This is a genomic window from Brevundimonas sp. (assembly GCF_046295075.1).
Taxonomy (GTDB): Bacteria; Pseudomonadota; Alphaproteobacteria; order Caulobacterales; family Caulobacteraceae; genus Brevundimonas.
The window spans coordinates 1-109,919 of the sequence record NZ_JBKBOC010000002.1; the positions used below are offsets into that span (position 1 = coordinate 1).

At 65.4% G+C, this 109,919-nt stretch carries 110 protein-coding genes and 1 tRNA gene (1 of these 111 running past the window's edge); 44 read left to right on the forward strand and 67 right to left on the reverse strand.

What is annotated here, in order from left to right:
* Positions 1 to 89 precede the first annotated feature (89 nt).
* Positions 90 to 1,730 carry an alpha-amylase family glycosyl hydrolase gene (locus ACK4MH_RS02025; RefSeq protein ID WP_409714014.1) on the reverse strand — a complete coding sequence of 547 codons (1,641 nt, stop codon included), beginning with the start codon at positions 1,728 to 1,730 and terminating at the stop codon, positions 90 to 92.
* On the reverse strand, positions 1,727 to 3,532 hold the full coding sequence (locus tag ACK4MH_RS02030) for an alpha-amylase family glycosyl hydrolase (RefSeq protein ID WP_409714017.1): 1,806 nt from the start codon (positions 3,530 to 3,532) through the stop codon (positions 1,727 to 1,729). Before ACK4MH_RS02030 ends, ACK4MH_RS02025 begins: the two co-directional genes overlap by 4 nt.
* Positions 3,533 to 3,821: 289 nt before the next feature.
* On the opposite strand from ACK4MH_RS02030, the gene ACK4MH_RS02035 reads away from it, so the two are divergent.
* Together ACK4MH_RS02035 and ACK4MH_RS02040 are read left to right on the forward strand one after the other, a co-directional pair.
* Entirely contained in the window at positions 3,822 to 6,728 is a 2,907-nt protein-coding gene (locus ACK4MH_RS02035) for a TonB-dependent receptor (RefSeq protein WP_409714020.1), read from the forward strand.
* A gap of 204 nt (positions 6,729 to 6,932) precedes the next feature.
* Positions 6,933 to 8,207 (forward strand): sugar MFS transporter, encoded by a 1,275-nt coding sequence (locus ACK4MH_RS02040; protein WP_409714023.1) that lies wholly within the window; start codon positions 6,933 to 6,935, stop codon positions 8,205 to 8,207.
* A gap of 70 nt (positions 8,208 to 8,277) precedes the next feature.
* Here ACK4MH_RS02040 and ACK4MH_RS02045 read toward each other — a convergent pair whose 3' ends face one another.
* Positions 8,278 to 8,847, reverse strand: coding sequence for a TetR family transcriptional regulator (locus ACK4MH_RS02045; protein WP_409714026.1), 570 nt, complete (start codon positions 8,845 to 8,847; stop codon positions 8,278 to 8,280).
* Positions 8,848 to 9,018: 171 nt separating this feature from the next.
* Here ACK4MH_RS02045 and ACK4MH_RS02050 point away from each other — a divergent pair, with 171 nt between their 5' ends.
* From ACK4MH_RS02050 to ACK4MH_RS02070, 5 genes are all read left to right on the forward strand, one after another.
* Positions 9,019 to 10,221 (forward strand): efflux RND transporter periplasmic adaptor subunit, encoded by a 1,203-nt coding sequence (locus ACK4MH_RS02050; protein ID WP_409714028.1) that lies wholly within the window; start codon positions 9,019 to 9,021, stop codon positions 10,219 to 10,221.
* Positions 10,222 to 10,224: 3 nt separating this feature from the next.
* Positions 10,225 to 13,497: an efflux RND transporter permease subunit gene (locus tag ACK4MH_RS02055; RefSeq protein WP_409714031.1), complete on the forward strand. Its 3,273-nt coding sequence runs from the start codon at positions 10,225 to 10,227 to the stop codon at positions 13,495 to 13,497.
* Positions 13,497 to 14,930: an efflux transporter outer membrane subunit gene (locus tag ACK4MH_RS02060; RefSeq protein WP_409714034.1), complete on the forward strand. Its 1,434-nt coding sequence runs from the start codon at positions 13,497 to 13,499 to the stop codon at positions 14,928 to 14,930. The genes ACK4MH_RS02055 and ACK4MH_RS02060 overlap by 1 nt, the downstream gene beginning before the upstream one ends.
* Positions 14,931 to 15,164: 234 nt before the next feature.
* The gene (ppdK, locus tag ACK4MH_RS02065; protein WP_409714037.1) at positions 15,165 to 17,843 is read left to right on the forward strand and encodes a pyruvate, phosphate dikinase; all 2,679 of its coding nucleotides are present in this window, start codon (positions 15,165 to 15,167) and stop codon (positions 17,841 to 17,843) included.
* 227 nt (positions 17,844 to 18,070) lie between these two features.
* Positions 18,071 to 18,598 (forward strand): porin family protein, encoded by a 528-nt coding sequence (locus tag ACK4MH_RS02070; RefSeq protein WP_409714040.1) that lies wholly within the window; start codon positions 18,071 to 18,073, stop codon positions 18,596 to 18,598.
* A gap of 72 nt (positions 18,599 to 18,670) precedes the next feature.
* Here ACK4MH_RS02070 and ACK4MH_RS02075 read toward each other — a convergent pair whose 3' ends face one another.
* A complete protein-coding gene (locus ACK4MH_RS02075) occupies positions 18,671 to 18,931 on the reverse strand; it encodes a hypothetical protein (RefSeq protein ID WP_409714043.1) in 261 nt (86 codons plus the stop codon).
* A 144-nt stretch (positions 18,932 to 19,075) separates the two neighbouring features.
* Here ACK4MH_RS02075 and ACK4MH_RS02080 point away from each other — a divergent pair, with 144 nt between their 5' ends.
* Positions 19,076 to 20,281: a M48 family metallopeptidase gene (locus tag ACK4MH_RS02080; RefSeq protein ID WP_409714045.1), complete on the forward strand. Its 1,206-nt coding sequence runs from the start codon at positions 19,076 to 19,078 to the stop codon at positions 20,279 to 20,281.
* Positions 20,282 to 20,320: 39 nt separating this feature from the next.
* Positions 20,321 to 20,782, forward strand: coding sequence for a DoxX family protein (locus ACK4MH_RS02085; RefSeq protein WP_346494029.1), 462 nt, complete (start codon positions 20,321 to 20,323; stop codon positions 20,780 to 20,782).
* Positions 20,783 to 20,845: 63 nt separating this feature from the next.
* Here the strand turns inward: ACK4MH_RS02085 and ACK4MH_RS02090 are convergent, their stop codons facing one another.
* The 4 genes from ACK4MH_RS02090 to ACK4MH_RS02105 form a co-directional block, all read right to left on the reverse strand.
* Positions 20,846 to 22,933: a catalase gene (locus ACK4MH_RS02090; protein ID WP_409714048.1), complete on the reverse strand. Its 2,088-nt coding sequence runs from the start codon at positions 22,931 to 22,933 to the stop codon at positions 20,846 to 20,848.
* 200 nt (positions 22,934 to 23,133) lie between these two features.
* Positions 23,134 to 25,065 (reverse strand): methyl-accepting chemotaxis protein, encoded by a 1,932-nt coding sequence (locus tag ACK4MH_RS02095; RefSeq protein WP_409714051.1) that lies wholly within the window; start codon positions 25,063 to 25,065, stop codon positions 23,134 to 23,136.
* 65 nt (positions 25,066 to 25,130) lie between these two features.
* Positions 25,131 to 26,528 (reverse strand): OprO/OprP family phosphate-selective porin, encoded by a 1,398-nt coding sequence (locus ACK4MH_RS02100; protein WP_409714054.1) that lies wholly within the window; start codon positions 26,526 to 26,528, stop codon positions 25,131 to 25,133.
* Between the two features lie 156 nt (positions 26,529 to 26,684).
* Positions 26,685 to 28,094 (reverse strand): SLC13 family permease, encoded by a 1,410-nt coding sequence (locus ACK4MH_RS02105; RefSeq protein ID WP_409714057.1) that lies wholly within the window; start codon positions 28,092 to 28,094, stop codon positions 26,685 to 26,687.
* A gap of 89 nt (positions 28,095 to 28,183) precedes the next feature.
* Here ACK4MH_RS02105 and ACK4MH_RS02110 point away from each other — a divergent pair, with 89 nt between their 5' ends.
* Entirely contained in the window at positions 28,184 to 29,023 is an 840-nt protein-coding gene (locus ACK4MH_RS02110) for a hypothetical protein (protein ID WP_409714060.1), read from the forward strand.
* A gap of 36 nt (positions 29,024 to 29,059) precedes the next feature.
* Here the strand turns inward: ACK4MH_RS02110 and ACK4MH_RS02115 are convergent, their stop codons facing one another.
* The 5 genes from ACK4MH_RS02115 to ACK4MH_RS02135 all read right to left on the reverse strand — a co-directional run bounded on the left by ACK4MH_RS02115 (position 29,060) and on the right by ACK4MH_RS02135 (position 35,852).
* Positions 29,060 to 31,255, reverse strand: coding sequence for a GumC family protein (locus ACK4MH_RS02115; protein WP_409714063.1), 2,196 nt, complete (start codon positions 31,253 to 31,255; stop codon positions 29,060 to 29,062).
* A 79-nt stretch (positions 31,256 to 31,334) separates the two neighbouring features.
* The gene (locus ACK4MH_RS02120) at positions 31,335 to 32,618 is read right to left on the reverse strand and encodes an outer membrane beta-barrel protein (RefSeq protein WP_409714066.1); all 1,284 of its coding nucleotides are present in this window, start codon (positions 32,616 to 32,618) and stop codon (positions 31,335 to 31,337) included.
* An 18-nt stretch (positions 32,619 to 32,636) separates the two neighbouring features.
* Positions 32,637 to 33,611: an SDR family NAD(P)-dependent oxidoreductase gene (locus ACK4MH_RS02125; RefSeq protein ID WP_409714069.1), complete on the reverse strand. Its 975-nt coding sequence runs from the start codon at positions 33,609 to 33,611 to the stop codon at positions 32,637 to 32,639.
* Positions 33,611 to 34,933 (reverse strand): UDP-glucose dehydrogenase family protein, encoded by a 1,323-nt coding sequence (locus ACK4MH_RS02130; RefSeq protein WP_409714072.1) that lies wholly within the window; start codon positions 34,931 to 34,933, stop codon positions 33,611 to 33,613. The genes ACK4MH_RS02125 and ACK4MH_RS02130 overlap by 1 nt, the downstream gene beginning before the upstream one ends.
* Before the next feature lie 127 nt (positions 34,934 to 35,060).
* A complete protein-coding gene (locus ACK4MH_RS02135; RefSeq protein ID WP_409714732.1) occupies positions 35,061 to 35,852 on the reverse strand; it encodes a PhoH family protein in 792 nt (263 codons plus the stop codon).
* A gap of 311 nt (positions 35,853 to 36,163) precedes the next feature.
* Here ACK4MH_RS02135 and ACK4MH_RS02140 point away from each other — a divergent pair, with 311 nt between their 5' ends.
* Complete coding sequence (locus ACK4MH_RS02140; protein WP_409714075.1) at positions 36,164 to 36,691, forward strand: gamma carbonic anhydrase family protein; 528 nt, start codon at positions 36,164 to 36,166, stop codon at positions 36,689 to 36,691.
* Here the strand turns inward: ACK4MH_RS02140 and ACK4MH_RS02145 are convergent.
* Genes ACK4MH_RS02145 through ACK4MH_RS02160 form a run of 4 tightly spaced genes read right to left on the reverse strand, consistent with a single transcriptional unit; the run spans position 36,686 to position 40,302 of the window.
* On the reverse strand, positions 36,686 to 37,618 hold the full coding sequence (locus ACK4MH_RS02145; protein WP_409714078.1) for a bifunctional riboflavin kinase/FAD synthetase: 933 nt from the start codon (positions 37,616 to 37,618) through the stop codon (positions 36,686 to 36,688). The genes ACK4MH_RS02140 and ACK4MH_RS02145 overlap by 6 nt on opposite strands.
* Positions 37,618 to 38,079 carry a MaoC family dehydratase gene (locus ACK4MH_RS02150; protein WP_135193325.1) on the reverse strand — a complete coding sequence of 154 codons (462 nt, stop codon included), beginning with the start codon at positions 38,077 to 38,079 and terminating at the stop codon, positions 37,618 to 37,620. The genes ACK4MH_RS02145 and ACK4MH_RS02150 overlap by 1 nt, the downstream gene beginning before the upstream one ends.
* A 39-nt stretch (positions 38,080 to 38,118) precedes the next feature.
* Positions 38,119 to 38,988 (reverse strand): TIGR01459 family HAD-type hydrolase, encoded by an 870-nt coding sequence (locus ACK4MH_RS02155; RefSeq protein ID WP_409714081.1) that lies wholly within the window; start codon positions 38,986 to 38,988, stop codon positions 38,119 to 38,121.
* 39 nt (positions 38,989 to 39,027) lie between these two features.
* A complete protein-coding gene (locus ACK4MH_RS02160; RefSeq protein ID WP_409714084.1) occupies positions 39,028 to 40,302 on the reverse strand; it encodes an EAL domain-containing protein in 1,275 nt (424 codons plus the stop codon).
* Positions 40,303 to 40,411: 109 nt separating this feature from the next.
* Between ACK4MH_RS02160 and ACK4MH_RS02165 the strand changes: the two genes are divergently transcribed.
* Positions 40,412 to 41,194, forward strand: a complete 783-nt coding sequence (locus tag ACK4MH_RS02165; RefSeq protein ID WP_409714087.1) for an SDR family NAD(P)-dependent oxidoreductase — start codon at positions 40,412 to 40,414, stop codon at positions 41,192 to 41,194.
* Positions 41,184 to 42,164, forward strand: coding sequence for a lysophospholipid acyltransferase family protein (locus ACK4MH_RS02170; protein WP_409714090.1), 981 nt, complete (start codon positions 41,184 to 41,186; stop codon positions 42,162 to 42,164). Before ACK4MH_RS02165 ends, ACK4MH_RS02170 begins: the two co-directional genes overlap by 11 nt.
* Here the strand turns inward: ACK4MH_RS02170 and ACK4MH_RS02175 are convergent.
* The 4 genes from ACK4MH_RS02175 to ACK4MH_RS02190 form a co-directional block, all read right to left on the reverse strand.
* Positions 42,110 to 42,616 carry a response regulator gene (locus tag ACK4MH_RS02175; RefSeq protein WP_409714093.1) on the reverse strand — a complete coding sequence of 169 codons (507 nt, stop codon included), beginning with the start codon at positions 42,614 to 42,616 and terminating at the stop codon, positions 42,110 to 42,112. The two genes, ACK4MH_RS02170 and ACK4MH_RS02175, sit on opposite strands and share 55 nt — an antisense overlap.
* 66 nt (positions 42,617 to 42,682) lie before the next feature.
* Positions 42,683 to 43,552: a M23 family metallopeptidase gene (locus tag ACK4MH_RS02180; protein ID WP_409714096.1), complete on the reverse strand. Its 870-nt coding sequence runs from the start codon at positions 43,550 to 43,552 to the stop codon at positions 42,683 to 42,685.
* Positions 43,549 to 43,749, reverse strand: coding sequence for a DUF2093 domain-containing protein (locus ACK4MH_RS02185; protein ID WP_409714099.1), 201 nt, complete (start codon positions 43,747 to 43,749; stop codon positions 43,549 to 43,551). Before ACK4MH_RS02185 ends, ACK4MH_RS02180 begins: the two co-directional genes overlap by 4 nt.
* Before the next feature lie 40 nt (positions 43,750 to 43,789).
* The gene (locus tag ACK4MH_RS02190; protein WP_409714102.1) at positions 43,790 to 45,043 is read right to left on the reverse strand and encodes a cation:proton antiporter; all 1,254 of its coding nucleotides are present in this window, start codon (positions 45,041 to 45,043) and stop codon (positions 43,790 to 43,792) included.
* Between the two features lie 696 nt (positions 45,044 to 45,739).
* Between ACK4MH_RS02190 and ACK4MH_RS02195 the strand changes: the two genes are divergently transcribed.
* Positions 45,740 to 45,943 (forward strand): hypothetical protein, encoded by a 204-nt coding sequence (locus tag ACK4MH_RS02195; protein ID WP_346494997.1) that lies wholly within the window; start codon positions 45,740 to 45,742, stop codon positions 45,941 to 45,943.
* A 3-nt stretch (positions 45,944 to 45,946) separates the two neighbouring features.
* Here ACK4MH_RS02195 and ACK4MH_RS02200 read toward each other — a convergent pair whose 3' ends face one another.
* From ACK4MH_RS02200 to ACK4MH_RS02230, 7 genes are all read right to left on the reverse strand, one after another.
* Positions 45,947 to 46,123, reverse strand: a complete 177-nt coding sequence (locus ACK4MH_RS02200) for a hypothetical protein (protein WP_167762456.1) — start codon at positions 46,121 to 46,123, stop codon at positions 45,947 to 45,949.
* 61 nt (positions 46,124 to 46,184) lie between these two features.
* A complete protein-coding gene (locus ACK4MH_RS02205) occupies positions 46,185 to 47,267 on the reverse strand; it encodes an HlyD family secretion protein (RefSeq protein ID WP_409714106.1) in 1,083 nt (360 codons plus the stop codon).
* 13 nt (positions 47,268 to 47,280) lie between these two features.
* Positions 47,281 to 48,978: an MFS transporter gene (locus ACK4MH_RS02210; RefSeq protein WP_409714109.1), complete on the reverse strand. Its 1,698-nt coding sequence runs from the start codon at positions 48,976 to 48,978 to the stop codon at positions 47,281 to 47,283.
* Positions 48,978 to 49,553: a TetR/AcrR family transcriptional regulator gene (locus ACK4MH_RS02215; protein ID WP_409714112.1), complete on the reverse strand. Its 576-nt coding sequence runs from the start codon at positions 49,551 to 49,553 to the stop codon at positions 48,978 to 48,980. The genes ACK4MH_RS02210 and ACK4MH_RS02215 overlap by 1 nt, the downstream gene beginning before the upstream one ends.
* Before the next feature lie 207 nt (positions 49,554 to 49,760).
* Entirely contained in the window at positions 49,761 to 50,270 is a 510-nt protein-coding gene (locus ACK4MH_RS02220) for an N-acetyltransferase family protein (RefSeq protein ID WP_409714115.1), read from the reverse strand.
* Positions 50,267 to 52,336 (reverse strand): S46 family peptidase, encoded by a 2,070-nt coding sequence (locus ACK4MH_RS02225; protein WP_409714120.1) that lies wholly within the window; start codon positions 52,334 to 52,336, stop codon positions 50,267 to 50,269. The genes ACK4MH_RS02220 and ACK4MH_RS02225 overlap by 4 nt, the downstream gene beginning before the upstream one ends.
* Before the next feature lie 189 nt (positions 52,337 to 52,525).
* Positions 52,526 to 54,619, reverse strand: a complete 2,094-nt coding sequence (locus ACK4MH_RS02230; RefSeq protein ID WP_409714123.1) for a S46 family peptidase — start codon at positions 54,617 to 54,619, stop codon at positions 52,526 to 52,528.
* Between the two features lie 214 nt (positions 54,620 to 54,833).
* Between ACK4MH_RS02230 and ACK4MH_RS02235 the strand changes: the two genes are divergently transcribed.
* The 3 genes from ACK4MH_RS02235 to ACK4MH_RS02245 are packed head-to-tail and all read left to right on the forward strand — an operon-like array spanning position 54,834 to position 57,798.
* Positions 54,834 to 56,006: an ABC transporter permease gene (locus ACK4MH_RS02235; protein ID WP_409714126.1), complete on the forward strand. Its 1,173-nt coding sequence runs from the start codon at positions 54,834 to 54,836 to the stop codon at positions 56,004 to 56,006.
* Positions 56,003 to 56,758, forward strand: coding sequence for an ABC transporter ATP-binding protein (locus ACK4MH_RS02240; protein WP_135193422.1), 756 nt, complete (start codon positions 56,003 to 56,005; stop codon positions 56,756 to 56,758). The genes ACK4MH_RS02235 and ACK4MH_RS02240 overlap by 4 nt, the downstream gene beginning before the upstream one ends.
* Before the next feature lie 35 nt (positions 56,759 to 56,793).
* A complete protein-coding gene (locus ACK4MH_RS02245) occupies positions 56,794 to 57,798 on the forward strand; it encodes an HlyD family secretion protein (RefSeq protein WP_135193421.1) in 1,005 nt (334 codons plus the stop codon).
* Positions 57,799 to 57,807: 9 nt separating this feature from the next.
* Here the strand turns inward: ACK4MH_RS02245 and ACK4MH_RS02250 are convergent, their stop codons facing one another.
* On the reverse strand, positions 57,808 to 58,605 hold the full coding sequence (locus tag ACK4MH_RS02250) for a crotonase/enoyl-CoA hydratase family protein (RefSeq protein WP_409714130.1): 798 nt from the start codon (positions 58,603 to 58,605) through the stop codon (positions 57,808 to 57,810).
* A 117-nt stretch (positions 58,606 to 58,722) separates the two neighbouring features.
* Complete coding sequence (locus ACK4MH_RS02255; RefSeq protein ID WP_167762455.1) at positions 58,723 to 58,875, reverse strand: hypothetical protein; 153 nt, start codon at positions 58,873 to 58,875, stop codon at positions 58,723 to 58,725.
* Positions 58,876 to 59,031: 156 nt separating this feature from the next.
* Between ACK4MH_RS02255 and ACK4MH_RS02260 the strand changes: the two genes are divergently transcribed.
* Both ACK4MH_RS02260 and ACK4MH_RS02265 read left to right on the forward strand, forming a co-directional pair.
* On the forward strand, positions 59,032 to 59,253 hold the full coding sequence (locus ACK4MH_RS02260) for a DUF1289 domain-containing protein (RefSeq protein ID WP_409714134.1): 222 nt from the start codon (positions 59,032 to 59,034) through the stop codon (positions 59,251 to 59,253).
* Positions 59,254 to 59,328: 75 nt separating this feature from the next.
* Positions 59,329 to 59,847 carry a TIGR02281 family clan AA aspartic protease gene (locus ACK4MH_RS02265; protein ID WP_409714137.1) on the forward strand — a complete coding sequence of 173 codons (519 nt, stop codon included), beginning with the start codon at positions 59,329 to 59,331 and terminating at the stop codon, positions 59,845 to 59,847.
* Here the strand turns inward: ACK4MH_RS02265 and pgsA are convergent.
* From pgsA to ACK4MH_RS02285, 4 genes are read right to left on the reverse strand one after another with little or no spacing between them, the layout of a single operon-like run.
* Positions 59,844 to 60,485: a CDP-diacylglycerol--glycerol-3-phosphate 3-phosphatidyltransferase gene (gene pgsA, locus ACK4MH_RS02270; RefSeq protein ID WP_346495007.1), complete on the reverse strand. Its 642-nt coding sequence runs from the start codon at positions 60,483 to 60,485 to the stop codon at positions 59,844 to 59,846. The two genes, ACK4MH_RS02265 and pgsA, sit on opposite strands and share 4 nt — an antisense overlap.
* Positions 60,482 to 60,937, reverse strand: a complete 456-nt coding sequence (locus ACK4MH_RS02275; protein WP_409714141.1) for a PIN domain-containing protein — start codon at positions 60,935 to 60,937, stop codon at positions 60,482 to 60,484. The genes pgsA and ACK4MH_RS02275 overlap by 4 nt, the downstream gene beginning before the upstream one ends.
* Positions 60,934 to 61,179: a type II toxin-antitoxin system Phd/YefM family antitoxin gene (locus ACK4MH_RS02280; RefSeq protein WP_409714144.1), complete on the reverse strand. Its 246-nt coding sequence runs from the start codon at positions 61,177 to 61,179 to the stop codon at positions 60,934 to 60,936. Before ACK4MH_RS02280 ends, ACK4MH_RS02275 begins: the two co-directional genes overlap by 4 nt.
* Before the next feature lie 37 nt (positions 61,180 to 61,216).
* On the reverse strand, positions 61,217 to 61,840 hold the full coding sequence (locus ACK4MH_RS02285; protein ID WP_409714147.1) for a carbonic anhydrase: 624 nt from the start codon (positions 61,838 to 61,840) through the stop codon (positions 61,217 to 61,219).
* Positions 61,841 to 61,908: 68 nt separating this feature from the next.
* Here ACK4MH_RS02285 and ACK4MH_RS02290 point away from each other — a divergent pair, with 68 nt between their 5' ends.
* Both ACK4MH_RS02290 and ACK4MH_RS02295 read left to right on the forward strand, forming a co-directional pair.
* Positions 61,909 to 62,145, forward strand: a complete 237-nt coding sequence (locus tag ACK4MH_RS02290; protein ID WP_409714150.1) for an antitoxin — start codon at positions 61,909 to 61,911, stop codon at positions 62,143 to 62,145.
* A gap of 2 nt (positions 62,146 to 62,147) precedes the next feature.
* Complete coding sequence (locus ACK4MH_RS02295; protein ID WP_409714153.1) at positions 62,148 to 62,534, forward strand: PIN domain-containing protein; 387 nt, start codon at positions 62,148 to 62,150, stop codon at positions 62,532 to 62,534.
* Positions 62,535 to 62,540: 6 nt separating this feature from the next.
* On the opposite strand, the gene uvrC is transcribed toward ACK4MH_RS02295, so the two are convergent.
* The 6 genes from uvrC to ACK4MH_RS02325 all read right to left on the reverse strand — a co-directional run bounded on the left by uvrC (position 62,541) and on the right by ACK4MH_RS02325 (position 67,975).
* Positions 62,541 to 64,406 (reverse strand): excinuclease ABC subunit UvrC, encoded by a 1,866-nt coding sequence (uvrC, locus tag ACK4MH_RS02300; protein ID WP_409714156.1) that lies wholly within the window; start codon positions 64,404 to 64,406, stop codon positions 62,541 to 62,543.
* A gap of 16 nt (positions 64,407 to 64,422) precedes the next feature.
* Complete coding sequence (locus tag ACK4MH_RS02305; RefSeq protein ID WP_135193410.1) at positions 64,423 to 64,869, reverse strand: DMT family transporter; 447 nt, start codon at positions 64,867 to 64,869, stop codon at positions 64,423 to 64,425.
* Complete coding sequence (locus ACK4MH_RS02310; protein ID WP_409714159.1) at positions 64,866 to 65,489, reverse strand: hypothetical protein; 624 nt, start codon at positions 65,487 to 65,489, stop codon at positions 64,866 to 64,868. Before ACK4MH_RS02310 ends, ACK4MH_RS02305 begins: the two co-directional genes overlap by 4 nt.
* Positions 65,490 to 65,545: 56 nt before the next feature.
* A complete protein-coding gene (locus ACK4MH_RS02315; RefSeq protein ID WP_409714162.1) occupies positions 65,546 to 66,016 on the reverse strand; it encodes an NUDIX domain-containing protein in 471 nt (156 codons plus the stop codon).
* A gap of 82 nt (positions 66,017 to 66,098) precedes the next feature.
* Entirely contained in the window at positions 66,099 to 67,082 is a 984-nt protein-coding gene (locus ACK4MH_RS02320; RefSeq protein WP_409714165.1) for a DarT ssDNA thymidine ADP-ribosyltransferase family protein, read from the reverse strand.
* Complete coding sequence (locus ACK4MH_RS02325) at positions 67,073 to 67,975, reverse strand: macro domain-containing protein (RefSeq protein ID WP_409714168.1); 903 nt, start codon at positions 67,973 to 67,975, stop codon at positions 67,073 to 67,075. Before ACK4MH_RS02325 ends, ACK4MH_RS02320 begins: the two co-directional genes overlap by 10 nt.
* A gap of 383 nt (positions 67,976 to 68,358) precedes the next feature.
* Here ACK4MH_RS02325 and ACK4MH_RS02330 point away from each other — a divergent pair, with 383 nt between their 5' ends.
* The 5 genes from ACK4MH_RS02330 (at position 68,359) to ACK4MH_RS02350 (ending at position 71,007) form a co-directional block, all read left to right on the forward strand.
* The gene (locus ACK4MH_RS02330; protein WP_409714171.1) at positions 68,359 to 69,108 is read left to right on the forward strand and encodes an SDR family oxidoreductase; all 750 of its coding nucleotides are present in this window, start codon (positions 68,359 to 68,361) and stop codon (positions 69,106 to 69,108) included.
* A gap of 3 nt (positions 69,109 to 69,111) precedes the next feature.
* Entirely contained in the window at positions 69,112 to 69,510 is a 399-nt protein-coding gene (folB, locus tag ACK4MH_RS02335) for a dihydroneopterin aldolase (protein ID WP_409714174.1), read from the forward strand.
* An 83-nt stretch (positions 69,511 to 69,593) separates the two neighbouring features.
* Positions 69,594 to 70,274, forward strand: coding sequence for a hypothetical protein (locus tag ACK4MH_RS02340; RefSeq protein ID WP_409714177.1), 681 nt, complete (start codon positions 69,594 to 69,596; stop codon positions 70,272 to 70,274).
* A 10-nt stretch (positions 70,275 to 70,284) separates the two neighbouring features.
* Complete coding sequence (locus tag ACK4MH_RS02345) at positions 70,285 to 70,668, forward strand: hypothetical protein (RefSeq protein WP_409714180.1); 384 nt, start codon at positions 70,285 to 70,287, stop codon at positions 70,666 to 70,668.
* Positions 70,669 to 70,722: 54 nt separating this feature from the next.
* The gene (locus ACK4MH_RS02350) at positions 70,723 to 71,007 is read left to right on the forward strand and encodes a GNAT family N-acetyltransferase (RefSeq protein ID WP_409714183.1); all 285 of its coding nucleotides are present in this window, start codon (positions 70,723 to 70,725) and stop codon (positions 71,005 to 71,007) included.
* Positions 71,008 to 71,049: 42 nt separating this feature from the next.
* On the opposite strand, the gene ACK4MH_RS02355 is transcribed toward ACK4MH_RS02350, so the two are convergent.
* The 4 genes from ACK4MH_RS02355 to ACK4MH_RS02370 form a co-directional block, all read right to left on the reverse strand.
* Positions 71,050 to 72,036: an SDR family oxidoreductase gene (locus tag ACK4MH_RS02355; protein ID WP_409714186.1), complete on the reverse strand. Its 987-nt coding sequence runs from the start codon at positions 72,034 to 72,036 to the stop codon at positions 71,050 to 71,052.
* Positions 72,037 to 72,111: 75 nt separating this feature from the next.
* Positions 72,112 to 72,429, reverse strand: a complete 318-nt coding sequence (locus ACK4MH_RS02360) for a hypothetical protein (RefSeq protein ID WP_409714189.1) — start codon at positions 72,427 to 72,429, stop codon at positions 72,112 to 72,114.
* 118 nt (positions 72,430 to 72,547) lie between these two features.
* Positions 72,548 to 74,512: a glucans biosynthesis glucosyltransferase MdoH gene (gene mdoH, locus ACK4MH_RS02365; RefSeq protein ID WP_409714191.1), complete on the reverse strand. Its 1,965-nt coding sequence runs from the start codon at positions 74,510 to 74,512 to the stop codon at positions 72,548 to 72,550.
* 153 nt (positions 74,513 to 74,665) lie between these two features.
* A complete protein-coding gene (locus tag ACK4MH_RS02370; protein WP_409714194.1) occupies positions 74,666 to 76,513 on the reverse strand; it encodes an acyltransferase family protein in 1,848 nt (615 codons plus the stop codon).
* A gap of 140 nt (positions 76,514 to 76,653) precedes the next feature.
* On the opposite strand from ACK4MH_RS02370, the gene ACK4MH_RS02375 reads away from it, so the two are divergent.
* On the forward strand, positions 76,654 to 77,514 hold the full coding sequence (locus ACK4MH_RS02375; RefSeq protein ID WP_409714197.1) for a hypothetical protein: 861 nt from the start codon (positions 76,654 to 76,656) through the stop codon (positions 77,512 to 77,514).
* Positions 77,515 to 77,521: 7 nt separating this feature from the next.
* On the opposite strand, the gene ACK4MH_RS02380 is transcribed toward ACK4MH_RS02375, so the two are convergent.
* Complete coding sequence (locus ACK4MH_RS02380) at positions 77,522 to 78,850, reverse strand: VOC family protein (protein ID WP_409714200.1); 1,329 nt, start codon at positions 78,848 to 78,850, stop codon at positions 77,522 to 77,524.
* 71 nt (positions 78,851 to 78,921) lie between these two features.
* Positions 78,922 to 79,572 carry a peptide-methionine (S)-S-oxide reductase MsrA gene (msrA, locus tag ACK4MH_RS02385; RefSeq protein ID WP_409714204.1) on the reverse strand — a complete coding sequence of 217 codons (651 nt, stop codon included), beginning with the start codon at positions 79,570 to 79,572 and terminating at the stop codon, positions 78,922 to 78,924.
* A gap of 139 nt (positions 79,573 to 79,711) precedes the next feature.
* Between msrA and ACK4MH_RS02390 the strand changes: the two genes are divergently transcribed.
* Positions 79,712 to 79,801, forward strand: a tRNA-Ser gene (locus ACK4MH_RS02390).
* A 390-nt stretch (positions 79,802 to 80,191) separates the two neighbouring features.
* Here the strand turns inward: ACK4MH_RS02390 and ACK4MH_RS02395 are convergent.
* Genes ACK4MH_RS02395 through ACK4MH_RS02405 form a run of 3 tightly spaced genes read right to left on the reverse strand, consistent with a single transcriptional unit; the run spans position 80,192 to position 82,493 of the window.
* On the reverse strand, positions 80,192 to 81,808 hold the full coding sequence (locus ACK4MH_RS02395; protein WP_409714207.1) for a recombinase family protein: 1,617 nt from the start codon (positions 81,806 to 81,808) through the stop codon (positions 80,192 to 80,194).
* Entirely contained in the window at positions 81,808 to 82,236 is a 429-nt protein-coding gene (locus tag ACK4MH_RS02400; protein ID WP_409714210.1) for a DUF2924 domain-containing protein, read from the reverse strand. The genes ACK4MH_RS02395 and ACK4MH_RS02400 overlap by 1 nt, the downstream gene beginning before the upstream one ends.
* Positions 82,233 to 82,493, reverse strand: coding sequence for a DUF3489 domain-containing protein (locus ACK4MH_RS02405; protein WP_409714213.1), 261 nt, complete (start codon positions 82,491 to 82,493; stop codon positions 82,233 to 82,235). The genes ACK4MH_RS02400 and ACK4MH_RS02405 overlap by 4 nt, the downstream gene beginning before the upstream one ends.
* A gap of 293 nt (positions 82,494 to 82,786) precedes the next feature.
* On the opposite strand from ACK4MH_RS02405, the gene ACK4MH_RS02410 reads away from it, so the two are divergent.
* The 3 genes from ACK4MH_RS02410 to terL are packed head-to-tail and all read left to right on the forward strand — an operon-like array spanning position 82,787 to position 86,115.
* Positions 82,787 to 84,223, forward strand: coding sequence for a site-specific DNA-methyltransferase (locus ACK4MH_RS02410; protein WP_409714216.1), 1,437 nt, complete (start codon positions 82,787 to 82,789; stop codon positions 84,221 to 84,223).
* A 10-nt stretch (positions 84,224 to 84,233) separates the two neighbouring features.
* Complete coding sequence (locus ACK4MH_RS02415; protein WP_409714219.1) at positions 84,234 to 84,647, forward strand: DUF5681 domain-containing protein; 414 nt, start codon at positions 84,234 to 84,236, stop codon at positions 84,645 to 84,647.
* Positions 84,640 to 86,115: a phage terminase large subunit gene (terL, locus tag ACK4MH_RS02420; protein WP_409714222.1), complete on the forward strand. Its 1,476-nt coding sequence runs from the start codon at positions 84,640 to 84,642 to the stop codon at positions 86,113 to 86,115. Before ACK4MH_RS02415 ends, terL begins: the two co-directional genes overlap by 8 nt.
* Before the next feature lie 71 nt (positions 86,116 to 86,186).
* On the opposite strand, the gene ACK4MH_RS02425 is transcribed toward terL, so the two are convergent.
* Positions 86,187 to 86,483, reverse strand: a complete 297-nt coding sequence (locus ACK4MH_RS02425) for a hypothetical protein (RefSeq protein ID WP_409714225.1) — start codon at positions 86,481 to 86,483, stop codon at positions 86,187 to 86,189.
* The gene (locus tag ACK4MH_RS02430; protein ID WP_409714228.1) at positions 86,476 to 86,925 is read right to left on the reverse strand and encodes a hypothetical protein; all 450 of its coding nucleotides are present in this window, start codon (positions 86,923 to 86,925) and stop codon (positions 86,476 to 86,478) included. The genes ACK4MH_RS02425 and ACK4MH_RS02430 overlap by 8 nt, the downstream gene beginning before the upstream one ends.
* A 119-nt stretch (positions 86,926 to 87,044) precedes the next feature.
* Between ACK4MH_RS02430 and ACK4MH_RS02435 the strand changes: the two genes are divergently transcribed.
* Positions 87,045 to 87,257: a helix-turn-helix domain-containing protein gene (locus ACK4MH_RS02435; protein ID WP_409714231.1), complete on the forward strand. Its 213-nt coding sequence runs from the start codon at positions 87,045 to 87,047 to the stop codon at positions 87,255 to 87,257.
* Here the strand turns inward: ACK4MH_RS02435 and ACK4MH_RS02440 are convergent.
* On the reverse strand, positions 87,241 to 87,489 hold the full coding sequence (locus ACK4MH_RS02440) for a hypothetical protein (RefSeq protein WP_409714234.1): 249 nt from the start codon (positions 87,487 to 87,489) through the stop codon (positions 87,241 to 87,243). The two genes, ACK4MH_RS02435 and ACK4MH_RS02440, sit on opposite strands and share 17 nt — an antisense overlap.
* 499 nt (positions 87,490 to 87,988) lie before the next feature.
* Entirely contained in the window at positions 87,989 to 88,774 is a 786-nt protein-coding gene (locus ACK4MH_RS02445) for a hypothetical protein (RefSeq protein ID WP_409714237.1), read from the reverse strand.
* Between the two features lie 189 nt (positions 88,775 to 88,963).
* Between ACK4MH_RS02445 and ACK4MH_RS02450 the strand changes: the two genes are divergently transcribed.
* The 3 genes from ACK4MH_RS02450 (at position 88,964) to ACK4MH_RS02460 (ending at position 90,932) form a co-directional block, all read left to right on the forward strand.
* On the forward strand, positions 88,964 to 89,590 hold the full coding sequence (locus ACK4MH_RS02450; RefSeq protein WP_409714240.1) for a tyrosine-type recombinase/integrase: 627 nt from the start codon (positions 88,964 to 88,966) through the stop codon (positions 89,588 to 89,590).
* 118 nt (positions 89,591 to 89,708) lie between these two features.
* A complete protein-coding gene (locus ACK4MH_RS02455) occupies positions 89,709 to 90,086 on the forward strand; it encodes a nuclear transport factor 2 family protein (RefSeq protein WP_409714243.1) in 378 nt (125 codons plus the stop codon).
* 195 nt (positions 90,087 to 90,281) lie between these two features.
* Positions 90,282 to 90,932, forward strand: coding sequence for a hypothetical protein (locus tag ACK4MH_RS02460; protein ID WP_409714246.1), 651 nt, complete (start codon positions 90,282 to 90,284; stop codon positions 90,930 to 90,932).
* Between the two features lie 126 nt (positions 90,933 to 91,058).
* On the opposite strand, the gene ACK4MH_RS02465 is transcribed toward ACK4MH_RS02460, so the two are convergent.
* Complete coding sequence (locus ACK4MH_RS02465; protein ID WP_409714249.1) at positions 91,059 to 91,586, reverse strand: hypothetical protein; 528 nt, start codon at positions 91,584 to 91,586, stop codon at positions 91,059 to 91,061.
* A 158-nt stretch (positions 91,587 to 91,744) separates the two neighbouring features.
* Here ACK4MH_RS02465 and ACK4MH_RS02470 point away from each other — a divergent pair, with 158 nt between their 5' ends.
* Both ACK4MH_RS02470 and ACK4MH_RS02475 read left to right on the forward strand, forming a co-directional pair.
* Positions 91,745 to 92,047, forward strand: coding sequence for a hypothetical protein (locus ACK4MH_RS02470; RefSeq protein WP_409714251.1), 303 nt, complete (start codon positions 91,745 to 91,747; stop codon positions 92,045 to 92,047).
* Positions 92,048 to 92,199: 152 nt separating this feature from the next.
* The gene (locus tag ACK4MH_RS02475) at positions 92,200 to 92,817 is read left to right on the forward strand and encodes a hypothetical protein (RefSeq protein ID WP_409714254.1); all 618 of its coding nucleotides are present in this window, start codon (positions 92,200 to 92,202) and stop codon (positions 92,815 to 92,817) included.
* A 358-nt stretch (positions 92,818 to 93,175) separates the two neighbouring features.
* On the opposite strand, the gene ACK4MH_RS02480 is transcribed toward ACK4MH_RS02475, so the two are convergent.
* The 5 genes from ACK4MH_RS02480 to ACK4MH_RS02500 form a co-directional block, all read right to left on the reverse strand.
* Positions 93,176 to 93,682: a hypothetical protein gene (locus ACK4MH_RS02480; protein WP_409714257.1), complete on the reverse strand. Its 507-nt coding sequence runs from the start codon at positions 93,680 to 93,682 to the stop codon at positions 93,176 to 93,178.
* 43 nt (positions 93,683 to 93,725) lie between these two features.
* Positions 93,726 to 93,890, reverse strand: a complete 165-nt coding sequence (locus tag ACK4MH_RS02485; RefSeq protein WP_409714260.1) for a hypothetical protein — start codon at positions 93,888 to 93,890, stop codon at positions 93,726 to 93,728.
* Between the two features lie 10 nt (positions 93,891 to 93,900).
* A complete protein-coding gene (locus ACK4MH_RS02490; protein ID WP_409714263.1) occupies positions 93,901 to 94,140 on the reverse strand; it encodes a hypothetical protein in 240 nt (79 codons plus the stop codon).
* 243 nt (positions 94,141 to 94,383) lie between these two features.
* Positions 94,384 to 94,701 carry a hypothetical protein gene (locus ACK4MH_RS02495; protein WP_409714266.1) on the reverse strand — a complete coding sequence of 106 codons (318 nt, stop codon included), beginning with the start codon at positions 94,699 to 94,701 and terminating at the stop codon, positions 94,384 to 94,386.
* Positions 94,698 to 94,970, reverse strand: a complete 273-nt coding sequence (locus ACK4MH_RS02500; protein WP_409714269.1) for a hypothetical protein — start codon at positions 94,968 to 94,970, stop codon at positions 94,698 to 94,700. The genes ACK4MH_RS02495 and ACK4MH_RS02500 overlap by 4 nt, the downstream gene beginning before the upstream one ends.
* Before the next feature lie 170 nt (positions 94,971 to 95,140).
* On the opposite strand from ACK4MH_RS02500, the gene ACK4MH_RS02505 reads away from it, so the two are divergent.
* The gene (locus ACK4MH_RS02505; RefSeq protein ID WP_409714272.1) at positions 95,141 to 96,001 is read left to right on the forward strand and encodes a DNA adenine methylase; all 861 of its coding nucleotides are present in this window, start codon (positions 95,141 to 95,143) and stop codon (positions 95,999 to 96,001) included.
* 823 nt (positions 96,002 to 96,824) lie between these two features.
* On the opposite strand, the gene ACK4MH_RS02510 is transcribed toward ACK4MH_RS02505, so the two are convergent.
* From ACK4MH_RS02510 to ACK4MH_RS02520, 3 genes are all read right to left on the reverse strand, one after another.
* On the reverse strand, positions 96,825 to 97,331 hold the full coding sequence (locus ACK4MH_RS02510; RefSeq protein WP_409714275.1) for a hypothetical protein: 507 nt from the start codon (positions 97,329 to 97,331) through the stop codon (positions 96,825 to 96,827).
* 1,073 nt (positions 97,332 to 98,404) lie between these two features.
* The gene (locus tag ACK4MH_RS02515; protein ID WP_409714278.1) at positions 98,405 to 99,064 is read right to left on the reverse strand and encodes an HPP family protein; all 660 of its coding nucleotides are present in this window, start codon (positions 99,062 to 99,064) and stop codon (positions 98,405 to 98,407) included.
* Positions 99,065 to 99,868: 804 nt separating this feature from the next.
* On the reverse strand, positions 99,869 to 101,158 hold the full coding sequence (locus ACK4MH_RS02520) for a tetratricopeptide repeat protein (RefSeq protein WP_409714281.1): 1,290 nt from the start codon (positions 101,156 to 101,158) through the stop codon (positions 99,869 to 99,871).
* Positions 101,159 to 101,311: 153 nt separating this feature from the next.
* Between ACK4MH_RS02520 and ACK4MH_RS02525 the strand changes: the two genes are divergently transcribed.
* The gene (locus ACK4MH_RS02525; protein ID WP_409714284.1) at positions 101,312 to 101,950 is read left to right on the forward strand and encodes a Slp family lipoprotein; all 639 of its coding nucleotides are present in this window, start codon (positions 101,312 to 101,314) and stop codon (positions 101,948 to 101,950) included.
* Positions 101,951 to 102,334: 384 nt separating this feature from the next.
* Here the strand turns inward: ACK4MH_RS02525 and ACK4MH_RS02530 are convergent, their stop codons facing one another.
* Entirely contained in the window at positions 102,335 to 102,787 is a 453-nt protein-coding gene (locus ACK4MH_RS02530; protein WP_409714287.1) for a hypothetical protein, read from the reverse strand.
* 501 nt (positions 102,788 to 103,288) lie between these two features.
* On the opposite strand from ACK4MH_RS02530, the gene ACK4MH_RS02535 reads away from it, so the two are divergent.
* The 3 genes from ACK4MH_RS02535 to ACK4MH_RS02545 all read left to right on the forward strand — a co-directional run bounded on the left by ACK4MH_RS02535 (position 103,289) and on the right by ACK4MH_RS02545 (position 105,915).
* Complete coding sequence (locus ACK4MH_RS02535) at positions 103,289 to 103,750, forward strand: MarR family winged helix-turn-helix transcriptional regulator (RefSeq protein WP_409714290.1); 462 nt, start codon at positions 103,289 to 103,291, stop codon at positions 103,748 to 103,750.
* 195 nt (positions 103,751 to 103,945) lie between these two features.
* Positions 103,946 to 105,463, forward strand: a complete 1,518-nt coding sequence (locus ACK4MH_RS02540) for a methyl-accepting chemotaxis protein (protein WP_409714293.1) — start codon at positions 103,946 to 103,948, stop codon at positions 105,461 to 105,463.
* Entirely contained in the window at positions 105,463 to 105,915 is a 453-nt protein-coding gene (locus tag ACK4MH_RS02545) for a chemotaxis protein CheW (RefSeq protein ID WP_409714295.1), read from the forward strand. The genes ACK4MH_RS02540 and ACK4MH_RS02545 overlap by 1 nt, the downstream gene beginning before the upstream one ends.
* Positions 105,916 to 106,132: 217 nt before the next feature.
* Here the strand turns inward: ACK4MH_RS02545 and ACK4MH_RS02550 are convergent, their stop codons facing one another.
* The 3 genes from ACK4MH_RS02550 to ACK4MH_RS02560 form a co-directional block, all read right to left on the reverse strand.
* The gene (locus ACK4MH_RS02550) at positions 106,133 to 107,221 is read right to left on the reverse strand and encodes an alpha/beta hydrolase family esterase (RefSeq protein WP_409714298.1); all 1,089 of its coding nucleotides are present in this window, start codon (positions 107,219 to 107,221) and stop codon (positions 106,133 to 106,135) included.
* 164 nt (positions 107,222 to 107,385) lie between these two features.
* Entirely contained in the window at positions 107,386 to 108,024 is a 639-nt protein-coding gene (locus ACK4MH_RS02555; RefSeq protein WP_409714301.1) for a hypothetical protein, read from the reverse strand.
* A gap of 47 nt (positions 108,025 to 108,071) precedes the next feature.
* Positions 108,072 to 108,419 (reverse strand): hypothetical protein, encoded by a 348-nt coding sequence (locus ACK4MH_RS02560; protein ID WP_409714304.1) that lies wholly within the window; start codon positions 108,417 to 108,419, stop codon positions 108,072 to 108,074.
* Positions 108,420 to 108,829: 410 nt separating this feature from the next.
* Between ACK4MH_RS02560 and ACK4MH_RS02565 the strand changes: the two genes are divergently transcribed.
* Entirely contained in the window at positions 108,830 to 109,081 is a 252-nt protein-coding gene (locus tag ACK4MH_RS02565) for a hypothetical protein (protein ID WP_409714306.1), read from the forward strand.
* A gap of 24 nt (positions 109,082 to 109,105) precedes the next feature.
* Here the strand turns inward: ACK4MH_RS02565 and ACK4MH_RS02570 are convergent, their stop codons facing one another.
* Entirely contained in the window at positions 109,106 to 109,390 is a 285-nt protein-coding gene (locus ACK4MH_RS02570; protein WP_409714309.1) for a hypothetical protein, read from the reverse strand.
* A 161-nt stretch (positions 109,391 to 109,551) separates the two neighbouring features.
* On the opposite strand from ACK4MH_RS02570, the gene ACK4MH_RS02575 reads away from it, so the two are divergent.
* Positions 109,552 to 109,919: the 5' portion of a Crp/Fnr family transcriptional regulator gene (locus tag ACK4MH_RS02575; protein ID WP_409714312.1), read on the forward strand. 355 nt of this gene lie beyond the right edge of the window; the window shows 368 of its 723 coding nt (coding positions 1-368); its start codon is at positions 109,552 to 109,554; its stop codon lies beyond the right edge, outside the window.

Below are 109,919 nucleotides of genomic sequence, written 5' to 3' on the forward strand. Positions count from 1 at the left end.
CACGGCGGCGCCGACGTCGGCGCCGGCCGGTCGGAGCGGGTGCCCACCGAGCTGATCGTGCGCGAGACCTGCGGCGGCTGAACCCATCCTCAGACCGCGAACAACAGGCCGGCGAGGGGCGACAGGGTCTGTCCGTCCGCCTCGGTCCAGTTAATGGCCTCAAGGCGACGCGCACCCGCAGGCGGGGACCAGTCGATGGGGGCGTGGCTGAGGTTGAAGACGCACAACAGGCGTTCATCGCCATCGACGCGTTCGAAGCGGTGGAAGACAAGCAGATCTTGCGGTCCTTCGAGCAGCTCCAGCCCGCCGGTGCGCAGCGCCGGGTGCGCATGCCGCAGGGCGATGATACGTCTCGCAATGTGCAGGACCGAGGTCGGATCGGCCTCCTGCGCGTCCACCGCCAGCGGCAGATGGCGCGGATCGACCGGCAGCCAGGGCTCAACCGTCGAGAAGCCCGCGTTGGGCGCCGACGCGACCCAGGGGATCGGCGTGCGGGCGCCGTCGCGGCCCAGGGTCAAGGGCCAGTTGGCGATGGCCTCGGGATCGACCAGCCGTTCGAACGGCACCTGGGCCTGGGGCAGGCCCAGCTCCTCGCCCTGATAGACGAAGACATTGCCGCGCAGGCACATCAGCAGCAGCAAGGCCATTTCCGAAAAGGCCTTCTCGTCGCGCCCTTGAGCCCAGCGGGACACCGCGCGCGGGGCGTCATGGTTGGAGAAGGTCCAGGACGGCCAGCCTTCGCCCTGCTGATCCGGCCACATGCTGTCACCCAGGCCGATCAGTTCGCTCTTCAGCGTGTCGGCGTAGAGGTAGAGGAAGCCATAGGCCGAGTGCAGGCGGTCGTTCCCGGCGGTAAATTCCTTCATCTCGCGGTCGGCGTGATCGCCGCCGACCTCCGCCACCGTGAACCGGCCTTCGTAACTGTCGGTCAGGGCGCGGACGCGGTTCAGGAAGCCGATGATGTCGGGGTGGGACTGGTTGTAGATCTTGTCCTGGAAGTCGAACGGGCGCGTCCGCTTCTTGCCGTCGGCGATGGGCGGGTTGTCGCGCAGGGACGGGTCGTGGATGGCGAAGTTGATGGCGTCCAGGCGGAAGCCGTCCACTCCCTTATCCAGCCAGAAGCGGGCCGCCGCGATCAGGGCGTCCTGCACCGCCGGGTTCCTGACGTTCAGCTGAGGCTGGGAGGCCAGGAAGTTGTGCATATAGTACTGGCCGCGCCGCGCATCCCAGGTCCAGGCCGGGCCGCCGAACACCGACTGCCAGTTCGACGGCGGCGAGCCGTCCGGCTTGGCGTCGGCCCAGACATACCAGTCGGCGTGTTCGCCGTGGCGACCGGCGCGGCTGCCCACGAACCAGGGGTGTTCGTCCGAGGTGTGGGAAAAGACCTGATCGATGACGACCTTCAGGCCCAGCGCGTGGGCGCGCGCGATCAGGGCGTCGAAGTCGGCGAGGTCGCCGAAGATCGGATCGACGTCGCAATAGTCCGCCACGTCATAGCCGAAGTCCTTCATCGGCGACGTGAAGAAGGGCGACAGCCAGATACCGTCCACGCCCAGCGAGGCGACATGATCCAGATGCTCGGTGATCCCCTTCAGGTCGCCGACGCCGTCGTCGTTGGAGTCGGCGAAGCTGCGCGGATATATCTGGTACAGGACCGCGCCTCGCCACCAGTCGTGGGCGAGGGCAGGGGCGGCGTCAGCCGTGGAGAGATCGAGAGGCTGGGCGGTCACGGGACGCTCTTGCAGACGAGGTAATCGAGGGGAGGGACGCGGACGGCGACACTGGCCGGAGCCGACGACTCGGCCGCGCAGTCGCCGCGCAGAGCCTGCCACCGAAGCGAGCCGGGCTCCACCTCGACCTGGGCGGTGACGGGTGTGGTCGAGGTGTTGAACAGGACCAGGATTTCACTCCCGTCCTCGCCCCCGTCCTGGTCGATGCGCGAAATGGCGAACAGGCCCGGTTTGTCGCCATAGGCGCGCACCACCTGATGGCCACGTCGCAGCGCCGATTCGGCGGCGCGGATGCGGGCCATTTCGGAGATGGCGCGATACAGAGGCGCGTCGGTGGAATAGGCGGGCTGGCGACCGCCGACCGGCGTCTCGTTCGCATAGACCGGGGTCTGGCTGGCCCACATGTCCTGGCGCGAGTTTCCGTATCCGCCAGCGCCGGCGAAGCCCTGTTCGTCGCCGTAATAGAGGGTCGGCACACCCCGGCTGAACATCATCAGGGCATGGGCCAGGGCGATGCGCGACTGCAGTTCGGCGTCGCTCGCGTTCGGATTGGCCTGTTTCACGAAGAAGCCGACCCGGCCCATGTCGTGGTTGCCCAGGAAGGTCGGCAGGATGGCGGCCGTGTCGGCGCCCTTGTCGTAAATCGTATCGGCGTCGAACAGCTTGGCCAGGGCGTCGGTCCCGACCTTGCCAGAGGCCGCGTCCACCGCCTGTTTCTGGAACGGGAAGTCCAGCACGGCCGGATAGCCGTCGACCCGCGTGAACCGCGCCGTCACGGCCGGATCGGGATCATAGACCTCGCCGAAGATGTGGAAGTTCGGAATGCCCTTGGCCTCGGCGCGGGCGATCATGGCGGGGATGAAAGCCTGCCAGAACGCGGGGTTCACGTGACGGGCGGTGTCGATGCGAAAGCCGTCGATGCCGTATTTGTCGATCCAGCCGCCGAAGACGTCGATCATGCCCTGGATCACGACCGGATCCTCGGTCAGCAGGTCGTCCAGACCGGCGAAGTCTCCGTCCAGAGAGCTTTCGCCCAAGAAGGTGCTCTCGCCCCGGTTATGATAGTGGATCGGGTCATTCAGCCAGGCAGGAACCTTGGCGTTCTCCTCGCCCGCCGGAACGTACGGCGTATAGGCGTAGTCGGGCCGGGTCAGACGCGAGAAGTCGCGGCCGTCGAAGCCTTCGTTGATCGGCGCGCCATCGACGCCGCCGCGACGGGTGTAGGGATAGTCGGCGCGGCTGCGATAGGCGCAGCGCCCCTCGGGACATTCGCGGTACTGGATCACGTCGGCCGTGTGGTTGGCGACGATGTCCAGATAGACCTTCATGCCGCGCGCATGGGCCGCCTCGACCAAAGCGCGCATCGCCGCCTCGTCGCCGAAATGCGGATCGACGGCGGTGAAGTCGGTGATCCAATAGCCGTGGTGCGCCGCGCCAGTGTAGTCGCCGTGGCTCTGCACCGGTTTGTTCTTGAAGACGGGCGCCAGCCAGACGGCGGTGGCGCCCAGGCCGTGGATATAGTCCAGCCGCTGGGTCACACCCGCCAGGTCGCCGCCATGATAAAAGTCGGTGTCGGCCGGGTCGAAGCCGCTCTTCAGCCGCTCGGCCGGATAGCCGCCGTGATCGTTCGACGGATCGCCGTTGGCGAACCGGTCAGGCAGCAGAAAATAGATCACCTCGTCCTGAGGCAGGCGCTGGCGTAGGTCGGTGAGGCTGTCGGCGCTGGCGTTTGAGGCGACCAGCAGGCTCGCTGCGGCCGCCATGGCGTGCAGTCCGTTTCGGACGGCGGTCCTCTTCCTCATAACGCTGGCTCCCTGCTGTCTGGAAAGTGCAAAGCTTTCCAGATCGATTTGCAAGATTTTGCAGCAATGGCCGGGCCTGTCAACGCAGGTTTAATTTGCTGCAATGCAGCGCAAGCGTCGCCGTTCATTGCTGTAAGTTCAGTCAGCAAAGGCTTTGAGCGACGCCGAGAGAGGGCCGAAACCGGGCGCTCACATTAACTGCTTGCAACCTTCCCAAAGATTTGCATATTTTTGCGACGGCTTCAGATCGCGACGCTCAGAAACGCGATCAGCCCCAGGGAGGATGACCATGTTCCAACGTCTCAACCGGCGCGCGCGCCTACTATCCGGCGTCGCCTTCGGCGCAGCCGCCATGATGTCGGTCGGCGCGGCGCACGCCCAGACCGCCGCCACGACGGCCCAGGACGACGATCAGGCGACCGAGGTCGGCGAAATCGTCGTCACCGGCATCCGCCGCGCCATCGAGGCGTCGATCTCGGCCAAGGCCAACAACACCTCCATCGTGGAGGTCATCTCGTCCGAAGACATCGGCAAGCTGCCCGACGTCTCCATCGCCGAATCCCTGGCCCGCCTGCCGGGCGTGACCTCGCAGCGCCTCGACGGCCGCAGCCAGGCCATCTCGATCCGCGGTCTCGGCCCCGACTTCACCACCGCCCTGCTGAACGGCCGCGAACTGGTATCGACCGGCGACAACCGCGGCGTCGAGTTCGACCAGTTCCCGTCGGAACTGCTGGGCAGCGTCGTCGTCTACAAAACGCCGGATTCGGCCCTAATCGGCCAAGGTCTGGGCGGCACGGTCGATCTGCGCACCGTTCGTCCGCTGGCCTATGGCCGTCAGGCCATTGCGGTGAACTATCGTCACGAGTGGAATGACATCGGCGCCCTGAACTCGGGCACGACCGACAAGGGCGACCGCTACACCATTTCCTACATCGACCAGTTCATGGATGGCACCCTGGGCGTCGCCCTGGGTTACGCCCACATGAGCTCGCCCTATCAGTCCGAGCGGTTCAACGCCTGGGGCTATCCGACCGTCGATATCAATGACGACCGCTTCGGCCAGACCGTCGGCACACCCCCGACCCGTGTCGTACGGCCGGGCTATGAAGACGAGATCGGCCAGCTGGTCACGGGCGGCGTCAAGCCCTACGTCATGTCGTCGGAGCTGGAGCGCGACGGCTATATGGGTGTGCTGGAGTGGCGTCCGAACGACCGTTTCCATTCGACCATCGACGCCTTCTATTCCGAGTTCAAGAACACCCAGATCCTGCGCGGCATCGAGTTCCCGCTCTACTGGGGCGGCCTTGCGGAAAGCCCCGGCCGCAGCGACACGGTTCTCGGCGGCTGCCAGATCACCAATAATGTCCCCACGCCAAACGTCTGCCGTCCTGCGCCCTCGCTGCGTCCCGACGCCACGATCGAGGACGGCCTCATCGTCGCCGGCACCTGGGATAACATCAAGGGCGTGGTCCGCAACGACCTGAACAAGCGCGACAGCAGCATCACGGCTATTGGCTGGAACACCGAGTTTGTCGCCAGCGACGACTGGACCCTGGGTCTGGACGTCAACTACTCGAAGGTCGAGCGCAACGACATCATCCTGGAGACCAACGCCGGTACGGGCCGTAACATCAACGGCGCCTTGGACACCCTGGGCTTCGAACTGACCGATGACGGCGTGACGCGCTTCACCAGCCAGCTCAACTACGCCGATCCCACGCTGATCCGCCTCACCAGCCCGCAGGGCTGGGGTGGCGACGTGATCCCCGAGGGCCAGGTCGGCTATATGAACACTCCGTCCATCGAGGACGAGATCAAGGCGGTCCGCCTGACCGCCACCCGCGAACTGCACCAGAGCCCGTTCAAGTCGATCGACTTCGGCTTCAACTATTCCGAACGCACCAAGACCTTCGTCAACGACCAGTACTATCTGGGCGTCCCCGGCGGCGGCGATCTGGCGGTGCCTTCCGAGTTCCTGCTGGATCCGACCGACCTGGGCTATCTCGGCATCTCGCAGGTGCTCAGCTACGACGCGCTCGGCCTGGTCAACAGCGGCGCGCTGAACCTGATCCGCAACCCGAACGCGGACGTCATTTCCGGCAACTGGGGCGTCACCGAGAAGGTTTCGACCAGCTATGTGCGCGCCAATCTCGATCACAACCTGTTCGGTCGTCGTCTGACCGGCAACGTCGGCATGCAGTTCGTCTACACCGATCAAAGCTCGGACGGCTTCTCGGCCCGCCAGGTTGGTCCGGGCGTGTCCGAAACGGTCGCGGTGTCGGGCGGCGTGGACTATCTGGAAATCCTGCCCAGCTCGAACTTCATCCTGGAAGTCGGCGACGACATGTTCGCCCGCTTCGCCGTGGCACGCACCCTGGCGCGTCCGCGGATGGACGACATGCGCGCGTCGCAGAACTATTCGTTCAACATCGCCAACAACAACGACACGGCCCAGCCCGACAACGCCTCGCCCTGGAGCGCCAGCGGCGGCAACCCCGAACTGCGCCCCTACATCGCCGATGTGGTCGATCTGTCGTTCGAAAAATACTTCGCCAACCGCAAGGGCTACGTCTCGCTGGCGGCGTTCTACAAGCACCTGGAAAGCTACGTTTATACCCGCAACGAGATCGTCGACTTCACCGGCTATCCGACGGGCGGCGTGACGCCGGTGATCAACCAGGGCCTGTCGACCCGCGCCGACAACGGCGAAGGCGGCTGGATCAAGGGGCTTGAATTCGCGGTCTCGGCGCCCTTCGACATCTTCCATCCCGCTCTGGAAGGCTTTGGCGGTATGTTCAGCGCCTCGCAAACGGACAGCGAGGTCCAGCCGGATCCGACCCAGGCCCCGACGACCATGCCGGGACTTTCAGAAACGGTGCTCAACGGCACTCTGTATTACGAGCGCTACGGCTTCCAGACCCGCGTTTCCGCCCGTCACCGCTCGGACTACCTGGGCGAGGTCGCCGGCTTCGGCAACGGCCGCACCCTGCGGTCGGTCGCGGCGGAGACCGTCGTCGACGCCCAGATCGGCTACGAGTTCCAGAACGGTCCGCTGGAAGGTCTGTCGATCCTGGCCCAGGTCAACAACCTGACGGACGAGCCGTTCAAGACCTTCGAGAACGGCGATGAGCGCCGGACCATCGACTATCAGAGCTACGGCCGGACCTTCGCGGTCGGCATGAACTACCGGTTCTGATTTCCACCCCTCTCTTCCGAGCAAACTTGGGCCGCCGCGTTCGCGAGGCGGCCCTTTTCTTTGCCTGCGCGGCAGCGTCGCGGAAAAGTTTAGTTACAGAGGGCGCTTTTCGGCTGGACGCATGGGGCGCGATGTCGGAACCAAGCCTTACGAGAACCGCGCGAGCACAGCGCGGCCGTTTTTGTTCACTGGGGGATCACATCCATGACCGTTCCGGACGCCGGAAAACGCCAGGGCGCGGGCCTGGCCTTCGCCTATGTCACCACGCTGTTCTTCGCCTGGGGCTTCGCCACCTCGCTGATCGATCCGTTGATCGCGGCGGTGAAGCGCGTGTTCGACCTGAACAACGCTGAGGCATTCCTGACGACCTTCGCCTGGTTCATCGCCTATGGGCTGATGTCGCTGCCGGCCGCCTCGGTGCTGAGCAAGCTGGGATACAGCCGTTCGATCATCGGTGCCCTGATCGTCATGGTCGCGGGCTGTTTGATCGTGCCGGCCGCCACCGCCGCCGACTGGTATCCCGGCGTGCTGATCGCCCTGTTCGTCATCGCCTCCGGCGTGACCCTGTTGCAGGTCGCGGCCAATCCGCTGGTCGCCGAACTGGGCAGCCCCAAGAACGCGTCCAGCCGTCTGAACCTGTCCCAGGCCTTCAACTCGCTGGGCACCACGATCGGCCCGTGGCTGGGCTCGCACGTCCTGCTGACGGGCGGGGTCTTCGCCGCCGGCGCCGTCGTGACCGTCGCCACGCGCACGGAATCTCTGCGCAGCATCGACATGGCCTTCCTGGGCATGGGCTCCTTCTTTGCTCTGGTCGCCGTCTTCATCTTCACGGCGCGCAAGAAGATCAACGCCGCCGCCCCGGTCACGACCAACGCCGTCTCGCCGCTGAAGGCGCTGTCTTCGCCCTGGGCCGTCTTCGGCGCCCTGGCCATCTTCCTTTATGTAGGCTCGGAAGTCGCCATCGGCGGTATGCTGACCAACTTCCTGGAAAGCCCCGACATACTGAACGCTCCCATCGAGACGGCGGGCAAGATGGTCGCCCTCTACTGGGGCGGCGCCATGGTCGGCCGCTTCATCGGTTCGGCCGTCCTGACGAAGGTTCGTCCCGGCGTCGTTCTGGCCTGCTGCACCGTCGCGGCGGCCGTCCTGTGCCTGATCGTGAGCCAGATCGGCGGTCCGACGGCGGCCTACGCCGTCCTGTCGATCGGCCTGTTCAACTCGATCATGTTCCCGACCATCTTCACCCTGACGCTGGAGCGGTCCACCGCGCCGACCTCGGCGACCTCGGGCCTGCTGGTCTTCGGCATCATCGGCGGCGCGCTTCTGCCTCAGGTCGCGGCGCACATCGCCGATGCGGCGGGCAGAATTCAGCCGGCCTTCATCGTGCCGATGCTGGGCTATGTCGGTCTGACCGTCTTCGCCATCGCCTGCATCCGCACCAAGCCGCGGGCCGAGGTGACCACGACCGCCTCGCACTGAGACCGGTCGCCGGACAAGAAAAAGGGCGCGGAGGGAAACCTCCGCGCCCTTCTTCATTTTCGGAATGTGATCAGCCGTCGATCAGGGCCTGAAGGATCGGCGCCAGTCGGTCGCGCATCTCTTCACACTGGGCCGGTTCGATGTTGAAGCTGCCGCCGCCCAGTTCGCGGCTGACGGACATGCCCATGATGAAGCCGGCCAGCAAACGCGCGCGCACCGTGGCGTCGGGTCCGCTGAGCCAGTCCTCCAGCGGGCCGAAGAAACGCTGGGTGCAGGTGGTCTGAACCATCTCCGCCGCCTTGGCCGAGCCGATGGAGCGCAGCATGATCGACATGCCCTTCAGCTTCTCGGCCTTCTTGGGCTCGAAGACGATCTCGTGCGCGACGCGCCGACCGAAGTCGGCCTTCTCGCCCTGCATCAGCGCGCTGCCGTCGCCGCAGCTGTCCAGCGCGGCCAGGAACAGGTCGTCCTTGGAGCCGAAGTATCGGCTGATCAGCGCAGCGTCGACGCCCACGTCTCGCGCGATGTCGCGCATCCCCACGTCGTCATAGCTGTCTGCCGCGAATCTCTCACGCGCAGCATCGAGAATGGCCGTGCGTGTCGCGGCGGCGTTTCTCGGGCGTGGGCCGGGACATAACAAGGTGATGACACTCCACAGGTGAATAACCGTATGTCACATATGGCTTTGTCAACGCCTGTTGACAAGCGCCACGGCTCCGACCATTAAGTCACCACGCGTTGACAAGGCCGACTCCCCATCGGCCTCTGTCCGCACGACTGGGATTTTACCTCCGACAGGGAGATTGCGCAGATGCGCGGGCTGAAGATTGCGGCCGTATCCGTCATGGCGACGGGTGCGTTTTATGGTTGTTCCCCCAAAGCGGAAGCTCCGGCGCAAGGCGCGCCACCGGTGACGGTGGCGACGCCGCTGAAGCAACAGGTCCGGGACTGGGACGAGTTCACTGGCCGCTTCGAGGCGGTCGAGAGCGTGGACGTGCGCGCCCGCGTCGGCGGCTATATCCAGGCGGTTCACTTCCGCGACGGCCAGATGGTCCAGCGCGGCCAACTGCTTTTCACCCTGGATCCGCGCCCGGCCCAGGCCGCCCTGGCCCAGGCTCAGGCCCAGGTCGCTCAGGCCCAGTCGCAGCTGTCGCTGGCCCGCGCCAATCTGGCCCGCAGCGAGACGCTTCTGGCGTCGCAGGCGGTGTCCAAGGCCGAGTATGATTCCAACAAGGCCGCCGTCGATGCGGCGCAGGCCAATCTGGCGGCCGGAAACGCGGCCGTCCGCAACGCACGCCTGAACCTTGAATACACCCGCGTCACCGCGCCGACCTCGGGCCGCGTGTCCGACCGTCGCGTCGATCCGGGCAATGTCATCGCCGGCGGTTCGTCGGCCGGCGACGTCCTGACCACCATCATCTCGGGCGGCCCGATCCACTTCGTCTTCGACGGTTCGGAAGCGGTCCTGCTGAAGTATCTGCGTGAAGGCGGCGCCAATCAGGGCGCGACGGTCAACGTCCGCCTGCAGGACGAAAGCACCTACAAGCATACCGGCCGTCTCGACTTCTCGGATAACGCGGTGGACACCGCGTCAGGCGTTATCCGCCTGCGCGCCATCCTGCCCAACGCCGACGGCTTCCTGCGCCCCGGCATGTTCGGCAGCGCTCAGGTCGCCGGCGCCGGCGCCTACGACGCCCTGCTGGTGCCGGATTCGGCCATCGGCACGGATCAGGCCCGCCGCACCGTCGCCGTGGTCAACGCCGACGGCACCGTGACGAACAAGGCCGTCCAGCTGGGCCCGATCGTCCAGGGTCTGCGCGTCGTCCGTTCGGGCCTGGCCCCGACCGACCGCGTCATCATCGCCGGCCTGCAACGCGCGGCCCAGCCGGGTTCCAAGGTCACGCCCAAGAACGGTCAGATCCAGCCGGTCGCGGCCGATGCGTCGCAAGCCCCGGTCACCCAGGCGGCCCCGGCGTCCAGCGCCTCGTTCGCCAACTCCATTCCCGCCGGCTAAGCCATGAACATCTCCCGCTTCTTCATCGACCGGCCGATCTTCGCGGCCGTGATCGCGGTGGTGATCACCATCATCGGCATCGCCGCCTATCCGCTGCTGCCCCTGTCGCAGTATCCGGAGATCGCGCCGCCGACGATCACCATCAACGCCGCCTATCCCGGCGCCTCGGCCGAGACCCTGGCCGAGACCGTCGCCGCCCCCATCGAGCAGGAGGTGAACGGCGTCGAGAACATGCTCTACATCACCTCCTCGTCCACATCGGACGGAGCGGTGGCGATCACCGTGACCTTCCAGCCTGGAACGGACCTCGATTCCGCACAGGTGCTGGTCCAGAACCGGGTGGCTCTGGCCGAACCTCGCCTTCCCGAGGCGGTTCGTCAGACGGGCGTCGTGGTCAACAAGGCCGAGAGCGGCTTCCTGATGATCCTGGGCCTGACATCGCCCGACGGCACCCTGGATAACGACTATGTCGGCAACTACGGCAACTCGACGCTGCGGGACCGCCTGCTGCGCATCGAAGGCGTGGGCGCGGTTCAGGTGTTCGGCGGCGGCAACTATTCGATGCGCGTCTGGATCGATCCGGCCAAGGCGGCCGAGCGCGGTCTGACGGGTTCCGAGATCGTCGCCGCCCTGCGCGCCCAGAACGTCCAGGCCGCCGCCGGCTCCATCGGCCAGCCGCCGTTCCCCAACAGCGCCGCCTCGTTCCAGCTGCCGGTCCAGGTTCAGGGCCGTCTGACCGACCCCGAAGAATTCTCCAAGGTTATCCTCAAGACCGACGCCGAAGGGCGCGTCACCTATCTGCGCGACGTGGCGCGGATCGAACTGGGCGCCCAGGATTACGGCATCCGCGGCTTCTTCGACGGGCAACGCGGCGTCGGTCTGGCCATCGTGCAGCAGCCGGGCGCCAATGCGCTGGGCACCGCTGATCGGGTCCTGGCCGAGGTCGAGGCCGTCAAGGCCGAACTGCCGGCCGGCATGGCCATCTCTGTGCCTTACAATCCGACCGAATTCGTCGCCTCCTCGGTGGAATCCGTCCAGCACACCGTGCTGGAAGCCATCATTCTGGTCGTGATCGTCGTCCTGGTCTTCCTGCAAAGCTGGCGTGCGGCGATCATCCCGATCATCGCCATTCCCGTGTCCCTGGTCGGCGCCTTCGCCGTGCAACTGGCGCTGGGCTATTCGATCAACTCCCTGTCCCTGTTCGCCCTCGTCCTGGCGGTCGGCATCGTCGTCGATGACGCCATCGTCGTGGTCGAGAACGTGGAGCGGGCCATCAGCGAAGGCCTCAGTCCCAAGGAGGCCGCCTATCGATCGATGCAGGAGGTCTCCGGCGCCCTGATCGCCATCGGCCTGGTGCTGGTGTCGGTGTTCGTGCCGACGATGTTCGTGCCGGGCATTCCGGGCATCTTCTACCGCCAGTTCGCGGTGGTCATCGCCTCGGCCTCGATCATCTCGCTGTTCATATCCCTGACGCTTTCGCCGGCCATGGCCGCCCTGCTGCTGAAGCCGCACAAGAAGGACCACGAGCATGCCCGCAAGCCGGGCGTCCTGGGCACGGTCGTCTATTACGCCGGCTGGGCCGGGCGTAAGTTCAACGAAGGCTTCGACTGGCTGTCGGACCGTTACGGCCGCCTGACGGCGCGTCTGGTGCGCACGGTCGGTCTGGTGCTGATCATCTATGCCGGTCTGCTGGGTCTGACGGCCTGGCGCCTGATCGACACGCCCTCGGGCTTCATTCCCGAGCAGGATCAGGGCTTCCTGATCGGCGTCATCCAACTGCCGGCCGGCGCTTCGCTGGATCGCACCCAGGCGGTGATGGAACGCGCCAGCAAGATCATCCAGGACACGCCCGGGGTGGACGGCACCGTGGCCTTCGCCGGCCTGGATGGCTCCAGCTTCTCGTTCGGCTCCAACGCCGCCACCATCTTCGTGCGTCTGAACGCGTTCGAGGATCGCACCAAGGAAGAGGCCGCCACGGCTCTGGCCGGGGCCATCACCCAGGCCACGGGTCAGATCGAGGACGCGCAGATCTTCGTCATCGCCCCCCCGGCGGTGCAGGGTCTGGGCACCGGCAACGGCTTCTCGATGATGATCCAGGATCGCGAAGGCGCCGGCTATCGTCCGCTGGAAGGCGCGACCTTCGCCATGATGGGCGCCGCCGCCCAGGCGCCGACCGAGGTCAGCCAGGTCTTCTCGACCTACAACACCGCCTCGCCGCGCATCACCGCCGACGTCGATCGTAACAAGGCGCTGATGATGGGCGTCCAGCCCAGCGCCGTGTTCGACACGCTGGGGGTCTATCTGGGCTCGTCCTACGTCAACGACTTCAACATGCTGGGCCGCACCTTCCGGGTGACGGCGCAGGCGGAGCCGACGTCGCGCGACGATATCGCGGACATCGCCAACCTGAAGACCAAGTCGTCGTCGGGGGCCATGGTGCCGATCGGTTCGGTGGCGAACCTGGTGAACGACTCGGGTCCGGCCCGGATCGTGCGCTACAACCTGTTCCCGGCGGCCGAGCTTCAGGGCAACGCCGCAGCAGGGGTGTCGTCGGGCGAGGCGCTGCAGATCATGGAAAACATGGCCGCGCAGACCCTGCCCCAGGGCTTCTCCTACGAATGGACGGGTCTGGCCTATCAGCAGAAGGCGGCCGGTTCGGGCGCGACGGCCATCTTCCTGATGGCGGTGGTGTTCGTCTTCCTGGTGCTGGCGGCTCAGTATGAGGCGTTCACGCTTCCTCTGGCGGTCATCCTGATCGTGCCGATGTGTCTGCTGGCGGCCATCATCGGCGTGAACCTGCGGGGTCTGGACAACAACATCCTGGTCCAGATCGGGCTCGTGGTTCTGATCGCGCTCGCGGCCAAGAACGCCATCCTGATCGTCGAGTTCGCCAAGCAAGCCGAAGAAGACCAGGGCATGAACCGGTTCGAGGCTGCGGTCGCCGCCGCCAAGACCCGTCTGCGTCCGATCCTGATGACCTCGTTCGCCTTCATCCTCGGCGTCGTGCCGCTGATGCTGGCGACGGGGCCGGGCGCCGAGATGAGGCAATCGCTGGGCACGTCCGTCTTCTCGGGCATGCTGGGCGTGACCTTCTTCGGCCTGATCTTCACGCCGGTCTTCTATGTGGTCAGCCGCTGGCTGTCCTCGAAGCTGCCGCAAGGCAAAAAGCCCAAACCCGCCACGACCCCTGATACGGCCGTGCGTTACGACGAAACCAGCGACCTGACCGATCCGAACGCTCCGGCGCCCGCGACCGGCCGGGGAGGGGACATCTGATGACCCGCAACAAGACCCTCAGCTTCCTGACCGCCGCAGCGTCGAGCGCCCTGCTCGCCGCCTGCGCGGTCGGGCCCAAGGCGCCGCCTGCCGATCTGCCTGTCGCCGGCACGGGCGCCTTCGTCGGCTCCGTCAGCCCCACCGTCTCGAACGCTGCGGCGCGCGACGACTGGTGGCGGCTGTATGAAGACCCGACGCTGGACGCCCTGATCCAGCAGGCCTTCGCCGAGAACAACCAGCTCGAAGCCGCCTTCGCCAACCTGCGCGCCGTCCGGGCGTCGCTGTCGGAGGCCCGCGTGGGCCGCTTCCCGACCACGACGACCAGCGCCCAGGCCCAGCGCAGCCGCGGCTCGGCCGCCACGGTCCAGGGCTTGCCTGCCGGTCAGGACGCGCCCGAGATCGACACCTATGACGTTGGCCTTCAGGCGTCGTACGAGATCGACCTGTTCGGCCGGGTGGAGTCCACCATTCGCGCCGCCCGCGCCGACGCCCGCGCCGCCGAGGCCGCCCTGGCCACGGTCCAGGTGACGGTCGCGGCCGAGACGACCCGCGCCTATGCCGACACCTGCTCGGCCAATGCGCAGATTGCGGTCGCGGAACGGACGCTGGAGCTGCAGCGCAACACCGCCAACCTGACCCAGACCCTGCTCGACGGCGGGGCCGGCACCGGGCTGGACGTGGCCAGCGCCCGCGCGGCCCTGGCCCAGACGGCGGCGACCCTGCCGACCCTGCGTGCAGCCCGCAACGAGGCGCTGTTCCGCCTGGCCACCTTGACCGGGGTCACCCCCGCCGAGGCCAGCCAGGCCGCCGCCGCCTGCGTTCGTCCGCCGCAACTGACCCAGCCGATCCCGGTCGGCGACGGTGCGGCCCTGCTGGCGCGTCGCCCCGACGTCCGTCAGGCCGAGGCTGAACTGGCCGCCGCCGCCGCCCGCGTGAACGTGGCCACCGCCAACCTCTATCCGCAGATCAGCCTGGGGGGCTCCATCGGCTCCACGGCGCTGGAATCGGGCGAACTGAGTGACGACCAGAACTTCCGCTTCAGCTTCGGTCCGCTGATCAGCTGGTCGTTCCCCAACGTCTTCGCCGCCCGCGCCCAGATCAAGGCCGCCGGCGCCCGTTCGGACGCCGCTCTGGCGACCTTCGACCAGACGGTGCTGACAGCCCTGCAGGAGACGGAAACGGCCCTGTCCAACTACGCCAACGAGCTGGACCGCCGTGCGGCCCTGACCGAGGCGCGCGACCAGGCGGCCCGCGCCGCCGACCTGTCGCGCCTGCGCTTCAACGCCGGCGCCGACAGCTTCCTGTTGGTGCTGGACGCCGAACGCACCCAGGCGGCGGCCGACGCGGCCCTGGCCCAATCGGACGCCCTGGTCACCACCTACCAGATCGCCCTGTTCCGCGCCCTGGCCGGCGGCTGGCAGGCCGACAGCTGATCGTTTCGCGCTAGCGACAAGACCAAAGGGCCGGGCGACGCATCGCCCGGCCCTTTTTTGTTTGCTCCGCCGCCTTGCCATCATCGCAACGCGCTGAACGAATGAGGAAACCGGTTACCTGCTCACGCATTGTTACATCCGCCATGGTCAAGCCGGTTCCTCCGCGCTAGATCGTGCTGCATGTGCGAGCGGGGGCAACCCGCCGGACGATCCGAAAAGCTCAGGGACTGCAATATGACCAAGTGGGTGTACGGCTTCGGCGGAGGCTCCGCCGACGGCGACGCGTCGATGAAGAACCTTCTCGGGGGCAAGGGCGCCAATCTGGCGGAAATGTCGTCGCTGGGTCTGCCGGTCCCGCCGGGCTTCACCGTCACGACCGAGGTCTGCACCCACTATTACGCCAACGGCGAGACCTATCCCGCCGATCTGGAAGCCCAGGTGAAGGCCGCTCTGGACGCGGTCGAGGCCATCGTCGGCAAGACCTTCGGCGACGTGAACAACCCGCTGCTGGTCTCGGTTCGCTCAGGCGCGCGGGCCTCGATGCCCGGCATGATGGACACCGTCCTGAACCTGGGTCTGAACGATCAGACGGTCGAGGGTCTGGCCAAGCTGTCGGGAGACCGCCGCTTCGCCTTCGACAGCTATCGCCGCTTCATCACCATGTATTCGAACGTCGTGCTGGGCCTCAGCCACGACGATTTCGAAGAGGTGCTGGACCAGCACAAGGACCGGCTGGGTGTCACCGTCGACACCGACCTGAAGGCCGAGGACTGGCAGAAGGTGGTCGCCGACTACAAGGCCGTGGTCGAGCGCGAGCTGGGCCATCCCTTCCCGCAGGATCCCAAGGACCAGCTGTGGGGCGCCGTGGGCGCCGTCTTCGCCAGCTGGATGAACGACCGGGCCAAATTCTATCGCCGCATGCACGACATCCCCGAAAGCTGGGGCACGGCCGTCAGCGTCCAGTCGATGGTGTTCGGCAATATGGGCGAGACCTCGGCCACCGGCGTGGCCTTCACCCGCAACCCTTCGACCGGCGAGGCGCGCCTGTACGGCGAGTTCCTGATCAACGCCCAGGGCGAGGACGTGGTCGCGGGCATCCGAACGCCGCAAAGCCTGACCAAGATCGGCCGCGAGGAGATGGGCGAGACCGCCCCCTCGATGGAAGAGGCCATGCCGGAAGTCTTCGGCCAGTTCGTCACGGTGGTGAACACGCTGGAGAGCCACTATCGCGACATGCAGGACATCGAGTTCACGGTCGAACAGGGCCGGCTCTGGATGCTGCAGACCCGCAACGGCAAGCGTACGGCCAAGTCGGCGCTGAAGATCGCCGTGGACCTGGCGGCCGAGGGCGTGATCACCCAGGAAGAGGCCATCAGCCGCGTCGAGCCGTCGGCTCTGGACCAGTTGCTGCACCCGACGCTGGACCCCGATGCGGCCCGCACCGTGGTCGCCGCCGGCCTGCCGGCCTCGCCCGGCGCCGCCACCGGCAAGATCGTCTTCGACGCCGACGAGGCCGAACGCATGTCCGGCCTGGGCGAGGCGGTCATCCTGGTGCGTGAGGAAACCAGCCCCGAAGACATCCACGGCATGCATGCGGCGCGCGGCATCGTCACGGCGCGGGGCGGCATGACCAGCCACGCCGCCGTCGTGGCGCGCGGCATGGGGCGCGCCTGCGTCTCCGGCGCTGGCGAGATCCATATCGACGAGGCCAAGGGGACCTTCACCGCGCGCGGCCGCACCTTCAAGACCGGCGAGATCATCACCATCGACGGCTCGAAGGGCGAAGTGCTGGACGGCGCCGTGCCGATGATCGAGCCCGAGCTTACCGGCGACTTCCAGACCCTGATGGCCTGGGCCGACAAGGTGCGCCGCCTGAAGGTGCGCGCCAACGCCGAGACGCCGCTGGACGCCAAGACCGCGCGCGGTTTCGGCGCCGAGGGCATCGGCCTGTGCCGCACCGAGCACATGTTCTTCGACGACACCCGGATCGCTGCCGTGCGCGAGATGATCCTGGCCGACGACGAAGCGGGCCGCCGCACGGCCCTGGCCAAGATCGCGCCGTTCCAGAAGTCGGACTTCGTCGAACTGTTCGAGATCATGGCCGGCCTGCCGGTCACGGTGCGCCTGCTGGACCCGCCGCTGCACGAGTTCATCCCCCACACCGAGGAGGACATCGACGCCCTGGCCGCCTCGTCGGGCATCGACGCCGACAAGCTGAAGCGCCGCGCCAAGGAGCTGCACGAGACCAACCCCATGCTGGGCCATCGCGGCTGCCGCCTGGGCGTCGCCTATCCCGAAATCTACGAGATGCAGGTCCGCGCCATCATCGAGGCGGCGCTGGAGGTTCAGAAGACGTCGGGTCAGGCCCCGCTGCCGGAGATCATGCACCCGCTGGTCGCCCTGGGTCTGGAAATGAAGTTCCTGCGCGAACTGACCGACCGCACCGCCAAGGCCGTGTTCGAGGAGACGGGCGAGACCATCGACTATCTGGTCGGCACCATGATCGAGCTGCCGCGCGCGGCCATCCGCGCGGGGGACCTGGCCGAATACGCCCAGTTCTTCAGCTTCGGCACCAACGACCTGACCCAGACGACCTTCGGCATCAGCCGCGACGACTCGGGCCGGTTCCTGCAGGCCTATCTGGACAAGGGCATCTTCGAGACCGATCCCTTCGTGCGTCTGGACCAGGACGGCGTCGGCGGTCTGATCGAGATCGCCGCCGAGCGGGGCCGGGCAGTTCGGCCCGAGGTTAAGCTGGGCATCTGCGGCGAACACGGCGGCGACCCGTCGTCCATCGCCTTCTGCGAGAAGGCCGGCCTGGACTACGTCTCCTGCTCGCCCTACCGCGTGCCCATCGCCCGACTGGCGGCGGCGCAGGCGGCGCTGAACGTGGAGCGCGAGAAGGACCGCTAGTCCCTCTCCTCATCGGATCATGAAAAGGGCGGTCTCTGACGAGGCCGTCCTTTTTCTTTGTCACAAAACCGCCAACCTTGGCGGAACAACGTATGTGTCATCGGGTCCACAGGTATTCGTAGTGTTTCTGAACCTCTGGAACAGACGGCCGCGTCACCTATTTAAGCTCTCGCTGGATGGGGCTGATGATCGGTTCGGTCATCACATCTAGGAGTTAATAAGAAACAATGCGTAACATTATTCTCGCCGCCGTCGCCGTTTCCGCAGTCGCCGCTCCGGCCTTTGCTCAAACCAATCCTGAGCCGCGCGGTTACGGTTCGCTGGGCTACACTCATCTTGAAGGCGACAATGCAACGACGGGCGCGGTCACGGGTCGTCTGGGCGTAAACCTCAACCGTTACATCGCGCTGGAAACCGAAGCCTCGGTCGGCGTCAAGGACGACGACTTCACCGTCGCGGGCGTCGATGGCTCGATCAAGCACGAGTGGGACGCCGCCGGTTATGTGGTCGGCAAATATCCGGTCGGCGACAAGCTGGAGCTGTTCGCGCGCGGCGGCTATGGCCACACCGAACTCAAGCAGGAGTTCCCCGGCGCCAACACCGACGTGGGCGGCGACAGCTGGAACTACGGCGCCGGCGCTAACTACTATCTGGACGGCGTGAACGGCGTGCGGGCCGACTGGACCCGTCGTGACTATCGTGACGATGCCGGCAAGGCCGACGCCTATTCGGTCAGCTACATCCGTCGCTTCTGATCTTTAGGGTCAGCTAGAACGACGAAGGCGCGCTCCGTAAGGGGCGCGCCTTTCGCGTTCAGGACAGTGATGTCAGGCGAAGTCGCCCGCGAGGGCCCAGCGCTGAGAGCCCTCGCCGAACGGACGCACGAACCAGTCGCGGTACTGTTCGAAGGTCTCGATGATCTTCTGGCGCAGATCGGGCGGATTCACCGCCTCGCCGCGCTGACGTTTCATCGCCGCGACGCAATCGACCACCATATTCTGGTGGGCCGAACCGCCCATGCTCTTCAGCACGGCGGCGATATCCTGAGCCAAGCTTTCCAGCACCTGCTTCGGTGTCATGTGAGCCATCTGGGAAATCCCCTGTTCTCGACAATCGAATGCGTTGCAAAATACTGTGACAGTTTCAAGCGTGGCGGCGCAAGAATCATCATGGATGGGAATTAACCTGACATAACGCGGGTCACGCGCTTTGGTTCTCTTAAGGGAGAAACCATGAAGAATTTCGATCCGGCAGTCGCCACGGCCCAGTGGTTGGCGACCCTGTCGCCCCAGGAGACGGCCGGCGCCGTCGCCTATACCCACGGATCGCACTGGTTGATCCTGTGGAGTTTCCTGGTTTCGGCCCTAGTCGCCTGGATTATCGTGCGTACCGGCCTGCTGGTCGCGATCCGCAGCCGGATCGAGCGCCGCCGTCGCCGGCCGCTGATGGCCAGTTTCGCCGTCGCCCTGGTCTATTCGATCATGAGCTGGGTGCTGACCCTGCCGTGGTCGATCTATGAAAGCTGGTATCGCGAGAAACAGTATGGCCTGACCAGCCAGGCCCTGGGCGGCTGGCTGGGCGAGGCGGTCATCGGGGCGGCCATCTCGGTCGTCGTGACCACGCTGCTGCTGGTCGCCATCTACGCCTTGATCCGGCGCGCGCGACGGTTCTGGTGGGGCTGGGCGTCGGGGGTGACGGCGGCCTTCATCGTCATCGGCCTGGTGATCTCGCCCCTGGTGATCGAGCCGATCTTCAACACCTATACGCCCGCGCCGAACGGGCCGGTGCGCGACGCCGTCGTGGCGCTGGCCAAACAGACCGGCACGCCGTCGGACAAGATCTTCATCTACGACGGCTCCAAACAGTCCGACCGCTACACCGCCAACGTCTCGGGCCTGTTCGGAACGGCGCGTGTGGCGATGAGCGACACCATGTTCAAACAGGGCGCGGACCTGGCAGAGGTGCGCGGCGTCGTCGGCCATGAAATGGGTCACTATGTTCACGCCCACATCCTTTGGATGGTGGGGGTGCTGGTCCTGCTGTCGGCCCTGGCCTTCTGGCTGACGGATCGGCTTTATCCGCTGGCGCACAGGCTGCTGAGGGCGGACCGTGTGGGCGACATCGCCGATCCCGCCGGCCTGCCGCTGCTGGCCCTGGTCCTGGCCTTCCTGGGCGTGCTCGCCACCCCGGTCTTCGCCACGATGACGCGGACGATGGAGGAAGACGCCGACCATTTCTCGCTGGTCCACGCCAATGAGCCGGACGGCCTGGCCAAGGCCCTGATCAAGACCGCCGAATACCGCGCCCCGTCGCCCTCGGCGGTGGAGGAGTTCCTGTTCTACGATCATCCCAGCGTCGAGAACCGTATCCGCCGGGCGATGGAATGGAAGGCGACGCATCCTCCCCAAGCCTTGGCAGGGCAACCGCCCAGGCCGTGAGGCATTGAAGGCTCCGCCATCCAGCGGAGCCTTTTTCTGATGATCGACCTCTATCGCGGCTTCGGCCTGGGCATCCCGGCGTTGATGGACATCGCGCCCCTGATCGCGCGGGTCGTGGTCGGGGGGATGTTCTTCCTGTCCGGCTTCTACAAGCTGTTCACCCCGGCCCAGGCCGAGAAGATGCAGAAGACGATGGTCGAGGCCGGCATCGCCGCGCCGCGCCAGACCGCCCGGTTCGTGTCGGTGTGCGAGTTCGCCTTCGGCGCCCTGCTGATCATGGGCTTGTTCACCAGTCTGGCGGCGCTGGTGCTGCTGATCATCAGCCTGGTCGCCCTGGTGACCGTGGCGTCCAAGTCGGTCGAGGGGACCAGTCTCGGCTATCGCCTCTCCAGCTATTTCGACCTGCCGGAGACCCTGCTAATGGTGATCCTGATCTGGCTGATCGCCAACGGGCCGGGGCTGTGGAGCCTGGACTTCGTCCTGTTCCTGCCCCGGCTGTAGGCTTAAAGCGCAATAAAATCTGATCGAGACTGACGTTGGAGGTGCCTCGGTCAGGATCTGCCATCAGGCCAACATGCGCACCTTGGGCTCACGATCCCACTGGCGAGTTCGAGCGGGGGCGAGGAAGGCCTCGGCGTCCTTGGACAGATCGATCACCCCCTCGTCCGGCTCGACCCCCGCCTTGTCCAGAAGGGGCTGGGCCTCTGGGGTGTGGCCGACGGCCTTGAGGTGGCCGAAGGCGTCCTTGGCGAAGTCGACCGCCGCGCCTTCCTTCAGCAACTGGGCGCAACCGTCGTCGGACAGGACGATGGCGACCGCGTCGAACAAGACAGAAGGGCTGCCGGCCAGCTGACCGTCGGCGGCCAGGGTCTTGCCGCCCTTCAGCTGTGCGCTGCCAATCTTGGGCGCGACGATGAAGACCGAACCGCCGTCGCCTTCGACCGTCGCACGAACGGCGTCGATGACCGCGCCGTCCGAGCCGTCGGCGACCAGGATGGCGACCTTTCGCCCCTTCAGGGTGTCGGGATATTTGCCGACGATGCGAAGCGCAGGCGAGGCGTCCAGATCGATGGGGGCAACGCCCGGGTCGGACGCCTTGGGCAGGGGCAGGTTCAGGCCGTCGGCGACGCGCTGAGCCAGGGTTTCATCGACGTTCTGCAGATTGGCCAGAACGCGCTCCCGGACGTGGGCCAGCGACACCTTGGACAGTTCGAACACGATGGCGCTGGCCAAATGGGCCTGTTCGATCTCGGTCTGCGAGCGGAAGAACAGCCGCGCCTGGCTGTAGTGGTCGGCGAAGGTTTCGGCGCGCAGCCGGACCTTCTCGCCTTCGACCGGAACGGGCGCGGTGCGGAAGCCGCCCTTCGGGTCTTCGCGCGGGCCGCCGTCCTCGCCCGCCTCGGCTAGGCTGTTGGGTTCATAGTTGGCGCGGCCCTTGGGCACGGCCATCTGCATATGGCCGTCGCGCTGGAAGTTCTGGAAGGGGCAGCCCTTGGCCTGGTTGATCGGGATCTGGTGGAAGTTGACCGTGCCCAGGCGCGACAGCTGGGTGTCCTGATAGGAGAACAAGCGGCCCTGCAGCAGCGGATCCTCCGAGAAGTCGATGCCCGGCACGATATTGGTCGGCAGGAAGGCGACCTGTTCCGTCTCGGCGAAGAAGTTGTCGGGGTTGCGGTCCAGAACCATGCGGCCGATCACGCGGATCGGATAATCCTCTTCCGGCACCAATTTGGTGGCGTCCAGGATGTCGAAGGGCAGGGCGTCGGCCTGTTCCTGGGTGAACAGTTGCACGCCGAACTCCCATTCGGGGAAGTCGCCCTGATCGATGGCTTCATACAGGTCGCGGCGGTGATAGTCGGGATCGGCGCCCGCGATCTTGACCGCCTCGTCCCAGCAGGTCGACTGCGTCCCCAACTTGGGCCGCCAGTGGAACTTGACCAGGGTCGCCTCGCCCTCGGCGTTCAGCAGGCGGAAGGTGTTGACGCCGAAGCCTTCTATCATGCGCAGGCTGCGCGGGATGCCGCGATCCGACATGGCCCACATGACCATGTGCATGCTCTCGGGCATCAGGCCGATGAAGTCCCAGAAGGTGTCGTGGGCGCTGGCCGCTTGGGGATAGCCCTTGTCTGCCTCCATCTTCACCGAATGGATCAGGTCCGGGAACTTGATCGCATCCTGGATGAAGAAGACGGGAATGTTGTTGCCGACCAGGTCCCAGTTGCCCTCGGTCGTATAGAATTTGACCGCAAAGCCGCGCACGTCGCGCGGCGTGTCCACCGACCCCGCGCCGCCGGCGACGGTCGAGAAGCGGGTGAACAGCTCTGTCTTCTTGCCGACCTCGGTCAGAATCTTGGCGGTGGTGACGTCCGACAGGCTGTCGGTCAGTTCGAAGAAGCCGTGGGCGGCCGACCCGCGAGCGTGAACAATCCGTTCGGGGATCCGCTCATGGTCGAAATGCTGGATCTTCTCGCGAAGAATGAAATCCTCTAGCAGGGTCGAACCGCGCGGCCCGGCCTTTAAGGAGTTCTGGTTGTCGCTGATCGGCACGCCGTGATTGGTGGTGGTGCGGGTCTGCGGCGTGGCGGCGGTCTGGTGCAGTTCGCCAGCATTGCCGATTTCGGACGCCAAGGCGCGCGTAGGGGTCTTGGCCATCTGAAAACTCTCTGAGAAGCCGGCGGCCACAAAGCGCGGCGCGCGTCGTGACCATAACGGTGCTCAGGGTCGATGGTTCTGTGCGGCATCGCTCATAGCGTTCGAATGTCGCAGAGAGATGTCAGCTTTGGACCGTCAGAGTTCATGCGATGGGTTTCGCCTCGGGCAGTTAGCCGCTGAGTCGTGGCCCGTCACCGGCGTCAGAACTCCTCCCAGCCATCGCTGTTCGCGCCGACCGCGATGTCTCGGCCGCCGGCGACCTTGATCACGCGCTGTTCGATGCGAGGCGAGGGGCGCGTCGAGCGGCGGCTTGAGACCGGGGCGGGCGCATTGCGCGAGGCGCCTTTTCCGGCGGAAACCTGGAAGAAGGCGACCTCGGATGACAGTTCGGCGGTTTCCTGACGCAGGGCGGTGCTGGCGGCGGTGGCTTGTTCGACCATGGCGGCGTTCTGCTGGGTCACCTGATCCATCTGGTTCACGGCGACATTGATCTCCTGAAGGCCGGTCGCCTGTTCCTTGGCGGAGGCGGCGATCTCGACGACCAGGGCGCTGATGTCGTCGACCTGTGAGGCGATGGCCTGCAGGGCGGAACCGGCCTGGCTGACCAGGCGCACGCCGTTCTCGACTTCGGAGCCGGACTTGGAGATCAGGGTCTTGATCTCCTTGGCGGCTTCGGCCGAACGTTGGGCCAGGGCGCGGACCTCGGAGGCCACGACGGCGAAGCCGCGACCGGATTCTCCGGCCCGAGCCGCCTCGACCCCGGCGTTCAGGGCCAGCAGGTTGGTCTGGAAGGCGATCTCGTCGATGACGCCGACGATCTGGCTGATCTGGCGCGAGCCGCCTTCGATCTTCTGCATAGCCTCGACGGCGTTCATCACGACCGCGCCTGAGGCCTCGGCGCTCTTGCGGGCGCCATTGGTGACATCGGCGGCCTGGTTTGCGGCCTCGGCGGTCTTCTTCACCGTGACGGTGATTTCGTCGAGCGCAGCGGCGGTCTCTTCCAGGGCGGCGGCCTGCTGTTCGGTGCGACGCGACAGGTCTTCCGATGCCTGGCTGATCTCGCCGGCGCCGGAATCGATGCCGTGAACCGAACCCAGGACGCCCGTGACGGTCTCTTCCAGGCGGGAGATGGAGCGGTTGAAGTCGGTTTTCAGAACCTCGCTGCGGGCAGGGAAGGGCGCGTCGATACGGTAGATCAGATCGCCTTCGGCCAGGGCCGACAGACCCTTGCCCAAGCTTTCGATGACGACGGTGTTCTCGGCGGCTTCCTGCTGAGCCAGGGCTTCACGGCGGCGACGTTCGACTTCGGATTGGTCGCGCATCGATTCCGTTTCCGTCTCCAGCGCCTTGGCGCGCAGGCCGTTGTCGCGGAAGACCTGCATGGCCTGAGCCATGGCGCCGACCTCATCCTTGCGGTCGGTGTCGGGGATGGCGACGTCCAGCTTGCCGTTGGCCATGACCGACATGGCGCCGGTCATGCGGCGGACGGGCGCGACCATCAGGATGGACAGTTGCACGCCCAGGAAGACGGCGGCGGCGACCAGGATCAGTCCCCCGACCGCCAGGGCGATAAAGGAGGCGGTGATCGCCGACGCCTGTTCGGCGTCGCGCACGTTCATCCGCTCGACTTCCATATCGCGAAGGTCGGTGATGGCCTTGGTGATGTGTGTGACGCGCACCCTGTCGCCGGAATCGATCACGACGCGGCGCGCGGCCTCGATACGGGCGGGGTCCAGCGCCGCCTCGGTCAGCGGCGTGCCGAACTCGGTGCGCCAGGCGGCGGCGTCGGCCTGGGCCTTCTCGACCAGCGCCTTCTCTTCCGGCGTCAGGTTGGCGGCGCCGAGAGCGGCCACCGAGGCTTCGAACTGTTCCCAGCCCTTTTTGTATACCTCCAGATAGTCGGCGTTTCCGGTCAGCAGCACGCCGCGCATCTGCGAGTTCAGGCGAATGAAGCCCTTCTCGGCCACATGGGTGTGGTCGATGATCGACTTGCTCTCGGCGTTCAGCTCAGCCGCCGTCTTCATCGCCGACAGTTGGAAGAAGACCGCCCCGATCATTGCGGCCGCGACGGTCAGCAGAAGGGCGAAGGCGATCGCCAGTTTCCGCTGCATCGGGATGTTCTTCGGGTTCATGCGGTCATCTCGGCGGCTTTGGGGCGGAAGCCCGGAACGGCGGACCGTTCCGGGCAAGATGTAGTCTAGAAGGCGGTTTGGACGCGGACGGTGGCGGTGTTGCCGCTGTCGTCGCCGATGAAGGTCCCGGTTCGGTTATCGACCGACCAGGCGCTCCAGTGGGCGGAGACGCGGGTGTTGTTCGTGGGATACCAGTTGACGCCCAGCAACCAGGTGTCGCCTTCACCGCCGGTCGGGTTGTCGCTGTAGTCTGCGGTGTCGTAGCGGCCGACGATCTCGACCGCGCCGTAGCCGTCGGTCCCCAGCGGGTTCAGCACCTTGGGTCGGCCCCATGTGCCGGTGCGGGGCGAGAGGGGCGGCTTTTCGCCGGTGATGAAGAAGCCGGCGGAGAGGCTGTAGGCGTCCTGATCGAAGTCGCGCGCGGCGGTCTGGACCACGCGCTTGCCGCCTTCGGCCATCAGCCAGCCCGAGCGATGCACGCCGCCCAGTTCCAGACCGAGGCCCTTGCTGCCCTTGGGGTCGGCGATCGTACCGCCCGACAGGCGCAGATTGTCGTTGCCGCGCGACGAGACGACCAGGCTGCGCGAAGCGATCGACGCGTTCGGCGTCAGGTCCTCGACGAAGCCCCAGCCGCCGAGATGCAGGAAGCCGGCGTCGGTCTTGAACGGCGACCAGTGGGTGCGGCCCATCAGGGTGACGCTGTCATTGGCTGTGCCGGTGCTGATGGCGTCGCCGGTGACCGAGAGCGAGGCGTGCCAGACGCTGCCGGTCAGCTTGGAGGTCACGCCGACGCCGTAAGCGCCGCGTTCCGGGCCGATGGTCGAGACCATCAGGCTGCGCTCCAGGAAGGGAACCACGTCTTCCGCCGTCCCGCCCTCGACGCCGCGGTCGTTCAGGCGCTGGCCTGCCGAGACCTCCAGGTCGCGGCCGCCGATCTTGGTGTTATAGGCGACGAAGGCGTTGGCGACGCTGACGGCGTTATCGGCGAGGTCGGCTTCGATCCAGTAGGTGAAGCCGCCGGCGATCTTGCCTTGGCCGCCAAGGCGCAGGCCGCGCAGCTCGGTGGTGGTCAGATTGCGACCATCGAAGTCCGAGCCGAATGTGGTCGACAGGTCGGCCGTGACGCGGATGCGCGGCTTGAAGGTGAAGGCGCCGTCCGGGCTGCGCAGTTCGGGCAGGCCCGTGGCCCAATCGACGGGCGCGGGAGCCGGCGCGGCTGTCATGGCTGCGGTCTGGACTGGACGCGTCGCGACGGCGGCCGGGGATCCGGCGACGGCGGGGGCGGCCGGGACCGGAACCGCTGTCCGCGACTGGGCCTCAAGCTGTTCGAGGCGGGCGGACAGGGCCTGCACCTGAGCGCGCAGAGCGGCGATCTCGTCGGCGGACGGCGCAGACTGGGCGAAGGCGGAGGTGGCGAGCGCGGCAAGGCCGACACCCGCCGCGAAAGTGCGGTGAATGTGCATGAACAACACGTCTAAAGGACGATTGTTAAGGAGCCCCCAAATCGCGATACGGAAAACTGCGTAGCTTGGAAGCAGCGCCGCCGGAGGTTCGTAAGCGCGTCGGGATCACGCAGGTGCGAACTCAAAGCCTCGACCTGGGCGCGGGGGGCTAATCGATCAGAACGGGAAGAAGATCGGGATCGCAATCATGGCCGCCACCCAGGTCACCAGGTTCAGCGGCAGGCCCACACGCACGAAGTCCATGTAGCTGTAGCCGCCCATGTTGAAGACCAGCACATTAGTCTGATAGCCGAACGGCGTGGCGAAGGCGGCGGAGGCGGCCATCATCACGCAGACCAGGAAGGGCCGGGGATCGACCCCCAGGCTTTCGGCCAGGGCCACCGCGATGGGGGTGATCAGCACCGCGACCGTGGCGTTGGACAAGAGTTCGGTGGCGAACAGGGTCACGCCGTACAGGACGATCAGCGCGCCCAGCGGTCCCATCGGCCGGATCACGCCGATGAGACGATCCGCGCCCGCAGAGGCCAGGCCGGTGACTTCGATGGCCGTGCCGACGACCACCATGCCGGCGATCAGCAGCAGGATTTCGGGCCGTAAGCCGGCATAGGCCTCTTCCGGCGTGATGACCCTCAACAGGATCAGCCCGACCGCGCCCGCGAAGGCCGAGGCGGCGATCGGCGCCCAGCCCAACGCGGCCGAGGCGATCACCAGGACGAAGACGGCGAGCGAGATCATCGCCGGTCGCAACTGGAAGGGTCGATCCGCCGCTCCATACAGATCAACGTCGCCCAGGTGCGCATCGCCTGAACCGTCGGACTGATTGCGCGACTCGCCCAGGCGCGGCAGGCCGAAGGGCAGGATGCGTTTACGTCGGCCTGCGGCCTCCGCCTCGGTGCGCCGGCGCGTCTCTTCCATTTCGGCCAAGCGCGCAGCCTGCGCCTCATCCATGGCGACCGACCGGCCCAGTTGGCGCGCGCCGACGAAATAGAGCCACAGGCCGCCGACGACGGCGATAAACAGGCCGACGGGCGTGATCTCGAACAGGCCGAAGACGGGCTGGCCGGCATTGCGCGCCATGTCGTTGACCAACAGGTTTGTCGAGGTGCCGATCAGGGTCAACAGACCGCCCAGCACGGTGACGTGGCTGAGCGGCATCAGGAAACGTTTGGGCGATAGTTTTAGCGATTGAGCCACATCCCGGATCACCGGCGCCGCCAGCACCACCACCGGCGTATTGTTCAGGAAACCGCCGACCGAGCCGCACAGGCCGATGACGATCCATATGCCCCTCGCGCCGATCCGGGCGGCCAGCTGGGTCGCCTGGCGGATCAGCAGACCCAGCAGGCCCGACAACTCGATCGCATAGGCGATGACGAACAGGCCGGCCAGGGCGATGACGGCCGGACTGGCGAAGGCGCCCTGCACCTCGACGGGGCGCACGACGCCCAGCAGCAGAAGCACGGCGGCGCCGGTCAGGGCGACGACGTCGGCGCGAACCTTGCCGTGGATCAGCACGCCGACCACGCCGATGAGCACCGCAAGGGCTGCGATCTGATCGAATGTCATGATCCCGTGCAGACCGCCCCCCGCCACGCTCGTCAACCTTTTTCGGGTGATCGTCCCCAAAACAGCGAACTGCGTGCTAGAGTGGTTCCATGCTCGAACCGATCGCGTCGCCTCGCCCGTCGGTCGTCGCGCTCGCGGCGTCCCTTCTCCTTTTCGGTCCCGTTCTCGGCGGTTGCCAGCGCGAGGAGGCCGAGCCTGCGCCACAGCCCGCACCCGTTGCGGCGCCGACGCCTGTGGTCACCGTCGCCTCCTCACCGACCCTGGATCGCGCAAGCCTGCTTCAGGCTATGGACCTCGCCGCCTCGGCCTTTGCAGCGGGGCGTGAGGTCGGGGGCGCGTCCCTGGCGGGCCGACGGTTCGTCGTGCGCCAGGCCTTTGGCTGCGGTGGTCCGGCCTCGTTATCCGCTGAAACAACCCCCGACGACGGTCTGCCGGCCCTTGCATGGGGCGCGCGCAATCAAAGCCTGAAACTCAGCCTGGCGCCCGGCGACTGGTCGCAATCGGCCCTGATCGCCGATGACGCCGAGACCTGGGAGGCGGCGGAGGGCTTCTGGCTGGCGCGTCCCTGGTTGCGGACCGAGGGGTGTTCAGCCGCGCAGGGCGATCCTCTGGCCCAAGGTCAGGCGTCGCCGCAGACCATGGGGCTGGCGGCCGTCTTCAACGAGGGCGGTTCGCGGACCGGGCGTCGCAACGGCCGCGCCTATGAGTTCACCGTGCGGGGCGAGGGCGACCAGCCGCTCGTCGCGCCTGCCCAAGGGTATCGACTGGTGCTGGAGGGCCGCATGGCCGCCTTCGCAGACGGTCGCGCCGTCCGCTGCCGCGCGTCTGGCCTGGATCAGCGGCCGATTTGCATCGGCGCCGTCCAACTGGATCGCGTCGCCTTCGAGGACGCCGACGGCAAGATGTTGAGCGAGTGGCGCGACGGCTGAGGGCCTGGTCGGCCGCCAAGCGGGCTTCGGCCAGCGTCAGGCGGCGTAGTATTTGCGGTAGGCCTGATAGTCGTAGCCGGCATGGCCGTAGTCTTGTTTCGCCTGCGCCCTGACATCGACCTGGGTCAGGGTGACGCCCAGGGTGCGAGCGCCGGACTGGTTCAGGATGCGGATTGCGGCGGCGACGGCGCGCGCGGGGGTCTTGCGCCAGCGGGCCAGCAGAAGGACAGTGTCGGCCTTGGCCGCCAGGACGCGGGCGTCGGCCAGGACCAGCACCGGCGCCGTGTCGATGACGATCAGATCGAAGCCCTGACGTAGCTCCGACAGCAGGGCGTCCATTGGCGGGGCGGCGAAGAGGTCGTCCGCCGACAGGCCGGAACCCGACAGCGGCAGAACATGCGCGCCTGATGCGGGGTCCAGCACCAGAAGGTTTCGCCAGGACGCCGCGCCGTGCAGCACCTCGGCCAGGCCCGCATTGGGATCCAGACCCAGCATCCGCGTGACGCCGCGCCGACGCGGGTCGCCGTCGATCAGCAGAACACGTCCGCCCGACCGGGCCGCCACACGCGCCAGGCAGACGGCGGCGGTGGTCTTGCCCTCGCAGGGCAGGGCGGAGGTGACGGCGACGATGCGGCCGGCCGGTTCGCCCACCACGCTGACGTTGGGGGTGATCGAGGTGCGCAGGGCGCGAAACGCCTCGGTGAAGACCGACAGCGGCCGTTGCAGCACCAGGTCGATGGGGTGCAGGTCGCAGTCTTCCAGCGCGGCGACGGAGGAGGCCAGCGGGATCGCACCGATGGGGGGCAGACCCAGCTTGCGTTCGATGTCGTCGGGGCCGCCCAAGCCGGTCTGCATCGTATTGGCGACGATGACGGCGAAGGCGCCCGCGCCGACGCCCAGCACCAGCCCCAGCGCGAGGCTGAGCGTCAGGTTCGGCGCGCTCTGCGAGGTCGGCGGCGTGGCGCGCGAGACGATGCGGGCGTCGGCCTGTTCGACGCCGGTCTGGGCGCTGGTTTCGCGATAGCGATCCAGGAAGGCGCGGTAGATGGCGCGCGCGGCCTCGGCTTCTCCCTCCAGTTCGCGCAGGCGCACCGAGGCGGCATTGTTGTCGGCCAGGGCGCCGCGGGCGGCGTTCAGGCTGGCCTGGACCGAGGCGGCACGTTGCTGGGCGACCTGGGCCTGGGCGTCCAGGTTGGAGACGACGCGGCGGATCTCGGCCTGGATCTGGGCGTCGATGTCGGCCAGTTCCTGGCGGGCGCGGATCATGTCGGGGTGAAGCGGACCATAGCGAACGGACAGGTCGGCGACGCGGGTGCTGATCGCCGCACGTTGGGCGCGCAGGTTCTGGACCACGGGCGAGGTCAGGGCCTCGCCGACATCGTCGCCGTTCGATCCGGCCGCCATCTGGGATCGGGCGGTGCGCAGGCGGGCGTCTTGTTCCGCCTGTTGTGCGCGGGCGGACGCCAGTTGCTGGTTATAGACCGAGATTTCCTGCTCGGTCAGGGTCGCGCCCTGGGCGCTGAGCAGGCCGTTTTCGATGCGGTAGAGGGAGACGGCGGCGTCGGCGGTCTCGACCTGGCGGCGCAAGTCTTCCAGCCGGGCGCCGAGGAAGGCGTTGGCCTGGCTGTTGGCGTCGAACTTGGCGGTCAGCTGGGACTGAAGGTAGCGTTCGGCGAAGGCGTTGGCGATGCGGGCGGCCTTGGTCGGGCTGTCCGAGGTGAAGCCGACCGCCATCGAATAGGTCAGGCCGACGCGGCGCACGGTCAGGCGGCGGCTGACGGCGTCGATGACCTGCTGGCGTTCGATCTCGCGGTCGGGGATCGCGGCGCGGCCGGTCCGGTCGGTGAGGGCGGCGAAGGGCGATTTGCGCAGTCGGGCGTTGAACTCGGGATCCTGGGTCAGGTTCAGCGCGTCCACGACGCCGGCCGCGAGTTGGGGCGACTTCAGCACCTCGACCTCGGTGTCGACGATGGCCGCCTCGGCGTCGAGGGCGGACAGGACCGCCGGGCCGGCGATCACCTGTTCCTTGCGGGTGTTGATCTGGAGATTGGCGGTGGCGGTATAGACCGGCGTCTGGCCCAGCATCAGGGCGAAAACGATCAGGCACACGATAGTCGAGACCGTCGTGAACAGGACGAAGCGACGACGGAAAGCGGCGATCAAACCGTGGATATCGATGGCGTCGTCGGCGTGCTGGATTGAGGCGCCCAAGGCGGGGTCGTTCTGTGTCATCGCGCCATCGAACGGTGATCGTCAGCCTCAGTCGTGCGATGTCGCCTTCAGGTTGTCAATGTTCGCGCTGTGGCCATTGTCAGAACTGGGCAACGGTCGCGACATAGAAGCGGGTCGAACGGTAGCTGGGGCCTTGGGTGGCGCCGGACGAGGACTGGTCAAGCCAGGTCAGGCCGGCGGTGAAGCCGTAGCGACGATTGATCCGGTAGGCGGCGCTGACGCCGGCGCCGAAGCGCGTGTCGGTGCGGGCCAGACCGTTGTAGGCGTCGTCGGCATAGGTCGCCTGGGCCGTCAGGATCAGATTGCGCAGCAGCTCGTGATCGACGGTGAGCGACAGGTCGGTGCGCAGGGCGCCGGCCGCGCCGATGACGCCCGTATCCTCGACGGTTCGCGCTGCGGCCGCCGTGACGGTGGTCAGCTGCGTAGGGAACCAGGACAGTTTTACCCGGCCTCCGACGCCGTCCAGATCGCCGAACGCCGCGTCCTCGAAGTCCTGGCGGATATAGCCGGCGGCGATCTCGCCCCGGACCAGGGCGCCCAGTTCGAAATCCACGCCCGCCAGGGTCTGATGGCCCGACGAGGTCCGCAGGGGCCGGCCGGCGATGCGGTCGTAGTCGCGGTCGTCGTTGACGACCTGTAGGAAGATCGCCGTGGCGGGGGAGAGAGCATAGTCGGCGCGGCCGGTCAGGGTGAAGAGGGTGCGGTCGCGGTCGTCCTGTTCGATCACGGCGCCCGTTTCGCTGAAGCCGTCGCGGTAGTCGTAGCGGTGAACGGCGGCGCGCGCCGAGACGCGCAGACGCCCACTGGCGCGCTCAGCGCCAAGAGAGGCGGAGGCCAGGTCGAAGGCGATGGGACGTCGCGCGGTCGGATCGGCGCCGGCGGCGGTGCGGGCCTCGTGGTCATGGGCGTAGTCGGCAGCGAAGGTGATGCTGGAACCGCGAACGACATCAAGGCGGCCGGCGCCGCCCAGATTCCAGTCGATGATATTCTCGCTGTCGAAGTCGAGATTTCGGCCGATCTGGGTGCGGGCTTGGGCCTGGAGTGCGTGGCGGGACCAGTTGGATTTGGCGGCGATCTCGGGGCGCAGTCGCAGGGTCGTGGCGGCTTGGCGGTCGTCATCGGCGGCGAAGACGTTGTCATCTTGGACGATGTCAAACTGAAGTTTGGGAAACACCCTGAAGCCGCCTGTGCGGATGCCCAAGGCGTCATAGGCAGGTTGCGGACGGTCCCGCACGGCGACGGCGCGATCGCGGACGAACAGGGCGGCCGTGCGGTCCTGGGCCGAGATTAGAGATTGGGCGGACGCTTCGGTCGCGCCGAATACGAGCAGCGAGGCGGCGGCTGGAAGGATGTCGCGTCGCATCGGCCCCCGCCTTTCGCTTCAGCCGTTCTCGTACTGCCGCCACCAGGCGACGAAGGTCTCCAGCCCGGCCTTCAGCGGCACCTTCGGCTGGTAGCCGCAAAGGGCGTTCAGTTTGGAAATGTCGGCATAGGTGGCGGTCACGTCACCCGGCTGCATGGGCCGCATGACCTTCTTCGCCTCGACGCCCAGGGCGTTCTCCAGCGTCGAGATCATCTCCATCAGACCGACCGGCTGGCTGTCGCCGATATTATAGACCTCATGCACGCCCTGAGCCGGCGGGTGGTCCAGCACGGCGACCACGCCGTCGACGATGTCGTCGATATAGGTGAAGTCGCGCGCCATGCGGCCCTCGCCATAGACCTCGATGGCGTCGCCGCGCACGATCTTCTGGGTGAAGCTGAAATAGGCCATGTCGGGCCGGCCCCAGGGGCCATAGACGGTGAAGAAGCGCAGACCCGATTGCGGGCAACCATAGAGCTTGGCGTAGCTCTGGCTCATCAGTTCGCAAGACCGTTTGGTCGCGGCGTAGAGCGAGACGGGATTGACCGTCGGGTCCTCCTCGCGAAAGCCCGACCCTTCCAGCGGCCGGTCGCCATAGACGGAGCTGGACGAGGCATAGACCAGATGGGTCACGCCATTGTGCCGCGCGGCCTCCAGCATCGACAGATGGCCGGCCAGGTTCGACCGCTCATAGGCGAAGGGGTTCTCCAGCGAATACCGCACCCCCGCCTGGGCCGCGAGGTGGACGATGCGCTTGACGCCGGCGTCCGCGACCAGGGCGCGCATCTGCTCATGATCGGCGATATCGGCGCGCACCATGCGAAAGCCGTCGCGCCCTTCCAGTCGGGCGGCGCGGGCCGCCTTCAGGCGCGGATCGTAGTAGTCGTTGAAGACATCGACGCCGATCACCTGTTCGCCACGGTCCAGCAGGCGTTCGGCGACGTGCATGCCGATGAAGCCGGCCGCACCGGTGACGAGGATCGGCGACCCCATCAGCCGCGCCCGATGCCCATGTAGCGGAAACCGCGGCTCTTCATGTCCTCGGGCCGATAGATGTTGCGCAGATCGACCAGGACCGGCTGTTTCATCAGAAGCTTGATGCGGTCCAGATCCAGGGCGCGGAACTGGTCCCATTCGGTGACCAGGACCACGGCGTCCGCGTCGATGACGGCGTCATAGGCGCTGTCCTTCATTTCGACGCCGGGCAGCAGTTTGGCGGCCTCGTGCATGCCCTCGGGGTCGAAGGCCTGGACCTTGGCGCCGGCGGCGATCAGGGCGGGCGCGATGTCCAGGCTGGGCGCGTCGCGCATGTCGTCGGTGTTCGGCTTGAACGTCAGGCCCAAGAGGGCGACGGTCTTGCCCTGGACGCTGGTTCCCAAGGTCGCTGAGACACGTTCGGCCATGGCCTTCTTGCGGGCGTCGTTGACTTCGACCGTGGCCTCGATCAGCCGGGTCGGGGCGCCGTACTGCTGGGCGGTGCGGACCAGAGCGATGGTGTCCTTGGGGAAGCACGAGCCGCCGTAGCCGGGCCCGGCGTGCAGGAATTTCGAGCCGATCCGCTTGTCCAGGCCGATGCCGCGCGCGACTTGCTGCACGTCGGCGCCGACGGCCTCGCAAAGGTCGGCCATCTCGTTGATGAAGGTGATCTTCATCGCCAGGAAGGCGTTGGCGGCGTATTTGATCAGCTCGGACGTGCGTCGGCCGACGAACAGCAGCGGGCTCTCGTTGAGGTTCAGCGGGCGGTAGAGTTCGCTCATAACCTTCTGGGCGCGCGACCCCGTATCGCTTTCGATGTCGTCGACGCCGATGACGACGCGGTCGGGACGTTTGAAGTCGCCGATGGCGGCGCCCTCACGCAGGAACTCGGGGTTGGAGACGACGGCGAAGTCGGCGCTCGGATTGGTCTTCCTGATGATGGCCTCGACCTCGTCGCCTGTGCCGACCGGCACAGTGGACTTGGTGACGATGACCGTGAAGCCCTCGATCAGGCCGGCGATCTCCTCGGCGGCGGCGTGGACGTAGGAAAGGTCGGCATGGCCGTCGCCGCGACGCGTGGGCGTGCCCACGGCGATGAAGACGGCGTCGGCGTTACGGATCGCCTCGGCGCCGTCCAGGGTGAAGAACAGCCGACCTTCGCGCACGTTTGCCGCGACCAGATCGTCCAGCCCCGGCTCGAAGATCGGGATCTCGCCCCGCTCCAGCCGTTCGATCTTGGACGGGTCCTTGTCGATGCACGTGACGACGTGCCCGAAGTCGGCGAAACAGGCGCCGGACACCAGGCCCACATAACCCGTCCCAATCATCGCTACGCGCATCGAAATCCCTCATCAGCGGCGACGCGACCTTTAGCGGGGCGGTGCGCTTCGGGACAATGGCTTTTGGTTTCTTGGTGCAACCAGGATGCAGCCGACGCCTCGCGGCGCCGGCTGCAGGCAGAGGGACTTAAAGGACGCCGATCATCGAGGCGACCAGCGGGTGACGGACGATGTCGCGTTCGGCCAGGCGAACCACGGCGATGTCCGGCACGGCCTCAAGACGAGCGGACACATCGGAGAGGCCCGAGATGCCGGGCAGCAGATCGGACTGCTGCGGGTCGCCCGTGACAACCATCGTCGAGTGCCAGCCCAGGCGTGTCAGCAGCATCTTCAGCTGGACGTAGGTGCAGTTCTGCGCCTCGTCCACGACGATGAAGGCGTTGTTCAGGGTGCGGCCGCGCATATAGCCGATGGGGGCGATCTCGATCAGGCCCTCGGCCATCAGGGCCTTGACCCGCTTCATCGACAGACGATCAGACAGGGCGTCGTAGAGTGGGCGCAGATAGGGCGCCAGCTTGTCCTCCATGTCGCCGGGCAGGAAGCCAATCGATTCGCCCGCCTCGACGGCAGGGCGGCTGAGAACGATGCGGCCGATCTTGCCGGCCTCCAGCGCCTCGACGGCCTTGGCGACGGCGAGATAGGTCTTGCCGGTGCCTGCGGGGCCGAGCGCCATGACCAGATTGTGGGTGTCGATGGCCTCCATCAGCTCGATCTGGCCCTCGGACTTGGGCTTCAGCGTCTTGAGATAGGCCTGGTCGCGGTCGTCATTGGATGGGTTAGGCGACCAGCCTGACCTTTCATTGTGCGGGGCATGGAGCCGGCGAACTTTCGACTCCTCCATGAAGTCACGCGAATCCAGAATTCCGTGTTCACGCGTTTGACGCTTGGTTGCAGCACGCTTGGTCATGGACGCCTCCAGGGCATGAAAAAAGGCGGACCCGAACGGGCGCCGCCTTGGATGGTCTTGGGGAGGAAAGGGTCGCGGCCCGCATCGCAGCGACCGCCCGGATCGACAGCAGGGCTGTCTGCAACGGGACAGGCCCGCCGCCGAACAACCGAACCAGGATCCCAACGCGCCACGCGAAAGCCCCGACAATGACCGGATCGGGCTTGATCCGGTTTCGGATCCGGGGCCGAAATGAAGACCCACGAATCGCATCAACAGTTTGATGCTATCGTGGTTAGCGATCCGTTAAAGCCCTCATTTTTCAAAGATTAGGCGGTGCACTGATGACCATTTACGCATTGGGCGACAGCAAACCGCAGCTTCCGCCGCTGGGCGAATACTGGGTGGCGCCGAGTGCGTCGGTGATAGGGAATGTGATTCTGCATCCCAACGCCAGCGTCTGGTTCGGCGCCGTGCTGCGCGGCGACAACGATCCGATCACAGTGGGTCCTGACAGCAACATCCAGGACGGCAGCGTGCTGCACACCGACATGGGATCGCCCCTGACCTTGGGGCGCGGGGTGACGGTGGGGCACAAGGCCATGCTGCACGGCTGCGAGGTCGGGGACTACAGCCTGATCGGCATCGGGGCGGTGGTGCTGAACGGGGTGAAGATCGGGCGCAACTGCATCATCGGGGCGAATGCCCTGATCACCGAGGGCAAGGTCATTCCCGACAACAGCCTGGTCGTGGGCCAGCCGGGCAAGGTGGTGCGTGAGCGTGATCCTGCGCACATCGCCGTGCTGCAGATGTCGGCCGAACACTATGTGCAGAACTGGAAGCGGTTTGCGGTGGAGCTTCGGCCCCTATGATCCGCTGAGAACCGCCCGCGCCGCCGCTGCGTCGGCGTCGATCTGGGCCTTCAGCGCATCCAGCCCGTCGAAGGCTTCTTCGCCGCGCAACCAGGCGACCAGTTCGGTGTCCAGCGTCTGGCCGTAGAGGTCGCCGTCGAAGTCGAACAGCCAGACCTCCAGCAGCGGGGTCTCCAGCGCATACATGGGGCGCACGCCCAGGCTGGCGACGCCGTCGACGATGCGTCCGTCCGCCAGCCGGCTGCGTGTCGCATAGACGCCGTAGGCGGGGCGCATGTAGTCGCCCAAGGCGATGTTGGCGGTCGGCACGCCGATGGTGCGGCCGCGCTTGTCGCCGTGGACCACCTCACCCCGGATGGCGAAGGGGCGGCCCAGGATGGCGGCGGCGCGGGCCATGTCCCCGGCCTTCAGGGCTTCACGCACGGCGCTGGACGACAGTTTCAACCCATCGGCGTCGTCCAGGCGTTCGGCCACCGAGACGGTGAAGCCCAGCCGCTCGCCATAGGCGCGCAGACCCTCGGGCGAGCCGGAGCGGCCCTTGCCGAAGGTGAAGTCGAAACCGACGGCGGCGTGGCGGACGCCCAGGCCGTCGGACAGTACGCGCTCGGCGAAGGTGGCGTCGGTCATGCCGGCCATCTCGGCGTCGAAGGCCAGCAGATACAGGATGTCCACGCCCAGCGGGGCAAGCGCCTCGGCCATCTGGTCGGCGGTCATCAGGCGGAAGGGGGCGGCCTCGGGCTGGAACCAGCGGCGCGGATGGGGATCGAAGCTGACGACGCCCAAAGGCGCGCCCAGTCGTTCGGCGGCGTCACGCGCGCCGGCGATGACGGCCTGGTGGCCCCGATGCACGCCGTCGAAGGCGCCGACGGCGACCGCCGCGCCCTTCAGGGCCTCGGACAGGCCGCGCCAGTCGCGGACGATCTGCATCAGCGCTGGGACGGTTTGCGCCGGCGGGGCACGCGGACGACGGCGACGCCGTCCATGATCATGGTCTCGCCAACGAAGCCTTCGCAGCTGAGCTTGACCCGCGCGCTCTCGGCCTCGACCTCGATCACGGTGATCACGATGCGAACGACGTCGTCGATGCGCACCGGCTGATGAAAGGCCAGGGTCTGGGAAATGTAGATCGACCCCGCGCCCGGCAGCATGGTGCCGACCACCGCAGAGCCGAACGACGCGCTGAGCAGGCCGTGCGCGATCCGGCCGCGATAGGCGGTCTTGGATGCGTAAGCCTCGTCCAGGTGGACGGGATTGAAGTCGTCGGACGCCTCGGCGAACAGCCGGATGCGGTCCTCCGTGGCGACGACGATTTTCTCGGCGGCCATGCCGACGTGAAGTTCGTCCAGGATGTAACCACCGGACGGATGCTGCTGTACCAATTCGACCATGCTGCAGGCTTTAGCTGCGGTGCGACAAAATGGCGAGCCTTACCAAGCGAGTTCGAGCGCGGCGTATCGCGCATAGGTCGTTTCCGCCTTCAGCAGGTCGCCGGCGCGGGCGGGGTCAAGCGCACCGTCCTCGCCCTTGGCCTGATCGCCGTGGATGCCCTGGGCGATGAACAGGCAGTCCAGTGCCTGGGCGTTGGCGCCCATGACGTCGGTGACGACGCCGTCGCCGATGCACAGGACGCGCGAGCGATCGACCGGCCGACCCAGCAGGGTTTGCGCCTCATGCAGGGCCAGGTCGTAGATGGGGGCAAACGGCTTGCCCGCCATGACGACGCGACCGCCCAGGGAAACGTAGAGATCGGCCAGCGATCCGCCGCAGTAGATCAACTGGTCGCCCCGCTGCACGACGCGGTCGGGGTTGGCGCAGATCAGTTCGATGTCGCGCGCCGCGCCGACGGCGAACCGCTCGCGATAGTCCTCCGGCGTATCGACCGTGTCGTCGAAGGGGCCGGTGACGGAGATGAAGGCGGCATCCTGGGCGCTGTCGGCGCGCTTGAGGTCCAGGCCGGCGTACAGGGGGGCATCACGCTCGGGGCCGACGATCCAGGCCGGACCGGGCGCGCGCTTGGCCAGTTCGGCGCGGGTCGCGTCGCCGGAGGTGACGAAGGCCTTCCACGCCTCGCGCGGGACGCCCAGGCCGTCGAGCTGGGCGATTACGTCCGAAGCAGGACGGGGCGAGTTGGAGATCAGGATGACATGGCCGCCCTCGCGGTTGAACCGCATCAGCGCCTCGCACGGCGCGGCCCAGCTCTCGCGGCCGTTATGGATCACGCCCCACACGTCGCAGAGCAGAATGTCGTAATCGCCGGCGACGGCGCCGAGGTGAGGCAGGGCGTGGGGGAGGGTCATGGTGCCGTGAGTAGCGCCCTAAGCGCCGAGACGGAAGGTCTAGCTAAACCGCCTGCGCTGTTCGGCGCTGCGCAAGGTGGAGCGCAGGAACTCGGCCGGGGGGTCGGTTTCGGCGAGAACCTCATCCTTGATGGCGCGGGGTTCGCCGAACAGGTGGCCCTGGCCCATGGCGACATCCAGTTCGAGGATGTCGACGACCTGGCGTTCGTTCTCGACTTTTTCGGCGATGACCTCGACGCCGTAGCGACGGGTCAGGGCGGCGAAATCGGCGGCCTGGATGTCGGGCATGGAGCGCAAGGGCGCGCCGCCGTCCAGGTCCAGCAACTGTTCGATCATCAGGTCGGCCGAGACCTTGATGAACTTGACGTCCGAACGCTGAAGATCGGCGAAGTCGAGATCCAACGTCTGGACCTTGTCCAGCGAGAAGCGGAAGCCGAGATCGGCCAGCTTGGCCATGTTGCGGGCCTCGATGGCGCCGCGGGCGTCGAAGGTGGCCTGGCCCAGTTCGAAGATCAGGGCCTGGTTCAGGTCGCGGTTCTCGCTGAGGAAATCCAGGAACTGCGGGAAGAAGGTCTCGTCGCCCAGCGAGGTCAGGGCCACGTTGCAGAAGACGCCGACCTTGCGATCCTGGCGCGCCAGGCGGCGGACGATCTGGGCGCAGCGGAACAGCAGCAGATTGTCGATGGCGGGCACCAGACCCTCGCCCTCGGCCAGCGACAGATATTCCGCCGGCATCATGACGCGGTCGGTCGAATCCCGCAGACGGGTGAAGCTTTCGTAAAAGATGGTCCGGCGCTGAGGGAGGGAGACGACCGGCTGGAGATACAGATCGACGCGGCCCTCGCTGAGCGCCTCGTGGATGGTGCGCAGCAGGACGTTGGACTGGGCCACGCGACGGCCCTCGAAGGTCTCGACGCCGATGTGGGGCGCGGCCGACAGGCGTTCGTCGATGCTCTCGCTCATCTGCTGGACAAGGGATTCCAGCATGCGAACCTCGCCTGTCAGGGCGTCGGTGTCGGACAGGACGCCGCTCTCGATGGCGTGGGCCAGTTCGGTCAGGGCGCCTTGCGTCGACTCCATCGCATCGGCCAGCAGTCGGTGGGCCTCTCGGACCTGGCCGATCTCCTTCTTCAGGACGCGGCGCTCGGCGATGCCGGTGACGATGCCGTGAAAGGCGCCCAGCAGACCCAGCGCGCCGAGCGTTCCGGCCACGCCTGCGCCGATCCCCAATCCCGCGCGCCACAGGAAGGCGCCCACGGTCATGCCGAGGAACAGGTAGGCGAAATACAGAAAGCCCGTTGTTACGTTGCGCATCGGCTGGCGGTCGGCCACTCCCGGATGGAATCGCCTGAGTATCAGGCTATCAATGTCATTCGGCTAGAGCGGGAAAACAAATATCCCCGCCAAACCTACGGGAAACGCAATGGAACTGTTCGATCTGACCGGCAAGGTCGCAATCATCACCGGATCGTCGCGCGGAATCGGCAAGGCGATCGCCGAACGGCTGGCCGAGCACGGCGCCAAGGTCGTCATCTCGTCACGCAAGGCCGGTCCATGCGACGAGGTCGCGGCCGAGATCAACGGCAAGTACGGCGCCAAAGCCGATGAACCGCGGGCCATCGCGGTTCCGGCCAACATCGCATCGAAGGAAGACCTGCAGCGGCTGGTGGACGAGACCAACGCCGCCTTTGGTCAGATCGACATCCTGGTCTGCAACGCCGCGACCAATCCCTATGCCGGGCCGATGGCGGGCATCGCCGACGATCAGTTCGAGAAGATCCTGCAGAATAACGTCATCTCGAACCACTGGCTGATCCAGATGGTCGCGCCGCAGATGGTGGAGCGCAAGGACGGGGCGATCCTGGTGATCTCGTCCATCGGGGGCTTGCGCGGCAATGCGCTGATCGGCGCCTACAATATCTCCAAGGCGGCGGACATGCAGCTGGTGCGGAACCTGGCGGTGGAGTGGGGGCCGTCGAACGTGCGGGTCAACTGCATCGCGCCGGGCCTGGTGCAGACCGACTTCGCCAAATATCTGTGGGAAAATCCCGAGCTGCTGAAGACGGTCACCGAGCCCGCGCCGCTGAAAAGGATCGGCCAGCCCGATGAAATCGCGGGCACGGCAGTCTATCTGTGCAGCCCTGCGTCGGCCTATGTGACCGGCCAGACCCTTGTGGTGGACGGTGGATTGACGATTGCCTGGTGAAGAAACGCGCTCAAGCAGCCCGACGGGCGGTCGCGCCATAAGCGTAAAGCAGGATCTGATCTGGCGCCTTGAGGCCTTGGGCTTCCAGGCGCTGTTCGGGTTTCTGCGCCTGCTGGGCGTCGAGGGGGCGTCGGGTCTGGGCGGCTGGCTGCTGCGCACCCTGGGGCCGCTGACCGGCACGCAGAAGACGGTGATGCGAAACCTGCGGATCGCCTTTCCCGACATGGGCGAGGCCGAGCGTCAGGCGCTGGCGCTGGCCCAGTGGGATCAGACGGGGCGAACCTTCGCCGAACTGGCGGTCATGGACCGGCTGACGCCCGAGGGCGGGCGGGTCGAGGTGGTCGGGATGGAGCGGCTGCACGCCCTGCGCGACAGCGGCCGGCCGGCGGTGCTGATCTCGGGCCATCTGGCCAATTTCGAGGTGATGGCGGCGGTGATCATGGCGTCGGGCGTGCCGTGTCAGGTGACCTATCGCGCCGCCAACAATCCGTATGTGGACGCCCTGATCCGCCAGAGCCGCGAGCGGTACGGCATCCGCCTGTTCGCGCCCAAGGGCGACGGGACGCGCGAGCTGATGGCGGGGATGAAGCGCGGCGATTCCATCGCCCTGCTGGTCGATCAGAAATACAATCAGGGGCCGGAGGTCGAGTTCTTCGGTCAGCCGGTGAACGCTTCGCCCGGGGCGGCGCGACTGGCGCTGAAGTTCGATACGGTCATGCTGCCGCTGTCGGTGGTGCGCCTGCCGGGCGTGCGGTTCCGGGTGACGGCGCACGAACCGATCGTGGTCAGCCAGAGCGAGGACAAGGCGGCTGATACCCTGGCTGGGATTCAGGCCGCGAACCGTTTCGTGGAGGACCGGGTGCGCGAGCGTCCCGTGGACTGGTTCTGGGTCCACAAGCGCTGGCCGGACAAGGTCTATGCGGCGTTGGAGCGCGAGGCGTCGGACGCGCGGCGGAACGGTCCGGCGTAGTCCGAGGTCTCGCGGCGCCGGCGGCAGGGGCCCACATAGTCCTCGGTCTTAATGAAGGCGCGGGGACGCATGATGACGGCGTTGATCCGGTCCAGCACGGCCTTGGCGGTGAGGGGTTTGACGATGAACTCGGTCACCCCGGCGTCGCGCGCCTCATAGACGCGGGTGCGTTCGGAATGGCCGGTCATCATGATGATCGGCAGGAAGGTGTTGGGGCTGTCGGGGCTGGTGCGGACCAGGCGGGTGAACTCGACGCCGTCCAGCGGGAACATGTTGAAGTCGACGATGGCCAGGTCGATGGGGTGGCGGCGCAGCAGGTCGAAGGCGGCCGCGCCCTCGGCCGCCTCATGGACGTTGCGGATATCGGCCGAGTGCAGCACGGCGGCGGCGATGGCGCGCATGTTCTGATTATCGTCCACCAGCAGGACGTTCAACGATCTGAGAGAAAACATCGGTCCCCGACAAATGGCGACCGGACGCTAAGGGGGTATACCTAGTCCCGCAAGCGTAGCCATTGATCAGGCCAGCGTCTGCGGCGCGAAGGCGCCGACCATCAGCGACGGATCCAAATTACGGTCGCGCCATTTCATGCGCCAGCACAGGTGCGGGCCGGTGGCGCGGCCGGTCATGCCGACGCGGCCCAGCGGATCGCCGCGCCGCACGCGCTGGCCCTGCTGCACGTCCAGGCGGGACTGGTGCAGATAGCAGGTGATCAGGCCCTGACCGTGGTCGATCAGCGTCAGGCCGCCTTCGAAATGCATGTTCGGGCGGACGAAGGCGATGCGGCCGTCGGCAGGGGCGCGGATCACGCTGCCCTGAGGGGCGGCGAGATCGATGCCGTAGTGAGGCCGCGCGGGCGTGCCGTTCAGGATGCGCTGTGCGCCCCAGGCGCTGGAGACGCGGTAGCTCTCCAGCGGCCAGATGAAGCCGGCCTTGAAATCGTCGGCGTCGATGCGGCTGGCGAAGCCCTCGGTCTTCAGCGCGATCTCCTGCTGGATGCGGGCCAGCAGGGCGGGGTCGCTGGGTTCGACGGTCGAGGGCGGCAGGCCGTTTACGCTGGTCGAGGGGAAGGCGTAGGGGGCGATGTCGAGGGTGCGTCGGGCCGAGCGGCCATCCGCGCGGGCCTCGATCTGGACGCTGGCGGCGGCGTCGCGGTGGAAGCCGATCACGAAGAGGCCGGCGGCCGAGGCGGTGGTCAGGGCCTCGCCATCGACGAAGATCAGGGCGCGCGGCGTGGTGCGACCGAAGGCGTAGCCGCCCTGACGCCATGCCCCGTTCAGGGCCAGAGGAAGGGCGTTTCGGTCTTGAGCCGCCACAGGAGCGACGAGCGGCGCGGCGATCAGGCTGGCGCCCGCGCCGGTCAGCAGGGCGCGGCGCGACGGGATCATGTCGAGGCTTGCTGTGCCGCGATGAATTCGGCCGGTCCGAAATAGGGCTGTTGTCGCGTCGGGCTCCAGTAGCGGAGGATCTCCAGCGGGATCGGCTTGTCCGTCACGGCGCAGCGCACGAAGCGGCCGGGCTTCAGCACCGCGAACTCGCCGTCGCCATAGTGAAGTACGGCCTGGTCTGCAGCGGTCATGTCCATGATCGGACGATAGCGGGCGGCGGACGGCGCGAAAAGGGGTTCAGGTCGTGGCGACCGCATCCGTGATCGGGCCGTCCGCAGCGGCGGGTCGGATCGCGCCGGGCGGGGGCGGCTTGGGCTTGCCGCCCATCCGGTCGGTGAACAGGAAGACGAACGGATTCAGCGAGATCGACAGCAGGGCTGCGGCCAGGATCAGGTCGTGGGTCTCGCGGCTCATGGCGCCCAGGGACACGCCCAGCGCGGCCAGGATGAAGGAGAACTCGCCGATCTGGGCCAGGGAGGCCGCGACGGTGAAGCCGGTCGGGCGGTCCAGCTTGAAGGTCTTGGTGATGATCAGGGCCGCGACCGACTTGCCGACGATGATGATGCCGAGCACGCCCAGGACCGCCCAGGGCTGGCGCACCACGATCATCGGATCGAACAGCATGCCGACCGAGACGAAGAACAGCACGGCGAAGGCGTCGCGCAGCGGCAGGGACCGCTCGGCCGCATTGTGACCCAGGGGCGAGGCGTTCATGACCAGACCGGCCAGGAAGGCGCCCAGGGCGAACGAGTGGAACAGGAAATAGGCCAGCCAGGCGATGCCCAGGGCGATGGCCAGAACGCCCAGGGTGAAGAGCTCGCGCGACTTGGTGTGGGCGATGCGGATCAAGAGCCACGGAATGACCTTGCCGCCGACGACCAGCATGCCGACGACGAACAGGATGACCTTCAGCAGGGTCCAGCCGACGTTCAGGCCGAGGCCGCCCAGATCGGTCTGGGTTCCGGCGGGGATGACCAACATCGGCAGCATGACCAGAGCGATGACGATGACCAGATCCTCGACGATCAGCCAGCCGACGGCGATGCGGCCGATCTCGCCCTTGACCTGTTTGCGCTCCTCCAATGCCCGCAGCAGCACCACGGTGGAGGCGACGGACAGGGCGAAACCCATCAGCAGGGCCTCGACGTCGCCCTGGCCCAGGACGAACCGGCCCAGACCCCAGCCCAGCACGGTGGCGACGCTGATCTGGACCAGGGCGCCGGGGATGGCGACCTTTCGAACCTGCATCAGGTCCTTGGGCGAAAAGTGCAGGCCGACCCCGAACATCAGCAGGATGACGCCGATCTCGGCCAGCTGGGGCGCCAGTTCGGTGTCGGCGACGAAGCCGCCCGTATAGGGGCCGACGATGACCCCGGCGACCAGATAGCCGACCAGGGGCGACAGTTTCAGCCGATGCGCCAGCATGCCGAACACGAAGGCGAGGACGAAGCCCCCGACCAGGGTGAGAATCAGGCTGTCGGCATGCGGCATCAGGGCTCCTGTGGCGAGCGAAGGTGTGATTTTGGCTAGGCTTTGCAGTTGGGGCGCGAGCGCGGGTTTGACAAGATGACGCAGTGTCGCGCGAGGCGGAAAACGGCTTCGTCTTCGCGCTTTCGCTGCGAAGTTTTGGAGGGCTGGGCGGAGCGCCGGGCCTTCGCCCGGAGTGTGAGTTTGTAAGTACCGCTTCGACGAAGGGTTGACGCTCCGCGCGGGTGGTTGGCCTGCAAGCTCGGGGCGTCGAGCGGTGGCGGTCTTATCGCCTAACCCCATAAGCCTGCGACGGGTCGGCGGGGTCTGCGAAACCCCGTCCCGAGTGCGATCGAGTATCCCCCTCAACCCTCCGACACCGCTCCATGAGTCGATGTCAGCGCGGGTCGTTTCAGACCCGCTCCCGTTCCATCCGCTCCCGCCGCCGCAAGGTCGCAGGCCAAGCGAGCCCTCCATGCGACGGGACGGGTGTATTATGGGGCGGTTTGACCCCGTGGGCAGGAGAAGGGGGACATAAATCCGCAAGCGATTGGAATTGCTGCGAACGAACCAGCGTCATTGTGATGGCGGGACAGCTCCTCCTCACCAATGAACTGAGAAAAGACCGCTATCCACAGTCTCGACCACGTATCAAGTTCCGCATTTGTTCTCGTCGTGCTTTAACCTACATCAGCGGTCGGCGGCGCGATGGAGGATCAGATGAACGACGGAATACTGGCCCATATGATGGCCGAACTGGATGCGGAGCTGGCGCGGGCGGAATCGTCCTTGCCCGCCCATCCCGAACACACGCGCCAGACCGAGATCATGCGCGCCCTGGCGCTGGGGCTTGGCAATTTCGAGCGGATGCGGGCGCACGACGTGCATCTGCTCGCCGCCAGCCTGTCGCCCCGCAGAGCGTGAGGCTTAGGGCTTCTTCTTGAAGGTGTCGCCGATCTCCGTCGCGTCCGGCCCATCCGGTCCCGCGCTCTGACGCTCGGCCTGACCGACCTTTTTCGTGTCCTTGTCGGAGGTCAGGGCGTCCGGTTTGCCGGCCGGATCGGCGCCGTTCTTTTCCCGGCCTTCGGTCTGTTCGCGGTCCATGAGGATCTCCCTTGCTGGGAGAGTTAGCGCGAGGGCGACCAAGGTGTTCCGAAACGGGCGCCTAGCCCGCCGTATTCACCTTCGCCACCACCGACATTCCTGGCGACAGCCGGTCCATGCCTTCCTGACCGGGATCGATGCGGATGCGGACGGGGATGCGCTGGGCGACTTTGGTGAAGTTGCCGGTGGCGTTGTCGGGGCGGATGACGCTGAACTCGCTGCCTGCGGCTGGGGCGATGCGTTCGACATGGCCGCGCAGGGTCTGGCCGCCTAGGGCGTCCACGGTGATCTCGACCGGCTGGCCGACGCGGATGTTCTTCATCTGCGTCTCCTTCATGTTGGCCGTGACCCAGACCACGTCGGGGACCAGGCCCATCAGCTGGGTTCCGGCGGTGACATACTGGCCTTGCCGGACGCCGATCTCGCCCAGGCGACCGGGGCGGGGGGCGACGATACGGGTGTTGGCCAGATCGATCTGGGCCAGGCGCACGGCGGCCTGGGCGTTCTCGACGGCGGCGGCCAGGCTGTCGCGGCCGACAACGGCGGAGGTGACACCGGTCTCGGCGATGCCTTCGGCGGCGTGGGCCTGGGCGACCTGGGCCTGGGCGCTGCGCAGGGCGGCCTCGGCGATGTCGACGTTGGCCTGGGCCACCCAGCCGCCGGCCTTCAGGGTGCGGGCGCGGTTGGCGTCGGCCTGGGCGCGGGTCAGGGTCGCCTCGGCGGCGGCGATGGTGGCGCGCTGCTGGGCCACCGAACCGCGCGCGGACGCCTGGGTTTGGGTCGAGTTGGACAAAGCCGCTTGGGCGGAGTGCAGGCTGGCCTCGGCCTGCTCCAGCCGCTGGCGATAGATGCGGTCGTCCACCTGGGCCAACAGTTGCCCCTGCTGCACCGACTGGAAGTCCTGGACCGGCACCTGGACCACATAGCCGTTCACCTGTGGGCTGATGATGGTCACCTGGCCGCGCACATAGGCGTTGTCTGTGCGCTGGATCGCGCCCTTGAACGGCGGAAGCTGCCAGGCGTAGAGCACCATCAGGACGCCCAGCAGGGCGACCCCGGCGGCGATGACGGCCCACAACACATTCTTCTTGGGCGCGGCGGGGGCCGGTTGAGGTGCAGGGGCGGGCGGGGCGGCGTCGGTCATGGCGGGTCTCGGTTCAATCGGCGGCGGCGACGGCGGCGGCCTGAGCAGCGGCGTCGCTATTGTTGTTCTTGGCGTTGCGGCGCGCCTTCCAGCGCGGGCGAAGATGGGTGACGGTCACCCAGGCGCAGCCCAGGGCCGCGATCACGGCGATGACCAGGAAGACGTCGTTGTAGGCCAGCACATTGGCCTGTTGCGTCACCTGGCGGCTCAGCAGGGCCGCCCCCTCGGCGTTCAGCAGGGCCGGGTCGGTGATGGTGGATGCATAGGCGCCCGACAGCTGGCGCAGGCGCAGCGCGACCTGCGGGTCCAAGGCCGAGATGCCGGCCGCCAGCTGGTTGGAATGGTATTTCTCGCGGACGATCTGAAGCGTGCCGGTCAGGGCCGCGCCGGCTAAACCGCCCACATTCTGAAGCACGCTGAACATGACGATGAAGCTGATCAGGTTCTGCTTGCCCTGGGTCAGCACCTTGGCGATGCCGATCATCAGGGCCGGGCCGATGAACATGGCCGAGGCGAAGGCGATCAGGGCCTGGCTGAAATAGAGTTGGGCCGGGCGGGTCAGAACGGTCGAATGGCTGTCCATCCAGGCACCGACCGCGATCAGGGCCAGGGCGATGGCGATCGGCTTGTTCAGCTTCTCCATATTCAGGGTGAAGGCGCTGACCAGGGTGCCCGCGATCATCGACAGCAGGATCACGACGAACAGCCCGTGCAACTGATCCGGTCCCAGCCCCACGACGGTCAGGAAGCCCACGGCGCCTGACGTCTGTTCGCTCAGCACCATGCGGATCAGCAGGATGGCCCCGAACAGGCGCAGCAGGTCCGGCCCCGTCAGCCAGCGGGTGTTGATCAGCGGATTTTTCCGGTTGTGCTCGACCAGAAAGGCGGCCGTCAGCAGGACGATGGACCCGATCAGGGCCCATCCGATCCAGGGGGCCTGCGTCCACCAGACGACCCGCCCCAGGCCCAGGGCGGCGCACAGAAGCGCCACGCCCGGCGCGAACAGGGCGAAGGTCAAAAAGTCCAGACGGTCGAACACACGCAGCCGCTCGGACGGCGGCAGCTTGACCACCTGCACCGCGCCCCAGGCGATCAGGCACATGCCCAGTTCGTAGAGGTAGAAGGCGCGCCAGTCGCCGAGCTGAAGCAGGCTGGGCATGATCAGGCGCGCGATCGGCACGGCGAAACTGGCCAGGCCGATGCCGATGATCAGCCCCTTCAGCCGGTGCGCCGCCGGGAAGGCCTGGATGATGTAGAGGAAGCCCAGGCTGCTCAGGCCCGCGCCCGCCATGCCGGCGATGGCCCGCACCAGAAGCGTCGACTGATAGTTGTCGACGAACAGGTGGGCCGCGCAGACCAGCACGAAGGCGCCCAGGAAGATCTGGGTGAACAGGCGCAGGCCGTACTGCATCCTGAACTTGACCAGGATCAGGTTCATGCAGGCGTTGGTCATGACGAAGACGACCGGCAGCCAGGCGGCCTCGGTGATGGTGATCCCCAGCGAGCCTTGCAGGTTCTGGATGTTGGCGGTGACGGCGGCGTTGCCCAGCGACCCGACCATGGCGACCAGCAGGCCGGTCAGGGCGTACTGGATCCGCATCGGCCACGAATGGTCGGGCGTGGCGGGCGAGCCGGGCATCATCGGCCGCTCGTGTGGCTTCAGCGTCTCGACATATTGTTCCCAAGGCAGGTGCCAGTTGTTGCGGGCCATCAGCGCGGCCCCCCGCGAGGCTTCAGTCCGTCGAGGATGATCGCCCGTGTGCGCAACGACACGGCCTGCCGCTCGGCCGCATCGGCGCCCTGGAATCCGGCGCCCAGCAGGGTGGCGATCAGACGGATGTCCATCGGCCGCAGATCCTCTCGCACCAGACCGGCGGCCTGGGCCCGCGCCAGCGGTGCGGCCCCCGCCTCCATCAAGCTCTGCCGCAAGGAGGTAAGCGCATCCGGCGACCGCACGTTCCGCACGACCCCGGCCAGGCCCGCATTGCGCACCATGTCCTCGGCCAGCCGATCGAGAAACCAGAAGAAGACGGACGGATCGTCGCCCTGTTCGGCGGTGCGCCGACCCAGGTCCGCGACATCGGCCTCCAGCACGGCCAGCGCCAGTTCGGTGCGGTCGGCGAAGTGACGATAGAGGGTGCCGCGCCCGACCCCGGCCTTTTCGGCGATCAGGTCCAGCGGCGCGTCCAGACCCTGATCCGCGAAGACCGCACGCGCGGCTTCCAGCACAGCGGCGCGGTTGTGGACGGCGTCCTTGCGGACAGATTTGGGGGCAGGGCGCGACATGGTGACGCGCTTAAATGGACAATGGTGTCCGTTTTGCAAGGGGATAGAAGAATCTTCCTTCTCCCTTGGAGAGAGGGCTTGAGCGCACGGTGGCGACAGCCGTCGTTCTGGCGCGAAAGGGCGAGGGTCCGGTGATGCGACCTGGCCCACCGCCCGACCCTCATCCGGCCCTTCGGGCCACCTTCTCCCACTGGGAGAAGGATCAGGTCAGAGCGCCTTCTCCAGCACCACGAAGTCCAGTTCCGGCCGGGGCGGATCGACGGGGAAGGGGCGGGTCTCGCCAGTGGGGCCATAGCCGCGCCGTTCGTACCAGGCGATCAGTTCGGCGCGGCGGTTGATAACGGTCATCTCCATGCGACGCGCGCCGAACCGGGAGACGGCCTTGGCCTCGGCGGCGGCCAGCAGGCGGCGGCCCAGGCCGAACGCCTGCTGGGTCGGTTCGACGGTGAGCATGCCGAGGTAGGCCAGGTCCTCGCTAGCGCGGGCCACCTGGACGCAGCCGATCAGGACATCGTCGCGATACGCCAGCAGCACGACCCGGTCGGGATCGGCGATCAGGGCCGACAGTTCCTCGGCGCTGATGCGCGTGTCGAACAGCAGGTCGGCCTCGTGCGTCCAGCCGACCTTGGCCGTGTCACCGCGATAGGCGCGTTCGATCAGGGGGTGTAGCGCGGCGACGTCGTCGAGGGTCGCCGCGCGGAAGACGACCTCGCTCACCTGGAAACGCCAAGCTCCTCGACCAGATGGTCCATGCCATAGACGTCACGCAGGGCGACGGTCACGGCCTGTGTGGTGACGATGACGCTGCGGTTGACGGCCCGATCGTAGCCGTAGGCATTGCGCTGGGTCAGGACGGTGGAGTCGAAGTTGGCGCCGATGATCTCGCCCTTGGCGTTGATGGCGGGAGACCCCGACGAGCCGCCGATGGTGTCTGTCGAGACGGCCATGTCCATGACGGCGGTCGGGTCGATCCGGTTCTTGGCCGCCAGCAGCTTGGGCGCGACGGCGAAGGGCTCGGCGCCGGTGGCGCGGTCCCACAGGCCGGCGAAGGTGGTGAAGGCGGCGAACCTCTGGCCCGGAACGTCGGAACCTTCGACCTGGCCATAGGTCAGGCGCAGCGTGCCGGTGGCGTCGGGATAGACGGCGTCGCCATAGGCGGCGAAGCGGGCGGCGGCCAGCTGTTCCGAGGCGCGGTCAGTCGGGGCCTGGACGCGGGTCTCCCAGGCGTCGCGGACGGCGCGGGCGTCGGCGTCGATGGTCAGGGCGTATTGGATCATCGGATCGGTCGAGGCCTGGACGGCGGCGAGACCGCCGGTCCACAGGGCGCGGCGCACGGCCGGGTCGGCCAGGGTCGTGCCGGCGACGACGCGGGCCGACAGGGTCTCGGGGCTCTCCTTGCCCAGCAGGGTGCGGACGGAAGGGTTGTCGACCGTCAGCCATTCACGGGTCTTGGACAGCCACCATTCCAGTCGGATCTGCTCCAGTTCGGGATAGGTGGGGCGTTCGGCGAACAGGCGGGATTCGACGCCCGACAGACGGCTGTCGGCGAACTCGGGCAGGCGCTGGTCGGACGGCTTGGCCCGCTCCTGGGCGCCGCGCACCAGGGTGCGGGCATAGGCGAACAGTTGCGATCCGCCGGCGACCGAGGTGGTGCCTAGACCCGTGCCGCCTTCCAGCAGGGCCATGGAGGGATAGAGTTCGCGGGCAATGGGCTGGACCGTGCTGAGGCTGGACCACGGATCGACGCCGGATGAGGCGGCGCGGGCGCGGAAGTCGGTTTCCTGCTCGGCCTTGCGGGCCATGAAGGCGGGATCGATCAGGGCCGCCATGCGGCCGCGCCCGCGCTTGTAGGTGTTCTCAAGGCCGACGATGGGGTCCATGGCGATGAAGGCCTGGTCCTCGCCCTCTTCGGAATAGCGGATCAGCCGGCCGCGCAGCTCGGACGCGATCAACTGGTCCAGAGGCAGGACCACGTCGCGGATGGTGGTCAGCTGATCCATCGTCAGCAGGCGCTGGGTCGAGCCGGGATTGCCGGAGATGAAGACGGCCTCGCCTTCGGTCGGCTTGTTCGGGTTCCAGGCGAAATGGGTCGGGGTCTCGACCGGCTTGCCGTCCTCGTACAGGCGGATGAAGGCCGCATCGATGGCGAAGCGGGGGAAGGAGAAGTTGTCCAGGTCACCGCCGAAGGTGGCGGCGCGATCCTCGGGCGCCCAGGCCAGGCGGACGTCGGAATATTTGCGGTAGGTGTAGAGCTTGAACTGGCCGCCCCGGTACAGGCTGACGACCTGACAGCGGATCTTGGGGTCGTTTCCGCAGGCTTCGCTTTCGATGCGGCCGGCCTCGGCGTCGCGGGCCTGGGTGAAGGCCTGGCCTTCAAGACCTTCGCCCGCCTTGTGCATCCGCTCGGTCACGTCGCTGATGTCGGTCAGGATTTCGGCGGTGGCGCCGGGGCATTTCAGCTCTTCCTCGCGGGATTTCGGGGTGAAGCCGGTCTCGGCGTAGTTGACCTGGGGTGTGGACAGGTTGGCGACGCAGGTGGCGACGCAGTGGTTGTTGGTCATCACCAGGCCCTGGCCCGACACCACCCCCGCCGAACAGCCGCCGAACTTCACTGACGACAGCCGCACCCGGTCCAGGAAGGCCTGGTCGATGTTCGTCCCCAAAGTCGCGTTGGCGCGAGCGATGGGGAAGTTGTCGTAGGTCCACATGCCTTCTTCAGCGCTGGCCGAAGAGGCGGCGGCAACGGCGAGGACGGCGGCGGAGGCGAGGAGGGCGAGACGCATGGAAATGGTCCTTGAAGTCTCCTCCCCATCGCTCCGCGATGGGGAGGTGGCGCGGCGCGACTTCGCGCCGTGACGGAGGGGCTCTGCGATACATGACAGGCGCCGGTGCGGTGGTGAAGAGCCCCTCCACCCCCGGCTTCGCCGGCGGTCCCCCTCCCCGCAAAGCGGGGAGGAGACTTTGGCGTCGTCTTAGCGCGCCACGCCCAGTTCGCGCAGCAGGCGCGGCTGGTTGTAGACGTTGCGCAGGGCCTCGGTGATGGCGGCGGTCGAGACCGTCACCGTGCGGTTCAGCTCGGGGTCGTAGCCGAAGCTGCCGCCCAGCGAGTGGATGTTGCCGTCGAAGGCGGCGCCGATGACTTCGCCCTTGGCGTTGATTACGGGCGAGCCCGAGTTGCCGCCGATGATGTCGTTGGTCGAGACGAAGTCATAGACGGTCGACTTGTTGATCTTGCCCTCGGCCGCCATCCAGTCCTCGGCCGCATTGAACGGCTCGGCGCCGGTGTTGCGCTCGTACAGGCCGCCGATCTCGGTGAAGGGCGTCACCGTCACGCCGCGATAGGTCCAGCCCTTCACCTGACCATAGGACAGGCGCAGGCTGAAGGTGGCGTCGGGATACAGGTTGGTGCCGTAGACCGCGAACCGGGCCTGGGCGATCTTCTCGCCGGCGCGGCTGGTCGGCCCCGACACGGCCGATTCCCACTGGGTGCGCACGGCTTGGGCCGCGTCGTCATTGGCCAGGACGAAGGCGATCAGGGGATCGCCCGAGGCGGCCAGCTGTTCCGGCGTCATGGCCAGGGCCTGGGCGCGGAAGGCCGGATCGGCCAGGCGCGTGCCGTCGATCAGGCGCTCGGCCACCTGTTCCGGGCTTTCCTTGCCCAGCAGCGCCTTCACATTGGCGTTGTCCACGGTCAGGTATTCGCGGGTCTTGGACAGCCAGAAATCGACGAAGATCTTCTCCAGATCGGTCGAGATCGGCGTCTCGGTCGCCAGGCGGCGGCCCAGGGCGGCGATGTCGGCGTCCGAATAGCCGGCGCGGCGCTCGGCGACCGGCTTGGCGCGCTCCTTGGACGCACGGACGATGGCCTTGGCGTAGCTGTAGAGCGACGACCGCTGGCCGGCGGCCGATTCCAGCTGGCGGTAGGGCAGGTAGAGGTCGCGCTGGGCGGTCGAGACGCGCTCCAGATCGGCCCAGGGATCGCCGATGCGCTGGGCCAGGGCCGGGTCGGCGGCGACGCGCTGGCGCAGTTCCTGTTCTTCCGACCGCTTGGTGGCCATGAAGGCCGGATCGGTCAGGGCGCCCTGCTGGCCGTAGAAGACCTTGAAGCTGTTCTCCAGGCCGAACAGCGGGTCGACGGTGACGCGCTTGGCCTCTTCGCCGGTGGTCGAATATTCGAGCAGGCGGCCGCGCAGTTCCGACGACTGGATCAGGGTCAGCGGCATCTGCTGATCGCGCAGCGCCTCCAGCTGGGCCATGGTCAGCAGGCGCTGGGTCGAGCCGGGGTTGCCCGCCACGAAGGTGACATCGCCTTCCTTGGGCGCATTGGCGTTCCAGGTCAGGTGGTTCGGCGTGGCGACCGGCTTGCCGTCCTCGTAGATGCGCAGGAAACCGGCATCCAGGGCGTAGCGCGGGAAGTTGAAGTTGTCCGGGTCGCCGCCGAAGAAGGCCGCCTGGAACTCGGGCGCGAAGACCAGGCGAACGTCGTCATACTTGCGGAACTTGTACAGCTTGTACTGGCCGCCGCGGTAGAAGCTGATGACCTGGCAGGTCAGCTTCTGGTCGTCGCCGCAGGTCTCCTTCTGGATCTTGTCGATCTCGGCGGCGCGGGCTTGGACGAAGGCGGCGCCTTCAAGTCCGGCGCCGGCGCCGGTTACGCGGTCGGTGACATCGACGATGTCGGTCAGAATCTCGGCCGTCTGGCCGGGGCATTTCTTCTCTTCTTCACGGGTGGCGGGCATCCAGCCGTTCTTGACGTAGTCGTTCTCGGCCGTGGACAGGTCCTGGATGCAGGACACGACGCAGTGGTGGTTGGTCAGCACCAGGCCTTCGTTCGACACCAGCGAGGCCGAGCAGCCCTGAAGACGGACGGCGGCGTTGCGCACCCGGTCCAGCCAGGCCTGGTCGATGTTCGTGCCGTATTTCTCGTTCACCGTCGCGATGGGGAAGTTGTCGAAGGTCCACATGCCCTCGTCGGCCCTGGCGGACGTGGCGGGGGCCGACAGGACGGCGGTCGCGGCGCCCAGGGCGATCAGCGAGGCGGTGAGACGAAGCGAGGGCAGAGACATGGAGGCGTGTTTCCCGGAGCGTGGGACGGCCTGTCCCATCTGTTATGTTGTAACTAACGCCGATAGAGGGCCGGCGCCAATAGGCTGCAAGGCCCTTAATCCCCTGATTTCGAACCCGCAATGTCTGGGAGGCGGAACCCTTACCCCGATTTAACTTGGCGGTGAGGCGGCTCACGCTCAGATAGGCGGACGTACCGGGGGTTTATCGACGACCATGTCGCTTGCGCTATCTACGCTGCTGTTCGAGTGGCGCCGCTATATGGCGGCGGTCATGGCCCTGGCCCTGTCGGGTCTGCTGGTCCTGGCGATGACCGGTGTCTTCATCGGCATCGGCAAGGGGTTCACCGCGACCATCGAACGGTCGAACGCCGACGTCTTCATCATGCAACCCGGCGCCAAGAGCCTGATCGGCGGACCGTCGGGCGTGCCGCGTCGTTTCATCCCGCTGGCCTACAACCATCCCGAGGTGGTCGAGGTCATGCCGCTGGACGGCGCGGGCGGCACCTTCCAGAACATCAAGAACGTCGATCCGACCAAGAGCCAGGCCGATAACGCCAACCAGGGCGCGCCGCGCCAGAAGTTCGTTCAGGCCAGCATCATCGACACCCGCCCGGGTTCAGTGACCATCCCGACCGACTATTCCCAGGAACTGGTCGATGCGCTGCGTCAGCCCTACACCGTCGCGGTCGACGAGACGGCCCTGACGACCCTGGGCGTCAAGCTGGGCGACAAGGCGCTGTATAACGGCCAGACGGTCACCGTTGTCGGCGTCACGCGCGGCTATCCCAACATGATGCAGCCGGGCGTGGTCATGTCGCGCGACACGCTGCGGATGCTGGGCCAGGCCGACACCGGCGCGCGCGTCGGGCCGCTGATGGTCAAGCTGCGCGATCCGGCCCGCGCGCCCGTCGTGGTGGCTCAGCTGAACGCCATGGGTAACGGCCAGTGGAAGGCCTGGACCAAGCAGCAACTGGCCGATGCCAACGCCGGCGCCATGTTCGAGGAAGGCATTCTGGTCATCATCATCGGCGGCTGCGTCGTGCTGGGGATCATCATCGGCGTCGCCATCACCTGGCAGACTTTGCGCGGGGCCATCATGGCCAATATCAAGGAGTTCGCCTCGTTGCGGGCCCTTGGCGTCAGCATGGGGTCTTTGCGCCGGATCGTGGTCGAACTCAGCTTCTGGGTCGGCGTCGTGGGCGTGATCGCGGCCATCGTCCTGACGTGGCTGGTGTCGCTGCTGGCGATGATGGGGGCGGTGATCATCGCCCTGCCGCTGTCGCTGCTGATCGTGGTGGGGATCGGCCTGATCGCCATCGCCATGGTGTCGGGCCTGCTGTCGCTGGGCATCCTCAAGAACAGCCAACCGGCGGACCTGCTGCGATGAACATTCATACAAAGGTTCACGGCAAGCACGGCGACTTCGCCATCGAGGCCAACGGCCTGGTCAAGCGGTTCAAGTCCGGCAAGGCCTGGGTCGAGGTGCTGAAGGGCGTCGATTTCGACGCCAGACACGGCGACCTGACAATGGTCATGGGGCCGTCGGGCTCGGGCAAGTCCACGCTGATCGCCGCCCTGTCCGGCCTGCTGAAACCCGAAGAGGGTCGGGTCGATGTGCTGGATGTCGACGACCTGTGGAAACTGTCCTCGGGTCGGATCGACAAGTTCCGGCTGGATAACTGCGGCTTCATCTTCCAGGGCTTCAACCTGTTCCCGGCGCTGACGGCGTTGCAGCAGGTCGAGACGGTGCTGAAGTTCCAGGGGCTGACGACTGGTCAGGCCCGGAAACGCGCCACGACCGCGCTGGAAGAAGTCGGCCTGGGCCATCGCCTGCACCAGCGGCCGGCCGCCCTGTCCGGCGGCGAGAAGCAGCGCGTCGCCATCGCCCGCGCTCTGGCCAAGGACCCCAAGATCCTGTTCGCCGACGAACCGACCTCGGCGCTGGACGGCGAGAACGGCCAGGTGGTGATCAAGCTGCTGCGCCGCGCCGCCACCGAGCACGGCGCCGCCGTGATCTGCGTGACCCACGACCCGCGCCTGGAGGCCTGGGCCGACCGGGTCATCCATATCGAGGACGGCAAGATCCTGGACGACCAGCGCCGCATACCCGATCCGAACGCCATTCTGGCGTCCCACTAACCGACACGACGATTTCCTCTTAGGACGACACGCCAATGCCCGGCTTTCTGAAGAAAAAACGCACCTGGATCGGCCTGCTGCTGGTGATCGTGCTGGTGGTCGGCTTCATGCTGTTCCAGTCCGCCGCCAAGACCAAGAAGGTCGAGCAGGAGAAGGCGGCGGCCACCAAGGTCGAAAGCCCCTATGCGGCCATCGCCAACGGCAAGGTCGATGTCGAGGGCGGCATCATCCAGATCGCGGCCCGTCGCGGCGGCATCGTGCGCGACGTGCTGGTGCAGGAAGGCGACCGCGTCGTCGCCGGCCAGATCCTGGCCCGTCAGGAGGACGACGAGGCCCGCCTCGCCGTCCAGAGCGCCCAGGCCGCCGTGTCCCAGGCCGAGAGCCAGCTGGCGCAGATCCGTGTCGATATCCGCACGGCCCAGCGCGAACGCGATCGTCTGCAGCGGCTGGTCGCCACCAACTTCGTCGCCGCCCAGCGGATGGACCAGGCCGAAGACCAGATCGCCACCGCTCAGGCGCGCCTGGGCTCTCAGACCGCCGCCGTCCAGACCGCCCGCGCCCAGTTGAACCAGGCGCGTTATGATCAGGAACTGACGATCATCCGCGCGCCCAGCGACGGCCGGATCGTGCGTCGCTACGCCAACCCCGGCGCCGGCGCCTCGACCCTGAACGTCTCGAACATGTTCGACCTGGAGCCCGACGCCCCGCGCATCGTCCGCGCCGAGGTGGTCGAGAGCGACCTGCCCAACCTGACCGACGGCCAGGCCGTCGAGATCAGCCCCGAGGGCGACGCCACCAAGGTCTATATCGGCGCGGTGATGCGTCGGGCGGCCGTGTTCGGCGCCCGCAAGCTGGCCTCCGACGATCCTTCGCAGCGCACCGACGAGCGGGTGGTGGAAGTGGTCGCCTCGGCCGGCGACGCGCCCCTGCTGATCGGCCAGCGGGTGCTGGTCAAGTTCATGAAGCCGGGCGAGACCGCCGGCGCCAAGCGCGTCGCCACGACCGGCGTCGGTCCCAACCAGGCGATGCGCGCCCAGTAGGCCCGAGGATCAGCGACCGGTGAAGACGCCCGGTCGCTTTTCCAGCACGGCGGCGACGCCTTCCTGATGGTCCTCGGTCAGGTGGGCCAGGGCCTGCATGGCCGCCGACATCTCCAGCATCTGGTCGAAGGTCGTGTCGCGCCCCTGGCGCAACAGGGTCTTGGCCATGCGAAGCGCCTGGGGCGGTTGGGCCGCGACCTGGGCGGCGGTGGCCAGGGCCTCATCCATCAGACTGTCATGGGCGACCACGCGATTGACCAAGCCCCATTCTGCGGCCGTCGCGGCGTCGATGGAGCGGGCGGTGAACAGCATCTCGGCGGCGCGGGCGTAGCCGATGTTGCGCGGCAGCAGCCAGGACCCGCCGTCGCCGGGGATGATGCCCAGCTTCAGGAACGGCACGCCGAAGCTGGCGCGATCCGAGGCGATGCGGATATCCGCCAGGCCGGCGATGTCGCAGCCCAGCCCCATGGCCGGCCCGTTGACGGCGGCGATCAGCGGAACCTCAAGCCCATACAGCGACCGTACGATCCGGTGGACCACCCGACGATAGCGTTCGCGGATGGCGGCCCCTGACCCCTCGAACAGGTCGCGACGGTCACGCATGGCGGTCAGGTCGCCGCCGGCCGAGAAGGCTCGCCCTGCGCCGGTCAGGACCACGCAGCGGATCGACGTATCGGCGTTGACCCGCTCGCACGCCGCCGCCACCTCGTCCCCGTCCGTCAGGTCGGGCAGGGCGTTCAGCCGGGCCTCGCGGTCCAGCGTCCAGATCAGGATCGCGTCCCGTCTGTCTTCGGCGATCAGGCCCATGCGTCGTCTCCGTGTTCGCGTCCGTCATCGGCTGCGAACGCCGCGTCAGGCAAGTCCGCAATTGCAAAAGCCCCGGCCGAGACCGGGGCTTTTTCAGGCTTGGGCCGAAAAGGGCCGTCAGCGTTTCTTGATCGTATAGGGTACGAAGTTCGACGGATGGCTGACCACCCGGCTCGAATTCGACGGCATATGCCGACTGTTGACCAGCATCCCGCCCCAAAGGGCGAAGGACATCATGGCGTGTTGGAGGTTGCGCTCCTTATCGTTCATCTTGGCGTCTCCTTTCGCAGAACGATGAAAAGAGACGCGTCGTACCAATGGGATTCCACCGTCAGTCGTTTCGCGTCATCAGGCAATATAAGGCAGTTTGGTGAATTTGCAAATTTATTCGTCAGGAGTCGGAGTGTATTTCGCTTCGGTGTCACAATGAGTATCCCGACCTCCACAAGGCCAGGGCCGCCCAAGGCCATCGCCACGCCGTGCGTCATGGTCTGCGCCGTCGATGGCGAGAGCGGCCTGTGCCTGGGCTGTTTTCGAACCCTGAAGGAGATCGCCGGCTGGCGCGCGTTGAGCGACGCCGAACGCGCGGCGGTCATGGCCGACCTGCCGACGCGGCGGTCGCAGGTCGATCCGGCCAAGCTGGGCTAGCGGGGTTCGGCGTTTAAGCTTTCGTCAGCCACGTCGTTTCACGGCATCCAAACACTGGCGCCTTAGACCGAGGACATGGCTCGTATCGATTTCCAGTCCGTCATCGTGCTCGGCGTCGCCCTCATGGCCTCGTTCGGAACGGCGCTGACGATCCGACATCTTGAAGGCGACGGCGCGGCCCAGGCGGCGACGCCCGTGGTCGCGGCTTTCACCGCCCCGGCCTCAGGCACGGATGCCCAGGTGGTCAAGGGTGCGGACGGCCACTACTGGGCCCAGGCCAGGATAGACGGGCGGGCGGTGCGGGTGCTGGTGGACACCGGCGCCAGCGTCGTGGCCCTGACGCGGGCGGACGCCCTGCGCTTGGGCGTCGATCCCGAACAGGCGGACTTCACCGGCCGCGTCCAGACCGCTTCGGGCGTTGTGCGCGCCGCCCCGGTCCAGCTGAAATCGGTCTCGGTCGCCGGGGCGCGAGTGGACGAGGTCGAGGCGCTGGTCGTCGAACAGGGCCTCGAATACTCCCTGCTGGGCATGAGCTATCTGGGCCGGCTTTCGGCCTTTGAGGCCACGCCGGTCGGTCTAACGCTGCGGCCCTAGAGGTCCTTCATCTGGCGACGGGCTTCGCTGAAATACTGCCAGCCCGTCCACAGGGTGATGATGGCGGCGAACCAGATCAGGAAGATGGCGAAGGATTCGAACGCCGGCTGCCAGGCCAGCGGCGAGCCGTCAGGATTCTGCAGGCCCAGGGCGTCCCACAACAGGGTCAGTTGAAGCGCTGCCAGAGCGACCATCTGCACCGTGGTCTTCCATTTCGCAGCCAAGGTGACCGGCAGTTCGATCCGCCCGGCCATGGTCTCGCGCAGGGCGGAAACGGCGAACTCCCGGAACAGGATCAGGCCGCAGGGCAGGGCGATGCCCGGCAGCGAACCCGAGGCCAAAACGCCCAGAATGGCGCCCGTCACCAGCACCTTGTCGGCGATCGGATCGAGGATGGCCCCCCAGCGTGTGGTGGAATTCCATCGTCTGGCCAGGAAGCCGTCGACCCAATCGGTCGATGCGGCGATGACGAAGATCCAGAAGGCCCAGACGCTGAAACGCCCCTGGGTTTCCGGCGAAAGCCAGGCCTCCAGCGCGCCCGGCGCCGCACCGGCCATCATGGCGAACATCACCACCCCGGCCACAAGGCGCAGGCCGGTCAGGATGTTGGGGATGGGATTGGCGCGGTGGGCGGTCATGACGGGGTCTCCAGCAGGGACGCGAGCAGCGGATGCAGCGTCTCCGCGAACGGATTGGTGACGGTGACGCCTCGATAGACGAAGCCGTCCTGCATGTCTTCGGAAAGCAGAAGGCCGCACCCGGCTTCGGCGGCGATGGTCAGGATCAAGGCGTCCCAGATTTGCAGATTGAAGAAGGCGGCGCCTTCCAGAGCGGTCGCCATCGTCGCCGCCGAATGGGCGGTGAGGCCGACGCCCGCGCTCCAGTCCTCGACGATTTTGCGCGCCACCTTGGGCGGATGGCCGCCCTTGCGGGTCAGGATGTTGTAGAACTCGCCCGCGACCTGGGTGGGAATGATCACGTCCTGCCGAGATGCCGCCTTCAGGACCTGGACCGCCCGGCGGCGTTTCGGCTCGTCATCACCGACGCCGGCGGCATAGCCCAGCACATTGGTGTCGAGCGCCAGCCTCAAGCGTAGCCGTCCTCGCGCGTGATCCGTCCCGGCGCGCTTGCGGGGAGGGCGGCGAGTTCGTCGATCAGGGCGTGAAGGCGTGCGACCCGTTCGTCCTGGGGCTCAATCACCGCATTGGCAGGCTCTATCCGCACCAGGGGCTTGCCCCGAGCGGTGACGACATAGGAACCGCCTGCCGCCACTTCTCGGAAGATACGAGAGAAGTCACGATTGGCTTCGGTTGCAGTGATCGTGCGTTCCATCCGAAAGATAGTAGTGATTTCACTACTATTGTGCAAGTCACGCTAACGGTTCGAACCGCGGCTTGTCGGTCATCACGGTCAAGGCGCCCTCCGATATGCCGAAATGCAGGCCGCTGAGCTTCAGGTCGCCTCTGGCTTCGCGCTCGGCGATCCAGGGGAAGGTGCGCAGGTTTCGGATCGACAGGCGAACGATGGCTTCCTCGGCTGCGCGTTCCAACTGGTCGTGGGCCACAGTCTCGGCGACGTGCTGGACCACAGGCGTGCCCTGGGCGATCCACGGGCCGACGAAGTCGGCGACGATGTCCGGCGCGCCGTTGATCATGGCGTTGACGCCGCCGCAATGGGCATGGCCCATGACGACGATGCGCTTGACGCTCAGCACCTTGACGCCGAACTCCAGCGCCGCCGAAACGCCGTGCAGCTTGCCGTCCGGTTCGTAGGGCGGAACCAGATTGGCGACGTTGCGCACCACGAACAGCTCGCCCGGCTTGGCGTCGAAGATCAGGGCTGGATCGGCGCGGCTGTCCGAGCAGGCCACGATCAGGGTGTGCGGCTTCTGGCCCTTCGTCGCCAGGGCCTCATATTCGGCATGGGCCGTCGGCCAATGCTCGGCCCGGAAGCGGCGGTAGCCGGCGGTCAGTTCGTCTTCGATGTCGCTCATGCTGCGCCTGTAGCGCTTTGAGCGCCGCCAATAAATCGTGTATACGTGTCTATACGAAGGAGCGCGCCATGGCTGTCACCAGTCGAACATTCCGAAGCGGCAACAGCGACGCCGTGCGCCTGCCCAAGGAAATCTCGTTCGGACCCGGCGTCGAGGTAGAGATCGAGCGCAAGGGGGATGTCGTGACGATTTCGCCCAAGCAGAAGTCTGTCAAGGAGATGCTGGCCAAGCTGCGCAGCCTGCCCAAGCCGTCAAGCATCGGCGTCCGCCACGAGGTCGAAATACCGGAACGGCCGGGTCTCTAGGTATGGCCTATATGCTCGACACCAATGTCGCCATCCACCTGCGGGATGGCGATGCGCTGATCGATGCGAAGGTGGATGCGTTGGACCCGCCGCTTCTGCTTTCGGTCATAAGCCGCGTTGAGCTTGAAGCCGATCTTGGCCGTCCGGACGTAAACGCCGATGACAGGCGTGCGAGGCTCGACGCGTTGCTGGACGCCGTGCCAGTGCTGCCGTTCGGGTCAGCCGAGGCGCAGGCTTATCGCGCGATTGTCGAGATCTGCGGCTTCTCGCGTCGCAAGGTGCTGGACCGCATGATCGCGGCGCAGGCGATCACCGCAGGAGCGACCCTGGTGACCCGCAACGGCGACGACTTTCGCGACATTCCCGGCCTGACCCTACTGGAATGGTGAGGCGGCCTACGCCTTCCTGAAGAAGGCGTGGATGCGTTCGGCCAGAGGCTGGTTGATGCCGTCCACCTTGACCAGGTCCGACACCGAGGCGCGGCCGACGCCCTTGGCGGAGCCGAAGGCGTGGAGGAGGGCCTTCTTGCGGCCGGGGCCGACGCCTTCGATCTCGTCGAGGGGGTTCTTCTTGATGTCCATCGAGCGGCGCTTGGCGTGGGCGCCGTTGGCGAAACGGTGGGCCTCGTCGCGCAGGCGTTGCAGGTAGTAGAGAGCCGGCGACTTCAGCGGCAGCATGAAGGGCGGCTTGCCGGGCATGAAGAACTTCTCCATCCCCGCATCGCGGTCCGGCCCCTTGGCCACGCCGACCACGGCGATGTCGTCCAGGCCCAGATCGGCCAGGACGGCCAGCACCTCGGCCAGCTGGCCCGCGCCGCCGTCGATCAGCAGCAGGTCGGGACGGACGGCGTCCTCGCCCTCTTCCTCGTCCTTGACCAGGCGGGCGAAGCGGCGGCGCATCACCTCGCGCATCATGCCGTAGTCGTCGCCGGGCGTCAGATCCTCGCCCCGGATATTGAACTTGCGATACTGCGACTTCTGGAAGCCGTCGGGGCCGGCGACGACCATGCCGCCGACCGCGTTCGTGCCCTGGATATGGGCGTTGTCGTAGATTTCGATCCGCTCGGGCCGGGTCTCCAGACCGAAGGCCTCGCACACTTCGTCCAAGATTTTCCCTTGCGCCGAGCTTTCGGCCAGGCGGCGGCCCAGGGCTTCGCGGGCGTTGGTCAGGGCGTGGTCGACCAGGGCCAGTTTCTCGCCGCGCTGGGGCCGGACGATCTCGATCTTGCGGTCCGCCTTCATCGAGAAGGCCTCTTCCAGCAACTCCAACTCGTGCGGGCGGACGTTGGACAGGATCAGGCGCGGGATCGGCTTGTCCTCGTAGAACTGGCCCAGGAAGGCGGCCAGAATCTCCGGATCGGTGTCGGTCTTGTCCACGCGCGGGAAATAGGCGCGGCCGCCCCAGTTCTGGCCGGCGCGATAGAAGAAGACCTGGACGCAGGCCTGGCCGCCATCGGAGTGCAGGGCGAAGACGTCGCCCTCGGCCACGCTGTCGGCGCTGACGGAGTTCTCCATCGATATGGCCGACAGGGCGCGGATGCGGTCGCGGACCCGGGCGGCCTGTTCGAAATCCATCTCGTCGGACGCGGCCTGCATCTCCTGCGACAGGCGGCCGATGACGGCGCGCGACTTGCCGCGCAGGAACTGTTCGGCCTCGGTGACCAGTTCGCCATAGTCCTCAAGCGAGATCAGACCGGTGCAGGGGGCCGAGCAGCGCTTGATCTGGTGCAGCATGCACGGGCGGGTTCGGGTCTCGTAGACGCTGTCCGAACAGGACCGTAGCAGGAAGGCCTTCTGCAGGGTGTTCAGCGTCCGATTGACCGCCCAGGTCGAGGCGAAGGGGCCGAAATAGTGGCCGGGGGTGACATGGGCGCCGCGATGCTTGCGCACCTGGGGGGCGCGGTGGTCGCTGCGGATCATCAGTTCGGCGAAGGACTTGTCGTCGCGCAGCAGGACGTTGAAGCGCGGCTTCAGCTTTTTGATGAAGTTGGATTCGAGCAGCAGGGCCTCGGTCTCGGACGCCGTGACGACCAGCTCCATCGACCGGGTCTGGGCCACCATCAGGCCGATGCGCTGGGTGTGGAACCGGCCCTGGGCGTACTGGACGATGCGCTTCTTCAGCGACTTGGCCTTGCCGACATACAGGCAGGACCCGTCCTCGCCATACATGCGATAGACGCCCGGCTTGTCGGGCGCCCGACGCGCCTCGTCGGCGATCAGGGCGGCGGCCGTCAGGTTCGAATCGAGCGTCTCCTCGGTCATCCGGGTGGATATAGGCTCACGACCGCCGAACCAGAAGGACGCCCGCCAGAACCAGGCCCACGCCGGCGATGCGGCCGATGTTCAGCGGCTGGCGCGGCACGCCCAGGGCGCCGAAATGGTCGAGGATCAGGCTGAGCAACAGCTGGCCGCCGACCATCAGGGTGATGGTCATGGCCACGCCCAGGCGGGGCACGCCCCAGGCGGCGGCGACCACGAAACAGGCCCCGTAGACCCCGCCCAGCCAGGCGTACCAGGGCAGGGCGCGCGTGGCGGCGAAGTCCGGGCGCGTATGCATCAGCGCCGCCACGATCCCCAGCACCGTCGTGCCGACCGCAAACGAGATGAAGGCGGCGTTGACCGGCGAGGCGACCGCCGTGGCCAGCTTGGCGTTGGTTGGCGCCTGGAGCGCGGTGGCGCCGCCGGCCAGGATGACGACGAGGATGGCGAGCAGGGACGGGTTCATGGCCCCTGGCTAGCACGGCTTTCGCCGGATGCGGAGGGCGGCTTGAGGCGGCCGGCGCGACGCAGGCGGCGACGTTCGGCGCGGTTCAGGGGTTGAGGGGCGGACGGCGTCAAAACAGGGTGCAATCTGTGCACTTCGTCCAGTTCGGACCCGGCATCGTCGAAAACAGGGTGCAAAGTGTGCACTTCGTCCAGATCGGGCGCGGTGGGCGAAAAAACAGGGTGCAATCTGTGCACATTCCGCGTTTCGGCGGGCGGGGTTTCGGCGGGCGTTTCGGGCGCCATGGACGACAGGGTCTCGAAGATCTTGAGCCAGCGCAGGGCCTCGGTCGCCTCGCCCTCCATCAGCGACAGTTGCAGGCGACGGCGCGCCGACAGGGCCATGGACGACAGGTCGATGTCCTCGATGTCCTCAAGCTCGACGGCGGGATCATACATATCGGGATCGTCCTGATCCTGTAGTCGCCAGCCCGCCTTGCGGGCGCGAACGCGAAAGGCCGAAAGGCCCAGGTCGTAGCGGCGGCAGACGACGCGCGCCGGCTCGCCCGCCAGATAGTCGTCGCGGGCCAGGTCCCAGACTTGCTGCGAACGGACGCGATAGGCGGGGGCGGCTTGGGTCATGGGCGGACGCTGGCACGCGCCTGCGTCAGATGCGGACGTCTCTCACCCGTCGGACCTCACCAGTCGGGATCGACCGGGGCGCCGTCGAAGATCTCGGCCAGACGCGCGCGACAGCCCCGGTTCGCATCGGCGGGCAGGTCGGAGGGAGAAAACCAGCCGACCTCGGCGATCTCGCCATGGCTGGTGCGCTCGCCCCGGTCGAAGGCGTCCAGGCGGAAGACGACGACATGGTCGCCGGGAAAGAAGCGGTCGTTGGAATGGATCGAGACCAGGCGCGGCGCCGCCCGCGCGATCAGCCCGGCCTCTTCGTGCAGTTCGCGCACCACGGCGGCCTGGGTCGTCTCGCCCCGATCCACCCCGCCGCCCGGCAACCACCACCCCGCCAGATAGGTGTGCCGGACCATCAGCACCCGCCCCTGCGCATCCACCGCCACCGCCCGCACGCCCAGCGTCTTGCCGCGCGTCAGGCGCGACCAGGCGAAGAAGAGGGGACGGCTGAAGGGTTCGACGTGGATGCGCCAGGTCATGGGTGTGTCCGTCGTAGTCGGCGGGTGTATCGGACGACCAAAAAGGTCGTTGTTATAAGTCTTCGCCATCCGACTTGAAAACCTAGAACAACACCTCGCCGACGTAGAATAGGTTGTCATAGGCGTTGTGATCGTCGATCTGAATAGAGATCCGGTACAAGCCATCATTCAGCTTCACCTTTGAAATCCAATTTCCACCGTTCTCCGGGCGCGCAAGCAACTGACTGTATGTCTGGTCGAATACCACACCGCCACCATCAGTCTGCACCTGCACACGAACCTTGAGTTTAGCCCTGTCATGCCGAGGGTTGATGCTGAAGGTAACTCCCTCGGGCGAGGCGTAGACCTTCTCGACGAACGCGAACCGCTTCTCGAACACCCTGCCGTCATCCGAGGTGACGATCTTGGGACGAAGCAAACGAGCTGCCGGACCGGCCATATGGATCAGGGTTTCACGTTCAGCTTCCGAGCGGCAGATGACCCATTTGAGGTGCTCAGCCAGGACCAGCGGTGATTGGCAGAGTACCTCGGCCGCCCGATGGTTGATGATCGACATGTCACCTCCCGTCGCGCCCTCGTGATAGGTCTTGGCGAAGTTGATCGTGGAAAAGAAAGCGTCGTCATCCCCGTCGCGCGCAGCGCCGTTCTGCATGTTGATGTCCGAGAACCGCGTACTCGGCATTGTAAGGATCGACCGAGCGTCTAGAGCGAACATCACCAGCACGGGAGCGTGGGCGGCCGGACCATATTGACATTCGTTCGGCCGACGTATGCCCTCAATATGGTACTGGGTAGGCGTCCTGGGCCGGAAGTACAGCCGCGAGAACTCATGCGCGCGGTCCCGGTTATCAATCACGCCTGCAGCGGCGACGTCGAGCGGGCGATGGCCCTCGGACTGCCGACGCGAGCGAATCTCACCAGTCTGGATGATCCCGACTGCATTTTCGATCGGGGCATGATGGAACAGCATGGAAGGCCAGTGCACCCGGTGCGGGTAGTAGGGCTTGCCTAGTTCCGTTTGCCAAAGGACGATGTGGGCGTCCGCAGCTTGAGCGGTCAACCCCATGCCATCTCCTGCTGTCCTCCCGACGCCGGCGTCGCCGTGGTCGGGTATCTCTTCAGCTCAAGCGCGATCTCGGCATCGCCATGATTTGCCTTCTGGATTTCCAGAGCACGCACTTGTGGCAAGAGACTGAGTAGGGACAGGACCATCGGCCCGCTCTTTGCGTCGGACCAACCAGCATCCCGGGTAGTCACAAGGCCAGCGCTTAGGCTTAGCCAGACGCCGCGCAGCGCCTCCATTTCGAGCTCGGAGTTCCGATCCTCATCAGTCAGGCGCAGAGCCGAATCATCGAGGTTCGCACTAAACTGCCGGTGTGAATTGAGCATCGCGAAGCGTCCACCGGACACTTCAATCACTTCTTTCATCTGGCTCAAGAAGTCCTCGAAAACGAGGAGCGGACTAACGTCGCCAAAGCGCTCGGCGAGATCCGCCTCTCGGTGTTCGGGGAGGCCTATCGGCTTTTCGTAGTCGTGGATGAAGATGTCGATCGGCAGGGGCGCCAAGTATCGCTCCATCAGCGGGCGTACGTCGTCCCAATCGAGACCACCATTGCCGCAGCCGAGGCGCGGAAAGGAGATCGAGGTGATGCGCTGGGCTTCATAAGACTCAATGAATTTCTGCAACCCCTCCTCTATCCATTCGATCCGCGACGGGTTGCGCCAATGTACTTTGGTCGGGAAATTGAGGACCGCATGATCCTCACCTTGCCAGAGCCAAAGTTTTCCGGGCTGCAACAGCTTTTCGTCGCAGAGGCGCTTGTAGGGAGCGAACATCGCCGGATAGCGGTCGCGGAAGGCCTTGGCGATGCCCTTGCCCATCACGCCGACGCAGTTGACCGTGTTGACCAGCGTCTGCGCTGGTGAGTCCATGACACTGGTTCGACGGTAAGTCAGCATAAAGGGTGGGTCGCTCGGAAGTTCACCGGAGTTTTGCATGTAAGCGGAGTCGCCTTCCATCTCACACAAATAATCTCCGGCGGTTGGTTCTCCTAGCCTCTCCGCTCGTGCCGGGAACATTTCCCGCTAAGGCCCATTCTCGCGGGCCAAGCCCCTTGGCGTTGACGCGTATTCAGCTCATTGAGCCCAAACCGGTTATGCCGAACGATTACCATCGGTCACTTCCGCCTCGTCTCATCTTCCCAAACCCGTCCCCGCTTGAACCCCGCCCCGGTACGCTCTAATCGGGGACGGACAACAGGAGCATCCCATGCTGGCTCTCGGCATCATCTTCGGCTTCGTGGCCGTCATCGCGGCTTTCAATGCGTTCGAGTTCGGTCGGGTTGACTGACGCATCTCGCGGCGTCGCCCTGGTTACGGGCGGGGCGCGGCGGATCGGGCGGGCCATCTGTCTGACGCTGGCCCAGGCCGGGTTCGACGTGGCGATCCATCATCATGCGTCGGGCGAGGACGCCCGGACCCTGGCCGACGAGATCGCGGGCCTGGGGCGGCGCGCCTGCCTGTTGCAGGCGGACCTGACGGACGAGGCCAAGGTGCGGGCGCTGGTGCCGGCGGCGGCGGAGGCGCTGGGACCGGTCAGCGTGCTGGTCAACAACGCCTCGGTGTTCGAGGACGACCGGGTCGGCGGGCTGACGCGCGACAGCTGGGACCGGCATGTCGAGACTAATCTGAGGGCGCCCCTCGTGCTGGCCGAGGCGTTCGCCGCCCAGGCTGTGGAAGGCGCTATAGTCAACCTGCTGGACCAGAAGGTGCTGAAGCCGGATCCGCGCTTCTTCTCCTACAGCCTGTCGCGCAACGGCTTGTGGTGGGCGACGCAGACCCTGGCCCAGGCGCTGGCGCCGGGCATTCGGGTCAATGGGGTGGGGCCGGGGCCGACCCTGCCGTCCATCCATCAGACGCCCGAGGAGTTCGCCGCCGAGGCGCGCGCCACCCTGTTGCAGACGCCCGGCAGCCCCGAGGCGGTGGCCGAGGCCGTGCTGTGGCTGATTGACGCCCGTATGGTGACGGGCCAGATGATCGCCGTCGACGGGGGCCAGCACCTGGCCTGGCGCACCCCCGACATCCAGGAGTAGCGCGTGGTTGCATCCTCTCACGTGACGCCGTTTCCGGCGGAAGAGCCGCTGCGCTTCGAGCGGCTGAGCGTGTTCGTGCGCGGGCTGGAGGTCGAGGCCAGGATCGGGGTCTATGACCACGAGCAGGGGCGGCTGCAGCGGCTGGTGATCGACGTGACGCTGGAGCTGGAGCCCCGGCCCATCGAACGGCTGGGCGACACCATCAACTATGAGACCGTGGCCAATGCGGCGCGCGCCATCGCGGCCGAGGGGCATGTGGGGCTGGTCGAGACCTTCGCCGAACGGCTGGCGCGGGCGTGCCTGGACGACGGCTGCGTGCAGCGGGCCACGGTGCGGATCGAAAAGCCGGGCGCGCTGGTCGGCGTGATCGCGCCGGGGTGCGAGATCGTGCTGGGGCGGTAAGGGCGGTTGCGTCGAAACTGACGGACGGCCATTGTCGCGACCTTGAGTCCAGCCGGGCGTCCGGCGTGTGAGAAGCGATGTTCATGGCCGAGCCCGGCGATCCGAAAGACCCTGCGGTCCCCCACGACGATCACGATCACGACGCCCAGGTCGGCTTCGTCTCGCCGGCGTCGCTGGCCGGGCGGGCGCGGGCGCCGGAGCCGGAGCCGGTCGCTCAGGATGCGCGCGAGCCGGACCTGTTCGATCCGCCTGAGCTGGAGTCGGGGCCGGGGCCGTTCGACCTGTCGGGGCAGATGACGCGGCCGACGGCGCCGTTTGCGCCAAAACCCGAGCCGAGGCCCGAGCCGAGCGTGGAGACGCCCGTCGCGCCGACGCCCGTGACCCGCGCCATGCGCGAGCAGATGACGTCCGACGCCGCGCCGCGCCGCGAGGGGCCGGCGGTGCCGATGCGGCTGTATGCCGTCTATGTGCTGATCCTGCTGGCGGTGCCGACGCTGGGCGTGTCGTGCCTGGTGGCCTTGCTGGCGGTGATGCGGCGCGACGGGGCGACGGACGCGCTGGAGCACAGTCATGCCGTCTATCAGCAGCGGACCCTGTTCGGGACGTTCGGGGCGGCGGTGGTCGGGGCGATCCTGGTGGTGGTCAATATCGGCGTGCTGGTGCTGTTCGCCCTGGCGATCTGGGTCCTGGCGCGCGGCGCGTTCGGGGTGCTGAAACTGAAGAGCGGTCAGGCCGTTCCCAATCCTCGCAGCTGGCTGTTCTGAAGGACCGACGATGACCAACGAACCCAATTTCATCGCCGGACGCGAGTCCGAGGGCAAGGTCGGGGCGCTGATCGCCTGGGCGCTGTTCATCCTGTCGATCCCCAGCGCGAACGTGCTGGTGCTGGTCGGGCTGGTGGTGTCGTATGTGACGCGCGGCACGGCGACGGGCGTCGCGCGTCAGCATATCGACGCGCAGATCGCCCTGTTCTGGTCGGTGTTCTGGTGGACCATCGCGGCCTGGGTCGGCATCGCAATCAGCGCCTTGGCCTCGCTGGTGCTGATCGGCATTCCCTTCCTGCTGCTGTTCCTGCTGGCGTGGTTCCTGCTCAGCGTCTGGTTCACGATCAAGAGCGTGATCGGCCTGCTGAACCTGCTGAACGACAAGCCTATCTGAGCCTTACGGAACGCCCTCGCAGCCTTGGCGGTTGATCGTCAAAAGGAGAGACGCATGGGACAGTTCAAAAACCTCGAAGGCGACAACCGGTTCGAACAGGCGTTCGACGACGACAAGGGGTCGGGCCTGGTCTGGGCCGACTATGCCGTGAAGGGCGACGCGCGGATGATCCTGCACGTCGAGGCGGAACAGTCGCTGCGCGGATCGGGCGCGGCGGGCCGGTTCATGCAGGCGATGGCCGAACATGCGCGCGAGACGGGGCTGAAACTGTTTCCGCGCTGCAGCTACGCCGTCGCCTGGCACAAGCGCCATCCCGATTACGACGACGTTCTGGCCTGAGGTGATGCCGCCGCCCTGTGAATGCAGGGCGGCGGTCTCGTTTCAGCCGCCGGAATAGCCGCCGATGATGGGCAGGATTTCGCCGGTGATGAAGCTCGACATCTGGGGCGAGGCCAGGAAGACGTAGGCTGGCGCGATCTCCTCGGGCTGGGCCGGGCGTTTCATCACCGTCTGGGCGCCGAACTGGGAGGTGTCTTCGGCGTCCTTGTCGGCCGGGTTCAGCGGGGTCCAGACCGGGCCGGGGGCGACGACGTTCACGCGGATACCGCGCGGGGCCAGATGGGTGCCCAGCGAGCGGGCGTAGGCGTGGATGCCGCCCTTGGTCAGGGAATAGTCCAGCAGGTCCTTGTTGCCTTGAAGCCCCGTCACCGAGCCGGTCATGACGATGGCGCCGCCGGTCTTCATGTGCGGAACCGCCGCCTTGGTCATGTTGAAATAGCCGTAGAGGTTGGTCTTCAGCGTGCGGTCGAAATGTTCGTAGGTCAGGTCCTCGAAGGCGCTGACGTGTTCCTGGAAGGCGGCGTTGGGCACCAGGACGTCCAGGCGGCCGAAGGCGTCCAACGTGGCCTTGACGGCGGCCTCGGCGAAGGCGGGATCGGCGACGTCGCCTTTCAGAACGACAGCGCGACGACCCTCGGCCTCGACGGCGGCCTTGGTGGTTTCGGCGTCGGCGTCCTCGTCCAGATGGCAGATGACGACATCGCAGCCTTCGCGCGCGAACAGGACGGCGACCGAGCGGCCGATGCCGGAATCGGCGCCGGTGATCAGGGCGGCGAACCCGTCCAGCTTGCCCGAACCCTTCCAGAAGGGGGCGTCGTACATCGGGGCGGGATCAAGCGCGGCCTCGTCGCCGGGCTTGGTCTGATGCTGTTTGGGGAAGGGCGGGACGGGATAGGGGCGGGCGCCGGCCTGGACCGCGCCGGACGGTTTGTCGTCGCCGGCCGCCTGATCCTTGGCGTCGATGTCGCGCTGGATGGCGCGTTCGTGGTCGGCGACGTCTTCGGCGCGCGCGTGGGTTTGGTCGTCCATGGGAGGCTCCTGAAGATGGGGTCTTCAGGTAGCGGACGAGCGCGCCGGTCGTTCCTCCGGCTCAGGTTGGGTTTTTTAGCCGACGCGGTGGACGATGGTCTTGATGGTCTCGGCCTTGGTGGGCAGGTCGGCGGCGAGGCGCGAGGCGATCTCGCGGGCGCCGACGGGATAGGCGTCGCCGCCATCGGCGATGGCCCGGGCCTTGGCGGCGGCGTCGAGCAGCAGTTTCTCCAGCGCCTCGATCTCTTCCAGCGCCAGGGAATGCGCCTCCATCTGAAGGCGTTTGACGCGGTCGGCGGTGGTCTCTGGCGCGCGCATCAGATCATAGACGGCGGATTCGCTCTCGACGATCCGCAGGTCGGGCTTGGTGTCGGCGCTGGTCTTCTTGGTCATGGAATCGGGTCCACAGCAGGAGCTGAAAGTCGAAGGTGAACGCGATCCCGTCACACGTCGAGCTTGGCCGTAACGGTTGTGGCGGCGCTGTGGCCGCCACGCATCGCTTTTGGATCGATCAGAGCTCGGGCGCGCGGGCCGGGACCATGGCCGGGGCGGCGACGGGGGCCAGGACGCCGCCGGCGACCGCACGCAGCGGCGAGCGCGGCGTGTGCAGGACGGCGGGATTGACGCTGACGCCTTCCTGGACCGGGGTGACCAGATAGCCCTTGGCGGCCAGGGCGTCGCCCGAACGGACGCGCGAGGTCCAGACGACGATGGGCGCGGCCAGCAGTAGCGGCAGAACGATCGGGGCGAACCAGGTGGCCAGGTCGGGGCGGACGCACAGCGGGATCATGAAGCCGACGCCGACGATCATCTGCCAGCGCATGGCGCGGAACGCATCGGACCAGGCCAGGCCGTCGGCCTCGCGCTGCTGGGTCGACCAGCCGGTGTCGTGACCCGAGACGATCTGGATGAAGGCCTTGGTGTTGGCGACCATCAGGATGGGGGCCAGGATGGCCGACAGGGCGATCTCGGCCGCCATGCCCTTGGCGATGGCGCGACGGCCGCCGAAGGCGCGCAGCTCGGCCGGACGGCTGAGGACCAGGGCGGCGCCCATGAACTTGGGCCCGATCAGCAGCACGCCCGACAGGAAGGAGGCCAGCATGAACGGCGTGAACTGGGGGTTCAGGATGTAGAAGAAGCTGGACCAGTCGACCGGATAGAACATCTGGATGAACAGGCCGACCATCAGCGACGCCAGCCACAGAGGCGAGGACAGATAGGCCATGCAGCCCATGGCCAGTTGCAGGCGGCTCATCGGCGACAGGCCCTTGGCGCCGATCAGGCCCAGGTGTTGCAGGTTGCCCTGGAACCAGCGGTGGTCGCGGCGGATGAAGTCGGTGATCGACGGCGGGGTCTCTTCCCACGATCCGTCCAGGGCGGCGGTGACGTGGACGGCCCAGCCGGCGCGGCGCATCAGGGCGGCCTCGACGACGTCATGGCTCATGACGTGACCGCCGAAGGGCTTGCGGCCCTTCAGGTGCGGCAGGCCGCAGCAGGCGGCGAAGGCGCGGGTGCGCAGGATGGCGTTGTGGCCCCAGTAGCTCGATTCCGAGCCGGTCCAGTAAGCGAGACCCGCTGCGGCGACGCGGCCGTACAGGCGCACCGAATACTGAGACACGCGGGCGAAGATGGTGCGGGCCTTGATGATGACCGGGGCGGTCTGGATCAGGCCGACGCCGGGATTGCGTTCCATTGCGTCGACCATGCGCAGCAGGGTCTCGCCGGCCATGGTGCTGTCGGCGTCCAGGACGATCATGTTCTCATAGGCGCCGCCGAAGCGACGGACCCATTCGGCCAGGTTGCCGGCCTTGCGCTCGGCATTGTCGGTGCGACGGCGATAGAAGGCCTTGGAGTTGGCGGCCATGCGGAACGACTGGAACACCGAACGCTCGGCGGCGGCGGCGTCTTCCTTGGTCGAATCGCTGAGCACGAAGATGTCGAAGGCCGAGGACGCGCCCAGGCGGGCCAGCGAGCCGTCGATCATCGCCAGGCGGGCGAAGGAGGCGCGGGCGTCTTCGTTATACAGCGGCATCAGCAGGGCCGTGCGGGTGCGCGGCAGGGGCGGGTGCGGCGAGAAGGCCAGGTCCGCCTGGTCCTTGCCGCGCAGCATGACGAAAAGACCCATCAGGCCGCTGATGAACCAGCAGGAGATGGCGGTGATCAGGACCATAAAGATGCCGAAGGCCAGAATCTCGGTCCCGTCCCAACCCTTGCGGGCATACAGGTAGAAGGGCGTGATGGCCGACAGGCTGGTCAGGGCGATGGTGCCGGCCAGCAGCATCATGCGGCGCATGGCGACGGTGCGCGGCGAGGTCGCGGGCGTCACGTCGGCGACGGCGTCGGGTGCGCTCAGAGACTGAACCGGCATGGCCAGCGGCGCCTCGTCGGGCAGCCACGACCAGCTTGGCGTGTGAGCGCCGTGGATCGTCGTCTCGATATCAGCCTGTTCGACAGGCCGGATCGCCAGCTTGTTCATGCCGCTCTGGACGCCCCCGTGTGAACCGGATGTCCTCCCGAGGGCTGGGGAAGACGCGGAGTGCTGCACTGCAACACGAAATGCATAATCGATCACATTCGCGCGATTTTCAATCACGCAATGTTGATCAGGGCAAAAAAAGAGGGGGAAAATTTACAGCGGAGCTTCGAACGCGGCGGAAGACGGGCGCGGGGCCGGCGATTCCGTGGCGACCGACAGCAGTTTACGATCCAGAGCCCAGGCCGCAACCCCCACCCAGCACACCAGGACGATGGCGTAGATTCGCTCCCACCAGCCGACATTGGCGTCGTTGACCGTGCCGGGGAAGACCAGATGCTTGGTCAGGACCGTCAGAATCGCCATGACGACGAAGGTGACGGCCAGGAAGATCTTCAGGCGCGGCAGGTCGCGGCGCCTGGCCAGGCCCCACAGCAGAAGGACAGGGGCCAGCTGGATCCCGAGCGCCAGGTTGATGACCATGTGGCGCGGGTCGGGCCAGGGCCACAGGGTCGAGGCCGACATGCCTGCCCCCGCCAGCACGAAGACCACGGCGATGACGACCCCGGCGACGCGCGCCCCGGTCAGGGCATAGACGGCCAGACCGAAACCGATGCCCGCCAGCGCCGCCATGACGCCGGCGACGAAGACCCCGCCGTTGAAGATCATCGGCGCACGCGCCGTCGCCCCGCCCAGTTCGCTGAGATACTGGGTCGCGTTGTTGAAGCCGGGGTAGGCCAGGATGGCGGCGGCTACGACGGTCAGGGCCAGAAGCGGCGCGGCGACGCCCACGCCCAGCAGGCGACGGCGGCGGTGATAGCGCAGCCGGGGCTTGAGCAGGGCCTGGAGGTCCAGCGGCCAGGGCCGATCGTCCAGCGGCTTCAGCCCCCACAGAGGCCGGATGGCGGGAATGCGCCGCACGACCTCATAGACCGCCAGGCTGCCGACGAAGGTGATGGCGATCAGGGACAGCAGTTCGATCGGCGCCGGAAGATTGGCCGGGCGGATGATCCAGACCGCCGCCACCAGCACCGTCTGGTGCGCCAGATAGAAGGGGAAGGTTGCCTGAGTCAGATAGTTGAGCACCGGCCCGCCCCGGTCGCGCAGATGCTTCGAGCCGAAGCCCAGGATGGCGACGATCACCGCCCACTGGTCGATGCCATAGACCACGGCCTTGGGCACGCCCCAGAAGGCGCGGCCGCCCGGATGCCAGACCTGGATCATCATGATCGGCAGGGCCACCGCCGCCAGGGCCAGGGCGACCCAGCGATAACGCTCCATCGTGCGCCACAGGCCCTCGCGCCGGACGATGCTGAAGCCGAACAGGAAGGCGACCAGCGACAGGGCGTGATTGTACCAGTCGTTGTGCAGGGTGTTGGTCAGGCCGAACCAGGGGAACAGGCCGATGCGGATGGCGATCAGATACAGGATCGGCAGGATCAGCAGCCACGGCCCCCTGAGCGCCTTTTCCAGTCCGTCGCCCAGCCGCTCGATCAGGCCCGGCACGCGCCACAGCAGGACGGCGACCAGGCTGTACACCGCGATATAGACGATGAACCACAGGTGGTTGACCGGGACGCCGTCGGCGAGGCCGCTCCAGCTGAACTCATGTCCCAGCCAGGCGACATAGCCGGAGACGCCGCCCGGCCAGCCGCCCTTGTCCATCGACTCGATCCAGGACTGGATCGGCACCAGAACCAGAGCCCCGAAGATCAGGGGCGGAACCAGCCGCGCGAACCGCGTGCGGGCGACCTGGCGCGGAGTGCGCCTGAAGGTCATGAACCGCAGCGCCGCGCCCGACACCAGGAACAGCAGGGTCAGCCGCCACGGATTGGTGATCAATATGGCTTCGCGCATCCACTCGAAGGTGTGGGCGCTGTGGATGTGCCAGTCGTAGACCCCGTAGACCAGGCCCACATGATACAGGATCAGCAGGCCGAAGGCGCCGATCCGGATCCAGTCCAGATCATAATGGCGCACGGACGGGGATACGGACGGGTTCACGGCCGCGTCTATGATCCCGACACGGTCGTCGCACAAGTCGCCGTTTCGACGCGCCTGCCGCTGTCGATAGGGGAAAACCCCAGTCGATCCGCTCATCCGATCCTGCCAGCCTTGGGGCCTGGCTTTGAAGGAGACTTCCAATGAGCGACAGTCAATCCAACGGCGTTTCGGGCGTGTCCGGCGCGAACGGCGCGGATCGCGCGGATGAGGCGCGGGCCGCAGCCGAAGCCATGGCGGCTTCGCCCGCCCAGGCGGCGGCCGAGAGCGCCGTCGAGACGGCCACCAGGGCGATGGGCGTGGTCGACCCGCATGCTCTGGCCCAGGCGGTGATGCAGACCCCGGTCGAGATGCGTCAGGCGGTGATGGCGGCCGTCGAGCAGAAGCTGAATGTCTTCGACAACGCCAAGTTCGAGGCGGCGATGGCGGACCTGTCCTTCGCCCCCTATGCGGCGGCGCCGGATGTGACGCCGCGGGCGTGGGAAGGTTTCAATGTCAGCGTCGGGGCCGAACTGGGCTTCGCCCAGCCCAATGTGACGGCCCAGTTCGGTGGAGCGAACCCTGGCGTCAGCATGGGGCTGGACATCGGCGCCTCCGTACGCGGCGTGGGCGCAGCGATCAGCACCGAGAACGGCGTCGCGACCTACAGCGCCCCGCTCTCGCCCGGGGGACTGGTGACGGGCGTCTTCAGCTCCACCCCCGGTCCCGAAGGCGCCATCGACCGGCTGGGCGTCCAGGTGGGCAGGGGCGTGACCTTCGGCGGCGCAGTGGATCGCGGGTCCAGGGAGCCAAGCGCCAGGGGCGAGGGCGCCTGGCGCGATCGCGACGAGACCGGGCGAACCATAGCCGCCGGCTCCAACCATGTGCACTCCGGCACATCCGAATTCGGACAGAAGGTGACCAGCACTATCCAGAATCCGGACGGGACCAAAACGACCTATTCGACGTCTCGTGTCGCCAATGACCCCAACCATCTGGACAGCCTGATCTACGGCCGCCGTTAGGGCGGGATCAGATTTCGGCGACCTGTTCGAGACCCAGCGCCTTCAGCGTCGCTGTGATGGAGGCGTCCTGTTCGGCGCGGTACAGGGCCATCTCGTCCTGGACCGGGCGGCCCAGAGCCTGTTCGAACTCGGCCTTGGCTGGATCGACGGCGTAGGCGGCGGCGCGGGCCTCGGACCCCAGGTTGGACTGGAAGATGCCGGCGGCGCTGACGGGCAGGAAGTCTTCGTAGGTGATCGGCTCGGCGACGACGTGGCCCAGGGCGATCAGGGCGTCCAGGTCGGCGGTCTCTGCGCGCGTAGCCAACCCTTGCGGCGTCGCGCGATAGCGGAACCAGGCCAAGTCGCCGCGTCGCAGGGCGTCCCAGTCGTCGGGCAGGGCCGAAAAGTCTTTGGACGCCAGAGCTGTGTCATACAGCGCGCGCCCGGCGGGGGTCAGGGCGCAGCCGCGCTGTTCGATCTCGCCGAAACGGGCGGTGTGGGTTCCGGCAGTGGTTCCCTCTGCACCTGGGAAGGCGATGGCCTCCTCCAGCGCCTTGAAGCTGGTCTGGCGCAACAGGATGGGACAGGCGCGGGCGGGCGGGCCCTCGATGGTTTCCTTCGGCGTGATGCCGCGTTCTGGCATGGCCGCCTGGGCCGCGTCGATGTCGAGCGTGCGCGGCGTCAGGTGGTTGATGTGCGGCCCCTTGAAGCTGACCACGTCGGCGATCAGGCGGTGGGCGGCGACCAGCCGTTCGTAGGTTTCGGCGCTGACCGTCGCCTGGGCGTGCCAGCGGAAGGTCTCCAGCAGTTCGGAGACGAACCGGTCGGCCTGGTCCTCGTCCAGTCCGCCTTCGGCCTCGGCCGTCGCGATCAGGTCGCGCGCGCCGGGGGTGAAGATGTCGCGCCGCGTCAGGGTCTCGGCCGCCTCCGCCCGCAACGCCTCGTCCGCGATCAACTCCAGCCGCAACAGGGAGCAGAAGACCCGGAACGGATTGCGCGCCAGGGCCGCCGGATCGACGGGGCGGAAGGCGGTCGAATGCACCGGCACCCCGGCCGGGGCCAGATTGTAATAGCTGACCGGCGCCATCCCCATGACCGCAAAAGCGCGAGCGATGGTGGCCAGTTCGTCGGCCGTGCCGACGCGGATGGCGCCGTGACGTTCCTCGGACAGTCGCGCCAGTTCGCCGGACGCCGCCAGCCGGCCCGCGCCCGCCGCATCGGCCTTGATCGCCTGGGCGTTGATGTCGGCCACCAGCGTCAGCAGGTCGCCATATTGCGGCACCTCGGCCCGGTACATGGCGGACAGGGCGGCCGAGAACCGGCTGCGGATCTCGTCAGGATGGACGAAGGCGGACATGAGCGCTCCCACTTTTCGGCGATCCATAGGCCGGTCGGCCGCCGGTTGGAACCCGGCGACCGCATCGAACGTCAGGCGTCGACGCCGACCCCGATCGGGCAGACCACGCCGGTCCCGCCGATGCCGCAGTATCCGGCCGGGTTCTTGGCCAGATAGCCCTGATGATAGGCCTCGGCGTAGAAATACTCGCCGGCCGGTTCGATCTCAGTGGTGATCGCGCCGCGTCCCGCCGCCGTCAGGGCCGCCTGATAGGCGTCGCGCGAGCTTTCGGCCTCGCGCTGTTGGTCGGCGTTCAGGGTGTAGATGGCCGAGCGGTAGGTGGTGCCGATGTCGTTGCCCTGGCGCATGCCCTGGGTCGGGTCATGGTTCTCCCAGAAGGCCTTCAGCAGTTCGGCATAGGTGATCACCTTCGGATCGAACACGACCTTGACCACTTCGGTGTGGCCGGTGCGACCTGTGCAGGTCTCTTCATAGGTGGGGTTCGGCGTGATGCCGCCCGAGTAACCGGCCGAGGTCACCCACACGCCCGGCAACGACCAAAAGATCCGCTCCACGCCCCAGAAGCATCCCATGCCGAAAATGGCGGTCTGGAAACCCTCGGGATATGGCCCTTTCAGCGGGTTGCCGCTGACGAAATGGTTTTCGTCGGTCGCCAGGGCCTCGGCGCGGCCGGGCAAGGCCGTCTCTGCGGTCGGTAGTTCGGCGCTTTTCTTGAACAACATCGGGGGCTCCTCGGACGAAAAATGACTTCGACGCCTATATGGGGACGTCAGAGGCGCTTGCCGAGGGGGCGAGTGTGTTCTATCAGGCCCGCCTCCCGCCGGATCGACCTCCGGCGGCGCGCAAGACGTGGCGTGAAACGGACAGGTGGCGGAGTGGTCGATCGCGCACGCTTGGAAAGCGTGTGTAGGTGAAAGCCTACCGAGGGTTCGAATCCCTCTCTGTCCGCCACGCCGTCCTCCGCTAAACGACAAGTCTGCGAGAGCAGGGAAATACCCCCGACATTCCGGCGCGTTACCGCTTGGGCTTTGCCCAGAGCGCGTCTCTGCGCGCCTTCAGCCCTCCCCAAAACCGCATCAACCTGACGCCAGTCTCCAGTTTCGAGAGGCCAGTCCGTTTTCGGCCGTTGCCTGTTTACAGGGAAATACAGGGAAATCCGGCCAGAATCACTTGTTCAGCCGAAGTTCCAACTAACGCCCGAAGCCCGGCGTGCCGGGCTTCATACGATGAGAAAGGGCGAAATTCCCTTGGGAGATAACAGGGAAAATAATCGCACGGAACAGGGAGCTTCTTTCTGGGATCAGGGAATTAAATCGACCGGATCAGGGATGGCCTCACGCGTCAGGCGGCGAACATCGCCCGCTGCTCATCCCAGTCGAGCGGCAGGCCACGATGCATGATGGCGTAGAGCGAGAGGGCCTCGGGCGCTGTCCCTTCGAGGACGGCCTGTTTCAGATCCGGCGCCAAGAACGCCACTCGAAGCATCCGCGAGGCGTAGGACTGGTTGAGCTTTTCCTCGTCCGCGATCGTGTCGAGGGTCGTGCCCTCGCCACCGATCAAACGCCGCTTCCAAGCCTCTGCTCGCACAAGCGCCGAGCTCAGGGCGGGATCGATAGATTGGCGGGTAATAGCCGGTCCACCGCCCGGACCGACCATGGCGATGCCGCCGCCTCGATTGAAACGGAGCGAAAGGCGCAAGAGCGGAGCGTTTCTGTCTCGCTCCAGCTGCCCGAGCCTGAGCTTACCCTGGCTGGTGACGACGTTCGCGTCGCAACGTGTCTGGTCCAGCCGCACGACCAGTTCATGCCGATGAATCTCCACACGATCTATCAAGTCCCGCACCTTGAGCCAGTCTTCGCCATCGTCGGCGTTCGCCAGAAGTGGAGCGATCGCCTCGCGGACCATGGTCTCGATGACGGGGGCAGGGACGCGCTTGTGCACGCCGGCTTCGTCAGGCCTGCCCCGCTGAGCCACGCATGAGACGTAGTAGCGATAGGTTGCGCCACCCTTTCGCGAGGCGCTGACCGGCGACATCAAATGTCCGGCGCTGTCGTAGACCAGGCCAGTAAGAGGCGCGCCGCGATGCGGCGGTCGGGCCTTGCCGGGCTGCCGACGTCGTACGCTTAGGTCTAGAAGCGCCTGGGCGGCCTCAAAAGTCTCCCGGTCAATGATCCCAGGATGCTGCCCAGGATACACGGCGTCTTTGTGAGGGATGTCGCCGACGTAAATCGGGTTGCGCAGCATCTGGTAGAGCACGCCGCGAACGAGCGGCACGCCGCCTTGGTCGTCACCCGCTCTGTTGATCCACCGCTTGGAAGTCACGCCGCGCGCCTTCAGCTCTGCGACCAGCTTGTTGACCGATTTGATCTCGAGGTAGCGGGCGAACATCCATCGCACCTCCTCCGCCTCTGCAGGATTGGTCGTGAGCGTTCGTCCGTCGGGATCGTAGCCAAACACCGGCCGACCTCCCATCCAAAGGCCCTTCTTCTTGGAGGCGGCGATCTTGTCGCGGATGCGCTCGCCGGTGACCTCACGCTCGAACTGGGCGAAGGACAGCAAGACGTTGAGCGTCAGCCGGCCCATGGACGTCGTAGTGTTGAAGGCCTGGGTGACGCTGACGAAGCTTGAGCCGGTCCGATCGAGTACATCCACGATCTTCGAGAAGTCGGCGAGGGATCGAGTGAGGCGGTCGACCTTGTAGACGATGACCACGTCGATCTTCTTGGCTTCGATGTCGTCCATCAGGCGGCGCAGCGCCGGACGATCCAGGTTGCCGCCGGAGTAACCGCCGTCATCGTAGATTTCAGGCAGCAGCGTCCAGCCTTCGCCCGCCTGTGACATCACATAGGCGGCGCAGGCGTCGCGCTGGGCGTGGAGGGAGTTGTAATCCTGCTCCAACCCTTCCTCGGTGCTCTTGCGCGTATAGATGGCGCAGCGGATCGTTCGGCTCGGCTGCATTAAGCGGCCTCCTCGCGCAGGCCAAAGAAGCGCGGCCCATTCCACCGAGAGCCCGTGATCTGACGAGCGATCGGAGAGAGGCTGGCGAAAGTCTGACCGTTCCAGACGTAGCCGCCATCGACCACATCGACCTGATGGCGCTCCCCCTTCCATTCACGCTCCAGCCGAGAGCCCGGTTTGAAGGCGGCAGTCCGAACCGTCGGCTTGTAGCCCGGCCGGTGACGACTGGCAGTTTTGCTAAGCCGACGATCTAGGTCGTGGTTCGAGCCATGCGCGCGCAACTGAAGACGCTCGGCGAGAAGGTAGCGCAGGACATTGGCGGATCGGAGGGGCGGCGGCCCCTCCTCAAACTGTTCGCACCAGATGCTGCGTAGAGCATCGATCCTTTGCCGTTCAAGAGTGGCGATGAGCGCTTTGATCTCGCTCATCGGGCGGCGCCGTCTTGCGATAGACTCCAGCGGCGAACGCCGTCGATGCGGTTGCTGGCGATCTTGAGCCCGCGTTTGCGCAGGGCGCCCGCCATGGCGCCGCGTACTGAATGCGGCTGCCAGCCCGTGGCGTCCATCATCTGCTTCATGGTCGCGCCGTCGGAGGCTTTGAGTAGCCCGGAGAGAAGGTCCAGCTTTGACACGCGCGGCACCGTGTCCGTGGTCACGGCTGTGAGGGTGGTGGTGGTGTTAGTCATGTCATTCTCGGTTCAACAGGGGCGGTTTGCCTCCTACTGAGCCGAGCCCGGCTGGCCGGGCGGAACACGATCAGTAGCGCTCTGATCGCAGCATTAGTCCAGTTGATTTAAGCCGAAAAATCTTCCGGCAGGAGGCCTTGTCGGCTTCATTCCTCACACCCATCTTTTCGTAACGAGCTGGCAGCACATGGGTCTCGACCCGCAGAGCACTCAGCGACTTTCCCCTAACCCCCGGCGTCCGCCGCACGTGCTTTTGCACGCGCTTGCGGCTGCCTAACGGAAGGAGAGCCGTCATGGTCTCTGCAAAACCCGCGCGCCTCGGCGCACCCGAACTGCCATTCGACCTCCAACTTGTCATCGAGCATCTGCCCATCGCAGACTTGGCTGCTGGTGGCCGCAAGCTACGACTGCATAAGAAGCAGGACATCACCGCCCTAGCCAACGCCATCCGAACGTTCGGCTTCCTTGCGCCCGTGATCATCGATCGGGACAACAAGATCGTCTCTGGCAACGGCCGCATCGAAGCGGCGCGCCAGCTTGGCATGACGCACGTGCCCTGCATCCGTGCCATCCACCTCGACGCCGCCAAATTGAAGGCGTTTCGGATTGCCGAGAACCAACTCAGCCAGTTGGCAGGGTGGGACACTGAAGCGCTGGGCCTCGAGCTGAAAGAACTGTCCAACCTCAAACTGGACTTCAGCCTGGAGGTGACTGGGTTCTCCGCGGCCAAGATCGATACGCTCATCCTCGAGGGCGACCGAGGAGGCGAGAACGCTGATGTGTCGCCCGATCGTCCGACGTCACCCGTGAGCCGGCTGGGCGATCTTTGGCTCCTGGGTGATCACCGTCTTTATTGCGGGGATGCTACGGATCCGGCGAGCTTCGACGTTCTGCTTCAAGGCGAACAGGTTCGGACCGTCTTCACGGACCCGCCCTACAACGTCGCGGTCGACGGGCACATTACCGGATCGGGCCATCATGGGGAGTTCGTGATGGCATCTGGAGAGATGACCGATGCCGAGTTCACCGAGTTTTCGGTCAAGGCAATGGCCAGAGCGAGTGAACATCTGATGCCAGGCGGACTGCTGTACTGGTGCATGGATCATCGACATATTGCGAACACAATTGCCGCAGCATCCGCGACCCAAATGGAGATGCTCAACCTTATTGTCTGGGACAAGGTTACGGGCGGCATGGGCAGCTTCTACCGCTCGCGCCACGAGCTCATCTTTCTCTTTCGCAAGGCGGGTGGCTCGCATCTAAATCGGGTTGAACTTGGCAAGCACGGCCGGAACCGTGCGAACGTCTGGGCCTACGAAGGCGTCAATGGGTTCGGCGCCAAGAAGGCCAAGGCCCGAGAGATGCATCCGACGGTCAAGCCCATGGCGATGGTGCGAGACGCTCTATTGGACAGCTCTGCCAGAGGGGATGTCGTGCTGGACTTGTTTAGCGGCAGCGGGACGACAATCATTGCTGCAGAACAGAGCCGGCGTCAGGGCAGGGCGACCGAGCTCGATCCGGGGTATGTGGATGTCGGCGTCATTCGTTGGCAGGACTATACCGGCTTCGAAGCCCGCTTAGCCTCAAGCGGAAAGACCTTCCGGGAAGTCCGCGCCGAACGGCAGCAGACGGCGCTGACCCTCGCAGTATCTAACCCGGACATACCTGCCATAACTGCAGTCCTGCCTGCTGCACGGGTCCGGACGCGCGTTCGCGCGGCCGCGGCGTAGGGGGTGAGTTATGTCAGACTCATCATCGCCAAAAGGGGTCGGCTACGGCCAGCCCCCCGTCGCTACGCGGTTCAAGCCGGGCCAGTCGGGCAACCCCAAGGGGCGTCCGAAGGGCTCAAAAAATATGCTGACCCTTATGATGGAAGAGCTTGATCAGAAGGTGACTGTCACGTCCGACGGACGAACCCAGCGCATGTCAAAGCGTCGGGTCGCCGTGCGTCAGCAAGTCGATCGCGCCGTAAAGGGAGATCCGAAGGCCTTCGCCGCATTGATGAAGCTAGAGAGCCAAGGCTTCGGCGGAGACGAGGTCGATACGCCAGGGAAGCATCACGTATCGAGCGAGATCCCCTTGGATGTCTACGACGATATCCTGGCGGGCTTGCGCTCCGGCAGCTCGGTGCAAGAGGAGCCCGGTCATGAGTAGCGCCCTGGCCAAACAGGCTGCGCTTCACGCCTTCGCACGTGAGAACTTCGAAGCCTTCCTGTATCTTGTCTTCCACCATTTGAACCCGGGCGTGCGGCTTTCATCGGGCTGGTATATCCAGGCCATGGTCCAGGCGCTTATGGACGTTGAAGCGGGCCACGATCGCCGTCTCCAGATTACTGTGCCGCCTCGGCACCTGAAATCTGAGATGGTGTCGATCGCCTATCCCGCTTGGTTGATGGGGCGACGGCCTGAGACCCGCATCATCTGCGCCAGCTACAGCCAGGACCTCGCTGACAACCTGGCTCGCAAGTTCCGTAAGGTGGTGGAGTCCAACTGGTACGCCGACGTCTTCCCTCAAATGGCGGCGTCGATCGTCCGTAGCACCACGGCGGAGTTCACGACGTCTGCGGGCGGCTACCGTTATGCCACAGCCGTCGGCGGGACCGTCACCGGCATCGGTGCGCACCTGATCATTGTAGACGACCTGATGAAGGCGAGTGACAGCGCCTATCCCGAGGCGCGGGCAAAGGCCAAAAGGTTCGTCGATGAGACACTGATGTCCCGCCTGGATGACAAGAAGACGGGCGCGGTCGTAGCGATCATGCAGCGGCTTCATGAGGACGACGTCTCAGCGCACCTGGCGGCGAAAGGGTCTTACAGGCACCTGAACTTGCCTGCGATCGCGGTCCAAGATGAAACCATCAGGCTGACCCGCGGGGCAGTCCATAACCGTCGCATAGGCGATATTCTCAACCCGCTGCGCGAGCCGCACGACGTTTTGCAAGAGTTCCGACTGGACGTCGGTCAGCGGGTCTTTGAAGCCCAGTGGCAGCAGAACCCCAGCGCGGGGTCGAATGACTTCTTACGCTGGGAGAAAGTGCAGTTTTACGACGACCCCCCGGAGCGGGATCGGCTCCAGATGGTCGTTCACAGCTGGGATCCTGCCGCAACCTGTGACCCAGGCTCTGACTACTCTGTAGGCACTGTGTGGGGGTATGACGGGGAGGCATGGCTGTTGCTGGATGTCATCCGCATCAAGCTAGCCTACTCCGACCTGCTCGCCCGCGTAAGAGCGGAGCGTCGGAGATGGAACGCGGACTACATCTTGGTTGAGAAATCATCGGTGGGTCACGCGCTTCTTCCCGACCTCATTCGAGACCATCGAGGCCTCGGGCAGGACCGTGCGCACTATGCGCCACGCTCAAAACCTATCGCGGCCTCTACCCGCGTGCCGAAGACAGAGCGCTTTTTCTCATCGGTCGATCGCCTCTACACGGGGCTCGGGAAGTTCCCTCGATCAGCCCCTTGGATGGACGATCTGCGCCACGAGCTGCAGGCCTTTCCGGACGTCAGGCATGACGACCAAGCCGACAGCATCAGCCAGTTTTTGAACTGGGCAGTCGGTCGGGGAGGGAGGACCGCTCTCAATCCTCATGCGCGGCGTGACATACAAAACCGAACCTAGCCTCGCTGCAGGGGCCCGGGGGCGCCGAAGCCGAGCGAAGTCGCTTAGCGAGCGGCCTCACCCGGCCTCGTTTAGCGTTTGCACTCTGCCCGGCCGGTGTAAGCTGTGTGAGGCACGCCGCCGCGGCTCGTGGCGTCTAAGAAGGTGATCTCGAACTTCTCTATCTCGCCGCGGCAGGCTTCCGCCAGATCGGCCCGAACTTTCAGCTCGATCGCCGCCTCGTCTCGGGTGAACTGGGCAAGACCCTGAAGGGTGAAGCCAAGTCCGCCAGCGGTCGTCTGAAACGGCGCAACGGCGGTCGACGGGATCGAGGCGCAAGCAGCGACGGAAAATGCGAGCGCGGCGGCTACAAGGACGCGGTTAGTCATTAGCCGCATCTCCGGGTGCAAGGCGGTCCGTGTAGTCGACGGCGTTAAGACGGTTCGCTCGGGAGCAGACTTCCGTAGCCATCACGCCGAAGGCGGTCGATGTGTATCCGGGGAGGTGGGACCCGAAGTAAAAATCCGTGAAGCCGATGTAGCCACCCATACGGTTGCGGGCGTTGGCCATGCCGCAAACGGCCAGATAGACTCTGCTGCGGTCGCGACGGTCGGGGCTCAACAAGACGACCCTGACATCGCGGAAGCGGGCGGTCTCGTAATCGAGCAGGGATGTCTCCAGCCATCCCCGAGTGGCGACGAGCTCGCGGGTAATCGCCTCATCCGAAAATAGTCCGTTGGAGCCTGTCTCCTCCCCAGCGGAAGCCTCTTGGCCTAGGGCGGGGCTGGTGATCCCCAACAGAACCGTGGCGGCGAGAACAGTTCTAAGCATCTTGCATCCTATGAGTCTCCATCTCAGTTCGCTGGTGGCTCGAACGACGTGCACTAGTCAACCTGAAATGAGACTCATCGGCTGTCGTCCGATAGGCGTCACGCGCAGCATTTGGCGGGATGGATATCCGTCGGAAGTTGGGAGCCCGCGTTCAGCGGCTCCGCCAGGATCAGGGCTGGTCGCAGGAGGAGTTTGCCGATCGGGCCGGCCTGCACCGGACTTACGTGTCAGGCGTAGAACGCGGTGTCAGAAATCCAACGGTCACGGTCTTGGAGAAGTTAGCTATCGGCCTGGGTGTCCCAATGCCTGACCTGGTCAGCTTTGACGGGTAGCAGGCGCGCTGCGGCGCTCGAGGACCTCGATAGCATCGACGAGCTTGGAGAAGTCGGAAGCTACGGTCTGCAAAAGCTGGCCGGTGATCGACGTCCGAAGGATTCCGACGTCCGTGCACATGATGTCTGCGCGCTCGATCAAGTTCGATGCGAGCACGCCGAGCCGCAGCTTGGCTTCTAACGCGTCTTCCGGATCAAGGACGGGGGCGGGCGGGTCGTAATCGTCAAACATGACTGCGACTACCGCTCTCGTCGGCCGGGAAGTCCAGTCGTTTAGAGGCGGATGGCTGTTCTGCGCCAGTAGCGGTCATGCGGACCACGCCGCAAATGCGACATTCCGCGAGCGAGCCGAAGGTCCGCTTTCGGCCGGAATGCCTTCGTCGCAAATCGACCCGTTGCGGACGTTCGTCGATTGAGTAAGGTCAGCGAATGAAAGAAACGACGCGACTTCGCTGGGCAGGAGCCATTGCTGCTGTGGGGGCCGTATGGCTGTTCGCTGGGGCTGTCGGTGTTTGGATCGGAATGGATATCGGTCGCGCCATTTTTGGCTAAACCGAACTTGGTTGTGGTGGCCTCGGAGAGGGGTCAAACCACATTCGCTTCCCACGCCTAGCGGACGGCGGCAGCGACCGTTTTCCAGCCTGACCGCCAATGTATGCTTGCGGCTCTGAAGCCGTGGGCCGTAATCGACCCGGAATGGGCCTCCGTGTCTACGCCTGGCGGCTGAGCGTCTAGTGGTAGATTACGGACGCTCGCCGAAGTGTAATCCTTTGTATTTGGTCCCTGCCTTCGAGCGTCACGAACCACGACGACGCATCCTGAGCCCGACCAAAGGCCACCTCTGCTTTGGCGTATACCCCGTCAGGCGGGGGCAGCGCGTAACGCACCTGAACACCATTCCGGGCAGGCTCGATGCGATAGCGATCGCTGTAAAGGCGGACATCGTAAAGCGCTTTCAACGGTAGGTCGCGCAATGCTGCCCGGGCTTCGGGGCAGCGTCCGGACGTGCCGCTATCGCACTCAATCGATATCTCGAACGGTAGAGGCCGCCTGTTCGCGGCCAAATCCATTGCTTCAACTAGGCGACGGAGGGTCTCCAACTTGGACTCCTCGTCCTCTGGCGTCGTGCTCACCCAGCCGGTTAGCACCGCACAACGCTCTGCCGAGGGGGTGTTCTGATTACTCGGCGCGTACTGGGTGAAGACCTTAACATCTGCCTGCATAGGCGACGCGGCCGACAAGTTTGCATAGTCCTGGACGCGGACCGATGCGTAGAAGGCGGAGCGGTGACAGAAGCCTGCTCGGGCCCGCTCTGCACTTGCCCACCAGAACCCGGAATAAAAGCCGGGCGGCCCGCCTGTTTGGAAGCGACCGTCAACGATTTTTTCGGCGATATCGACGGGCAAAAGTCGATCAGCGGCCTCGAACTTAGACCACGTCCGCACTTCGCCGAGCGTGGCGACTTGCGGCTGCGCGCTCGTTGTTTGAACTGCTATCGCTGTCAACAGCCCAAGCATGACCAATCTCTCGCTGACGGAACGCAGCTCGACTATGCACCAATAACGCAGGCTCTGGAACGTCCGCTTCCCACCCCTAGCCGAACTTCGGCGAGTCTGCTCCTGGGCCATGCCCGCGACAAGCCGGCTTTGGCGCATCGATGCCGTGGGCGTATTCTGCGACGGGGGCGTCGATCGCGGGAGGTGGCCATGAGCCAGCCCGATCTGTTTCGTATACCTCGCAAACCTTGGAACGCTGGTCGAATGACCGGCGCCAAGGCGCCTCTCAAGCCAAAGCACATCTGGGCGATCCGACAGCATTTGAAGTCGGTCGGCTCGGTCAGGGATCTGGCAATGTTCAACATCGCGTTGGACGCCAAACTACGCGGCTGTGACCTGGTGAAGCTTCGGCTCGGTGATGTTGCTCAAGGCGATGTCATTCGGCAGCGATCGACGATCATCCAGCAAAGGACCGGCCGACCCGTGCCGTTCGAGATCACGGAGGCCGCTAGAGACGCTCTGGCTCACTGGTTGGAGCGCCGAGGACGACGGCGTGACGACTGGCTGTTCCCCAGCCGCAGCCGAGATGGAAAGCACATAGGCACTCGACAGTATGCTCGCCTGGTCGATGCTTGGGTGAGGACAATCGACTTGAATCCAAGCGCCTATGGCACCCACAGCCTTCGACGGACAAAGGTGGCGCTGATCTATAATAAGACCGGCAATCTCCGCGCTTGCCAGCTACTGCTTGGCCACGGGAAGTTGGAGAGCACTGTCAGGTATCTCGGCATCGAAGTGGATGACGCGCTGGAGATCTCGGAGCAGATAGACCTCTAAGCCAGCTTGGGACAATCCGCCGGAAAGCGGACTGTCCCAAGGTCTTGAAGGGGTGGAAAGCAGACTTCAATTCGGCAGCCAAAGATGCTTTCTGGGCCCGTGCAAATAGGAGGCTGAGATGCACCCTCTTCCGTCCGCCGTCGCAGCTTACATCGACGCTTACAATCGTATGGATGTCGACGGGATGCTCGACTGCCTCACCGAAGATGTAGCCTTCACAAACCTGTCGGACGGCGCTGTCACAGCGCAAACTCGAGGTCGAGACGAGTTCCGAGAGCTGGCGCTGGTTGGCGTTTCCGCGTTCGAAACCCGATGCCAATCCGTAACGAACGCGATCAGCGTCGCAGGCACGACAGTCATTCAAGTCGACTATTCTGCGGTCGTTGGTGCGGACCTGCCGAACGGTTGGAAAAAAGGCCAGTCGCTGAGTCTCGTCGGCGCTTCACTGTTCAGGCTTCGCGACGATAGGATTGAGCTAATCGTCGACGAAAGCTGAAGTTGCTGGTCATACATCCGCAATGGGTCGATTTCAGTCCTAGGCTTCGCTGCGGAAATCGGACAGTGGCCCGCAGACCGAAAAGCGGTCGCGGTCGACGTCGGCTAGGGGTGGAGAGCGGCCATTGTTCCGGGCAGGCAGAAAGCCAAAAGACATCTTTGATGCTACGATAGGCCTATGGATTTGAGATCAACTTTGCTGGTCGTCGTCGGCACACTTGCCTGTGTTTTAGGTTCTTGTCGTGAAAGTCCGGCGCAGATGGCTTTCGGCTCCTTCACTTTTGAAGCCGCAAGACGAGCAGATATCCTCACGGCTAGTGCGGGTGAACAAACCGCTGTCATTGAATTCTGCAACCTCAGTCTCGGTGAGGCAGCCTTAACCTATGGGTGTAGGCAGAAGGATCCCGCGCTCGGAGACAGCGTGCGGGGTTTTCGAGTTTTGATGATGGAGCGAATGCGATGGACCTCACCTCCATTTGGGGAGCGTCCCGAAGGCGTTTTTTCACCCCAGGCTAGGCCTTTGATCGCTTCTAGGGTCGATGAAATGCTCGATCCAAACGGCATCCCCAAGTCACCCAACTGGTATGCATTTTCTAGGCTTAAGGCAGGCGGGGGAGAAGATGACCCAATCGTCACAACAGACCGACAGTGGCCTCTCATTGTCTGCCAAGCTGGAGCTGCCTCGCGGATTTGCAGAATAGCTTTCCTTGTCGAGGGCGTCTTCGTAGAAGCGAGTTGGGAGCATCACGGCGTAGTCGATCAAGCTGAGTTGTGGCGAATTTCGACCGGTATCGACACCAAGCTTCGCACCTTCATTAAGCCTTCGGCTGACCATCTGAACAAATAGGTGCTGAAGGTCGGCTTAGGGTCGATTTCAGGCTTGGGCTTCGCCGCCGAAAGCGGACGTTGGCCTCCAGGCCGGAAAACGGTCGCGGTCGATGTCAGCTAAGGGTGGTAAGCGGACCTTGTCTTGCTAATGGAAAACCACTTCGGAACGTAGGTCCTGAAATTTGGCATCGGGTTTGGCGGAGGTTGCGCGGCAACGAAAAGCGACGAGCCGGAGCATGGCATCTGCTGACTGATTCCGAAGCTCGAAATCGCCGTCGAACGTCAGCCGAAAATCGTGATGGCTGCCCGGTTGAACGACTGTTTGAGGCAGGTCAAAAAAGTCCAGCATATCGTCTCGGTAGCGGATGCTATGAAACCTGTCCGGGTCGTAAGACCGCGTAAGGTTGATGGGCTCGCCGCTGGCCTGATCCGTGAGGTTCAGTGCAGCTGAACCGCTACTGTCAGAATAGACACTCGGAACGCATAGAACTTCGTTGCCGGTGTTCTCGACCCTCAAGCGAACGATCACAAATCGGCAATAGGTTGTGCACTGCTCCGCCTCGACCTTGAAGGATGCGGTGTATGATGGATCGCTCGATCCTTTGCTGACCTGTCCGCAGCCTGAAATCGCGCACGAAAGAACAGCCGTTGCGAGCGCGATAGCGTGTTTCATGCCCACAACTTATAGGTCGAGCCAATCTCCGCAACGGGTCGATTTCGGCATTAGCGTCAGGTGCCGGAAGTGGACCTCGCCGATAGTGTCCGACAGCAGACACGGCGAACGACGACTAGGGGTGGAAAGCGGACAAGGCATAGGGCAGCTTCAGCGACATGACCAAACCGATCCGCATGCGGCTGCAAAGTCGTGCTGACACAATTGATCTTATCAACTACGACGCTGGCGACTTAGAGCCCGTCGAAAAAGCCCTGCTCGGACTCGGGGCCGAGAAAATAATGTCTGTTGGGAATCCCTTAGAGGAAATGCGGCGCTACAGTCTTGGCAGCAGCGAAGTCATTTTGGACTGGGATGGTTACACGTCCGGTCTGCGGACTACCGACCCAACTCACCTCGCAGCCATCTTCAATGCCCTATCTCAATCTCCGCTATTCGAGGTTGCTGGCAAAGACGAGTGACAACGATGACCGCAACGGGTCGATTTCGGCCCTAGGTTCCAGCGCCGAAGGCGGACGCTGCCCGTCGGGCCGGAAAGCAGTCGCCGTCCACGTCAGCTAGGGGTGGCAAGTTGACGTTGACCGCAGCCTCTTGGGTGTCGAAGGATGAGCGGATGCTTCGCCCCATTTCAATCTTCGGATTCGTGGTCTTTTGCTGGCTCACGGCCAGCACAGCAGAAGCCTGCAACTATCAGGTTCCCCGTAATCCCGGAGAGACCAAAGCACATGCCTACGAACGCTTGTCGCGCACCAATCAGGATACCTACTGGGCTGAAGCTGATACGATATTCGTTGGGCGGGTGGTCGCGCTCATCCAGAGCGACCGTGGCCTTGAAGTGAGAGTGGAGCCTAGAACTTCATTCAAGGGCGACGCCGGGACCGGCGTAATCATCTACGACCACAACTGGCTTGAAGTGTCGTGTGATCGCGCCGCCTTCCCCGATTTCGACAGGGTCGGAATCTTCTACGGCAGCCGCGAGAATGACCGGCTGGCTGTTCGCGGAATGCTGGGACCGAATGACATTCGCGACGAGGCATTGAAGGCGCGGGTAATCGACCAACTCGATCCGGGCGAGGTAACGACGTTGTGGATGGAGACGCCAAGGCAAGATCGTTTGCCGCTAATCATTGCCGGGCTGATCGCGTTCTGTGCGTTCATCGGAGGCATTGGGATCGGGCGACTGAGTCGGAAGCGGACGGCGGCCCAGACCGGGTTTCCGGATGTCCGATAAGGGTCGATTGCGGCCTTAGGAGCCGGCACCGAAAGTGGATGTTGGTCGGTAGGTCGAGAAGCTAACGACCAGCGGCCTTAAGAGGTCTCGTGCGGGAGGAGCCTGATGTCATTAGCGCCCCTGAATTCTGCGTACCGATTGCGTTGGTGCCAACGCCACACCGAACGTTGCTCCCAACTACAGAGCATTTGCCGCATCTCCATTCCTACGCAGGTCACGCGTCTGACGTCTCGGGCTCGGACAGGCTGTCCTTCAGCTGCGGTCAGTACCCGCGCCCAAGCGCTCGACTGAATGAACATACGAAGGAGTTCATCGTCTTGGGAAAAGAGTAGCAGCGCAGCGCTCAAGCCTATCCCCATCATTTCAGCGGAGTCTCAGCGATTACAGCAGCAAGATCTTCTTCGACGAAAGGCGCCAGGAACACCCTGACAGGCCGGTCGAAGCACCCCATCCAGTTCAGGTTCCTAAAGTAGAGGGACCAGAAGTTACGACCCTCCGCACTAGCGGCAAAGGCCTTGAGCGCCAGCAGATCGGGGATGCTCAGCGTTTGCGCGATCGGCTCTGAAACGCACTGTATCGCCTGTTCGATAAGTGCGTCAGGCGATGCAATTGCCCTGGCCGCCAAGCGGTCCGACAGGCGGAAGTCACGGTCATACAGGTTCACGCCACGTGAATTCAGTACTTCACCGGACAGGCGAGCAGCAGCCATGTTCATGCCGTGGCGGTATTCGGATGTGTAAGCCTGTCGCGGGAAGAGGTCGGCGGCAGCGGCGCGACGCTCAGGACCCGGATCCTGCGGCAGGGCCGGCGGGATGGGAGCGACTTGCAGGCTCAGGGCAGAGACAAGGGCTGCGATCATGATCAAGAATAATCGTTCGTTGGGCGGTGGGTGACGGGGATGTCCTCCATCAGGTGTCGCTGCGCTTTCGCCAGAAGGCCGCGGTCATGCCCATTCCAACGGCAACGCCGATCGCCAGCCAAACCCCCATGTTGTCTGTCGCCGCGCCAATGGCGACGCCGCCGCCCACGCCAGCGCCAAGCGGCAGCCAGGCCATCAGGTCATTCTTCGTCATGTAGTGATCCTTAGTCGAGCAGCCCGCGCCGCTGCATGTCGATGATGATGGGGTCGGTCAGGGAGGCGATGACCTCGATGTCGAACGCGTCCTCGGCCGCCGCCTCGTCGGCGAAAGAGCGCGGTTGGTTCGCTCGCAGCGTGGACAATCGCCACGACGACTGCACGACCTTCTGCTGGCCGGCTAAGTGCTCGATGCGCTGGAGCTGCACGCCAGCTTGCGATTTGATGAGGGTCTTCCGTGTTCCCATGGCTCAATCCTCCCGGATCGGAACCTGACACGGCCCTCCGCGATTGTGGAGTCTGACCGTCTGCGAAGAGCGGTCAGTTTCGACCCCGGGCCGCCGTCTTCTCGTAAGGCGGCGGCTTTGTCGTCTCTTGGACTTTCGGAACTGCGATGGCCCTGCATGGTTGTGGCGTTTGAGCCCTCCTGGGTGGATGGTTCAGACGAAGCCGAGCCGCTGCCTTCTCCCGGAGGCAGCGGCTTTGTCGTTTCAGTCCCGCTTCCCAAAGATCGATGTGTCCATATGCGTCTTCTCCCTCGGCTGGCCCGAGCGATCTGCGCCAGGGGCCAGGCCGTCCGCAGGCATGAGATCGGTCGGATAGGCCCAGCCGCCGAGAATAACCGCGCCACTCAACTCGGCCCAGCAGGCCTTGAGCGTTGCGGAGGCGGCCATCAGCGGCAGGATCTGCGGCGAGGCGTGATTGAGGCCGGCGTGAATGCGCTGGATCCGGCGGTGGCAATCGACGATCTCGCGAAGGTCGTCGGCGTCGATGGCCGCCTTGCTGCTCATGCCCTTGTGCCGGCTCATCGCTGAGCGCGCCTGGTGCGTTCCAAGGCCATGCGGTGATCATGTTCGGACACCCGGAAACGGCCTAGCCCAGATGCGATCGCGGCGCTGACCAAGCGGTCGTTTTCTTCCTTTGACATGTAGGTGACGTTCGATCCCGGTCCCGGCGTCGCCGGCAGGCTGGGGTGCGGTGGCGGATTGCGCACGCCGTTCGCCGCCAGCTCGGCCTCCAGCTCCATCAGCTCCGAAAGCGGCATGGGTCGTGGCGAACCCGGTTTGTCGATCGGCATACCCTCACTCCTCTTCATTCCGTCCCCGTCCGGGGCGGGATCGGCGCGTTGCAGCGCGTCGATCTGCGGGCGTTCCCCCGCACGACCAGGACCGATCGGCCGCTCGGCTGATCGCCGCCCCCGCTCACGCGAGCCGGGGACTCCTACTCGTGCAAAAGGCGACTTCGCAAATGAATTGTTCTCGTAATGTTCTCATTGTCGATCAGCGACCCGTCGCGCCCTGTGAGCCGCCCACGGCCTGGCTGGGCGGCAAGCGCCATCTGGCGCGCCGCATCTGCGGCGTGCTGGCCGCCACGCCCCATGACGCCTATTGCGAGCCGTTCATCGGCATGGGCGGCGTCTTCCTGCGTCGGCGTGTCCGACCGGCCGTCGAGGTCATCAACGACCTGAGCGGCGACGTCGTGACCCTGTTCCGTGTGGCGCAGCGATTCCCTGACGCCCTGATCCATGAGTTGGCCTGGCGGCCGGCGGCGCGGGCGGAGTTTGAACGGCTTCGCGAGACTCCCGACGGCGATCTGCTGGACATCGAGCGCGCCGCCCGGTTCCTCTATCTCCAGACGCTGGGCTTCGGCGGCAAGGTCGCCGGGCGGTCGTATGGCGTCAGCCCCACCAGCGCCCATAACTTCGACCTGACGAAGATCGAACCGCGCCTGCGCCAGCTGCATGACCGCATGGCCGGCGTGGTGATCGAGAACCTGGACTGGCTTGCCTTCATCACGCGCTACGATCGCGCCGGCAGCTTGTTCTATCTGGACCCGCCGTATTGGGGCGGCGAAGCCGACTACGGCGCCGGCATGTTCTCACGCGATGACTTCCAGCGGATGGCCGACAAGCTGCAGGGAATCGAGGGGCGGTTCCTGCTGTCGATCAACGACCGGCCGGAGATCCGCGAGATGTTCGCCTGGTCCGACATCGAGGCCGTGAAGACGACCTACTCGGTCCAGGGCGGCAATGCGCCAGGCGCGGCCGAGCTGCTGGTCGGGAAAGGTGTCGAGTTGGCGCCAGCGGCTTCGCAAGCTTCGTTGTTCTGACTTCGCTGCCGCTTGCCAACTTCGGCGCATCAGATCAAGAAGGACCGGTCACGTTCGTGACGAGGTGGAGGGGAGACGGCTTCCTCAGGCACCAACCATGGAACCGCCTCTCCCTCCGTTCGTCAGACCCGCTGCATCACGCTAGCGACCCTGGCGACCCCAAAAAGGCCTAGCGGCGCTTTTTGGGACCCGGCTTCACCGTTTCGACCACGTGGGTCTTCGGTTTTGCCTGGGCGACACGAACCGGCGTAAACCGTCCCGTGCCTGCGTTTCGTCCGATTTTCATCGTGCGAAACTCCTCTGCTCGAAGCGCGGCAAGCGAACCGCCGCCGTCGCTCAAGGCCCGAGTGACCCCGAGCAGGGCCAATATGCCCCGGAATTCGATTCGCAACCCAGAAAAACGTTAACCGCAACCGATTAGCGGCGGACAATTGCCGGCGGCTTGGGGATGACTCAGCAAGCGCTCCGGAGGGTCGGCGCTGATGCGATAGTTGCTTGAGCGGGTTAGACACTGCGGCGCAAAACCAGTGGTCACCTTGTGACCAGAGGCACGGTTAGACACCCATAACGGGTTGAAATAAAACAGTTGGGGGCCTCCCTCCTGGGTCGCCAAAACTATCTTATTATTCATATAAATCAATAGCTTTTGCGATGGTGTCTAACCACAGGTTCGCCACCCATACCCTTGTGGTCGGCGTCGCTCGCCGCGCCTGCTGACGGACGCACACCTAAATCGGCGGCGTCAGGATAGCGGGCGGGGCCAATGTCTGAGAGGGGTGGTTAGCGGACCCCCGAACGACAATCGCATCTTAGTCTGATGGCTTCACGAGCCATCAGGGCATGCGTCCGAAGACAGTCCGAACCCAAACCGTGAATAGATTGAAGAGTCGGTTGCGGTGCCGGTCAGGGCTGGGCCTTCGATCCAAGCTACCGGGAACTCTCCTTCCTGGACTGGATTGGCGACAGTGATCAGGTAGCCGATTCCTGGCTCTTGGTAGCGATAGAAACCACCCATCATATCGCGGTTCGCCAACGCTACAGGCTCTGGAGCCGGTTGGTCGAAAGTGTTGGGGTGGATCGTGAACTCGCCGCGTGGACTACTGATCGTCACAACCCCTGCGGCACTGTTTGATACGGTTTCGCCATCAGCAAGTTCGAACTGGCCAACAGGTTCGAAGCACAGCACGTCGCCGCGAGCGGGTTGTCCGATCCGAGCCATTCGTTCGCCCCAGAAAGCTGTGCGATTACCACGTTCGTCTAAAGCGGATGTGCTCGCGCATCCGCTGGTTAGGATGACTGCCCCGATCAAGAAAAATGTTGTGGGCTTCACCGCGCACCATCCCCTGCTGTCCAAGCCAAAAGTTATCGCAACCCTGAAAGTCCGCAATGGGTCGGACCACGACATCGACACCAGCGCGGAAAGCGGACATCGGCCCCAAAGCCCAAAAGCGGACGCGCCGAACTGCGGCAAGGGGTAGGGAGCGGACATCTGCTTAGGGGCTTGAAAAGAAGCTAGACTTCAGAAATGTGTGTCACACAGCTCAGTCGGGACATGAGATATGAAACAAGCCATCCGCTGCTCGACGACGACAACCGTCCTCTTGGCTGCGTTTTTGCTGTGTGCTTTCCGCCAAGTTGAACCGAATGAAGATCCGTCTCTGCCGTATGGGGAAGAGGCTTTCGACGCCTTTGATCTAGCGACGTCTAATGACCTGACCGGTACAATGAGGGCCGCAAACCAAGGGGACGTGGCCGCGCAGTATGCGATGTATCTTGTCGCTCAGAACGGGTTGCACGGTCGTCAGGTGAACTTTGAAGTGTCTGCCTCATTCCTGCGAAAAGCCAATAGCCAAGGTCCTTATGAGACCGAGACCGTCACTCAGTTCATTCCTGGTGGGGGCGGACAGCAAGCGCAGGCCAGAACGGTTCAGAGACCTGTGAATGCCAGAGTTCGAGTGTTCGCACGAGCTTACGGCGAATGCGTCGGAGATATTCTCGGGACCAGACCTAATTCGACGGCTTGCGGGGCTACGGGCCCAGATCGGGAACGACGCAAAGCGGCTTGGCTGTCGGCATCCGGCCGGGCGCAACCCTGACGCAAGACATGATCCATGATGCGGGCGGCAAAGGTTCCGAATTGAGGTCGCCTATGGGTCGGTTTGCGACGAAGGTATCCGATCCACAAGCGGACATTCAGGCGTGGCGACCATCCGTCCCTAAAGCGGACTCTCGGATTGGCCGAGATGAGTCAAACTCAGACATTGCCGACTGGGAAGACCTCAATGTCGCTTCGTGACTCAGCTGAGACATTCGCAGGGTCCGCTTTCGGGAGATAGCCTCCGTTCGAGGCTGCCCGTCCTTCAAAGCGGACGTGTGCAGCATTAGGGGCGGGTGGCGGACATTTCACTCCCGACTTCGCGCGTGCTCCGCAGCCAGTGTTGCAATGATACGCAGGTCGCCTGGATTTACGTCCAGAGGCTCATGCATTTGGGCGAGAGCGTAGGTGATGTCGTCGTCGTTGATTGAGAACGTTTGCGCTGTCGCGACTTGGACGACCCTCGGGTAACGGTGCCCCGAGAAGCGGTGGAAGAGCCAGGCGACGCCGAGCAGAAGCGCGGCGTTGAGCCCGACCGGCAAAAGCAGAAACAACCAGCTCGCCGCTGGTGCGCCGATGCCGGCAAGCACCGGGATGAGAGCCGTACCTCCGCCTGGGGGATGTAGACAGCGAAGAAGCGACATCATCGCGATGGCCGCTCCGACGGCGATTCCTGCGCCAAGCATAGGGTCGTCGATCAGGTGGGCGACCGCCAGGCCTACGGCAGCCGAAACAACATTGCCGCCGAGCACAGGCCAAGGCTGTGCAAGAGGGCTTGCGGGAACGGCGAAGACGAGAACGGCGGAGGCTCCCATTGATGCGACCATCACGAAGGACGCTGGGCTGTCCGATCCCAGCATCCATCGAGCGGCGAGCCCGGTCGCCCCGATCCCGATTATGGCTCCGATGCAGGCGACAACACGATCGATGATCGTCGTGCCGGGCAGGATGGGACGGAATAGCTGCATGGCGACTTCCTGCTTTCGTTGGGCGTTTCACACAGGGATTGCCCGTCTGCAATGCTTGACCACGGTCATTGCGAAGGTGCTGAACAGAGCATCGAAATCCAAGCAAGAGGCCGACCTATTGGTCATCGGCTTGGGTGGAAAGCGGACCGTCGGTGTGCCTATCCCCATCGCGATGAAACGCATGTCTGTTCAGGTCCCGGCTGTGACGGTTATCGTCAGCGGTTGCGGATCGCGCCTGCCGGGGATGCGAGCCGATCGAAGCCCCGCAATAATCCCTCCCGGATACCTTTTAGATTACGCGAGTCGCTCAATCGGCAAGCGTGCTCTTACGTATGATCAGGGCCTACGCGAATGTCTGACTGATCAACAGATCGGTTAGGTCGAGGTGAACCTCCAAGGCGGCAAGGGCTTCCGTCCGCGCTCGCTCTGCCGCTGCTCGGTCGCCTGCCGTCAAGTGGGCACCGAACTCGGTGATCTTGGCGGCGACCAGTTGCTCAGCCCCCATAGCGCGCCGCTCCAGCGTCCCGTCATCCATCGCAACCCCCGTCGCTGTAATGCGGCCCGGCCGAATGTGTCCTCGCCCAGCCGGGCCGCGTGACGCAGTTCGGGCATGAGCCGCGACAGCTCTGCCGTATCGCCTCACTGCATGGCTTGGCAAATTTTGAAGATTGGCCGGGGCATCTGCGGAACCTCCGGCCCTAGCTCCCCGCTAGAGCGAGCCGAAAGGCTCAGCCTTGACGTTATCGCACGCACCTATCGCGAGCAACCGTCACAATCTGGAGGATGGCGATGAGCGCCAGGGCGTTATTCCGGGGCGGCTAAGGCCTGGCTGAAGAGCGACTTGAGCTGTCGCCGCATCGCCTGCCGGGCGTCGTAGTCCGCCGAGATGGTGAGCAGCTCCGCGCATGAGCCTATGTCGCCGTAATGGCCGACGTTTCGATCGCAACGCTTGATCCAGGGCGCGGCGCTCGCCTGCGCCCGCCGGAGGAGGGCGCGGCCTTCGTCGCAAACCGTCTCAGCCTCGTCGGTGCACCCCTGTGCGAACGACAGGAAAGCAAGGTAGTCGACGTTCGTCTCGCTGCGGACGGATGGGGCCCGTGTCGCGAAAATCACCTGGCCGAGGAAGTGGCAGCCTTCCCCGTCGATGAGGATGGCGTCGTTGTGCAGGAAACAGGCCTTCGATAGCGCGACGAAGGCCTGGGTTAGATCACGCTCGACGCCGGTTCCCGTGAGGTACATCCAGCCGAGGTATTTGCAGGCGTAGGGTCCCTGACCTGAATCGTCGCCGTCGCAGGTGCGCACGAGACTTTGCCGGGCCCGCACGTAATCGCGCAGCTGGCGGTTCTGGAGATACAGCTTGCCGGCCTCGTAGCAGCCTGCAGTCATGATGCGGGCCGCGCAGGACATGTCGTAGTGTTCTAGCGCGGACTTCAGGTCGCCGCCCCGTGCCGCGCTGACGCCGCGGCTCCAGCAGGTGTCGACGTTGTTTTCCACCTCGCAAGGCGGAGATGCCGATGCGGGCGCGAGGTCATGAATAGTATAGTTTGGGAAGCCAACGCCGTCCGACGCCCGCTCCCGCCCGATGTCGCGCATTCGCGCCAGCAGCCGGTCGTGTGCGCGCTCAATCGTGTCGGGACGGCAAGGCAGGCGAGCAAGTTCGCTGCCGTTGCGACTGATGGTGAGGTGTCCGAACGGCAGAAGGGCGGAAGAATCGCGCTGGGCGCCGTTGCGAAGGCCTGTCTCAAATCGGTAGGTAGTGTCTCCATTCGCGAAGGTCAGGATCTCGTCGACCGTTCCCGCCGGCCCGTTGTGGCGGACATAGTCGAGATCGGCCAAGGGGCTCGACAGGGTCAGCTCCGGCTCTGACGACGAAGGGCCGTAGCGATAGGTTGCGCCGATATCACTGAGAGATACGGATGCCTGCCGATCGCGCCCTTCGATTCGACAGGTGAGGAAGACGTCCTGGCCCGAACGTTCGGTCGCAGCGACGGCGTTCGACGTGCAGACGCCCGCGACGAGCAGCGCGCAAGCCAAAGCGTGCGACACAATCGAGCCGACGGTCTTCTGTTTAAACTGTCGTGTCGTGCGCACCATCACATCAACCCTTGCCGCAGTCAGGGCCCGATGCTGCACGCACTGGACCAAAATACCAACCGCCGTATAGGCAGGCGTTCAAGGGTGCGGCGACCGCCGACCTGTGGTTTGATGATTGCGCGCGCATCTGCCCAAGCCGAAAGTGCATGCTCAATGAAAATTCGCTTCCTCAAGATGTCGAGCAGAATGAACGTAGGTGTTTTCCTCAGCTGTGCGGTCTTGTCGGGATGCGTTACGTCCCCGAACCCGGTCGCGTCGGACGGCTCTCGGACGGTGAAGCCGCCTCTCGCGTCGTCAGGGCCTTACGCCGCGTCCGCGCTCGCGTCCTCGGAAGCAGGCTCAGCCTCCGACGACTTTGAGGTCCTAAAGACAGTCTCGGTCGCTGCGTTGAGCCCTAATCAGGGAGTTGAGGAGCGACACCGTGGCGAGCGCATCCGTTGGGCTGGCGCGGTCGAGCGGATCACCACAATCGATCAGGGCGTGTGCTTGACCATACTTTATGCCCGCAGCGGTGAGAACGGTGAGCCTCTCTGGACCAACACGCCAACCTACCAACACTTCGAAGCCTGCGCCGCGGGCCCGTACGACCCGAGGCTGGTTCATGAGCTGACCAATGTCACGATCATCGGTCGCATCTCGGGCACGACCGACATAGGTTCCGGGGGCGGAGACAGGACCGGTCCGGTCGTCCAGATCGAAAACCTGTTCCGGTGGTCGGATTGTCTTTCGGGCGACGACAGCCCCGAGTGCAAATACGGCTTTCTCGATCCGCAAACCGACATCATCGACTGAGGGATGGCCACGGTTGCGGCGTTTTGGGATCGTCAGAATGCCCACGCAGCCCCGCCAGCCCCGCTGCGCAAAGTTCAGCTCTAATTTCCGACGACGAGAGGTGCGTCTGTGTTCAGCCTTGTGATGATCGCTCTTGCCGTTGGCGCACTGGGCGGAGTCGCGATCAGCCGCGCTCGCACCGCCCCCTTTCGCAGGCGCGCATTGATAGGCTGGTGCTGCCTGCCCTTGGCTTTTGCATCGGTCGTCGTGGCCTACCTCGGACTGAAATCTGGAGAGGCTTTCGCGACATAGCCGCTGCTTTGGGTGGGCATGCTGATCGGCGTCCCTGGCGTACTCTTCGCGCTGGGGGCCGGGCTGGGGTTTTGGGGTGGTCGACGGTCGCAGTCAGGCCGAGACGGCTAAGGGTGGCTTGCTCGCTAACGAAAAGCCGAGACCCACAAAGTCTGCTTCCAGGTAGAGAGGAAATGCCCGCTTCTGGCGCCAACCGGTCCTAGCGAGCCACTCGCCGCAGCTCATCCAAAGACTGTACGACGACCAGGCCGAAGTCGTGTGAATGAACGAGGGCGCGAAGGTCGAGGTGGACGCCGCGCGACGTCCCGCCATTCCGATCTTGATGTCGCTCGGGGCGCTAACGAGTGGAGCGGAGGTCTTGATCCAAACCGAAATCGGCTCCTCCTCACCGAAGACAAGCTGACGGACCCGGTCCGCCGTCTTGTCGAGACGAGCGGCGGTGCCAACGGTCTTGCCGTACTGTTCTACAATGGTTGCGGCAACCTGCAGGGCGCTCGACTTCTCGCCCAGCCGATCACCGACATGAGAGACGACATCACCACACAATGCGGAGCTCCCATCCGCACCATCGTCACCGGCCGCAGGGTCATCACAACCGGTGTCTATGCCAGCCGGAAGGCTGGCCGACCGCAGCCGTACGAAAGCATGAACGAACGTGCCTTCTTCATGCACTGCGAAAGGCGGGCACACGCGTTCGAAGCCGTTAGATTTGCAGCGTCTACGGCCAGCTTCACCGGTACTTGTCGCAGTCGAGGGAGGCCAAGGTACAGGGCCCCGTCCAACGATGCGTTGAACACGACGAAAGTCCATGCGTAGATTTCGGCATTCGCCGGTACAGGCTCGTTAAACTAGTCTCGCACACACTGCGCCAAGCTCGACGGATTTGCGCGAAACGGGGGCATTCGGCCTGTCGCAACGTGCTCCCATCGGTATCTGAGCGCTTAGCGGGATCTGACCCATAGGGATTTTTGACACTTGAGCGAGTCGTACTCCCCAAAAGACGCCACCGCGCGAGCGGCGGCCGATGTAGCGCACGACCAACTGGTCATGCGGCTTGCCTATGCGGTTGTAGGCTTCAGCAGGCGATGGATAGCGCGTGCGGACGAGGCGCTGGCTGAATCAGGCCTAAGCGGCAGCGAGATCGCTGTGCTCTTGCTTCTCGAAGAACACGCGACAGGCATGACTCAAAAGGAACTGTCTGTTGCGCTTGCTCTATCGGAGCCTGTGCTCTCAAAGCGCACCGGCAACCTGCTGAAAAAAGGAATGATCGACCGGTCCGCCCTCATCGGCGACCGGCGCGCGAATCTCGTTCGTCTCAGTGCGGCTGGAGTCGAGGCTTTGACCATCTGGGGGGGATGCTTGGCTTGTCTGCGCCAACGAACTACCGTAGGCCTCTCGCAGGCGGAGCTTTCCCAAACGCTCCACACGCTCGCTCTATTGGATAGGAATTTGCGCCAAGACGCCTGCAATACCGGCACCACCTTGGGCGATCACGCTTACGCAGACTGATGCGTGTGCGTATGGTGAGCAGGCTCGCAGCGGGCACAGCATTGCGCCGGGCGGTCACATCCAAACGTAGAGCTTCAGCTTCGACGCGACGACGCCGCAAAGTGGCGGATCGGGTCCTTAGTGGGGAAAGCACCTCGAAGAGCTATCGTAATCCTTGACGGCTAACGCGGGGTTCGGGTTGGAGCGAAAGAGGCCATGCGAAACATCTTCAAGCGTCGAGAAGTCGGCTCAAGTGAAACGATCGAGCTGCGCAGCATGATGGCGGCGGTCGAGCGCTCCCAGGCCGTCATCCAGTTCGATCTGGACGGCACGATCCGGGAGGCGAACCCCAACTTCCTGTCGGTCGTCGGTTACGACCTTGGCGAGATCGTCGGCCGCCACCACCGGATGTTCGTCGATCCTGCTGAGGCCCAGACGCCGGCCTACGCCGAGTTCTGGCGTCGGTTGAATGCGGGTGAGTTCGTCGCCGACAAGTTCGTCCGCTACGGCAAGGGCGGAAAGCGCGCGGTGATCGAGGCCAGCTACAATCCGATCCTCGACAAGGATGGCCGTCCCTACAAGGTCGTAAAGTTCGCCATGGACGTGACGGCAGTCGAGGACGAACGTGAGCGGCGCGCCGAGGCGGATCGGCAGTCCGCCCAGGTTCAGGCCGCCGTTGTCGAAGGCACGGCGCGAGGTTTGTCGGCCATGGCGGCAGGCGATCTGTCCTATCGTATTCAGGAAGACTTTCCCGGCGACTACGCCGTTCTGCGCGAGAACTTCAACCACGCTATGGGCGCGCTGGACGAGGCTGTCGGTGTGATCGGGCTCAATGCGGGATCGATGCAATCGGGTGCGAACGAGATCAGCAGCGCCGCCGAAGACCTGTCGCGCCGCACCGAACAACAGGCCGCCAGCCTGGAAGAGACCGCTGCCGCCCTCGACGAGATCACCGCGACCGTCCGCAAGACGGCCGAGAACGCCCAGGCGGCTGACAGCGTGGTCACCCAAAGTCGGACCCAGGCCGAGACCGGTGGCGTGGTCGTCCAGAAGGCCGTCGCCGCCATGGGCGAGATCGAACGCTCGTCCAATGAAATCGGTCAGATCATCGGCGTCATCGATGAGATCGCTTTCCAGACCAACCTCCTGGCCCTCAACGCAGGGGTCGAGGCCGCCCGTGCCGGCGAGGCCGGTCGCGGTTTTGCGGTCGTGGCGTCGGAAGTCCGGGCTCTGGCCCAGCGCTCGGCGGAATCGGCTAAGGAGATCAAGACGCTGATCTCGGCCAGCTCCAGTCAGGTCAAGGACGGCGTGGTTCTGGTGCGGCAATCGGGCGAGGCCCTGACCGGCATCGCCGGCCGGATCGAGGAAATCACCACCCTGATGAGCGAAATCCGCGCCTCGACACAGGAACAGGCGGTCGGCCTCGCCGAGGTCAACACCGCCGTGAACCAGATGGATCAGGTCACCCAGCAGAACGCCGCCATGGTCGAGCAATCGACCGCCGCCAGCCTGAGCCTGAGCCGCGAAGCCGCCGAACTGGCCGAACTGGTCGGACGTTTCGAGACCAGCCAGGTCGCTGCTCAAGCGCCGACGCCGATCCGAAAGGCTCCCGTGCAACAGATGAAGGCGCGGATCGAGAGCTTCGCCCGCGCCCAGGCCGCGCCGGCTCGGGCGCGCATCGCCGTCGGCGGCGGTCGCGCCGCCGCCGTTCAGTCCGACTGGGAAGAGTTCTGATGACCGCCCGCGCGCCCGGACATCGCGAACTGGTCGGCTTCCGCGTCGGCGAACAGGCCTTCTGCATCGACATCACCTCGGTGCTGGAGATCCGCGGCTGGACGGCGACCACGCCGCTGCCCGGCGCTCCGGCCTATATGAAGGGCGTGGTCAATCTGCGTGGGACGGTGCTGCCGATCATCGACCTGGCCTCGCGGCTGGGCCTGCCTTCGACAGAGCCGTCCGCCCGTCACGCCATCGTGGTCGTGCGCTGCGGCGAGCGCACCGTCGGCCTGCTGGTCGAGGGCGTTTCGGACATCATGCAACTGGACGACGCGACCCGTCAGGACCCGCCGGACATGGGCGAGGCGCAAGGCCCGGGCGTCGTGTCGGGCGTGTTCGCGGTCGACAGCAACCTGATCAGCCTGCTCGACCTCGACAATCTGCTGCCCCCGATGCGCGAGGCGGCTTAGGCCTCGTGACGCTGGTGGGAGTCCGACGAGAGGGTCCTCGCCATCGGCAAGCCGTTAATGTCAGGAAACTGGAGCGGCCCCAGAGTCCGTTAATGGCGCATTACGGACGCTCCGAACCGGGCGAGGCTGAGCGGCTTGCGCCTGAGGGCAATCCAAGGAAGATTGACTGCGGGGGGTGCCGCCGAACCGGCCCTCCCGGGCGACCGTGCTTTCTGACCTAGCGCAGCAACCCTGCGGCCTTCAGGGCCTCTTCTATTGTGCGGGACACGCGGTCTTGAACGGTCGTTTCTCGCGCAGGCCTGTCCGCCGAATTGGTGATCGCATCCTGGCCTGGCAAATCGTGAGCGAGCCGTTCGTCTTCGTTCAGGATACCCCAGGTCCGCGCCATTTCACGACTGGACCCGACGTTCACGTCGAGGAGAAACGGCCCCGCGGCTCCGCAAGCTTGCGGTCCGCGGGTCTGCACTGGCGTCCCGTGTCCCATGCCGGCGATACGGTGCAACTCGACCACTTGGCGGCCGTCCGATGCGACCCAAGCTTCGAAAGCTCGGCCGTCAGCGGACTGGCGGTGTTGCGCCTCGGCCGGGCTGTGCACATCCGTCCACTGCGCGACCAGCGCCTCGGCTGAAGCCGGCCGGACGGTCATATCGCCATCGCCGTGCCAGATTGAAATACTCGGCCAAGGCCCTTGATGGGCGGACGCAGCGCGCACAGTGTCGCCCCATTCCGAAGCCGTCCGTGCCCTGAGGTTTGTCATGGCCGCAAACGCTTCCCCCATTGTGGATGCCGCGCCATACGGCAAGCCAGCTATGATGCCGACGCCGGCGAACAGCTCGGGATAGGTCGCCGCCAAGACACCCGCCATGGCCCCGCCTGCCGAAAGGCCCGTGATGAACACGCGGCCAGGGTCGCTTCCATGATCCGACACCGCGGCGCGTACCATGGCCGCGATCGAAGCCGCCTCCCCACAGCCCCGTGCTGTGTCGCTCTCAAGAAACCAGTTGAAGCAGCGGTTGGGATTGTTCGTTGCAGCCTGCTGCGGGCAGAGGACCGCGAAACCGTGGCGCTCAGCCAGGTCCAGCCAACCGGCGCCAGACGCATAGGCTTCTGCAGTCTGAGTGCATCCGTGGAGAACTACAACGAGAGGTGCGCCGGCGGGCAACCCCTTCGGTGCAAACTCAAGGCGCTCTAAACCGCCCGGATTAGGCGACACCTTACCGACCCTTAGCCGCCGCCCCTTCGCCCCATCCTTCGCGCCGTTTCGTGAAAATCCATCTGGGATGAGGGACGAGGATGGTTGATGCATGGCGGATCCTTGTCCGGCGAGCCCGGCCCAACTTCTATGATGTTGTCGCGATCTACTGAAGATCGCGGACTGCGATCTCACACCGCACGGCAAACGGCCCGGCGTCGAGGACACCGGGCCGTTCTGATCACCACCACTCGGCTCAGCCGGGTAGCGAGACCGGCTTATCGATAGCGGGCGCGTTCCTCGAGGATCTGATCCGAGGTGTAGGGCTTGGCGTCGGCGTCGAAACCGGACCAGCCCGATTGGCGATAGGCTTCGCCGCGCGCGGTGGCGTCATAACCGCGGCTGCTGTCCAGGATCGCTTGAATCCGCTGCGCCTCGTCGCCGTCGGCCTTGACGCTGACGAGCGTGCCACCGCGACGGACACCTTCCGAATAGACGTTCGCTTCTTCGTCGCTGTGGCCGGATTCTTTCAGCGCTCCGAGCAGGCCGCCTGTCGCGCCGCCGGCTGCAGCGCCTACCGCTGCGCCGACCGCCGTCGAGGCCAGCCAGCCGGCGGCGACAACCGGGCCGAGGCCCGGAATGGCGAGCATGCCGAGGCCGGCAAGGACGCCTGCGCCTGCGCCGAGCAGACCGCCGGTGGTCGCGCCCTTGCCGGCGCCGTCAGCGACATCATTCTCGCCGTCGCCGTTACGGTCTCCAAGAGGGAGTGCCTTGTGGTCGCCTGATCCAGCATGCCAGTTGTCGGCGTTGTTCGAAACGATGCTGATCTTGTCGTGGGAAACGCCAGCGGCTTCGAGTTTCGAAACGGCGTCGAGGGCTTCGGTGTGGCTGTCGAACAGCCGAGTGACGGTCGCCATGAGGGGCTCCTTGGGAATGTTTGAGAGGATCAGAAATTAGGTTGCGATTATTGGGGCGTCACGACGCCCTTGTAATCGACTGAAACGGTGGTGGGTTCGCCGCCCGCACGGCTGGCCTGGCCCTTCCAGATACCCTGATCGTCCTGCATCAGGGGGCCGGAGACGACGTAGCCTTGTTTCTCGATCGCTTCCTTCGCCTGGCCTTCGGTGAAGGAGTTTGCGCCGGGTGTCAGGGCGGCCTTTTCGGATGTTTCCTGCGTATCGACGGCAGGGTTCATCGGTGTTTCGGCGGAAGAGACGGCAGGGCCTTCGACAGGCGCCTCGGTTTGATCGTTGTTTCCGCAGGCGGTCAGAAGGACGGCGGTCGCCGAGAGGGCGAGGGCGGCTTTCAACATGGTGCTTCCTTTCAAAGTGGTCCATCGAAAGGGGCCGCCGACCGGGTTCGTTCCGAATGCCAAGGTTGTTAGATTTGGAAATTCCCGCCGTGGGCGGGCGCTGTTTGGCGCAGGGTCAGGCGGACGCTCGCGAGGGGCAGCGCCGCTAGCGGAAGTCCCGTGTGCTGGGCCGGATCGTCTCGATGTGAAGATCGGGAACCGGGTCGGTCGATTTCTAATGGAAACAGGACTGGCTGATCGCGACGCTGCGTATTCCGGCAGAGCGTCTCTGCGTCTGAAGGGCGCTCCAGCCGGAGCACTGATCAGTCCTCACGCGACGTCAGCAGATTAGAGCGGCCATACACTGATCTATGTTTGATAGACCATGCTCAGGTTGTGCCACCGTTCCCCGATCGAGAGAGGGGAGAGCCGTGACCGATTTCCGAATCTACGTCTATGCAGACGGGTTGGTTCTGCCTCTGGTCGTCCCTGTCACCTGCGCGTCGGAAAACCTGGCAGATCGCCTTCGCAGCCTGTTCGCCCACGACCTAGTCGCGACGCGCGCCGAGGTGTGGGACGGATCGACGATGATCATGCGTATCGACGCAAATGGAATCGCCGCGCTCGTTCGGCTGTCGGAGCCCAACTGCGAACCGCAGCACGACGAGGGCATGATCCACTGAACCATCGCGGAAGCGGTTTAGCCTTCAGTCGTGAGGCTGATCCAAACGCAGACTGGTCCCGATTGCGTTAAGAAGCTCGACAGGCTCCCAAACGCCCGCTGCTGAGCTGTTGGGATCATCGGAGATATCGGTAGTGACCTGGGCGGCGACGTCGACGATCTCCACTGCATCCGCCACCGTAATGATGTCGCGTGCAATCAGCCCGTGGATCAAGCTCTCGACCAAAAGTATGGCTGCGCGGCCATGCGTGTTGTTTCCGGTGGCGGCGCTAGCGACGTAAACATTATCATTGGATGTGTCAGAAGACATCAAGATCTCTCCGATCGGTCTTTTTGCCGATGGAGCTGATACCGCGCCCGCCGACTGAACGGCTTGTAGCGGACCGAGACGTTCCAACTATCACCTATATTAACATTTGACTATAACAATGAACAATATCGCTCGATCACTGGCTGTGGAATGATGTTGGAATGAGCAACCGTTTCATCGACAAGCTGAGCGGTTTTGCCAGCTTATCCTCTGCGGAAGTCGCCGCCCTTGCCACGGCGACGGGCGCACCGCGCACTCATGCCGCTAAATACGACCTTATCCGGGAGGGCGATCGGCCTGGTCCCGTTTTCGTGATGCTTGACGGCTGGGCATGCCGGTACAAGATCCTCCCGAACGGGTCGCGTCAGGTGCTGGCCTATCTGATGCCAGGCGACTCCTGCGACCTGAACGTCGGCCTGCTGGCGGAAATGGACCACAGCATCCAAACGATCACCCCGGCCACCGTCGCCACGATCGAGCGCGCCGATATGGACGAGATCATGGACAAGCACCGCGGTATCGCGAGGGC

Coding starts and splice junctions, on each gene's coding strand:
- ACK4MH_RS02360 (WP_409714189.1), bottom strand. CDS start 72,429: ATGACCAAGAAGACCAGCGCCGACACCAAGCCCGACCTGCGGATCGTC.
- ACK4MH_RS02165 (WP_409714087.1), top strand. CDS start 40,412: ATGGAACTGTTCGATCTGACCGGCAAGGTCGCAATCATCACCGGATCG.
- ACK4MH_RS02305 (WP_135193410.1), bottom strand. CDS start 64,869: ATGAACCCGTCCCTGCTCGCCATCCTCGTCGTCATCCTGGCCGGCGGC.
- ACK4MH_RS02435 (WP_409714231.1), top strand. CDS start 87,045: ATGGATATCCGTCGGAAGTTGGGAGCCCGCGTTCAGCGGCTCCGCCAG.
- ACK4MH_RS02425 (WP_409714225.1), bottom strand. CDS start 86,483: ATGACTAACCGCGTCCTTGTAGCCGCCGCGCTCGCATTTTCCGTCGCT.
- ACK4MH_RS02515 (WP_409714278.1), bottom strand. CDS start 99,064: ATGCAGCTATTCCGTCCCATCCTGCCCGGCACGACGATCATCGATCGT.
- uvrC (WP_409714156.1), bottom strand. CDS start 64,406: ATGACCGAGGAGACGCTCGATTCGAACCTGACGGCCGCCGCCCTGATC.
- ACK4MH_RS02550 (WP_409714298.1), bottom strand. CDS start 107,221: ATGCATCAACCATCCTCGTCCCTCATCCCAGATGGATTTTCACGAAAC.
- ACK4MH_RS02380 (WP_409714200.1), bottom strand. CDS start 78,850: ATGTCCGCCTTCGTCCATCCTGACGAGATCCGCAGCCGGTTCTCGGCC.
- ACK4MH_RS02150 (WP_135193325.1), bottom strand. CDS start 38,079: ATGGTCGAATTGGTACAGCAGCATCCGTCCGGTGGTTACATCCTGGAC.
- ACK4MH_RS02035 (WP_409714020.1), top strand. CDS start 3,822: ATGTTCCAACGTCTCAACCGGCGCGCGCGCCTACTATCCGGCGTCGCC.
- ACK4MH_RS02210 (WP_409714109.1), bottom strand. CDS start 48,978: ATGGCCCGCAACAACTGGCACCTGCCTTGGGAACAATATGTCGAGACG.
- ACK4MH_RS02190 (WP_409714102.1), bottom strand. CDS start 45,043: ATGCCGCATGCCGACAGCCTGATTCTCACCCTGGTCGGGGGCTTCGTC.
- ACK4MH_RS02325 (WP_409714168.1), bottom strand. CDS start 67,975: ATGCTGACTTACCGTCGAACCAGTGTCATGGACTCACCAGCGCAGACG.
- ACK4MH_RS02075 (WP_409714043.1), bottom strand. CDS start 18,931: ATGGCTCACATGACACCGAAGCAGGTGCTGGAAAGCTTGGCTCAGGAT.
- ACK4MH_RS02095 (WP_409714051.1), bottom strand. CDS start 25,065: ATGAACCCGAAGAACATCCCGATGCAGCGGAAACTGGCGATCGCCTTC.
- ACK4MH_RS02520 (WP_409714281.1), bottom strand. CDS start 101,158: ATGGTGCGCACGACACGACAGTTTAAACAGAAGACCGTCGGCTCGATT.
- ACK4MH_RS02280 (WP_409714144.1), bottom strand. CDS start 61,179: ATGGAACGCACGATCACTGCAACCGAAGCCAATCGTGACTTCTCTCGT.
- ACK4MH_RS02100 (WP_409714054.1), bottom strand. CDS start 26,528: ATGCACATTCACCGCACTTTCGCGGCGGGTGTCGGCCTTGCCGCGCTC.
- ACK4MH_RS02200 (WP_167762456.1), bottom strand. CDS start 46,123: ATGGACCGCGAACAGACCGAAGGCCGGGAAAAGAACGGCGCCGATCCG.
- ACK4MH_RS02185 (WP_409714099.1), bottom strand. CDS start 43,749: ATGGACATGACCGCTGCAGACCAGGCCGTACTTCACTATGGCGACGGC.
- ACK4MH_RS02245 (WP_135193421.1), top strand. CDS start 56,794: ATGCCCGGCTTTCTGAAGAAAAAACGCACCTGGATCGGCCTGCTGCTG.
- ACK4MH_RS02080 (WP_409714045.1), top strand. CDS start 19,076: ATGAAGAATTTCGATCCGGCAGTCGCCACGGCCCAGTGGTTGGCGACC.
- ACK4MH_RS02155 (WP_409714081.1), bottom strand. CDS start 38,988: ATGACCCTCCCCCACGCCCTGCCTCACCTCGGCGCCGTCGCCGGCGAT.
- msrA (WP_409714204.1), bottom strand. CDS start 79,572: ATGTTGTTCAAGAAAAGCGCCGAACTACCGACCGCAGAGACGGCCTTG.
- ACK4MH_RS02475 (WP_409714254.1), top strand. CDS start 92,200: ATGCTTCGCCCCATTTCAATCTTCGGATTCGTGGTCTTTTGCTGGCTC.
- ACK4MH_RS02175 (WP_409714093.1), bottom strand. CDS start 42,616: ATGTTTTCTCTCAGATCGTTGAACGTCCTGCTGGTGGACGATAATCAG.
- mdoH (WP_409714191.1), bottom strand. CDS start 74,512: ATGAACAAGCTGGCGATCCGGCCTGTCGAACAGGCTGATATCGAGACG.
- ACK4MH_RS02040 (WP_409714023.1), top strand. CDS start 6,933: ATGACCGTTCCGGACGCCGGAAAACGCCAGGGCGCGGGCCTGGCCTTC.
- ACK4MH_RS02315 (WP_409714162.1), bottom strand. CDS start 66,016: ATGACCTGGCGCATCCACGTCGAACCCTTCAGCCGTCCCCTCTTCTTC.
- ACK4MH_RS02105 (WP_409714057.1), bottom strand. CDS start 28,094: ATGACATTCGATCAGATCGCAGCCCTTGCGGTGCTCATCGGCGTGGTC.
- ACK4MH_RS02055 (WP_409714031.1), top strand. CDS start 10,225: ATGAACATCTCCCGCTTCTTCATCGACCGGCCGATCTTCGCGGCCGTG.
- ACK4MH_RS02545 (WP_409714295.1), top strand. CDS start 105,463: ATGACCGCCCGCGCGCCCGGACATCGCGAACTGGTCGGCTTCCGCGTC.
- ACK4MH_RS02320 (WP_409714165.1), bottom strand. CDS start 67,082: ATGGGGTTGACCGCTCAAGCTGCGGACGCCCACATCGTCCTTTGGCAA.
- ACK4MH_RS02495 (WP_409714266.1), bottom strand. CDS start 94,701: ATGAGCCGGCACAAGGGCATGAGCAGCAAGGCGGCCATCGACGCCGAC.
- ACK4MH_RS02145 (WP_409714078.1), bottom strand. CDS start 37,618: ATGCAGATCGTCCGCGACTGGCGCGGCCTGTCCGAGGCCCTGAAGGGC.
- ACK4MH_RS02230 (WP_409714123.1), bottom strand. CDS start 54,619: ATGTCTCTGCCCTCGCTTCGTCTCACCGCCTCGCTGATCGCCCTGGGC.
- pgsA (WP_346495007.1), bottom strand. CDS start 60,485: ATGACCGCCCACCGCGCCAATCCCATCCCCAACATCCTGACCGGCCTG.
- ACK4MH_RS02205 (WP_409714106.1), bottom strand. CDS start 47,267: ATGACCGACGCCGCCCCGCCCGCCCCTGCACCTCAACCGGCCCCCGCC.
- ACK4MH_RS02070 (WP_409714040.1), top strand. CDS start 18,071: ATGCGTAACATTATTCTCGCCGCCGTCGCCGTTTCCGCAGTCGCCGCT.
- ACK4MH_RS02465 (WP_409714249.1), bottom strand. CDS start 91,586: ATGAAACACGCTATCGCGCTCGCAACGGCTGTTCTTTCGTGCGCGATT.
- terL (WP_409714222.1), top strand. CDS start 84,640: ATGAGTAGCGCCCTGGCCAAACAGGCTGCGCTTCACGCCTTCGCACGT.
- ACK4MH_RS02090 (WP_409714048.1), bottom strand. CDS start 22,933: ATGGCCAAGACCCCTACGCGCGCCTTGGCGTCCGAAATCGGCAATGCT.
- ACK4MH_RS02265 (WP_409714137.1), top strand. CDS start 59,329: ATGGCTCGTATCGATTTCCAGTCCGTCATCGTGCTCGGCGTCGCCCTC.
- ACK4MH_RS02555 (WP_409714301.1), bottom strand. CDS start 108,024: ATGGCGACCGTCACTCGGCTGTTCGACAGCCACACCGAAGCCCTCGAC.
- ACK4MH_RS02525 (WP_409714284.1), top strand. CDS start 101,312: ATGAAAATTCGCTTCCTCAAGATGTCGAGCAGAATGAACGTAGGTGTT.
- ACK4MH_RS02570 (WP_409714309.1), bottom strand. CDS start 109,390: ATGTCTTCTGACACATCCAATGATAATGTTTACGTCGCTAGCGCCGCC.
- ppdK (WP_409714037.1), top strand. CDS start 15,165: ATGACCAAGTGGGTGTACGGCTTCGGCGGAGGCTCCGCCGACGGCGAC.
- ACK4MH_RS02160 (WP_409714084.1), bottom strand. CDS start 40,302: ATGCGCAACGTAACAACGGGCTTTCTGTATTTCGCCTACCTGTTCCTC.
- ACK4MH_RS02260 (WP_409714134.1), top strand. CDS start 59,032: ATGAGTATCCCGACCTCCACAAGGCCAGGGCCGCCCAAGGCCATCGCC.
- ACK4MH_RS02120 (WP_409714066.1), bottom strand. CDS start 32,618: ATGCGACGCGACATCCTTCCAGCCGCCGCCTCGCTGCTCGTATTCGGC.
- ACK4MH_RS02250 (WP_409714130.1), bottom strand. CDS start 58,605: ATGGGCCTGATCGCCGAAGACAGACGGGACGCGATCCTGATCTGGACG.
- ACK4MH_RS02225 (WP_409714120.1), bottom strand. CDS start 52,336: ATGCGTCTCGCCCTCCTCGCCTCCGCCGCCGTCCTCGCCGTTGCCGCC.
- ACK4MH_RS02345 (WP_409714180.1), top strand. CDS start 70,285: ATGACCAACGAACCCAATTTCATCGCCGGACGCGAGTCCGAGGGCAAG.
- ACK4MH_RS02050 (WP_409714028.1), top strand. CDS start 9,019: ATGCGCGGGCTGAAGATTGCGGCCGTATCCGTCATGGCGACGGGTGCG.
- ACK4MH_RS02195 (WP_346494997.1), top strand. CDS start 45,740: ATGAACGACGGAATACTGGCCCATATGATGGCCGAACTGGATGCGGAG.
- ACK4MH_RS02415 (WP_409714219.1), top strand. CDS start 84,234: ATGTCAGACTCATCATCGCCAAAAGGGGTCGGCTACGGCCAGCCCCCC.
- ACK4MH_RS02290 (WP_409714150.1), top strand. CDS start 61,909: ATGGCTGTCACCAGTCGAACATTCCGAAGCGGCAACAGCGACGCCGTG.
- ACK4MH_RS02030 (WP_409714017.1), bottom strand. CDS start 3,532: ATGAGGAAGAGGACCGCCGTCCGAAACGGACTGCACGCCATGGCGGCC.
- ACK4MH_RS02355 (WP_409714186.1), bottom strand. CDS start 72,036: ATGGACGACCAAACCCACGCGCGCGCCGAAGACGTCGCCGACCACGAA.
- ACK4MH_RS02500 (WP_409714269.1), bottom strand. CDS start 94,970: ATGCCGATCGACAAACCGGGTTCGCCACGACCCATGCCGCTTTCGGAG.
- ACK4MH_RS02440 (WP_409714234.1), bottom strand. CDS start 87,489: ATGTTTGACGATTACGACCCGCCCGCCCCCGTCCTTGATCCGGAAGAC.
- ACK4MH_RS02540 (WP_409714293.1), top strand. CDS start 103,946: ATGCGAAACATCTTCAAGCGTCGAGAAGTCGGCTCAAGTGAAACGATC.
- ACK4MH_RS02295 (WP_409714153.1), top strand. CDS start 62,148: ATGGCCTATATGCTCGACACCAATGTCGCCATCCACCTGCGGGATGGC.
- ACK4MH_RS02255 (WP_167762455.1), bottom strand. CDS start 58,875: ATGAACGATAAGGAGCGCAACCTCCAACACGCCATGATGTCCTTCGCC.
- ACK4MH_RS02445 (WP_409714237.1), bottom strand. CDS start 88,774: ATGCTTGGGCTGTTGACAGCGATAGCAGTTCAAACAACGAGCGCGCAG.
- ACK4MH_RS02110 (WP_409714060.1), top strand. CDS start 28,184: ATGCTCGAACCGATCGCGTCGCCTCGCCCGTCGGTCGTCGCGCTCGCG.
- ACK4MH_RS02340 (WP_409714177.1), top strand. CDS start 69,594: ATGGCCGAGCCCGGCGATCCGAAAGACCCTGCGGTCCCCCACGACGAT.
- ACK4MH_RS02240 (WP_135193422.1), top strand. CDS start 56,003: ATGAACATTCATACAAAGGTTCACGGCAAGCACGGCGACTTCGCCATC.
- ACK4MH_RS02470 (WP_409714251.1), top strand. CDS start 91,745: ATGACCAAACCGATCCGCATGCGGCTGCAAAGTCGTGCTGACACAATT.
- ACK4MH_RS02215 (WP_409714112.1), bottom strand. CDS start 49,553: ATGTCGCGCCCTGCCCCCAAATCTGTCCGCAAGGACGCCGTCCACAAC.
- ACK4MH_RS02140 (WP_409714075.1), top strand. CDS start 36,164: ATGACCATTTACGCATTGGGCGACAGCAAACCGCAGCTTCCGCCGCTG.
- ACK4MH_RS02285 (WP_409714147.1), bottom strand. CDS start 61,840: ATGAGCGACATCGAAGACGAACTGACCGCCGGCTACCGCCGCTTCCGG.
- ACK4MH_RS02560 (WP_409714304.1), bottom strand. CDS start 108,419: ATGTTGAAAGCCGCCCTCGCCCTCTCGGCGACCGCCGTCCTTCTGACC.
- ACK4MH_RS02130 (WP_409714072.1), bottom strand. CDS start 34,933: ATGCGCGTAGCGATGATTGGGACGGGTTATGTGGGCCTGGTGTCCGGC.
- ACK4MH_RS02400 (WP_409714210.1), bottom strand. CDS start 82,236: ATGAGCGAGATCAAAGCGCTCATCGCCACTCTTGAACGGCAAAGGATC.
- ACK4MH_RS02450 (WP_409714240.1), top strand. CDS start 88,964: ATGAGCCAGCCCGATCTGTTTCGTATACCTCGCAAACCTTGGAACGCT.
- ACK4MH_RS02310 (WP_409714159.1), bottom strand. CDS start 65,489: ATGACCCAAGCCGCCCCCGCCTATCGCGTCCGTTCGCAGCAAGTCTGG.
- ACK4MH_RS02455 (WP_409714243.1), top strand. CDS start 89,709: ATGCACCCTCTTCCGTCCGCCGTCGCAGCTTACATCGACGCTTACAAT.
- ACK4MH_RS02535 (WP_409714290.1), top strand. CDS start 103,289: ATGCGGCTTGCCTATGCGGTTGTAGGCTTCAGCAGGCGATGGATAGCG.
- ACK4MH_RS02350 (WP_409714183.1), top strand. CDS start 70,723: ATGGGACAGTTCAAAAACCTCGAAGGCGACAACCGGTTCGAACAGGCG.
- ACK4MH_RS02115 (WP_409714063.1), bottom strand. CDS start 31,255: ATGACACAGAACGACCCCGCCTTGGGCGCCTCAATCCAGCACGCCGAC.
- ACK4MH_RS02060 (WP_409714034.1), top strand. CDS start 13,497: ATGACCCGCAACAAGACCCTCAGCTTCCTGACCGCCGCAGCGTCGAGC.
- ACK4MH_RS02490 (WP_409714263.1), bottom strand. CDS start 94,140: ATGGGAACACGGAAGACCCTCATCAAATCGCAAGCTGGCGTGCAGCTC.
- ACK4MH_RS02395 (WP_409714207.1), bottom strand. CDS start 81,808: ATGCAGCCGAGCCGAACGATCCGCTGCGCCATCTATACGCGCAAGAGC.
- ACK4MH_RS02180 (WP_409714096.1), bottom strand. CDS start 43,552: ATGATCCCGTCGCGCCGCGCCCTGCTGACCGGCGCGGGCGCCAGCCTG.
- ACK4MH_RS02125 (WP_409714069.1), bottom strand. CDS start 33,611: ATGGGGTCGCCGATCCTCGTCACCGGTGCGGCCGGCTTCATCGGCATG.
- ACK4MH_RS02405 (WP_409714213.1), bottom strand. CDS start 82,493: ATGACTAACACCACCACCACCCTCACAGCCGTGACCACGGACACGGTG.
- ACK4MH_RS02235 (WP_409714126.1), top strand. CDS start 54,834: ATGTCGCTTGCGCTATCTACGCTGCTGTTCGAGTGGCGCCGCTATATG.
- ACK4MH_RS02410 (WP_409714216.1), top strand. CDS start 82,787: ATGGTCTCTGCAAAACCCGCGCGCCTCGGCGCACCCGAACTGCCATTC.
- ACK4MH_RS02485 (WP_409714260.1), bottom strand. CDS start 93,890: ATGACGAAGAATGACCTGATGGCCTGGCTGCCGCTTGGCGCTGGCGTG.
- ACK4MH_RS02085 (WP_346494029.1), top strand. CDS start 20,321: ATGATCGACCTCTATCGCGGCTTCGGCCTGGGCATCCCGGCGTTGATG.
- ACK4MH_RS02430 (WP_409714228.1), bottom strand. CDS start 86,925: ATGCTTAGAACTGTTCTCGCCGCCACGGTTCTGTTGGGGATCACCAGC.
- ACK4MH_RS02375 (WP_409714197.1), top strand. CDS start 76,654: ATGAGCGACAGTCAATCCAACGGCGTTTCGGGCGTGTCCGGCGCGAAC.
- ACK4MH_RS02505 (WP_409714272.1), top strand. CDS start 95,141: ATGAATTGTTCTCGTAATGTTCTCATTGTCGATCAGCGACCCGTCGCG.